The following is a 115,343-nucleotide window of genomic DNA, read 5'->3' as shown; positions in this document are numbered from 1 at the left end:
ACGGACGGGTGCAGAGATCGGAAGTGATGCCAATGTCTACGACCTATACCAAAGCTTCCTGAGTCCCTTTCAAAAACATTAATCAATTAATAAATCATAGAGTCGGTTGTTTTCGGTAAAAAATCTGAATGCAGCAATATTGAAATACAAATGGCCAGCCGTTGGCCGGGAATGTAAAAGGATCAGGTAATAAATTTACTCAACGCTACTACTTTTTATGAAAATCCACTACTTCGGGCTTTTGCCCAATGCGCTTCGCTGGATAGATGTAGCCATACTCAATGTTTCCTTCCTCGTAGCCTATTTCTTTCGTTTCGATGAATTAGATACATTCTCGGAAAAAGATTATATCAACCTGATGCTGGTTACCAACCTCGTCTGGATCTTCACGACCTACGTTTTTAAAACATATTCCGTTCCACGTTCTGTTTATCATTTTTCAGAACATATGGTGGGGCTTTTGAAAGCAACGTTATTGCAGGGAGCGGGGATCATGGCATTTTTATACCTGGCTAAACTGGGCGAGGAGTATTCGCGCTATCAGTTTCTGATGACTTACGGGCTGTTTATCTTCCTTGCTACGGCTAGCCGTTACGCAGCTGCCTCTCTGATGAAGCTTTACCAGGAAACAGGCCATCATTGCAGACGCTATGCCATCGTCGGGAAAGGCGATCTGGCTTCTCTGATCAACAAGTTTTACGATGACCGCAAGGAGCTTGGTTACAAATTTTACGGCACACTAGAACTGAACGAAGAGAGTAAAATTGACAAACTGGAATCGATTGTCCGTGAAAATCATCTTGATTATATCTACTGCTGCCTGTCGGAAATGAATGACGAACAGGTTCGCGACATCATCCGGATGGGCGAACGTCAGCGGACGCAGATCAGGCTTATACCCGACTTCCGCGGCTTTATGACCAACATGGCCATTATCGAATACCATGATATGTACCCGGTTATTCAGGTGAATACCAAGCCATTTTCAAGTGTCAAGGAACAACGAATCAAGCGCATATTTGACCTGGCTTTCTCCGCCGTAGTGATAACAGTGGGCGCGCCGGTTTACATTCTGATCGCAATTGCCGTGAAAGTTACGTCCAAAGGGCCTATTTTCTACAAACAAAAGCGGTCGGGGCAATGGGGAGAAATTTTTGAAATATACAAGTTCAGAAGCATGTACATGGATTCTGACAAATTGGGCATGCAACATTCACAGGGCGACAAAGACGCCCGGATCACGCCCGCCGGACGTATTTTGCGGAAAACACGACTGGATGAAATACCACAATTTTTCAATGTGCTCAAAGGCGAAATGTCTGTGGTAGGCCCAAGACCCCTCTTTAAATATGATGTGGACATGCTTATGCAGGCTGAACCACATGACTTCCAACGATTGCTGACTGTCAAGCCAGGGATCACTTCAATAGGCCAGGTTACCGTAGGCTATGCGGATAACGTTGCCAAAAATCTCGAAAGATTAAAGCATGACCTCGAATATCTCCAGTCATACAGTGTTTTTGATGATGTTCATTTGATATTCAGAACAGTACAGGTTATGTTTTCCGGTAAAGGAATTTAATTCCTGCCCGGCCCCCCTATAATCAAATCACCTTTTTACTTATAATTTTTAATCTATTGTTTCACTCAAAAATTTTTACTCACAAACCGTAAAAACGATTATTAACCACTTAAAATAAAACACATGAGAAAACGTTCGATTACACTTCTGACATACGGGCTTGCCCTGATGTTCCTGATGTACAACTGTAAGAAGAAGGACACTGATCCTCTTAAACCAGATGAAGGTCTTGTTGACGAAATCAATAAGATCGAAGTTGAGACAGTGACCCTGACGCCGCCTGCACCTGTTGTGGCAACAGAAGGTAAATTTGAAGCTTCTGCCGAAGCTGCCGCAGTTAGCAACGCCCTGGAAGAACTGAGCACGTCAGGTGTCGTACCTGAAAGTCTGAAAGCGGCCGGTGCCGGTGTTTCAGCCTCATTAACTCCGGAGGAAATTGCCACCATGTCTACCATCACTCCTGACGTACTCGCAGTTGTTGAAGGCGGAGGAGCGCTTCCTGCTAACCTGAAAGCTGTTCTTGACAAAGTCGCTGCTGATCCGTCGCTGTCTGTGTATCTCCCTAAAGTTACCTATCCGACAGTTGCGGGTGTGGAGATAAAGGCTCAACGTACTGCCGGTGTTGAAGCTGTTGAAGGAGTTGAAGGTGTTCTTGTAAATGATGCTTGTCTTGCCGAAGCTGAGGCTGCGTTCCAGGTAGTTAAAACGAAACTGGATGCTTCGCGTGACACACAGCTTGCAGCTGTGGCTACTCAATATGCTGCTGACATAGCCTTACTGGCTCCTGCGGAGGCAGCTTGTAACACGACTGCTACAACCAATGCCACTGCTCTGCGTACAGCAGCGAAAGCTGTCCATACAGAGGCAAGCGCTTCACTTGAAGCTGGTAAGGCGGTTCTGGGTGATCAGTTGTATACTTTGCTGAAAGCACTGACGGATATTAGCTATGTAGGATATCTGAGCTCTGTTAACACTCTGGAAGCTTCTGAAAAGCTGGCTTGTACTGCCAAAACAACAGCTGGAACTACGAACGCACAGGCTGCGCGTGATGCTAATACCACTGCGGTCCAAGCTGCTTATTCGGCTGCTCTTGCCGAAGCTACCGTTAAAAAAGGTGAACTGGCTGAAAGTTGCCATAATCAAGGTGGTGGACAATAATAGTTTCGTGACGTGTAATTTTATTAGGGGTGGTATTATATCATCCCTAATATTTCTTTGTATGCTGCCCGGCCTGGCCCAGACCAACATTTCCGGGAAAGCAGGGCTTATTTATACACCCGCAGCCCGTTATACAGAGGACGGCAATGTGGAAATAGGCGGACATTTTTTCCCCCGCGACTATGGTTTTGGTACGGACAACAGAAATCCGGGCCGCGTCATTTATATGAACCTTACCGTGCTGCCGCGTTTTGACATTAACATCAATATGCTGCAGCTGTTCAGTACCGATGAGAAGCCGGTGAAACAGGGCCTTGGCGACAGGCAACTTGATTTCAGGTATCTTATTTTGAAGGAAAAGGCGAAACAGCCTTCGCTGGCGGTGATCATGTCTACGCCTACCAGTATCAGCCCCACACTTCTTACACACGCACTTGTAGCAACCAAGAACGTGAAGATCACCGAAATTATCAATGCGGAGATCAGCGCGGGATATGGAAGTCCTTACCATATTTACAGGAAAGGAAGCACACTGGAAAATTACGGCCTGTTTGCCAATATGGTATTTGAGAAAAAAAACAAATACCGTCGTCACAAACACTATCTGGAAGGCCCCTTCGGCGGGGTGTCTCTTCAGTTTCGCAAAAAGTACGGACTGATGCTCGAATACGATTCCAAAAACATCAATGCGGGGGTATATGCTACCGTCCTGAAAAACTGGATCGTTCAGGCCGCTGTTTTAAACGCCGAGCAGATTACCTTTGGAACTTCCTACAATTTCTCTCTTTTGAAACTCCCTAAACGAATAATGAAGCTGCATGAAAAGCAAAATTAGTTTACTTTTTTGTCTGCTTCTTCTCAGTACATCGTACCTGGCTGCACAGAACGCCGAAAGTGACTCAAAACGGAAAAAGCTCAGAAAGAATTTTGAGAATGTGCAGATCGATACAAGTGCTGCCTTGGTTTCGTATGAACAGCGATTGTACCGCAATCCCTTCATCGGTTTATATGAAATGAAAAAAGCGCTGTCCGACTCACTCATCCATACTTATGTTCCCCTGTTTCAGGGTATTCCGATCGGGAAGTATACGTTGGGGGACGGGCTTGGTTACAGCGCTGTCTCGAACGCCGAACGCAAGCGCATCATCCGGGGCGACCGGTTTCCGCTTCAGTTTAACAAGTATAAATTCGACTTCTGGATACAGCCGTATTTTGCTGCTATCTTCGGGAACTTCGATAAGCCAGTTCAGAGCAATACCAGCGTGGCTTTGCAAAGCCAGTTTCATATCCTGCCTGGCATGTTGTTTCATTTTGGGGTTCTTTTCCCGATTGTGAACGATCTGGACAACCGGCCCAAGATCATCCGCCCTGCTCCGCTTTTCCTGAACCAGTTTTACGCATCAGGACATCATTTTTTCAGCGCGTCGGCTGGTTTTTTTCAGAACGACCAGTATGGTGTAAATTTGCAGTACCGGTATGCAGACCTCAAAAGCCCCTGGTCTTTCGGCCTGGAAGCTGGTCTCACAGGAGATTACTATTATCCGAGGGGAGGCATTTACTACGAAAATATGGACAAGCTCCTGCTCATAGCAGATGTGGCCTACAGGTTGGCTAATCCGGATATCACGTTTAAAGTTTCGGGTGGCCATTATCTTGCCGGGGATGTTGGCGCGCGGGTAGAAATGCTGAGACAGTTCAGCAGCATCGAGATCGGCTTTTATGCGATGACGACCACCAACGGCTCGACTATCGGCTTCAATTTTGCGATCCCAATTCCTCCCGGAAAGCTTATCCAGGGAGAACATGCGCGATTGCGGACAACTGATGAATTCAGATGGGAATACACCTATACGCGCGGCTATAAGATCGGGGAGCGTTACAGGCTGGGCTATCAGCTAGATCAGAAACTTCGGCAGTACCACAGAAATTATCTCAACAGGCAGTACAAACTGCTTCAATAGTCCGTTTTTTTTGCCGTATCAGAAAGGATGCGGTCGATCATCCCGTTGTATTCGTCCGGAGAAGAGGGTTTGAGCATGACCGATGCAGCACCGAGTTTCATACACTCGTCAATCAGCTTCTGCCCGATGTACGTGGAATAAATGAGGACGGGGATTTCATTGTAGCGGTTCCGGGAGCGCAGAAGAGCAAGCGTTTCTTTTCCATTGAGTCCGGGCATATTGTGATCCAGAATAATAATATCCGGAAGGTCATTTGCCGATGTGAGATTGTCCAGATACTGTATCACCTCAATCCCGCTGGTCGCTGCTGGAAGCAGTATGATATCTTCCCTGCCTTTCAGGAAATCCTCAAAAAACCATCTGTCGTCCAAGTCGTCGTCTGCCAGTAGTATTTTCGTTAGCGTAGCAGGCATGAATGGTCGATTAGCTTTTGTTTTGGTGCAAAGGTAAACGAATTATAAAACAAGAACCTTCTCCTTCTCTACTAATGGCGGAAATAGTTCCGTTATGTTTTCCGATAATTTTTTTACTGATCGCCAGGCCGATCCCGGATCCTTCGTACTGGTCTTTGGTATTCAGCCGTTCGAACAATGAGAAAATTTTATCTTGGTACAATTCATTAAAGCCAATACCATTGTCTGAAAATTGTATGGAAATTGCTTCCTGCGAATTCCCGTTCTTTGATACATGATCAGTTACCGAAGCATCCTGGCTCGTGACATGAATAACGGGAGGCACATCAACTTTACTGAATTTGATGGAATTGCTGATCAGGTTCTGGAAAACCTGTCTCATTTGCCCGCGGTTAACCTCGGCAGCCGGAAGGTCACCTATAATGACGGTGGCGTTTTTTTCCTGGATCATTATCTCGCAATCATCCACGACATCCTTAACGATCTCTGTCAGGTCTGTCAGGGCAAAATGGTCCGTGTGCGTCGACAGCTTTGAATAACTCAGAATGTCAATGATCATGGTCTTCATCCTGTTGGACGACGCGATTATCTTGTTCAGATACATTGCACTGTCCGCAGGAAGCTCATCACCGTGCCGGCTTCTGAGCATTGTTGAGAATATGGAAATCTTTCGGAGCGGTTCCTGCAGGTCGTGTGAAGCAACAGAAGCAAACTGCTGAAGATCGTGATTGCTTTTTTCAAGTTCTGCGTTGGCTTGTTCCAACCTCTGGTTATTGAGTTTCAGCAAAGTCTGGGTTTCCTTCTGAAAAGTGAGGTCTGTGATGATCACGCTCAGCGAGACACCTTCATCCAGGTCCAGGGTCGTGACAGAAAGCTGGCAGGGTACCAGCCGGTCCCCGCTTTTGATGCTGATCTCCGTTTTATTGTCCTCCAGCCAGCCACTTGAGAAAAGGTCATTGTAAATTTCCCTGAAACCGTCGGGGATAAAGCTGGCGAACGGCAGGCCTATCACTTTTGAAAGCGGAACGCCGGCGATAGACGCAAACATGGAATTGCAGTAGAGTATGATCCCTTCTTCATTAAGCGTTACAGCACCCTCGTTCATTTTTTCAATAAAAACACGATAGGTCTGATCGGCGGTTTTAAGAGTGTACAATTGATGTCGTCCGTCCTGATCGTTGACTACGAGCGCGTCCACCTGTCCGGTTCGGATAGCATGTATAGTTTCAGTGGCCTCCTCCAGTTGCAAGCGGAGACGTTCGTTTTCCGCCAACAGTTCCTTATAGGTCTTTTGCGTGCTCATGACCTGTCAAATTGAAATCCCAAGTCCTTTAAGGACTTTTTCGGTGTCCGACATGTCGCCGATCATCCTTTTTTCAGGAAGTGGATGGCTTTTGATCAACAGGGGGAGGGCCAGGAGCTGTTCCCGTTCTGCAATGTGCTTTTGCTGGTAAACATCTATTATTTCCAATGAATAATCGTCTTTAATATATTTTTCACAGATATCCTTGAGATTCACCACCGCCCGCCGAGAATTTAAAGATGCTCCCGTAACAAACAGGCGCAAAACGTATTGCCTTTTTTCATTGTCCAAATTCCAGTCGTCCTCACTAATTTTTTTCTGACTCATTCCATTTTTGTTGCAGGGCGTATATTCAAACCTACCAAAACTTTTTCTTCATTGGAGAGGTCGCCAATGATCTTACGGATGGGTTCCGGCACCTTTTTTACCAAAGTAGGAATAGCAAAGATCTGATCGCCTTCGGCCAGCTGCGGCTGCACGAGTAGGTCGATCACCTCGATGATGTATTTATCCTTAAGGTGGGTTTCGCAGTACTTTTTAAGGTTTGCCAGGGCTGCCACTGACTTTGCCGTCTTTCCAGCAACGTAGAGCCTCAGTTCCCAGATTTCTTCTAATTGTTCCATTTCGTTTTCGCCGGCCTGTGCCGTTTACCTAGTTATCGCCGCCCCGGTTTTTCTCGATCTCCCGTCGGCTTTTTTCCATCACTTCCTGCTTAAGCTGATCTTCAATATATGTTTTGTTCAGTTCCTCCTGTATTGACTCGAACTCTTCTTTGAGACTGGCAATTTTGGATTCCAGGACAACCCGCTTCCGCTCTATCTCCCGGTCTTTGCGGCTCAAGGCATGGCCACGAATCGCCTCGCCGGTTTCTTCAAGCAGTTGCTGCGCCTTGCGTGCCGATCCGGTAAGTACACCTTCAGGTCCCAAAAATACGTCTACCATATTAAGCCCTTCGTCCGAAATTACGAACTCCCTTACCTGATTGGAGTGCTTCATGCCACGTGATTTCATGACATAAAAGCCCCGGTTTCGCTCACCGTTGAACTCAATATCACGCACCAGCATCCAGGCATCCACGAGCGAAGAAATGCTCTCGTCTGTCTGCTCATTGACGGTGTCGTTCAGCGAAAGAGCTGTGAACATGACTGTGACCTGACGGGACTGAAGGAAGTCTATCAGGCGGATCAGGACACTTTTGACCTCGCTTGGTGTACCGACTGTGATCAGATTGGTGATCGGATCGAGCACAATCACGCTTGGGTTGAACTCGATTACCATTTTGTTGATCGCCAGCAGGTGCATCTCCAGGCCATTCAGCGTAGGCCGAGATGCGAAGAACCGGAGCAAACCGCTTTCCACATGTTGCTGTAAGTCAATATTGATCGACTGCATGTTGCGGATGATCTGTCTGGAGGATTCTTCGAAAGCAAAATAAATGCATCGCTCTCCATTCATACAGGTCTCGTTGGCGAAACATCCCGCAATGCTCGTCTTACCTGTCCCGGCGGTACCTGAAACGAGTATGCTGCTACCTCTGAAAAAACCTTCGCCGCCGAGCATTTTATTAAGTGCCGGAATACCGGAAGAAATTTTTTCCGTGGAAACATCATGTGACAAGGTAAGAGAAGTAACAGGGAGCACCCATATCCCGTCATTGTCGATCAGGAAAGGATATTCATTAGTACCATGCTCGGATCCTCTGTATTTAACGATCCTCAGAAGACGGGTAGATATTTTATTGGATACCCGGTGATCCAGCAGGATAACACAGTCGGAAACATATTCTTCAAGGCCGTGGCGCGTCAGCGTCCCTTCGCCTTTTTCACCGGTGATAATGGTAGTGACCTCTTTCTCTTTAAGCCAACCGAAAAGTCTCCTCAGTTCCGCCCGTATAATTGCCTGGTTGTTCAATCCGGAAAAAAGACTTTCTATCGTATCGAGCACCACACGTTTCGCACCTATACTGTCAATAGCATAACCGAGTCTGATAAAAAGGCCGTCGAGGTCGTATTCGCCTGTTTCTTCAATTTCACCTCTCTCGATGTGAACATGGTCAAGGCGGATCATTTTGTCCTGCTGCAATTGTTTGAGGTCGAAGCCCAGTGACGAAACATTCACCGCAAGTTCCTCGGCTTTTTCTTCAAAAGCGATGAAGACGCCCGGTTCGTTGTATTCGAGCGCTCCATGTACAAGAAATTCAATTGAAAAGAGTGTTTTGCCGCATCCGGCGGCGCCGCAGATGAGCGTGGGCCTCCCTTTTGGAAGTCCTCCATCGGTAATCTCATCGAGTCCGACGATTCCGGTTTTAGATTTAGGAAGTGACGGCAAATGTGCTCTGAAATTCGAGGGTTTAATGTTCATCTGGATATGCAGTTGTCAAAAAAAGCAAAATCTATCGGTTTAATGTGAGAATGTGGGACAAAAACTATACCAAAAGTTGCAGTGGTGCATAGCGCACGTGTTTCCCTTCACTGTTTTGGAGGGATTAACGCCTTTTTTAATGATTTTTTGTGAGGATTTGTCCGGCAGCACCATTTGCCGGTAAGCGGTCATTTCCCAGGGCGGGGGGTGTTATTGGCCGAAATTCCACAGTCTGAATGATGTTGGGGAGTATATACGACGGCAGGTTACCATTTTCAGGCAGGTCTGTACAAATAAAAAAGCGGTGTAGAAAACACCGCCTTATGATTGTCTGGCTGTATTAATCAAGATTTCAGTTTTCAGGACTGGCTTCCACTGTATAGTTGAACCTTGTTGAACATTTCGATCAGATTGGAAACTTCGAGCTTTTCGAAGATCCGGGTCTTGTAAGTGCTGACCGAACTGATCGTGATCTTCAGTTCCCCCGCAATTTCCTTCGTCCATTTGCCTTTCAGTAGCAAGTCCATTACTTCCATTTCGCGGGGAGAGAGGTACTGAAGAGGAGAGTCGTGGTTCAGCCCTGTTGTAGAAGTGTTATGTCCGAGCTGCTGCCTCACGGTAGTGCTGACATACCTTTCATCATTCAGGACGGCCAAAATCGCCTTTTTGATTTCCGCGTCAGGCGCCAGTTTGGTGAGGTAACCGTTGGCACCAGCCTTCAGGTAGTGCGGCGCGTAAAGGCTTTCATCTTTGGCAGAGAAAATAAGGATCCTGACACCAGGCTGTATCGCCCGGAGCTTCTGGATCATATGGTAGCTTTCCCCTTCCGGAATGGTCAGATCCAGCATTACGAGGTCAAACTGATCCGAAGCCAACTGATCCAGGCTGGCCCCAAATGACTGGGATTCATGTATATTAACAGGGCCCAGAATTTCATTGAGGATAAGTTTTGTGGCTATCCTTACAATCGCATGCGCTTCAACGAGAAGTATTTTAGTCATTGTGGAGATTTGGGAGTGAGAAAACCATCCAACAAATGTAGACATAATACTACACAATGTTGCTACTTATCGGCTAAAATATTTTAAAATTTTTTGATATAATTTTTGAATTACTTCTAAAAATGTCGTCGGAAGGCAGACCGGTTGCACGGTATTCGTTTGATTCATTCTTAAAAGTAGCCCTGCTTTTTACCCGATGTTTGAATTATACAAGAATGTGTTTGGAACTGGCAAGTGTACGGTCGGGTAGTCTGCATACTTTTGACTTAATAAATTCAAACAAAAAGCAATCATTTAAAACAAAGTCAATGGATAAGCAAGTATGGTTTGTGACGGGAGCTTCCAAGGGGTTGGGCCTGTCGCTGGTGAAGAAATTGCTGGCCGGAGGTTACCGGGTAGCAGCCACTTCACGTAATGTGGATGAACTGCAAAATGCGGTAGGAGTGAGGACGGAAAGGTTTCTTCCGTTGGCTGTGAAACTCACTGAAGAAGAAAGTGTTGCAGCTGCAATAACAAAAACAATAGCCCATTTTGGCTCCCTGGATGTGGTTGTCAACAATGCGGGATATGGTCTTCTTGGCGCTCTGGAAGAGTTGAGCGATGCGGATGCCAGGCAGAACTTCGATGTAAATGTGTTTGGCTCCATCAATGTGATCCGCAAAGCGCTGCCGCAGATGCGGGAGCAGCGGTCGGGGCATATCTTAAATATCGCGTCGATCGGGGGCTTTACCGGGGCCTTTCCGGGATTTGGCATCTACTGCGCTACCAAGTTTGCCGTACACGGATTTTCAGAATCTCTTGCCGAAGAGGTACGGCCATTTGGTATCCACGTTACGGTCGTGTCACCGGGTTATTTCAGGACAAACTTTTTGGAAGATTCGTCTCTCAATGTCCCTGTGAATGCAATTGACGCATATCAAAATGTGAGGGAGTCACAGAAAATACACCAGGAGAGCTACAACGGAAATCAACCGGGCGACCCGGACAAAGCTGCGGCGCTGATGATCGAGGTGGCCGGTATGCCCGAGCCTCCGGTCCACCTTTTCCTGGGACAGGATGCTTACGAATTGGCGGAAGCAAAGATCAGGGCTGTTCAGAAAGATATGGCCAGCATGCAAGTGTCCGCTACATCAACCGGTTTCAGCGAAACATTATTTTCCTGATCCCCAAAGTTTCCTGTGTGGATCAATTGTTTTAATTTTACAATATGACAAAGACAGAAACACTGGAAGATTTTTACCGGCAAAAATTCAACTGGATGCCGGAAAACATCAAAAAAGATATCGGTCATTTCAACGTGTTCAGGCTGGAAGACTGCATGGGTCCGGGTAAACCGCCCGTGCAGTACAGCCGGAGGGACTTTTATAAAATTGTCCTTATGCGTGGGCGGCATATTTATCATTATGCAGACAAAAGCCTTGAAGTGTTCGGAACAACCCTGTTGTTCTTTAATCCGGACGTGCCGTATACCTTCGAGCCATTGTCCGATGATTCGTCCGGATATTTCTGCATTTTCAAAGAGGCGTTTTTTAGTGAGCATCTGAAGAGAAGTGTCCGGGAACTGCCCATGTTTGCACTCGGAGGTAAGCCTGTATATGTGCTCAACACAGCCCAGGATAGTTATGTAGCCGGGGTTTTTGAGAAAATGGAAGAGGAAATCAAATCGGATTACATGTATAAATATGATCTGATCCGAAACTACATCACAGAGATCATTCACTATGCGCTGAAAATGCAGCCTACCGAAAATCTGTACCAGCATGTGGATGCGAATGCGAGGATTACGGCCGTTTTTACCGAGCTTCTCGAACGCCAGTTCCCGATCGAGTCTCCTACGCAACGCTTTTCGCTTCGTTCAGCACGGGATTTTGCCGACCACCTGACCGTACATGTGAACCATCTCAACCGGGCGATCCGCTCCACCACGGGTAAGACCACTACGGAGCACATTTTTGAAAGGTTAGCGGGAGAGGCCAGAGCCTTGTTAAAACATACGGACTGGAATATTTCGGAGATCAGCTATTGTCTGGGTTTTGAGGAACCCGCGCATTTTAATCATTTTTTTAAAAAACAAACCAATTCTACACCTTCCGCATTCCGGGGATGATACATACGGGCGTCGGCAAGCCTGGTAAGTATTACTCCTGATTTGTACTAGTCACAAAAACATTCGCAAACTTTCTTACGAGGACCCGGTTTCAGGCGGAACTTTTGAATACTGAGCGTATCCAGGGCGTATGCTATTGTGAGCACAGAATCTGCCTCGGACATGTGGCCGGTTACTCTTAATGTGGTGTCAGCAAAGCCCGCGCCGGTAAAACTGCTGTAAACAGCGTCGGTGATGAAGATGCCTTTTTTATTCACGTTCAGCTGTGGCAAAGTAAGGTGTGAACAACACATGCCGCTCAACCTGTAACCGTTCTCATACGGTGCAAGCTCGACGCAATCCTGCGACCAAACGTCCAGGGGAAGTACTTTATCTTTTACGCGACAACCTGCCAGCATTAGTCCCAAAATAAAAAACGCATGTACTTTCTTCATAAATGGTGGTGCGGAATTTGTTTTAAAAATTGTTAAAAGATCCGGTATGAAATTCCAAAACGCAAATAACGCGAATAAATTTCCCGGTCTGCTCCGATTAAATCTCTCTGGTAGTTGATCAATCCATGAAAATAACCGGCGCTCAAAGCAACTTTTTTATATCCGACCGAGACTCCTGCCACCGGGCCCAAATCGAATTTGGTGTTGATCCTGTGATTGGGTCCTTTCTGGTCGATCGTATTGTGTTGTTCTTCTACGATCGCGTGGTATTGGCTGCTTAGAATATAACCTCCGTTTAAGCCCGCGGTTAAATCAATGTGTATGTTTCCAGTATGGAGGCGATATCCTAAATATGGATTGAGCTGCACTACGCTATTACTGGCGACAACTTTTCCGTGAGCTGGTCTGTTACCGACGATACTTGCGGTGCTTGTGACGTCTGCTTTGGAAGAAAGCCTGTCGAAGCCCAGTCGTACGCCCATGATAAAACTGTTTTTTGTGATGGTCTGCATCTGCGTATGCAGCCCGTAAGATAACCCGCTTTGCTTTCCGAAAACATCCTGGACATAATGCGGCTCGGATAGTACGTCGCTTACAGATACGCCCGTGGCAGAAGCCGCAGACTTGCCGCCGTAGGAAAACAGTCCGGAGCTAAGCTGAACGAGATACTCAGTGGTTTGTGCAAAAGTGCGACCTGCTGATGTGCAGATAAAGAGTATGAGTAAGACTTTCTTCATGGCTAGATAAGGGGTTGGTGGATTTGCCGTAGCTTGTTTGTACACCGTTGGAGACATAACTAAGGGGCTGATCGTTGCATTGCCGGGACGAAGTTTTCATTTATTTACTGAAACGTCTCTGATAGGGCCTCAGCTATATGTTCAGCGATTGTCGCAATCAGCCCCCTAATTTGCCGCATTCATACAACATCATGTTTTCATGACGGTTGTAAGTTTGCAAAGTCAACTTAAACCTTAAAAACATGGCGACTAAAATCTTTGTTAACCTGCCCGTTAAAGACCTTAACCAGACGGTAGAATTTTTTACTAAGCTGGGATTCACATTCAATGCCCAGTTTACGGATGAAAACGCTACGAGTATGATTATCAGTGATGATATATATGTAATGCTGCTGGTGGAGAAATACTTTCAGACTTTTACCAAAAAGGAGATTGTCGACACATCAAAAGCAGCGGAGGCCATCATTTGTCTGTCAGCGGACAGTCGGGAAGAGGTGGATGCACTGGTAGATAAGGCATTTGCAGCTGGTGCAAAATCATCAAGTGAAACGCAGGAATACGGCTACATGTACGGACGCGGTTTCGAGGATATCAACGGGCATTTGTGGGAAGTTATGTGGATGGACCCGGGTGCTGTGGAGCCTCAGGCCTAAAAATATATGAAGCCCGTGAGCGATGAATCTGCTCACGGGCTTTTTTGTTAATCTGTTTAAGGCTCTTGAACGCGTTGATCATAGCAGCTGTCATCGCATGGCCTGCGCGCTTCCCTTTCAGCATTTTAAAGTCAGCATTTCCGGCGCGCCGGGTTCCATATAGTTTAAGTTCCTGTCGCCACTGGCCAGGCTATTGCTCGACGTACAGATCGACACCACGATGTGCCTGAAGTCACTTCCGTAATTCTTCTGTAACTCATCACCCATCGCAAAAGGAAGAGCATCCTGCCTACCCGCTGACCGTTGTAGGTTTGGTTTTGCAGCAGCTGCGCGATCCGGTTATCATGTTCATGCTGTTTGTTAAAGGAAATTTCATCATATACCCGAAGGCCTCGAAAAAAAATATTTCATCTTGTAATGTTTTCACGGTCCGGTCGTCTTGTCACTGAAATGGAACTTAAAGCCTTTAACCAACGCATACTTCCCGTACAAGGCCGGCTTTTCCGGTTGGCCCAGCTATTCCTGCGCAGCCGGGAGGAAGCAGAGGATGCCATACAGGATGTGCTATTGCGGCTGTGGACGAACCGGCAACAGTTGGAATCTTACAATAGCATTGAGGCGCTTGCGGTGCAGATGACCAAGAATATCTGTCTTGATAGGCTGAAATCGCATCACCATAAAAAAATGACAAAAGATGCGGATTTGGTGAGCATGGAGGCTGATGACGTTTCTCCTTATCAGCAGGCGGAACTGTCGGACAGCAATCAGCTTATGCTCCGGCTGATCGGAGCACTTCCCGAGCAGCAGAAGCTGATCCTTCACTTGCGGGACGTGGAGGAATATTCATTTGAGGAACTTGAACAGGTTACCGGGTTGAGCATCAATAATATCCGGGTGATCCTGTCGCGGGCCAGGCAGAAGTTGAGGGAGAATTATTTAAAAGTAAACGACTATGGATCAGGATATTGAAAAGTTGCTGGACAGATATTATGAGGGAGAGACAACATTGGAAGAAGAAAGACAGCTCAGGCAGTTTTTTCAGGGGAACGACGTCCCTGCGCATTTACAGAGCCATACCGCACAGTTTTCCTATTTTGCCGAAGCCCGGGATCAGCATCCTTCCCTGGCTTTTGCAAACGAGCTGGCCGCCCGGCTTGACCCTCCGAAAAAAGGCCGCGTACGCAGGCTTACCAGCTGGATCGCGAGAATAGCGGCAGGGCTGGTACTGCTGATCGTAGGGTTTGCGGGCGGAATGCTATACTACGGATTCCAGGCCTCGGGAAACGGTGGGAACATTGCCTTGTCCGGGCGTGACCGGGAATCGGTTGCGGAAATGAAAAAAATGCTTGATTTTGAGCAGAGGGCAGTCACCTCGGCGAGCGAACGTATCCATGCAGTGAACCAGAGTTATGAGCTGTCAGATGTGGACCGAAATATCACGCAGCTGCTCATCAACACCCTCAACTTCGATCCGAATATCAACGTCCGCCTCGCGGCTGGTCAGGCTTTGCTTCGCTTTGTCAATGAGCCCGATGTAACCGAGGCGCTTATCCAGTCACTGGAAATCCAGTCGGAGCCTAACGTGCAGATTATGCTGATAGAAGCGCTGACAGGCATTCGGGAGCAACGTGCGGCAGGCCAGTTCCGGCGGATGGTAAAGAATCGGGAGGTACTTGATGTTGTACGCCTGAAAGCAGAGGAGGGGCTGGACCGCCTCGCCCGCCAGGAAAACCCTTCTTCGTAAACACAATTTTTACACTTTTTTATTTTAAACAAAATCCATGAAAAAGTACTTAATGCTCAGTCTGAGCCTGTTTTCAGGTATCATGGTTGCCCATGCCCAGGAATTCAAAACCAAGCTAGCGAATACCAAAGACCGCAAAGTTGTCATTGAGATGTCGGGGAGTGACATCAAAGTCGAAGGCCATAACAGCGACGAAGTAGTGATCACAGCGTCTTCGGGTTTTGAAGCACCTCCCGAAAGGGCAAGAGGTCTTAAACCGCTTTATTACAGCGCAGTGGACAACTCCGGTGTGGGTCTGTCGGTTACGACGGAAAACGGTGTGCTGAAAATCGAGAAGGCTTCACGCAAACAGGTGAAATATACTGTGAAGCTGCCCAGCAAAGTATCGGTACTGTATCAGGAAACCAACTGGCAGGGCGGGTCGGGGATTTCGATAAAAGACATGGATGGCGACCTGGAAATACGCACCAACACCGCTTCTATCAACCTGGTCAACGTCACTGGTCCGGTTGTAGCCAATAGCACCAGCGGCGAGGTCAAAGTGGTTTATTCAAACCTGAATCAGGAAAAACCTACGGCCATATCCACCGTGAGCGGGGCAATCGACGTTTCGCTGCCAGCTTCTGCAAAATCCAGCCTAAAGCTCAGATCGATCAATGGAGAGATGTACACAGATTTTGACCTGGGAACAAAAAGTGCGAAAGACGGGCTGTCGAAAGTAGGAGGTGGAAGGAACATCGAAGGTACTACAAACGGGGGAGGGGTTGAGATCCAGCTTAATACCATCAGCAGTGACATATTCATCCGCAAGCAAAAGTAGTTGTTCCTAAACGTTTCAGATACGATGAAAAACATAACGATATTCCTTTTTATAGCTTTGCTGGCTAGCCCTGTCTTTGCGCAAAAGATCATAGAGAAAAAGCTTACCTATTCGTCCGGGCAGCTGGTTAACCTGGACCTGAAGTTCGCTGACAGCATCCGTGTGAGGTATTGGGACAAAGCCGATGTTTCGGTCCGGATTAAGGTAGAAATAAATGGAGGGAAACTGAATGACGCGCTGCTGGTCACCAGCAATACTACTGGTGAAGAGGTGATGCTCAAAACCGATTTTGACCAGGAGATGATGAAAAACGGGAAAAAAGAAGATTGTCCGAAAGAAAGCAGCACATGGGGCAGCGACAACAATGGACAGAAGTATTACGTATGCAGTGAAATTAATTATGAAGTGTGGCTGCCACGTCAGGCACGGCTGAAACTCGAGACCATCAATGGTAACATCGAGATTGAAGGGGCATCTGCGGAAGTGTTTGCGAAAACGATCAGCGGGCACGTGGACATGAGCTGGCCCAAAAGCAAAGGCGCCAATGTCGCTATGAAGACGATCACGGGCGAAGTTTATTCCGATCTTAAAATCGATTTCAAAAACAAGAAGCAGAAAGACCCCATCGTAGGGTACCTTTTGGAAGGTACGTTTAATGGGGGAGGACCGGCTCTGAAGCTGGAATCTATCAGCAATAACGTGTATTTACGGACAGCCAACTGAATAAAAAGTCGTCCCGGAATGTGGTGAAAAAGGAGCTCCTAATCGGGGCTTTTTTTGTTTTCCGTCAGAAGAATTCTTGGGAAAATACATTTTGTAGCGTTCTGAAACAGTGGATATTAAATTCCGGTTACAAAAAAAATGAAATTCTTGGTTGCTGTTTCGTAGCTGGTGTTTTTTGACGCAGTGGCGGGGATTTGACACGGTTTTATAGAAGAAATTTAGGCTTTTGTGCAAAGTGTGAAATTTGCCAAAAGTTGCCCCCAGTTACGGATAGTTATACCCTAAAATAAGCCAGGATCACCACAAAAATGATAGTCTGTTAAAAACGAACTATTATACTTGCATTCAGTAAAGCGAACAATTTTTTGATTTACGATTAGAATTATCCTATTTGTGTAATTGCCAAAAACCTTCCGATGAAAACACAAGCCAATGTGGTAGAAGAAATTAACAGACTGCTTGCTGACTATCTTCGCGAGATCGAAAATTCAGATCTTAAGCCTTTGTCCGCGCAAGTCTATCAGGTACAATCCAAGAACTTTGTAAGGTGGATTAAGGATGAATTCACTCCGGGAGAAGTCAAAAAATCAAAAAGAATGCTGCAAGAAAAATCCGACTCCGACAGGGCCTGACGAAAGCTCTCCCCAGCGCTTCGTTTTACACGAAAGTTTACGTGCGGTTTTTTCGAGAAAAACTGGCGTAAATCCCTCCTCTCTCTCTCTCCTTCCCAAAACATTAAAACCTTCCTCAGGTTAAAAGTCCATCTCCCAATTGTGTTGCACATCCAGGCCGATTGTACCCGGCATTGGATGTGTTTTTTTATGTGTAAGAATTACTACTACACGGCTATCGTATACACATCAAAGTAACCGGTATGCGAGCTAATTTTTTTTATACTGAAATTGAAAAACCGGAGAATCGTGATGGCGGTAATTACTTCATTTAGCCACATTTGCATCTTTATTTCCTAAAAAATAAAGGAAAAACCACATGTCATAATTTTTCTACGCTATTTTTTCTTGATAAAGAACTAATTTTGAAACGTTTTCAAACTGTTTTGATGGATCGACAATTTAGTTTAACGCTTTTATTGATAGACAATACAAGTAGTTCTAATTTGTTGGAAAACAAAAAGTTGATAAACACTCCTGCCCAAATCATGCGTTTTAAAGTATTATCAACATTTGTTTTCCGGGAAAATGGAAAAGACAATTACTTATCGGACAGAATGCGCGAATCTGCCGTTTCTTAGCGCCTTGCTCTTCACCGTCGTTGCAGGTTCTTTGACGTGGGTTATGATCTTTTACAGCTGTTATTTGCTGTTCAAAGCTTGGTAGTCCCGTGAAGAAGTCTCTCATTCGGTCTGCAGAGACTTGACAGGATTCATGAGAGCCGCCTTGATGCTCTGGAAACTAACCGTGAACAAGGCAATAAACAGTGCCGCAGAGCCCGCGAGAACGAAAATGCCCCAGGTAAGATCAATGTGGTAGGCAAAGCCGTTCAGCCATTTGTTCATAATGTACCAGGAAACGGGACATGCCACTGCAAAAGCGGCCAGGACGAGTTTTATAAAATCTTTTGAAAGCAGTGCAATGACGCTGGCCACATTGGCACCCAGAACTTTTCTGATACCAATCTCTTTAGTGCGCTGCTCTGCTGTAAATGCAGCAAGGCCTAGCAGTCCGAGACAGGAAATGAGAATAGCCAGGAACCCGAAGTACCGGATGAGCGTGTTCACGATCATTTCCGAACGGTACATCCGTTCATAATCTTCATCCAGGAAATGGTAGGAGAACGGATAGGCGGGATTGAATTTCCGGGTTGTTTTTTCCAGATGTGCAATCGCGTCTGTGGTTCTTCCGGACTTGGCTCTGACCATTATAAACTCGGTATTCAGGCCTTTGTAGCTTACAAGTATCAATGGTTTGATCGCTGAATGAAAGGAGTTGAGATGAAAATCCTGCATCAGTCCGACAATTGTTCCGTTGCCCATCCAGAATTTTACCTGTTTTCCGACAGGATCCTTCATTTTCATCAGTTTTGCGGCAGCCTCATTGATGATGTAATTCGCCGTATCCGCCGCAAAATCCTTCGAAAAGTCACGGCCGTCCACCATTTTGATGTTCATGGTTTTGGCAAAATCATAACCGACGAAAGTGGCATGTACGGTATTGTCGATATCCTTATCGCGGCCTGGCCAGTCCAGGTCACCGGAATTACCAACGATGTTGGTCGGGATTGAACCGGTAGTAGTGGCGGCCAGCACAGACGGAGAATTGATGACTTCCTGCCTGAATGCTTCAAGTTTGTTGTACAAGTCGCCTTCGATCGGGATGTAAAGTACATTCGATTTATCCAGTCCCAGGCGTTTTGTCTGGATGTAGTTCATTTGTCTGCCGATGACAATCATACCGACAATCAGGAAAACCGATAATCCAAACTGGAATATTACGAGGCCTTTTCTCAAAAAAGCGCTGCTGTCGCCGATGCCAAGCTTACCTTTTAAAATGCGTACTGGCTGCAGCGCGGAGAGATACAATGCCGGGTAACTTCCTGCAACGAAGCCAGTAATGATAATCAGCCCGACTACGGAAAACCACAAAAAAGGATCGGATGCGGTAAGGTCGATCTTTTTCTGGACCACATCATTGAATACGGGCATCAGACTGTAAACAAAAATGAGCGACAGCATGGCAGCCAGTCCGCTCACGATCAGCGATTCCCCTATGAACTGCATGACAAGGTATTTCTTTTCTGCGCCAACAACTTTCCGCACACCAACTTCCTTGGCCCTGTTCACAGACCTCGCGGTAGCAAGATTCATAAAGTTGACACAGGCAATGAGCAGCATAAATATGGCCACGATCGAAAACACCCGTACATATTCGATCCTGCCGCCAGTTGCTTTCAGACCTTCATATTCGGAATATAGGTATGCATCCTTCATAGGCTGAAGTACCGGGAAACTGGTGAGCTGCGGCGGGCAGTTCTTTTTGATCACTTTCTGCATTATTTTTTCAGCGAGAACGGGATCGGCTTTCGGGTTGAGCAGCACATAGGTTTTGAAACTATAGTTTCCCCACCATTTCATCCAGTCCTGCTCATGCACTTTAAAATTGGCAACCCATTCGAATTGCTCAGAAGAATTCGACGGAACATCCTCAAAAACAGCACTGACCATGAATTCCTTCGCATTGTCCAGTTTCAGCGTCCGGCCGATGGCGTTGGCCGTGCCGTAGAATTTTTCAGCCATCTTACGTGATATGGCAATAGATGTCGGCTGTTCAATTGCTTTTCCGGGATTGCCCGCCACAAATGGCAACCCGAATACTTTAAAAAAATCCTTCGTTGCATATATCCCGTTTTCCCTGGTTGTTTTTTCGCCTACTTTCACCAAAAGTTCCTTGTCCCACGTGATTTTGGTTACTGCTTCTATTTCGGGTACTTCTTTCTCGAAGGATTCGGACCAGGGACCCGATGTCACCATTCCTACGGAATATGTTCCCTTCCATTCCGAGCCCGCACGTACCAGGTACATATTTTCAAGCTTTGGGTAGAAGTGGTTGAACGACAGCTCATCTTTGACCCAAAGCCAGATCAGGAGGCTGCACGACATGCCCAGGGCCAGTCCGAATACGTTGATAAAGGAAAACAGCTTGTTTTTTAACAAACTCCTGACAGCGATCTTGAAGTAGTTCTGTAACATGGTGTTGGGTGTTGGATAAGGCCGTAGTGGCTGAAAATGCCTTTTTTTTATTTCTGGTAAATATGCGTACCAGAAACCAAACTTAATCCTAATGTATTGGATAGTAGTTAATTATATACTTTTCGTTGATTGTAATTGTTCGTTTTTGAACAATCAACCCGCGTTAGCGGACGATCGCCCTGATCTTCGGGTAATGTGGCGCGGCAGTGATGTTAAAGAAAGTTAAGAAGGCGGTTTTACCGCGTTTAGTTAACGTTTTTTATGATTTTCCGCTCCAGCTGATTGATGCTGTTTGGATAGTTTTGGGGCATACCAAACTCATCCGATATGATGCATTTTAAACGATGGAACAACATCGCCGGCTGGTCGATGTTTGCAATAGCATTCATTACTTACGCACTTACGATGGAGCGCACGGCCAGCTTCTGGGATTGCGGTGAATTCATTGCGTGCGCTTTCAAACTTCAGGTGCCGCATCCGCCGGGCTCCCCTTTATTTCTGCTCATAGGGCGTATTTTCTCACTTCTCGCTTTTGGTAACCTTACGAAAGTAGCATACTGGGTTAATATGGTTTCCGTGCTGAGCAGCGCATTCACGATCCTTTTTTTGTACTGGACAATTACATTGCTGGCACGCAAACTGATCGGAAAAGCTGAGCTTGATTGGAACAAAACGGACGGTATGCTGGTCATCGCCTGCGGCGTCATTGGTGCGCTGGCTTACACCTGGTCGGATTCTTTCTGGTTTTCGGCCGTAGAGGCGGAGGTTTACGCACTGTCTTCATTTTTTACGGCTATTGTGATCTGGGCTGTTTTTAAATGGGAAAGTATTTCTGATCCTGCGACAGAAAACCGGTGGCTGATCTTTACGGCTTATCTGGTCGGGATTTCCATCGGTGTGCACTTGCTGAACCTGGTGGCGATACCGGCGCTAGCACTGGTGTATTATTTCAAAAAATATCCGAAACCGACTGTTTTTGGCGGTACTGTGGCATTTCTTTCGGGGCTTATTATCCTGGGTATCATCAATTCGGGCATTATACCGGGCCTGCCCGAGATTGCCGGGAAATTTGAGATATTCTTTGTGAACACACTTGGATTTCCCTACACCTGGGGCATCGTGTTTTTTATCGTTCTGTTTCTGGGCACGCTGGTCTGGGGCATCCGGTATTCGCAGCGGGCCGAGAAAGTGTTACTCAATACTGCATTGCTCAGTTTTGCATTTGTGCTGGTGGGGTATTCCTCTTATATCATGGTGCTTGTGAGGTCGGAATACAATCCTCCGATCAACGAGAATGACCCCAGCAATGTCCTGCGTTTCGTTTCTTACCTCAAAAGAGAGCAATATGAGAACCGGCCGCTTTTGTATGGGCCAACCTTTATCTCAAACCCGATCAGCCAGAAAAGGGGCGCGCCGATTTACCGCAAGCAGGATGGGAAGTACGTAATTACCGATTACAGGCCCGAATATGAATATGAGCCGACAGCCCACATGCTCTTGCCGAGGATGTACAGCTCCCAGCCCGGCCACCCGGAACTCTACCGGCAAATGACCGGACTGGCAGAAGGGCAGAAACCGGGCATGAAGCATAACCTTTCTTTTATGTTCTCCCACCAGATCGGGCACATGTACTGGCGTTATTTTCTCTGGAATTTTGTAGGCCGGGAAAGCGACAGGGAAGGGGCCGGAACTTTGCTTCCCTGGCAGCTGGCTGGATCTTTTCCATCTTCTGTTACCCAAAACCGCGGACACAACAATTTTTACATGTTGCCTTTTCTGCTTGGGCTCGCGGGCATTGTTGGTATGTACAGCAGGAGAAAAAAGGACCTTGTGGTTACCGGATTATTGTTCATCCTGACAGGCGTAGCACTCGTTATTTACCTGAATTCACCCCCTTCCGAACCACGGGAAAGAGACTACATCTACGTGGGGTCCTATTATATTTTCTGTATGTGGATAGGCTTCGGCGTGCTGACTATTGCAGGCGGTTTGCGAAAAATAATAAAGACGGAAAATATGCAGGTAGCCTTTGCAACCACGCTGAGCCTCTGCGTTCCTGTTATGATGGTGGCCAAAGGCTGGGATAACCAAGATCGCAGCAACCGTTACCATTCTGTGGATTTTGCCCGAAATATTCTGAGTGGTTGCGCGCCCAATGCGATTTTGTTCACTGGTGGCGATAACGATACTTTTCCGCTCTGGTATGTGCAGGAAGTGGAAGGTTTCAGAAAAGATGTGCGCGTCTGTGTTCAGACGTTTTTAGGGACAGACTGGTATATCCGCCAGCTGAAACGTAAAATAAACGATTCCGATGCGCTGCCGTTTTCGCTGGATACCGATGCCTATGCGAGCGGTAAGAATGAATTTGTTCCGTTCTACGAAATTCCCTCGGTCAAAAACGGCATTAATCTCAAAGAATACCTGGAACTGATCAGGCAGGAAAATAAAGCCATACAGGTACCGCTGACGAGCGGGGATATGACGGCTATTTTGCCATCACCAATTTTGTTCCTTCCTGTTGATTCGGCTCGGGTTAAAAAATCTAACATTGTTAAAAATGATCTTTTACCCTATCTGGGCGACTCTATGAGCTGGAATATCGGGGAAAAGAATCTGTACAAAGGCGACCTGGTGATGCTGGATATCATCGCGAGCAATGACTGGAAAAGACCCATTTATTTCTCTTCTACGATGGGTACCTCGCACAACCTGGGGTTGCAGGAATATCTGCAGCTGGAAGGATATGTGTACCGCCTGCTTCCGGTGCGGGTGGAGGGTGCCGCCGACGGATATGTGAATACGGATGTGATGTATGATAACATGATGAACAAAATGTCGTGGCGGGAAATGAACAATCCGAAAACGTATTATGACGACACTTATCTGGGTGCGCCCGTAGCCAGTGCGCGAATCGCATTTCTCAGGCTTGCAGGGCAGCTTATTGCCGAAAAGCGGCTGAATGAAGCTCGGAATGTGGTGAACCGCGCGATGACTGTAATGCCGGACGATACCATTCCTTTCGACCAGTTTTCGGCGGGATTTGTCGGGATGCTGTTCGATGTTGGGGAAGACAAAAAAGCGCTGGATTCGGCAAAAACAATGGCAATCCGAGCAGATGAAAACCTGACCTGGGCCAAAGAAAATGGGGTAAAAGGGAGGGATGTAAATGTAGACCTCTATATTCTTCAGACCATTGCCAGGGAATGCCGCAACGCGAAACAGGTAGATGCGGCAGACAGGTATGACTCTATCTTTGAAAAACATCTGGTGGCGTTCAATATGAACAGCCGGGAAAACTGAGCATCGGGAGATCTTAAAATGCAATTGTCATGGAATCAGCACGTTCCATGGCAATTGCATTTCGTGTCTTTGCACTAAAAAATATTATCTCCGCTCCCGCAAATTTCCGGTGCCGACCACGTGTCCGAACCGAAAACTAAACTTTCGGAATATGTTTGAAATATTGTTTTTCCAGTTATTTTTATGGTATATATTGGTGTAATTTGAATTGTGTCGCCTGAACATTTTACCGCGTAAACTCACGTTCCTTTACATGAATAAATTTCTGCATCCAGCCATCACTTCATCTCTTCGAACACATTCGCCAGGGCCAGAAAACATGGATCGCAATCCTGTTTCTTTTGGCTTTTCCGTAAGCATTGATCCCAAGTTATTATTGTTTTCATTGTCGTCCCGACTTTACCAGCCCTGCGTCGGCAGAGGTAAGCGCCTGCCGGGCCAGGTTAACATTTAGTTTTTATCTAACAACACGTACAGACGAAGTCAGCGACGGACATTCTATCTTAACAGAACATGATTTGTTTGGTTTTTTAAGTCGGAAAAAAATCGAGGACGCAATTACCTTTCACAAATCATAAATTCACAGGTTATGGAAACCTCAGACGTTACCCCGATAGAAAATGGCGAGACTTTGACATACTTCGAAAACAGGGCTCAGAAATTGTTTGAATCCTGCCGCGCGGTAGACACCACCACCATTCAGCATGTCAGAAAATACCACCCCGACCCGGCGAAGCTGGCGGAGCTCAACAAGCCTGTTACACATTTTGAGATAGGGGATGCCCGGCTGGTAGTTGCGCGGGAGCACGGTTTTGAAAGCTGGGAAGTGTTTTGCAGTCATGTGCAGGCTCTTTCAGAAGACAATTCCGTTGTTAAGCAGTTCGAGCGCGCAGCAGATGCAATTGTATCAGGGGACATAGATACGCTCGCGACATTGCTCAGCAAAAATCCAGCTTTGACAAAAATTCGCTCCGACCGTATGCATAAGGCTACGCTGCTACATTACATAGCCGCGAACGGTGTCGAGAATTTCCGGCAGCATTCTCCGGGAAATGCCGTCGATATCTGCAAAATGCTTCTGAAAGCAGGAGCAGAGGTGGATGCTTTGGCGGAGGTATACAACGGGAACCATGGTTCCACACTGGATTTGCTTGTTTCAAGCGTTCATCCTGCCAAAGCAGGCGTGCAGGCGGCTCTTGTTGAAGTGCTTCTGGACTTTGGAGCGTCGGTCGATGGTGTCTGGCACGACGGCTCTCCGTTGATCACCGCCCTCGCTTTTCACTATGCGGATGCGGCCGAAACCCTCGCCCGACGGGGCGCAGCGGTAGATAACATTGTCGTGGCAGCAGGGCTCGGAAGAGATGACCTCGTGGAAAGTTTTCTGGAACCCGACGGCAGCCTTAAACGTGGCGTCCCTTTGCTCAATGTTCCCTGGATACCTGTAAATACACCCGCAGAGAATCTCAAGCTGGCTTTGGTCTGGGCGGCGATGCATAACCGTAACCATATTGTGGAGTTGCTGCTCTCAAAAGGGGTAGACCCGGCTTCATCTGATAAGAGGGGATGGACTGCACTGCATTGGGCAGCTTTCAATGGCTATGCAGATACCGTTCAATTGCTGATCGATGGGAAAGCTCCGCTCGAGGCGCACAATGAATACGGAGGCACGGTGCTGGATCAGGCTGTATGGGTAACTTCCCATGGCGAACTTGATGAGGCGCATCTGGATGTGATTCAGCTGCTGGTGAACTGCGGGGCAAAAATTCATGGCTGGTGGCTGCTCAACAGTTTACATCCTCCGCTCGACGACCGGGTGATACAGATACTGGAAGCAGGTAAAAAATAATTTTATAAACAATCCGGAAATTCGGGTGACCAACATATATTTCAGGCGTATTACATTAAGTATTCGAAAATCTATGCAAAAAATCATACTGACTGTCTTTGGATTGCTTCTGTGTGCCAATGTGCTTTCACAGCCACTCGCCAAACATGATTTGCAAAGCAACAGGCTTGCCAATGTCTGGGACGAAGCTATTCCGCTGGGTAATGCTACAGTCGGTGCGCTGATCTGGCAAAATAGCGAAAAGCTGCGTTTCTCTCTGGACAGGGCAGATATCTGGGATATGCGTCCGATGGCCGGCCTCCACCGGAAAGAGTTTAGTTATCAATGGGTGCAGGGCCAGGTCGCGAAAAAGGATTACAAACCTGTTCAGCAATTTTTTGATGCTCCTTATGATAGGGAACCTGCACCTTCCAAAATTCCGGCTGGTGCATTGGAGTTTGCGATCAATGATGCGGCGAAAGTAAAATCCGTCAACCTGTCCGTTTCAAAGGCCTTATGTGAAGTGGAATGGGAAAGCGGCATGAAGCTGAAAACTTTCGTCCATGCTATCGAGCCGGTTGGCTGGTTCCGTTTTGAAAACTTAAAAGCCGGGTTGATGCCTGACCTTGTTGCGCCAAAGTACCAGGGCAAAATTGAAGAAGGAGGGGCGGTCAACTCGCTGGTGGGAGACGACTTGGCCAGGCTGGGCTATAAGCAGGGTTCTGTGACGAAACAAAAGAACAGGATTGTTTATGAGCAGGAAGGATGGGGAGGTTTTAAATATCAGATCACGGTTCAATGGAGTGATGTTAAAAACGGCGTGATGGAAGGTGTATGGAGTATTTCTTCCCAATATCCGGACCAAAAAGTAAGTCCGTCTTCTTCTGCCGTTACTGAGCGTGCATTGTTGCGCGGCTATACAAAAGATTACGCGAGCCATAGTGTCTGGTGGAATAAATTCTGGGCGCAGTCGTCACTGAGCGTACCGGATACAACGCTCGAAAAACAATGGTATCTTGAACAATACAAATTCGGATCGGCCGCCAGGAGAGGGGCGCCGCCTATTTCGTTACAGGCAGTCTGGACGGCGGACAATGGCCGCATCCCGCCGTGGAAAGGAGATTTTCACCACGATCTGAATACCCAGCTGAGTTACTGGCCAAGTTACAGCGGAAACCATCTGGAAGAAGGGCTGGGCTATTTCGACCATCTGGATGCCAATCTTGAAAATTATAAACGTTATACCAAATTATACTTCGGGACTGATGGGCTGGCGGTTCCGGGGGTGACAACATTGGACGGTACTGAAATGGGAGGCTGGATACAATATTCGCTTTCTCCAACGGTATCTTCGTGGCTGGCGCATCACTATTATCTGCAGTGGAGATATAGTATGGACCGTGATTTTTTAAAAAACCGTGCTTATCCGTGGTTCAGGGAGGTATGTACGTTTCTTGAAAATATTACCGTACCGGATAGCAGTGGGCTGAGAAAGTTACCGATCAGTTCCAGCCCCGAAATCAATGATAACAAGCTATCTGCATGGTTTCCAGAAAACACCAACTATGATCTCTCGCTGATGAAGTTTGCATTCAGCGGAGCCAAAGAACTGGCCGTGGAACTGGGGCTGACGAAAGACGCGGATCACTGGCAGGAGGTACTTTCCGAATTCGGAGATTATGCGGTTACGGAAAATAAAGAACTGATGTTTGCCGCTTCCCTGCCGTATAACGAGTCGCACCGGCATTTTTCCCATATGATGGCGATCCATCCTTTGAGCCTTATCAAATGGGAGGATGGAGCAGATGCACAATCGATCATCAAAAACTCGATTGAGAGACTTGAAAAGATCGGGCCGGATTATTGGTGTGGTTATTCCTATTCCTGGCTGGCCAACATGAAAGCCCGGGCAAAAGATGGGGAGGGCGCCGCCAAAAACTTATCGATTTTTGCTAAGGCGTTTTGTTTGCCAAACAGTTTTCATGTCAATGGCGATCAGACAAAATCGGGTCTTTCCAAATTTACCTACCGTCCGTTCACGCTCGAGGGAAATTTTGCGTTTGCTGCCGGATTACAGGAAATGCTCCTGCAGAGTTACGCGGGTTTTATCGAGATCATGCCGGCCGTTCCTGCCGACTGGAAAGAGGTTTCATTTAACAAACTGCGCGCGGAAGGGGCGTTTCTGGTCAGTGCAAAGAAAGTGAACGGCGTTATTTCAGAGGTAAAGATCGTAGCGGAGAAGGGTGGAGTTACAAGGTTGAAGCAGCCTTTTCAGAAATGGAAAATACAGTCAGCTTCCGGAGTTACAGCTGAAACACCCGATGAAGAATTTATCGAACTTAAATGTAAACCCGGAGGCACCATAATTTTGCAGCGCACACATTAGGAAAAATTTAGTTAAATGCTGAATTTTGGTTTTTTGAATACTATCACTTATACACATGCTTATACCACGGTTTCATCAGATCCGGTCGGTATCCTTATCGTTATTGCTTGCGCACGGGATATCAGGCCACGCCCAAAACACCCTGGAGTTCGTTCAGGACGGTACCTACAAGAGTCGTCAGGCACCGGTGCCCAAGGGGCCCACTTCCATCCCGCAGACATTGGATTTTTTTCTCAACCAAAATGGCGGAGCCGACATGAAAGCTGCATTTTCCGAGCCGCAATCCAGGCTTTCGGTTACGTTTAGCTTTGACGATCAATCCTATATCACTGTTCCCCAGCATGTTACTGGAATGACATTTGGGGCAACCTCCGGTGCCAGTACCAGCCAAGTAAAAGGTGTGGAAATTGTCAATACCAATTATCATTTCAAAGATTCCGGCGGAACTGTGTTCACCGCCCATCCCGAAGGTCCGGCCGGCAATGGATTCGATCCCGCAGTCAATGCTGGGCTGCAGATATTTTTATCTGCAAAGCCTTTGATGAATGCCCAGGCGCCCAAAACGGATACAAGCCGGTATTACTATGGCAAGCTGAGGATGCAGTTCAGCCGACCTGTGGACAATCCTGTCATTTCGCTGGCGGGATTAGGCGCTACCACTAATTTTTCCCAAAAACACCTAGGTTTTGCCACAGAGCTGGAATTGATAACACCCTCCGTATCTCTGCTCAAACTGTCGGGCAATGAAGAGATGGTGCTTGACGAGACAAAAACCAAAATCCTGCATTCAAAAAGCAGGATCGGGGGTGCTTGCGGTGGTGGCGCCGGATGCGGAAGTATATTGGTAGACGGTACGAAAATTACAAACCTCGTTTTTGCCGTATACCTGCGTACCGATGACGGGCCGGGAACCTGGGGAACAGAAAAGGTGACCAATTCAGGCGATACCTGGCACATTTCCGTTTCCATGGCAGAGCAGTAGTTTAAAGGTCAAAGTCTGCCCATACGAGATGATGGTCTGAGGCTTCCTCGGAAGTTTTGGTAACCGTGTCAAAAGGCTCCCAAGTCCTGGGATGATAAGAACCCCGCCGCTCAATACCCGTGTCCCGGAGCTTGTCACGCAATGCGGGCGACATGATCAGGTAATCGATTTTGTTGCCCGCAAGACCCGTCTGGAAAGTGCCGGGGCGATCGGTGGGGTAGTTGGGGTGCGAGATTACGTCAACGAATCCATCCGAAAACAGGGATTGCAGCGGCCTGCTGGCTGGGGTATCGTTCATGTCGCCGCCGATCAGAACGAAGTCTGTTCTTCTCAGTCCCTCTTTTGCGATTTTATTTACCTGCTCCGCCTGTTGCTGCCTGCGGTCCTGCGAATCCTGGTCGTTTCCGTTTCTTTTGGATTTGAGGTGATTGGGCATAACAACGAGCCGTTTGTCACCTGGAAGAATAATATCGAATTCAGGGCAGTCGCGGGAAAAAATTTTGTTCCCGGCGTCATCCGCGTCATCTACATGGCTTCTGATTTCAACGATCGGGAATTTGCTGAAAATTCCCAGGTCAATACCCCGTTCATCATTTCCGTCAATCACCATCACGTGCGGATATGCTGCATCAAACTCCGTTTTAAGCACCTGGTCGTTGAACCGGTTCAAAGTAGGGCGGTTTTCTACTTCCACGGCAATGAGAATATCCGGGCTCACTTCGCTGATGACCCGCCCGGAATTGTACGTAGCCTTCCAGCTCACATCTTCACGCCTTAATTCAAACCAGCCGACCCAGTCGCCACGTCCGTTTGCGACAACCTGCACGGGTGCATTCTGAGGTTTGCGGAAGAGCTTGCCACGTATTTTCTGCAATTGCACCAATGCATTTTTGGGTGCATTCAGAAGATGCCATTTGTATTTTTCACTTAGTGCCGCGAGCGTAGCCTTGTCTGCGTCGGAATAAACATCTTTGGAAACAATGGCGTTTGCGGTTGCATGGTCTTCAATAGCCTGCCGGCCGTTCGCGTCATCATCCTGGTTCATCGCGACCGGTCGCGTGAAAAGGTTTTCGAGATTAAATGTAGCGATCCTTATCATGGAGTTTGTTGTTTGAAATAGTGTAACTGTTTTATAATCAGCTAAAATTAAAAACAACTTCCCTGGGAAGAACTACCGTTAGATTAAATTTGTGTTACGTTAAATTGAAGAAAGGAGTCGATTATTTTGTTTGATATCCCTGTCAGTTATCGACTCAATTGGTTAAAAATTTGATCGCGACGAGGCCAATGAGCGTGAGCGTTTTCCTGGATTGCGCTATATTCTCCGATCGTATATCCATACCTGCCGGAGAATAATTGACTGCCTTTTGAGTAATTGTCGGTAAGTAATAATCAATAGGTTTACAAGAGTTACACATACTGACTGTAAGCCTTTGACAATGACACACCGCTATTTTTCATGGAGTTATGCCTCCATGTTACTCCTTTCTTTCTGCATTTCTTTTGTAGCCGATGCGCAGCTTGCCGACTACTCGGCCATTTACACAAATGCGAATTTTAGCAAAACGATCGACCTGGCCAGGCCGGTGGGTAGTATTCCCGCATCTGCCAATGTAATCTTGGGCGCTGCAACCTATTCTATTCCCATAAATGTTCCGCCTGGTACCAATGGAATTGCTCCGTCGATTTCCCTCGAATACAATTCGATGGGCGGAGGTGGCCTGATTGGAATGGGCTGGGGGATTTCCGGACTTTCGGTGATCAGCAGAATTCCATTGACGGTGTATCACGACGGAGCGGCTGGCGCAGTCGAGCTGAACACCAATATGCGTTTTGCACTGGATGGTAACCGGATGATGTTGGCTTCGGGCAACAACGGTGGTAACGGAGCTACTTATCAGACTGAAAATGAAACGTTTGCTTCCATTACTTCTTATAGCGGTGGTCTTCCCAGTGTCCCGGGCTGGTTTAAGGTTGTATCTAAAGATGGTGTCGTGATGGAATATGGTAACACTGCCGATTCCAAGCTAAGAGGTAATAATTTTTCAGATGGGAATATATTTCTGGCCGATTATGCACTTTTCTGGAGGCTCAATAAAATACAGTATCCGGATGGTAATTACATTGAATTTAAGTACGACAATACACTCGGAGAATGCCTGGTTACCGAAATCGACTATACCGGAAATGCAGCAGCCAATCTTGTTCCCTACAATAAAATCAAGTTTGAATATAAAAAACGGATAGACAGCAACGTCCAGCTGGAAGCCGGCTCTTCTATCGGGGGAGATCATTTGCTGGATAAGATTACTATCACAACTGAATCACTGGCTCAAACCTGTGGTACCTATCAGTTTAAATACGCATCGGATGATATCAATTCATTTTTAAAAGAAATCATACAGTCCGGAAGCGATGGTTCGGTGCTTAATTCGACGATTTTTAAGTACGGCGAGTTGCCTCTGCCATTTTCGCCAAGTCAGTCTGATGTGGTTCAGGGCGAGGAGTCAGACCGCTTTATCGGGGATTTCAATGGAGACGGGCATGCGGATTTTCTTTCTGTGGCCAGGAAAGTTCAGGGTCAGCATGTCTATCATACCAAGTTCTCTATTTATACCAAAGAACTGACTTTCCTTGGGTCACCGGACAATTACTACTTAGGCGGGCTAAAGAATCTTCCTCTAAATAATAGTTTTGTAAAGCCCTTTTACATTCCTCAGGCCACAAAATGGGTCGCCAGCGATTTTACCGGAGACGGCGCCGATGATATTCTGGCCTACAACGCCCCGGTCGCAGGGGCTAACCGGGTACTCAACAAAGTTGTCATTTATAAAAGTGTCCAGAATCCCGACTGGCAAACGGACGGAACCGGTTTTCCGATTCTCCTGGATTCCGTTTTTATCAACCCTCCGGCTAATTATAACAAATTACATCCCAGCGACAGGTCGATATTTGCTGCCGACCTCAATGGCGACGGGGTGCAGGATATCCTGACCATGCTGGGCAACAATGCCAATGCTTTTGCCGCGCACCTATACTACGGCAATGTCTCAGCCGCGCTGGAAACAGTGAGCATCAATGGCGTTTCATTCTTTAATATCAACAGCTGGCCCGCCGCCGACCAGATCCAGTTTCTCGACTTCAACGGGGACGGTAAAGGCGATCTGATGGTGATCAAGGACAACAATTGCGAGATTTTTACTTTCGAAGGCCTCACGGCGCGGAGGATCTACTTTTCCACTTTCCCTACCAAAAACCATTTGATCTATCCGGGTGATTTTAATGGCGACGGGAAAACAGACCTGCTTGTCAGAAACTCAGTTGGAGGGCTTTGGGCCAAAGCATTATCATCGGGCAAAAGTTTCTGGCAATCGGGCTTCACCTTTCAGCACACGCCCAATCCGGATCTCTTTACTGGCGATCAACTTGCGGTTGCAGATTTTAATGGGGATGGCAGATCGGATATTTACCATGGCTGGCAACAGTCGGCTGCATTGGCTAACATCGATATGTATTACAGCCCAGGATCGGGTTACAAGCATATCCAAAGCCAGTTTGCCGGTTCGCTGGGAGCGCCTCCGCCAGCCATGGGCGACATGAATGGCGACGGGCGTATGGATATTGTGAATACCACCAGTTACCTCGACGAGCTTGATTTCTTCTATTTCAAAAAGGAAGGCAAAGAATTACTACTAGAAAAAGTGGCAATCGGTACGGGCCATGTCACAGAATGGAATTATAAAAAACTGACTGACGCAGGCGACTTTTACAAACAGGGCGGGCTGACCTCTTACCCTGTCAATAATATTCAGAAGCCCATTTACGCGGTCGCAGATTTCAAGTTACAAAATGGCATTGGTGGCTATTCTCAATCGCAGTACCGTTATGAAGAAGCGAAGCTGCACCGGGCGGGAAAAGGCTTCATGGGTTTCAAAAAAATTACCTTAGCTGACCTTGCCAGCGGAATGACCACAGTTTCTGAAAATGAGTTCAGCGGAACATTTTATGTGGCTGCGCCCAAAAAGACCAGTAACTATCTCACGGCAGGCAACATGCTGCTTTCGGAAATCACCAATACCAATGAATTCATTAGCTTAGGGGGCAAACGTTTTTTATACAGGCTGAAAAGCACCTCTGAAAACAATGTATTCGAAGGAAGGACGGCCACGCTGGTCAATGATACGTTTGACAATTTCGGCAATGTTACCAAAAGCAAAGCCAACAACAACAACATTGAAACCACGGTTACGAGCACCGTTTTCGGCGCATTTCCTGCAGGAGTGCCCAACAAACCGACTTCTGTCACTGTAACCACAACCCGCACCGGACAGCCCGCTTTTTCTACTGTCACCAGTTATGGTTACAATCCGCTCGGCCAGCTGACATCCAAAACTGATTTTTCGGGTCAGCCCAAAAGTGTTACCACGGGATATGAATATTTCCCGCTCGGGAATCTTAAAAAAACAACGGTTACCCCCTCTGGTATGGCGGCCAGGAGCACATCGGCCATCTATGACCCAAAAGGCAGGCTGCCGGTATCGACCACCAATGAACTTGGTCAGACCGCTTCCGTGACATACGATTATAAATGGGGAAAACCGCTGACCGTCACCGGAATCGACGCATTGACAACGACTTACGAATACGATGCATTTGGCAGGACAAAAAAGACCATTCTGCCACAAGGCTATAATTTTACGGAAGCATACGGCTGGGACCTAGCCAACGGAGCAGTTTGGTACAAACTGCTTACGCACCCTGGCAAACCGGACGTGAAAACCTGGTATGACCTGCTGGACCGGGAAATCAAGACGCAAACGGAGGCTTTTCCGTCAGGATGGATCACGCAAAGCCGGACTTACGATGCCAGGGGCAATGCTGCTACTGCCACGCAGCCGTATAAAACGGGAGAAGCCGTGCTCACCACCACAACCCAATATGACAACTACAACCGTCCGTCCGTCATCAGTAACAGCGGACCTTTCGGTACAACGACCATCGGATATGCCTACTCCGGCGGCAAACTGACCACTACAACATCCACACCTGCAGGAAATTCTTCCAAAACAACCGACGCTACCGGGCAGGTCACCAGTGCTTCGGACGACGGCGGAACGCTGACGTACACTTATTATAGCCACGGCGGCCTGAAAGAAGTGAAGGACGATCAGAAAACCATTACAAGCAGCGAGTACGATGTGTATGGAAGGCAGACAAAGCTTATCGACCAGAATGCAGGCGCGACCACTTATGATTATGATGCATTGGGCCAGCTGGTGAGCCAGACCAACGCCAACAATAAGACGCACACCTTGACCTATGATCTGCTTGGACGGAACACCGGCAGAAGCGGCCCCGAAGGCAATACAGTGTATGAATATTATCCTGCGGGCAGTGGCGCAGCTGTCAATCAGCTGAAGAAAGTCACCGGTTTCGCGGGAAATCTCGAAGAATACACCTACGACAATTTCGGCCGTTTGAAAACCACAAAAGAAACCGTCGATGCGGTTGCCTATACCACCACTTACGGATACGATAACTACAACAATGTCACCTCGGTGCTGTATCCTTCCGGTTTTGGCACCAACCATGCTTTTGATGCCAACGGTTACCCGGTCACCATCAAAAACGCCAACAATTCGGTCACCCTGTACACCAACACGGGTATGAACGGGCTCGGGCTGAACACGGCTTACACTTTAGGAAATGGTAAAACTTCCACGATCAATTACAATTACGGCACGCCCACACAGTATACTACCGCCGGTGTGCAAAACCTTGAACTGATCTGGGATTATCCAAAAGGGAACCTTACCAAAAGAAAGGATGGGATCAAAAACAAGGAAGAAAGCTTTGCTTATGACAATCTGAACCGACTGCTGTCTGCCACGGTAACCGGCAAGGCACCGTTCACAGTTACCTATACGCCGTCGGGCAACATCAGTTCCAAGAGCGATGCAGGTCAGACTTTTACATATCATCCGACCAAATCCAATGCCCTGACCGGGATTGTTTCCCCCACCACGGCGATACCGATACTGACGCAGGACATTACCTACACAGCATTTAACCAGCCCGAAAAAATAACAGAAAATGGCTCCGGACAACCATACGAACTCACTTACACTTACGGGGCGGACTATCAGCGGCTGAAAGGTGTCATGAAAAAGAACGGCGCGCTGATCAACACCCACTATTATCTGAGCGGCAGCTATGAAAAAGACGTTACGCCTGGCCTTGCCGACAAGCACATTCATTACATAGGTTCTCCTGCCGGCCTCACCGCCATGGTGATCCGCGAAAACAACGTCGACCAGTTCTATTACACCTATACAGACCATCTTGGGTCATTGCTGACCCTCACCGCAGCGAACGGAACCGTGCTGCTCGACCAGAACTTCGACGCCTGGGGCAGGCTCCGCAACCCCGCCGACTGGACATTTGTAAACGTTCCGGCGCCAACAAGCTATCTCTACCGCGGCTTCACCGGCCACGAGCACCTCACGAACTTCAACCTCATCAACATGAACGGCCGCATGTATGACCCCGTAGTGGGGAGGGTTTTGAGTGTAGATAATTATGTGCAGGATCCTTATTCAACACAATCGTACAATCGTTATAGTTACGTGATGAATAATCCGTTGAAGTATACGGATCCGAGTGGGGCGACTTGGAAGAGTAAGTTTGAGAATTGGATTAGTGAGCAAAATCCGCTCTTGCGCTCTACAGTTTTTCTGCCAACGCTGATAATGCTTAACCCAGCTGTTGGCGTGATTGACGCGACCACTTTAGGAGGATTTTCGACAGGTTTTGCGCAAAGAGGGTTTGAAGGGGGTACCAATAAGGTGAAAAATTTCCTTCAAATTCTTGGCGGGCAATTCGCGGGGGATGGAGGTCAGATCGCTAGTCGACATTTGTCCGAGCCACTACAGAATTCATTTGGCTTAGGCTTTGGGATTTTTTATAACAACATCGATCCGGATTTGGATGTTGATTACTTTGAAGGGGCAACGGTGGTGCGTGGCTCCACAATATTTGACCGAGATGCTGTTACTATAGGATCTCACATTTTTGGGAATCGAAATGACATCACTAAGCCTTTTTTAGGCAACAATCTACTTTTGCATGAATATGGACACTATTTGCAAAGCAAAGAGAATGGGCCTATCTGGATCAATAAATATGGGCTTCCAAGCCTTATATCAGCAGCCGGTTCAGGTGATCATGATGATTTGTGGGTAGAGCAAGATGCCAATAGACGGAGCTTTGAACATTTCGGTACAAGGACTAGAATTTCAGCAGGATGGGATTTTATTAATTTTCCACTCGGGAATATTAAAGCAAAAAAATGGACTGATCTATTCCGATTTATTTTTGACCCGCTCGCCATAAGTAGATATTACAAATAAATAAAGGTATGAAAAAGACCATAATTATATCAGTATTGCTGCTATTCTCATGTGATCCACCGGGAGATTCTAGATTAATGTTTGAGAACAATTCGTCTCACCCGATAATTTTTACCAAAGGACCATATAATGGATCAATCAACGATCCGTACACTTTTTACGACTGCAGTCCAAGCAAATTTGCCCATACCTATGTCGAGCCTAAAGAAAAGGATGGATATGCAACAAGTCCAGGGGGGAATTGGGAGACCCTCCTACCAAAATATCCAAATGGTACTTTGATTTTCATTGTCTACCACGCTGACTCAGCCATTAAATATATCAACGATTACGGTTGTGATAGCTTGGGAAAGAGAAAAGATTTGGTTTTAAAACGGTTTGATGTTACCGTAGATTATTTAGATAAAAATAATTGGACGCTTACCTATCCTTAGAAATATATTTGACTATGTACTGAGTTACGTATGATGAAGACAATAACATTTTGTATAGTCTTATTAAACGAAGATGGTACTACAATTACAGTCTTTTATAAATTTTGCCTTGAATTAATAAAAACGGAGTTTTTGAAATTGGACTTACAAAGGATCGTATAATTGATCACAGATTTTTCAGGCCTAATTAATAGTAATATGAAATACTTAGCAATAGACGCTTCACTTGGTGGAACTGGAATCCGCGATATGTATTCCGGGGGTTATATAGATCCAAAGGATCTTCTTTTAAGCCCAGTTATATCAAATTATATTCAGGATTGGCTGCACAGGTATAACGAGGCCCATTATGATGGTTTTAGTGATCAACAGATAGTGCAAGAGTTGGATCTGGAGGGTAGAGAAATAGCCTACGCAGTTAAAGCAGAATTGGTAGATGTAAAGATGGAATACTTCTCAGACGCAAAGATGGAAAAGGAAAATATAGACTAATAATGAAGAAGATGGATTGGTCTAACAAATTTCAAATTAAAAAAAATTCATGCACAAATTGAATCATGGGATTTGCAAAAAGAAGAATATGCGGAATTTGGTTTAGATCTATCAACTGGAAGGACGTTTCGATAATTGCGACAAATATGTGTTAATATTTGCGCATCAGATTATAAAAGCGCTGTGAAAATTTTTCGGCAAACCTGTCAAAAAAACTCGCGATGCGCCTGCAAGTAAGTTGACCAAAACGTCGTTAAATGTTCAATCTCAAAAATTAGAAATGATTAATACCGACAAGTTTATGCAATGCCATCCAGGCTCCGTGCGACATTTTGGCGGAGCCCCGTATTGGAAAGTATCTTCGGGTCTTGGTATATTCGGAATCCCAGCCAAATAATATTTTATGAATACGGATTATCAATATAAAAGAGCGACTGAGACCTTCAAATTACTAGCCGCTTCCTATGACGAGCAAAAAACAGCTCTTCCTGATTTTGCGGACAGCGCAACTGACATTGTAACATCGTTTGAGGATATTTTTTTACTCCTACCGCAACTTGTCGAAATGGGCTTTTTCTCATTAAAGGCAATTGCATCTATTTTGAGGGCCTATAATAAAATGCAATGGTGCCTAGAGAATCTGGATATCGACGATTTTTCAAATCAAGAGTGGAACAAATTGAGAGATCTAGCGAAGGATATACTATTTCAAATAGGGGAAACAGATGGGGATATCGATTTAAGATATGTTTGAGAGAATTAGCTTAAATCAAATCGATGGTACCCTAGTGTCATATGTTAGAGCAAGCAATAAAGCGCTCGACAGGTATCGGTGATCGACAAGGGGCAAGAGCCTACTTCATATTGTTGGAATAATGAGAAACGAAAAACCTATTAACTGAATGGCCTTTATCAAAAAACGAATTCCATTGGCATTTTCACAATAAAATCTATGTACACAACTATCAAACAAGTATTCTACGCATTGGTACTAACAGCCACGCTGTCATTTAATCTATCAGCCCAGACGTATGCCGATTCGGCTTTCGTATTAAAAGGGGATCCCTTATACAAAAGTGAACCAGAGGATCTGGCGATTAGGGCGCAGATCGACGCATCGAAATATTACAGACGATACAATGCAGCCACGGTCGGGACGCTGGTCGTCAGTTTGGTTTCTCCGCTGCTCGGATTAATTCCGGCAATTGCCTGCTCCACCACAACACCGAAATTCGAAAACCTTGGCTATCCCGACGAGAAGCTATTTAAAAAACGGGAATACCATTACGCCTACCGAAAGAAAGCCCGGAAAATAAAAGCTGGTAGGGTCTGGACTTATTGGGGATTCGGTTTGGGCGTCAATTTAGCGATAGTAATAGCGGCAGCAATCCGATGAAAATCCGCCCCTGTATTTCCAAAATGCTCACCATTTAAATCAAAACCAATCAAACCATGCACACATTCAAAATCACTTTTACCCTCTTTTTTTCACTCCTATTATTACAAAGCTGCCTCGCTCAGACTAGCCCGGAAGTACCGGTGGCGGAAGAGTACAAATCCTGCTGCGGAACGGAGCCTGTGGAGTTTGCTTTCAGAAATGAAAAGGTTTATGTACCGAATGTTTTTACCCCAAACGGCGATGGTATCAATGATTATTTTATGCCTTATGTGAACAAGGAAGTAGGTGGCGTGTGGGGATTTACAGTTTATAGCGCAAGAGGGGACACCATTCTTTTTCAAAGGGAATATTTTAATTACGAAAGGGAAATTGAAAATTATGCCTGGAACGGCCTCCGGAAAGATGGATCCAAATACAAAGGATTGTTCAAATACAAAATGCGTGTAGACGATAAAGCTGCCATCAAGCAGATCGTGGGAGGGGCAGCCTGCGCAATTGTTTGTGATCCGGATGCGAAAATATTCCGGAACAAAGAGGGATGCTTTTATCCGGTCCAGGCCGGGAAGGAGGGAGATTTGGATAAAAGCATTCCTGACGGAGAAAAGAGCTGTTTTTGAAAGTTGTCTTCTGTTACGGCAACCGAAACGCCATTACAAACCCCGAGGGATTCTCTGTAGTCCCGCCAACAGACAGCGCTACGTATTGTTTTCCTTTGGTCATGTAGGTACAGGCTGTGGCGTTGGCGACGCCGGGCAGGAGGGTGGACCATAGTAATTTACCGGTCTTTTTGTCAAAGGCACGGAGCTTTTTGTCATTCGTGCCGCTGATGAATACAAGCCCGCCCGCAGTTACGATGGGCCCCGCCGAACCTTCCTGACCGGTTTCGGGAGCTCCTTTTTCCTGCAATTTCTCATTGTTCCCAAGTGGTATCTGCCATTCGTATTCGCCGGTTGTGAGGTTTATGGCGTTCAGCGTTCCCCACGGTGGCTTGATCGCCGGGTTTCCATTCGGATCGCGAAAATGACCGTAGGCAGTCAGGTTCAGGTATTTGTCGGCGCCGGCTTTGGTCTGGCCGGTTTCCTGCTTGGTTACTTTGCTGGAATTTTGTTCTCTTTCGTACAAAAAGGCAATGATCCCTTTTTCCTGTCCTTTCACCACACTCGCAAAAGCAGGCATTTTTCCGCCGCCTTTTTTGATCTTGTCCAGCGCAGCTTCGCGGGTCATGCGGTTCCTGAGGCCGATCAGTGACGGATAATTGGGTTCGTCACCATTTTTGTCCTTTCCATGGCAGCTTACACAATAGGTATTGTATATTGTCCGTCCCTGGTCGAAAACCGTCTGGTTTTTCGCTTCCGCCTCCACATCCACCTTTTTCATAGATTCGATTTCCGGCGAGTCATTGGATTTTACAAATAAAACACTGCTGGAAGGATCGTATGCGGCCCCGCCCCATTCTGCGCCTCCCCGGGTACCGGGAAGCATCAGCGTGCCTTTCAGATCCGGCGGGGTAAAAAGTCCTTCATAACGCATGGAGCGGAATTTTTTCAGGATAGAATCGTGGCCTGCCGCAGAATAATGGGTAAGGTCTTCCTCCTTCATGATCTGTCTCGCAAATGGTTTTGGTTTCAACGGAAAAGGCTGGGTCGGCCAGGATTCTTCGCCGGGCAGATTCGAAACGGGTACCTTGCGTTCTTCAATCGGAAAGAGCGGCTCACCCGTTTCGCGGTTGAAAACGAATACAAATCCGTGCTTGGTAACCTGGGCCACGGCGTCGATATCTTTTCCGTCTCTTTTTACGGTTACAAGATTGGGCGGGGCAGGAAGGTCGTAGTCCCACAAATCGTGATGCACAGTTTGAAAATGCCAGATGTACTTTCCGTTTGAAGCATTCAGTGCCACAACACTGTTCCCATACAAATTCTGACCTTTCCGGTCCGCGCCGTAAAAATCGTAGGAAGGCGAACCCAGCGCCAGAAAAACGATCCCACGCTTGATATCAAGGCTCATTCCTGCCCAGTCGTTCACGCCGCCGGCATATTTATAGGCATCTTTGGGCCAGGTTTCGTAGCCGGGTTCTCCGGGTAAAGGAATGGTGTGGAAAGTCCATTCCAGCTTGCCTGTTTTGCAATGATAAGCCCGGATATACCCCGGCTGGGCACCATATAATTCTGATACTTCTGCGCCCATGATGAGCAGGTCTTTGTACACAATACCCGGCGAGGTAGGAATCACCGAAATGGTTGCAGGGTCGTCACGAAGACCCACATTCATACTTACTTTTCCGTTGTCGCCAAAGGTGGGGATCGGTTTTCCGGTAGCAGCATCCAGCCCGAAGAGCTGATCGCCGCCTGTTACCAATATCCTTTTGTCATTACCGTCCTCATAATAAGTGACACCCCGGCTCACACCGCCTCCTTCTGCTCCGTCAAAAGGATCGAAAGACCAGATCTGTTTTCCGGTTTCCGCATCCACGGCATATACCCAGTGCTTAGCGGAAGTCGTATACATGACCCCGTCCACGATGATGGGATTGGATTCGCTGCTGCCTCCACGGGATCCGGCTTTCATATCATTGATCGCGAAAGTCCAGGCAGGCTGCAGCTGGGCAACATTGGAGGTATTGATCTGATCCAGCTTTGAATAGCTGGTACTTTCTGCATCGGCTTTATAAATGCTCCACGACCGGTCTTCTTTGTCGCGGGTTTGATAGGCGACCAGGCCAATAAACGCAAAAACAAGCAGGATAACAGCGATGCTCTTGTTCCGGTCGCTAAATCGTTTGTTTTGAATCATAAGGGTTTTCAAATGAGCGGCTGAGTATGGGAATCGTGGTTATAAGTATGTTAATGGCTTATTTTACTATTTTTTGCACGTACCCGGCCAATGCTCCATCGCCGGTTTCTTCCCTGATTCCGGCAGGCAGTTTCCTGAGATACCAAACCGTTTCCCAGGTCAGGGATGCGCCTGGCTGGATTTCTTCATAAGGGCCCTGATGTTCGATTTCTACGTAACCAGGATTAGAGTCAGTCACTTCGCTGGCAAAAAGCTCGATTTCGCCTTCCTTAGGCGCAATTTTGTCGAGCGGTATATCCGGAAATTTCTTGATCAGAATGACGCCCTCGTTTACTTGTGCGAGCCAGCCTTTCGACCCGTCCGCGTAGATCTGCCGGTCGCCTTTCAGCGGTAATTTGTTTGTTTGGTAGGTATACCAGAAAATTCCGTTTTGTACCGTAGCGGAGCTTAGCAATCCGCCCGTTGCCTGGTCATTACCGGTCGGGAAAAAGGCAATACCGCCCGGTTTTACCCGCGTCACTTCCCACGGTGCTGCTTTTTGGGAATGATCGGATCGATTGGTAATGGTGTATTTAAATAAAAAAGAAGCCGTCTTTGCATCCCCGGAAATTTCTTTGGTAACGGTCAGGCCCGTTCCGGGATCTTTGGCACTGGTCATGCTGATCGTTTTTTCCGCAACTTTCACGGTATAAGGTTTATTGTCAATCTCGGCGGACGGTGGCCAGTTCCAGTCGCTTTGCGGGCTTAGCCAGAAAGTAGACCCCCAGTTGAAATTGTTAACGGTACTGTCGGTTAAAAAATCCCTGCCGTGCAGCAGCAGGGATGTAACCCGGCCACCGGTGGCAGGATCTATTTCCAGCCGCTGATCTCCGAGGGATATGCTGTATTTTCCGCCCTTTTCAACCGGAAACGCATCCTGGGCAGTTGCCGCCAATGTCGCCCCTGTAACCATTAGCACAAAATGAATGGCCCTTAAACCTGAATAATTCAAGCTTTTCATATTAATTCCAGTCGTTGGCAACGTCTGCGGCCAGTGCAGCATTGGAGTTCCGCTCAGCGATGGGTATCGGGAAAAGCACATGTTTGTCGAGGAAAGGATATTGTCCGGGACCTTCGGGATGCTCGGCATTCAATGTCTCTTTCGCTATTCCCCAGCGTATCAGGTCAAACCAGCGAGACTGTTCGCCTGCCAGCTCAATGCGTCTTTCACGGCGCAGGGCGATCCTTGCCTCCGTCTGGGTAAGTGAAGTCAGATAATTTTTAGCCATCACACTCGGGCGGTTCCTCACCTGGTTGATATAGCCGATACCGGTGGCTATCGCAGGATTGGCTTTTTCGATATTGGCCTCGGCCAGCATCAGCAGTACATCGGCGTAGCGCATTACGTGGGTATTGATACCGCTCATCGGCGCGGACGTATACTTCTGGAATTCGTAAGGTTCGTATTTCCGGTACCTGTTGCTGTAAAAGTCAAACGGGTATTTGATAGGGCCTTCGGCGCAGTGATCACAGTATTGGGTATCACCGCCGTTGGCTGCGCTGCCGTAGAAAGTAAAACCTGCCCTTGGATCAATGTAACCCGCCGTTCCTGTTACCGGGTCGTTATATTTATGAGAGGCCACGAGTGCATTTGAGATCGTCACATTTTCCCAGTCGTTGAAACCATATTCCTGTGCACGGCCGGTGTGGAAGGTCTTGCCGTCTTCGCCTTCCTGCCCGCCAAACATGTAGTACTGGGTATTGGAAGTTGTGTAAACGTGGTTTACCGCAAAAATTACTTCCGGAGTATTGATATTGTCCTCGCCGAACAAATGATCATAGCTGGCATCCAGTGAATATTTATAGGGGGCGGCTGTAAGCTTGGTAAGTTGCGTGATCGCCTGGTCGTATTTTTTCTGGAACAAATACGTTTTTCCCAAAAATCCGATCGCTGCGCCTTTCGTTGCACGCCCCTTTTGATCCTGGCTGTATTCGACAGGCAGATCGGGAATAGCCAGTGTAAATTCGTTTTCAACTACCTTCCAGAGTTCTTCCACCGATACCCGTGGAGACGAGTTCGTTTTGGAATCCTCGTAGGTGAGTTTCAAAGGAACGCGGCCCCAGTTGGTAACGAGGTTAAAATAGGCGAAACCACGCAGCCAGTGCGCCTCGGCAATGTATTGTGCTTTCAGGGTCGTTTCGGAAGCGTCCGCCGGTTCCCATGTTTCCATTACTTTCAGTGCCAGATTAGCCCGGAAGATCATGCGGTAAAGTGATGACCAGAGACCAACGATGTCTTCATTGTTGTTGGTAAAACTGTAATCTGTCAATTGCAGCTCCGTGCCCACCAGTGCGCTGGACCGTTCCGCTTCATTGGCGAGCAGGTCAAAAATAAAATACCACTCCCTGGACATCATTCCCATGTGGCTGAAAACCGTATAGGTCGCTATTACAGCCTCGTTGAACTGGGTTTTGGTTTTAAAATACGTTTCATCCGTATAGGTATTTTCATTTTTCACGTCAAGCAGGCTGTCACTGCACCCCGACAATAAAACCATTGTGAACAGAAATATCTTTATCCTTTTCATTGTTGCTCCTGTTTTGTAAAAGCTTTAAGTTTTATTTAAAATCCCGCCTGTATACCGAACATGATCGTGCGCGGCTGCGGCACCTGGCCTGTATCGATACCCCTTCCGAAAATGAAGTTCCCGCTTCCCGTAACCTCCGGGTCATAGCCCGAATAATTCGTGAATGTGAACAGGTTCTGAGCTGTAACATAGAGCCTTACGCTTGACACAATATTGGCTGTCGCAGGTTTCAGTTTGGCCCCGGGAAATGTATAGCCAAGGGTCACATTGCGGATACGCGCGTATGCACCGTTTTCAACGAACCATGAGGAGTTGCGGAGGTTGGCTGCGGTTCCGTAGTTCTGTCCGGCGCGCGCGATGTCGGTGATGTCTCCTGGTTGCTGCCAGCGGTCCAGTACTGTTGTTTTGGTGTTAAACGGCAGTGCAACCCCTTCCAGATAATACTTCGTTCCATTGATAATATCCACGCCCGCCAGCCCCTGCAGGGTAGCCATGAAATCAAAGTTTTTGTAATTCAGGTTAACATCCAGACCATATGTCAGCTTCGGGATCGGGCTGCCGAGGAACGTCTGGTCTGTGAGCGTAACTTTTCCGTCACCGTCCAAATCCTTGAATATCCTGTCGCCGGGAAGCAGTCCGTCCTGGTATACCGCGCCGGGATCGCCCGTTACCTGGCGAGCTATGGCGTTGTATTTCTCAACATCCGCATTGTCAATCGCAACGTGGTCATATTCATATCCGTAGAAGGAACCTATCGGATGTCCGACCTCCGTCCGCGACATGGCGGGTACTGAATAAAACGCACCGTCGATGATCGGGACAGCTCCCTGGGTTCCCAGAGAAGTTACCTGGTTTTTGTTGTATGCCCCGTTCACATTGATGCTGTACGTGAGGTCTTTGGCTTTGCCATTGTAGCCAAGTGTCAGTTCAAAACCTTTGTTGAAAGCCGAGGCCGCATTGATGAGCTGACTGCTTTCCGCTCCGGCCACACCTCCGAAACCTGTTGACAACGCTACCGGTACATTTACCAGGAGGTCCTTGTTCTTCCGGTTGTAATAGCCTGCGCTGAGGTTGAATTGGTTATTAAAAAACGTGGCGTCCAGTCCGACGTCCAATGTCGAAGTTTCTTCCCATTTCAAATTGGGGGTGGACGGAATGGCTATGGTAGCACCGTTTACGAGTGTTTCGTTCGGTCCGAGCGGATAGGTTACACTGTTACCGGAGCCCGTCCACACGGTCGACTGATAGGAGAAACCTGCAATGTTCGAGTTTCCTGTTTTGCCCCAGCTGGTGCGCAATTTCAGATCGGAGATAAAAGGGATATTCTTCATGAACTTTTCCTGTGATAACCGCCATCCCAAACCTGCGGAGGGGAAATAACCTACCCGGTTGTCTTTGCTGAAAATTGAGGTTGCATCTCGGCGGCCGGTCAGGGTCAGGATGTATTTGTCTTTGTAACTATAATTGACACGCGCGAAGTAGGATATAAACCTCGAATTGGAATTAGCTGCACCAGAGCTGAAATTGACGGTCTTGGCAACGCCGATCTGGTGGATTTCTTCATTGGCAAAGTTGCTGCCCACGAGGTTAACCGATCTCGATAAATAACCGTCACGATAAGAATTGCCCGCAGTGAGGCCGAAGCTATGGTCTTTCAGCTGTTTGTTGTAAGTAAAATAGTTTTCAAGAATGTAACTCAGGCTGAACCCATAACCTTCTGAGATCTGGCTTTGGGTGATGAGCTGATTGCCTGCGTAGGTTGGGTTGTAGGAATAGTTCTGATTGAAATTGTAAGTGCCCCCGAACTGTGAACGGAATTTCAAACCGTCCAGAATGTCTATTTCGCCGAAAAGCTGCAGATAGTTATTCAGATTACGGTTTTTGGTATCGTACAAATTAGGCACGATCAGCGGGTTCTGTGAATCGTTGCCGTCCTGGGCGCTGGTCGCGATACCATATCCGCCAAGCAAATTGCCCGGGTCGAGCACGGAAATATAGGGTGGCATACGCAGACCGTTCAGAATGTTGGCGGTCTGTCCGTCTGTTACCTGGTACCTGATGTTCAGCTGCTGGCCGAGCCTGATCCTTTTGCCAATGTATTCTTCAATATTGAAACGGAAGTTGGCGCGGGTGAAATTCATGTCCACCACCTGGCTTTCCTGTTTGGTATAACCGGTTGAAAAACTGTAATTGACGTGCTCCGTCCCGCCGCCGATATTGATATGGTGTTCGGTGATTTTTGCGGTTCTGAACATCTCTTTCTGCCAGTCCGTTTTGGTAATATTTGCTTCGGGAGTTGCCAGGCGGGGCGGCAGGGGCTGACCGTAATTGGTATACCATTCTTTGACGAGGTCGGTATATTGCTGCGCATTGAGCATATCAAACTGTTTCCAGGGTTTTGAAAATCCCACATATCCGTTGTAGGTAACCCTGGGTTTGCCGGATTTGGGAAGTCTTGTAGTCACGACAACCACGCCGTTGGCACCCTGCGCGCCGTAAATCGCTACGGATGATGCATCTTTCAATACACTGATGTATTCGATATCATACGGGCTGAGGGAATTGAACATGGTAGCATCGCTTTGTATTCCGTCGATCACATAAAGCGGAGAAGCGCTTGTGAATGAACCTGTTCCGCGTACAACAATCTGAGCGCCGGCACCTGGGACACCGCTGTTGTTGACAACTTGCACGCCGGCGATTTTTCCCTGCAGCAATTGTGAAGTATTGCTGACACCCACATCACCGAAACTTTTGCGGCCCACCACACCCACCGAGCCGACAAGGTCTTTTCTGGATTGTTCACCATATCCGATCACAACCAGTTCTTCCAGAGCGTTCACGTTTTCGAGCAGTACTACATCAATGGTCGAGCGGTTTCCGACGGCTATTTCCTGGCTTTTAAATCCTACAAAACTGAATATCAGAACGGCGGACTCATCGTCGAGGTTAACCTGGTAATTTCCTGAAACGTCCGAGGTAACCCCTTTCGCGGTACCTTTCACAACAATACTGACACCCGGTAAACCATCACCTTTCGAATCCAGCACGCGGCCTTTGACAGGAATCGCAATGATCTGTCTTGCTGCCATAGGTTTTTCTTCGGCAGGCGCGGGGGGTGTCATGAGCGGTGCTTCTTCGCGGATGCTGCTGCTTGCGCGGCTCTCCTCGGCTGTAGCTTTTCCATGGTGCTTTCTGATGATCAGGTAAGTACCATGTCCGGATCTTTTAAACTCAAGGTTATTGGGCGTGAGCAATGTTTCCAGCCTTTTTTCAAGTTTTCCGTTTGTTTTTTCGGGTACCGGTACAATGGAAATACCCTGTACCGTGGATTCTTCAAATACGATATTGACCTGATATTTTCTCCCCAGTTCAATAAGTACATCTTTCAGTTTCTGGGTTTCCGGATAAGCATGCCGGGCCGGCTGCTGGGGGACAGGCTGGTGCACAAAAGCAACATGCTGCGCTGTGCCCGCCTGGCTGAGCAAGGCCATCATAAGCATCAACCCTGTTTTCTTTAGTAATTGGTCTGACATATTAGGGAAGTTTTGGGGTAGACAGTTCGATATAGTCCTCTTTCTGTGTGATCTCTATTTGCATTAACTCCGACAGGATCTGCAATAAATCGTCGGCCTGATGTGCTTTGTAAATGCCCGCAATGCGCCGGCTGGCCAGTAACGTATCGGGTATACGTATTTCGACGTCAAACTGCTCACGGATCTGTACTGCCACGTCCGACAGTAAGGTATTGTCAAAGTAAAAAGTCTGCTCTTTCCAGGCTACGTAGGGGCGGGAGTCTTTGGGTTCGCTGACCTTGAATGTTCCGTTGCGGTCGGAGACAAACAGGTTTCCCGGCTTCATGTACAATTGTTTGCCTTCGGGGAGTTTGAGTTTGACTTTGCCCTGCTTCAGGAAAACACGTTTTCCGCGTTCCCTCGAAAATGCCACAAATTCAGTTCCCAGCACTTCAATTTCGTAGCCATCATCCATTTTAACAACAAACCGGTCATTGTGGTCAGTATGCGTCACTTTGAATTCAGCTTCACCATCCAGAAAGACTTCCCGGGTACTGTTTCCAAAGCCAAACCTGGGTACCAGCAAGGTGGAATTGGAATTCAGCACGACCCGCGTCCCCTCCGAAAGCTGGTAGGAAACTGTTTTTCCCATTACCGACTGCAGGGATTTGTACATGATCTGCTTTCTGAAAAGCAGGAAACTGACCAGCACGACACTTGCAGCGGCAGCAAGCCTGAGCCAGGTATTGATCCCGAAATAGCCGGCAGATGTATTTCCGCCTGAGACAGACAATTTATCCGGATTTTGTCCGGTCACAATGGTCTGGAAATTCCGCATGGCTTTGTCCTGGTCCGGTGAGAACTGCGGATGCGCGCTTTCCCATTCGTCGAGATAGCGATAGTATGTTTCCTGATTACTCGGGTCAGAAAGCCATTCTTCAATCAGTTTGCGCTGAATAGACGTGGTTTTGCCGTCGAAAAAGTCAAACAAAAGTGTTTTAACGAGTGATTCCTTCATGATTTGGATATAGCGGAAGTAAAAAAGGAATTGCGGTTCCGGGGCGACTAGTTGAAGAGCAAACAAATAAAGAGGACCCAATGCGTGGCCAGCTCTTTGCGAAGGCGTGTGAGTGCCCTGCTGACCAGGGCTTCTACGGCTTTGGCGCTGATCTTCAGTTCCTGCGCTATTTCGTCGTATTTCTTCCCTTCAACCCGTTTCAGCAGGTAAGCACGGCGGCACTGGGGCGGCAGGTGACCGATGATGTTCTCTATCTTCTGGTGTAATTCGGTGTACTGAAGGGCTTCGTCGGGGGTTGAGGCTATCGGATGGCTGCACGCTGTCCTCGGCGGAATACGTGTATTTCATCTGCCGTTTCAGGTAATTGTAAGCCCGGTGACGGACCGACTTGTAGAGGTAAGCCCTGAAAGATGTATTGACCTGCAGGTAGGTCTCATTTTGCCAGAAAACCGTGAATATTTCTGAAACGATATCTTCCGCCACTTCCCGGGAGTGCACAAACCGGATCGCGTGGTTACAGAGGTTGACATAATACCTCCTGAAAAGCAGCTCGAAACCTTTTTCCGGATTGAGGTCAAACTGGCTTCTCAGAAGGCGTTCGTCGTCTGTAACTATGGTTTCCACCGGGAGATCCGCATCGGTTTCAGCCAGAGGCCCAGGCAAATTTTCATTGAAGTCATTCAGCGGAAAAGCAGTCATTTGGGTGGTTTTCAAAAGTGCTTGTTTACAATACACCACCCAGACAATCATGTACTATTTTTCCCTATGTCGCAAATAATAAAAAAGCAAAATTCTTTTAAACAAAATATTAGAACACAGAATAAGGATATCTGCCAAATTTTTTCTCAATTCATTGCTAGTGGCAGCAGGATGGATTGTTCTGGGCATTGTCATACTTGTCGTGGTGACGCAGCCAGTCCATGCCTTCACTTTCGTTCCGTCCCTTGGGCGTAAGATCCAGATAGTTGTTAGCACCCAGCAGGATATCGCCGCCCCGCGCATAGGTGGAATAGGTATGAAAAATAGTGCCCTGCCCGTCTTGGTAAAAAACACTGGTACCGGGGGATTCCTGTCCAGAATCTTGCATTTCATAGTTATAATAAACCTCTTTGTTTGCTACCTGCTCGTCGGTGAACGATACATGGTAATCGTAATTGAAATCGCTGCCGAATGAGGAAACCCATCTGAACTTCCATTCCATACGCTTTTTAAAAGGCAGTATTTCAGGAAGCGGTGCCCTGGAAACTACGACTACGGATACATCATGTGGTGCAAGGTGCAGATTGGCCCCGTCGATGTGATCGGCCAGGAACGAGCAGCCCGGGCAGCCCTCTTCCCAGCCGGGAGCAAACATAAAATGATAGATGATCAGCTGGCTGCGCCCGTCGAAAAGGTCAGAAAGCGACAATTCGCCTTCTGTTCCTGCGAATTTGTAGTCCTTTTCCACTTTGACCCAGGGAAGTGCACGTCGCTGCCGGCTGAGCTCGTCGTGGAGACGGGTCATTTCTTTTTCTTTTTTGAGGAGTTTTTTGCGTTCGGCTATCCATTCCTCCCGCGACACTACCGTGTGATTTGCCTGATCCATGGTTTTCAAGGTTTGGTTTATACAAATCTCCATCATTGGTGGTAAAAAAGACGTGTGTATAAATGCCTTTTAGAGGGGGGATTCGGGACATTTGGGTAAATAAATAATCAAAGTCAGGTCAAAATCCATACAACATTACCCAATAAATCTGTGTTTTTGGGCGGTTCACGGGGGAATTGCGTCGTTGGTATGATTATTTAAAACTCTTGTCATGATTATGTTATAAATAATTTAGAAATAATTAAAAAAAATAGATTGATTATGAAAACCTTAAAATTAAGTTTGATCGCATTAGGATTGATGGCATCGTCCGTAGCATTCAGTCAGGTAACCACACCGTCTTCGAAGCCGACGATACCGCCGGGAACAGTTACGGAGCCAAGTAGTGTGCCGGCAACCACACAGCCCGATACATCTGCGCAGCCAGGTACCACTACGCCTTCGGTTACCCCGACACAACCGTCTTCGACACTCCCTAATTCCACCACGCAACCGGCAACGGTGCCAGGCAACACGGTACCAAGTACTACCCAGCCGTCCACATTACCCGGAAATACGCAACCATCGTCAACTCCGGGAAGTACCACGCAGCCGTCAACAACTCCGGGAGGCACTTCGACGCCATCCACTAACCCTGGTGCGTCACCAGCAGTGCCACCGAGAAAATAACGGAAGCGATAAGTTAAATCGGAATATCACGCTATGCAAAATGCCTGTCCCATACCGGACAGGCATTTTTGTTTACCGGCAGCACATTCCCGCCAGCCGCTCGCACATTCCGTTGGTGATCCTGTTTTTGGTTGCATAGCTTGTCCGCTAAAAACACGCCACTATGAGATCACTTTTGCTATCCCTGCTTATTATTATTGCCAGCGCAGTTCGGGCGCAACACCTTATGCCGGACGTTTTACAGATTTCATCCGCCGAACAAAAACGGCATGAGCAGCGCTTTGACCCCAATCGTATTGCATCAGCCACCAGCGCCTCAGAGAATTTCGATATAGGTTATTACCGGGCGGAATGGGAGGTTAATCCGGCTTCCAAGTACATCAAAGGCAAAGTGACCGCACATTTCAAGATGACGGAGGCGGGCAACAGCATTGCACTGGATCTGGCGAGTAACCTTTCGGTAGCAAAAGTGGAACAGGCTGGCAGCGCGCTTACTTTTTTACATGCAAACCATACATTGCAGATCAATTTTCCCTCAGCCAAACCAGCGGGTTTGGTGGACTCTGTGAGCATATTTTATGAGGGTGTACCTGCGTCGACTGCCCTGCAAATTTCCGCTCATGGGGATATTTTGCCGCTTTCTCCGGTGATGTGGACATTAAGCGAGCCTTATGGAAGCAAAGACTGGTGGCCCTGCAAGAATGGCCTCGATGACAAAGCGGACTCGATTGATATTTACATCAATACCCTTTCCATCTACAAGGCAGCCGCTAACGGGATTTTGCAAAGTGAAATCCCGGTTGCCGGCGGAAGAACGGTCACGCATTGGAAGCACAGATATCCCATCGCGAGCTATCTCGTTAGTTTTGCGGTGACTAACTATGTTGTGTTCAATGATAATGTTACAATAGGGGCGACCAGCGTACCGATGCAAACCTACTGTTATCCTGAAAGTGCGCCCGCATTTCAGGCGGGTGCACACACGGCCATGAATGCTATGAAGCTGTTCAGTGGCCTTTTCGGAGATTATCCTTTCAAAAGTGAAAAGTACGGTCACGTACAAGTCGGCTGGGGTGGCGGAATGGAACATCAGACCTGCTCTTTCATGTATAACATGGGAGAAAACTTGATCGCGCACGAACTGGCACATCAGTGGTTCGGCGACAAGGTTACCTGCGGAACCTGGCAGGACATCTGGCTGAATGAAGGTTTTGCTACGTATCTGGTGAGTCTGCATGCCGACAGCAAATATCCGCAGATGATCTTGTCCAACCGGGCGGCAGCCATTGATGTGGTGACCTCTGAACCCGGCGGCTCGGTCTGGGTGGATGATATCAATAACGTAAACCGGATTTTTGACCATCGCCTCAGTTATGTAAAAGGTTCTTCTCTATTGCACATGTTGCGCTGGATTTTGGGAGATGCAGTGTTTTTTACAGCTTTAAAAAATTACCTTGATGATCCTCTGTTGTCCTACGGCTTTGCTACAACAGGTGATCTGAAAAGTCACCTGGAAACTGTGAGCGGAAAAAATCTGGGTTATTTTTTCGATCAATGGTTTACGGGGCAGGGGTACCCGTCTTATCAGCTGGAATGGTATCAGGAAGGAAATGCCGTCGAATTCAGATTAAATCAGACGACGAGTCATCCTTCAGTGGGTTTCTTCAGATTGCCGGTGCCGGTACTTTTCAGAAATACCCAAACGGGCCAGGGAAAACTGGTGGTGGCTGACCACATTTCCAGCGGGCAGATATTTACCGACAATATCCGATTCACCGCAGACACTGTCATTCTTGATCCCGAAAAATGGCTGATTTCTAAAAACAATTCCATATCAAAGGCGGAGACTTCGCTACCTGTTAAATTCGTCTCCTTTAAGCTAGGTTGTGAAGGGAATTTTACGAGACTATCCTGGGAAACGTCCGAAGAGGTAAACGCCCGCCATTTTGAAATCCAGAAAAGTGATGATGCAGCTACATGGAAAATGCTGGCTTCTATAGATGCGGCCGGAGAAAGTACAGTCATAAACAAATATGGATATGTAGACACCTCCTACGAAACCGGTTCTTTTTTCAGGATTGTAGAAGTTGATACCGACGGAAAAAAACAGTACTCCAAGATCGGGCACAAGGTTTGCGGTGTTTTTGAAGAAAATGAAGCCGTGATCTCGCCTAACCCTGTCGGCGAGGAGCTGACTTTTGAAATATCCAATGCTTTTTCCGGAAAAGGACAGGTCCTTTTGTATAATGTTAAAGGCAATCTGACACAGGTCAACGCCGTCCATTTCCGAAGTGACAAGCGGAAGTATGCGCTCGATGTCTCCTTATTGCAGTCCGGATTTTACGTGCTCACATTAAAAAATTCAGCCGGGAGATTTTCGAAACCGGCGAGGTTTTTTAAAAAATAGAATCTATTGATACACCGCGATCATCTCTGTCATTTCAATTTTTTCTGCATCACAGGTTGAGCAGGTGTAGTCATCGGGCAATTCGCTGAAAGGTGTTCCTGCCAGAATGTTATGAAGCAAATCCCCGAATTGCGGATCGTAAACCGTAAAACAATGCGGGCACTGATGTACAGCGGGTAAATCGTGAACCTCGGATTTAAGTTCTTCGGGATCAGGCTTGTGCATTTCTTCATTTTCCCAGATGCGGCGGTTGTTAAATCTCCTGCACAGGCGTTCCAGCTGCACGGGCAGGTGAATTTTAAACAGGCCTTTTTCAAAAAGTATCTGCGTGCGGCTGTTAGGGTTGAAGTTTTCAGTAAAATACAGATCGTAAAGGCTGAACAATGCGAGCTGGCCGATGCGTATCAATGGGCGCTTTTTTATGAGAATGGATCCGAATACCTCGGATTTTTCCCGGGTCTGGATGCCGAAACAAAGCCCGAATGTACGCGTATCGTGTTTTTCAATATACCGGATCAGATCCTTTTTGAGGATCGTGCCGTCGTCGGTGTGATCCTCAGTCTGCCAGGCCAGTTCATTGGCGGCATGCCGGACATTGATGTTGTGTTTCCCCAGGATGTTACTCCATTCGGTTCTGTAATTGTCTTCAATTCCCTTGATGATCAGCGATTTCCAGGGTGTAATGCATATTTCGCCTATGCGGCTTTTCATGCAAAGGTTACAAATATCCAGCAGCAGTTCGATCGGGAACTGTTCGTCTCGGCGGTAAAGACCAAGCCAGGTTCTGGACTCGTACCGGTTAAATCCTTCATAGTAGGGCAGGGAAAACGACGGCAGGTCCAGGTCCGAAGCGGCAGGCTCGGAAATGTAGCTGATCTTTTCCCGCACCATCTGGTACAAGGCTTCTTCTCCGATACCGTCTTCCGACAGCATGCATGCTTCTATCACCTTTGCCAGCCGCCCGGTTTCGTGCGAATAAATCAGGTCTCTCCATTTAAAGACCGAATTACTCTGCTTCTGCCGGACATATAAGTACCAGAAATGCGGTTCCGGGGAGCTGATAAAATTAAGGTTCCCGGTGAAAAAAGGGGTGAAGCTCTGATTCGAATCCGAAATATTGACTTTCAGAAGCGGTTTGTAATCGAAGCTGTCGAGTACGGTATGGTACTCGTTGGCCACCAGCCACTGCCCCGTCCTGAAAACGTCCTCTCCGCAATAAGAGCTGATAATGTTGGGAAAACGTGCCGTATTGATCTCATAGTCAATGTTTGCGTCTTTAAGATCTTTCTCAAGAAAACGCATCATCTCATAATGAACCGTAAAAAGCAGCTGCTGCCGGGAACCGAAACGCGCCTGCCGCACATTCGCATTCCAGGCCCGCGTCAGCACATCCCGTAAATATCCCGGGGAGGCAATCCCGCCCGGAAGGTTGATTTTGATGTTATAATAGTCTCTCATGGGAGTGAGATTTTGTTACACTGGTTAAGAGTAGTCGTTTTAGTCAGGTATTGTCATTTTTAGTCACTGATTGTCAAGAGTGGTCATGTATTGTCATTTTTAGTCATTGATTGTCAAGAGTGGTCATGTATTGTCATTTTTAGTCATTGATTGTCAAGGGTGGTCATGTGTTGTCATTTTTAGTCATTTGTAGTCATTTATTGTCCCGACCACACATGACCACACATGACCATACATGACCACACATAACAAATCCTGACTACACCTGACATTCCGACCATTAAGGCGCCACTTCTGTCCGCGTCACATTCGCCTTTTCCAAAATGGATCTTACTTCGGGGCGGCAGGAGCCGCAGCCGGTTCCGGCGCCTGTTTTCTGGCAGAGCAGCTGAAAATCGTCGCATCCTTCCCGGATCGCACGTTCCAGATTTCCCTGGCCCACGTTGTTACAGGAACAAACCAGTTTCCCTTCCAGTGGTTCGGCTTTCTGGCTGGCGCGAAGCAATTGCAGCCTTTTTTCTGAAAGCTCAATGCCGTTTGCAATCAGGTCCCTGAATTCCAGAAATTCATTTTTATCCCCGATCAAAATAGCCCCGATCAGCTTGTCGCGGTGCACGATGCATTTTTTGTAATATTTTTTAGATTTATCGATAAAAATGATCTGCTCGAAAGACGGGTCGTTTGCCGGAACGTCGGTGATACCGATGCTGCAAAGGTGTAAGCCTTCCATTTTCAGGATGTTCATCGATGTGCTGCCCTTATACGGCTGGGAAATATCGCCTGAAATGTACCTGGCTATAACTTCCGCCTGCGCCTCAGCCGCCAGGGTGATACCCCACATTTGTCCATTCCACTCGGCTATTTCGCCTGCTGAAAAAATGTCCCGATCGGATGTCTGCATGTAATCGTTCACCACCACGCCGCGCTTGCAGTCCAGCCCGGCCTCCCGAGCCAGTTCGATGACAGGCACCGTTCCAATGGCCATCACTACTACCTGGCAACTGATCTTTCTGCCCGATTTAAGTTTTATCCCCTCCACCTTGTCAGATCCTGAGAAAGTAGCGACTTCATCGTTGAAATAGATTTCGATACCTCTTTCCAGCAATTCCTGATACAGCAGTTCGCTGGCCAGAGGATCCAGCTGGCGTTCCATGAAACGTCCGCTTCGCTGGATCACGGACACCTTTATGTTCATCTCCCTGAAAGACGCGGCTAATTCCAGCCCAAGAATTCCGCCCCCGACGATCACCGCATGCGGATCGGGCTGTTTTAGGAAAGGCAATAATGAATCTGCATCCAGCCGCGACCGCATATTGAAAATTCCGGGGAGGTTAGGCACGCCTTTAGGCATAAATGCTTTGCTGCCCATACCCAGGATGAGTTTGTCATAGGAATGCTCGCCGCCATTGCTGTCGACCACCGTTTTATTTTTTCTGTCAATGTGAACAATGCCTATGCCTTTGTGAACGATGATCTTATGATCGTCAAACTGGTCTTCGCGCAGTTTTACCAGCTGTTCCCAGTTCTGGGAGCCGCTGATATAATCCGGGAGCATAACCCGGTTGTAGAATGGGTAAATTTCTTTGGAAAAAACATGGATCTCGTCCCGTTCGTTGAGGGGACGATAAGCATTGATAAAACCCAGCCCCGCCGAGCCGGCCCCGATGATGATGATTTTTTCAAAAGGTTTGGTGTATAGTGTAACCTGAACGGCAGAAAACTTGAAGTCAGGCTCCTTGGATCGGGGATCCACCAGCGAATTGGTGAGATTATTGGCCCTGCCAAGGTTGCTGCCAAGGATTTTGCCCCAATGCATCGGTAAAAAACATAAACCCGGACGTACGTCTGTGGTGATCTGTGCCTTTACCCGCACTTCCCCGCGGCGACCGGTGACTTCTACCAGCTGGCCGTCTTTGATGTTCCTGATTTTAGCATCTTCTGGATGGATCTGTAAAAAAGGCTGGGGGATATGCTTGTTCAGCTTGGCTACCCTCCCGGTTTTGGTCATGGTATGCCACTGGTCGCGGATACGGCCGGTTGTAAGTACGAGCGGAAAATCCTCGTCGACTGGCTCGGATGCATTTTCATCCGCCACCGGAAATATCTGTGCCCTTTTGTTAGGGGTATAAAACTGATGATCTGTAAAAAGTCTTTTGGTGCCTGCGAAATTGGGCACTGCATTTTCAGGCATTGAAGGAAGTGGCCATTGTATGCTCCTTTCCTGTTTTAACAACGCATAGTTCACCCCCGAAACATCAATGCTGGTGCCCTTTGTGATTTGTGTGTATTCGTCGTAAACCTCTGATGATGACGTGTAGTTGAACGAGTCGCCGAAGCCCATTTTTTCTGCAAAACGCCAGATGATTTCAGCGTCCGGCAAGGCTTCACCTGGTGCTTCCAGTGCTTTGGGTAAATGCGTAATCCGTCGTTCCGCATTGGTCATGGTACCTTCTTTTTCCAGCCAGGCAGCCGCGGGTAGGATCACATCTGCATAACTGACGGTGTCCGCACGATTGGAAATATCCTGCACAACCACAAAACGGGCATTTTTTAAAGCATTTTCTGCCACATTGATATCCGGCATGCTCACAAGCGGATTGGTATTAATGATCCAGATCGCTTTCAGGCGACCGTCGGCCAGTGCCTCAAACATTTCCGTGGCGGTATAACCGGGCTTGTTCGCGATCTTGACAGGGCTTCCCCAGAAATTCTCCATTTCTTCCCGGTGTATGGCATTGGTGACGTCCCGGTGTGCCGGAAGAATGTTTGCGAGCCCGCCGGTTTCACGCCCGCCCATTGCATTGGGTTGGCCGGTAAGAGAAAAAGGCCCGTTACCCGGAGTTCCGATCTTGCCGGTGATCAGGTGCAGGTTGATCAACGAGAGGTTTTTGTTCACCCCGATTACGGACTGGTTGAGGCCCATCGTCCAGAGCGACAAAAAACCTTTCGATTTGCCGATCCACTCAGCAGCCAGATAAATAGAAGGAACTTCAATGCCGCATATCTCCGCAGATTCTGCAATCGTACGCTCCATCACTTTGGCACGAAAGGCTTCGAAACCATCGGTATGGGCATTAATGAATTCAGGGTCTACATGGTTATTCTCGATCAAAACCCGTCCTATGGCATTGTTAAGGACAATATCCGTTCCCGGACTGATCTGCAAATGGAGGTCTGACGAGCGGGAAGTATCCGTTTTGCGGGGATCTACGCAGATGATCTTCACATTCGGATTGGCAGCCTTGTGGGCTTCTACACGTCGCCAGATGATAGGGTGGCACCAGGCGGGATTTGCGCCGGTCACATAGAAAACATCGGCCGCCTCGATGTCGTCGTAGCAAACCGGCACGCTATCTTCGCCCAGTGACAATTTGTAGCCGACCACGGCGGAGCTCATGCACAGCCGCGAATTGGTATCGATATTATTGGAACCAATAAATCCTTTGATCAGCTTGTTGACCAGGTAATACTCTTCCGTCAGGCACTGCCCGGAAACATAAAACGCTACCGAATCAGGTCCGAATTTTTTGATGAATGTCTTAAAAACAGCTGCTGTCCTTTCCAGAGCTTCGTCCCAGCTTACCCGCTGCACGGGCATGGCGCGGTTGAGCCGCATTTGCGGATAGAGCAGCCTGTCGGACTGGTCCATCACGGTGTATTGCAGGTTCATACCCTTCGAACACAGCATGCCGCGGTTGGATGGATGCTGCTTGTCACCTTCCAGGGAAAGCTGGCCGCTGGCATCTTTATGCACCACCACGCCACACCCTACCCCGCAGTAGCAGCATGTGGACTTGTAAGAACTGGTTGCGTTTGTCATACAAAGGGGTAGCCCCTCCGGGGCATTGCGTTTGGCTGTATTGTAGCTGTTTGTAATGGGTAGCCCCACTGGGGCATTGCGTTTTGTTTCTTGGTGCATTTTGCCCAGGAGGCCGGCCCCGGCGGGACCGCCTGTTTGTTATCGCGCGATATTCTGCTTAAGATGCCTTGGCGGTTTCGAAGGTCTTGGCTTCCGTTATTATGTTTTTTGTTTTTTCGAAATTGATCAGGGCAACAACTGCCGCAATGCACGCGATGGCTACACCGATATACATAAAGGCCTGCGAATAGCTGATGGAGCTTGATTTGAACAGAAAACCCGCGAGCACAGCTCCGACATTTCCACCTGCGCCAACAATTCCGCTTACCGATCCGATGGCTTTCTGGTTGATGAAAGGAACGATGGCATATGTAACGCCATTAGCCATTTTAAGGAACATCGCAAAACCCAGCATGGTAACAACCGCGATTGCGATGCTACCGCTCTGTGCGAACAATGCGATCCCGATTCCTTCCAATGCAAGCAGCAAAGCCAGTAAACGGCCTTTTCCAAGCATTCCGTATTTCTTGCCCACTTTATCCGCCAGTATCCCGCCCATAGCTCTTGCGAAGATGTTCATAAAGCCAAAAGTTCCTGCCAGGATTCCGGCAGTAGCCAGGCTGGTATCGAAATTTTCAAAAAAGTAGAGGGCTGCTACGTTATCAAAGGTGATTTCTATACCAAAACAGGCCCCGTAGGCCAGGAAAAGTGCCCAGGTGCGCGGATCCTTCATTGCGACGGCCAGTGAGCCTTTTGTTTTTGCAGCCTTTGGATTCGTTATCGCAAGTTCCTCGAAATTACCAGCCGGGGTGTCTTTTGTGAAACGATAATAGATGAAGGAAAACACGAGTAGCAGCACACCTGGAATCACCATCGCAATTCTCCACGCCGATTCCGGCAGGTAACCCAGACCGATGAAACCTGAGAAGATCAATGGCATGACCATGTTTGTAATCCCGCCGCCGAGATTGCCCCAGCCGCCTGCCACTGCATTGGCCGTACCAACTATTTTCTTGTCGAACATCACCGAAGTATGGTATTGTGTGATCACAAATGATGCACCTATTACACCGATTGCCAGCCTGAATAGCAGAAATCCTTCATAAGAATGCACCAGGCCGACAGTCATAACAGGAATGGAACACAATCCAAGCAATGCGGAGTATGTTTTGCGGGGCCCCCAGGAGTCGCATAACTTCCCGATCAGAATACGGGCTACTACCGTGGCAGCCACAGAGGCAATGATGATATTGCCGATTTGTTCTTTGCTAAGCCCAAGGTCCGTCTTGATCACCGTCATGAGTGGCGCCAGTCCGAACCATCCGAAAAAGCATAGGAAAAATGCCATCCAGGTCAGGTGAAAAGTGCGCATCTGGACGCCCTTAAAACTGAAAATATTTAGCTTTTCGAGCGGCTTGTTGGTCGTTTCCATAGTGACAAAAAGTTATAAGAGTGATGGAAAATGAAAGTTTATTTTAGAAAATCAGGTTTGATGCTGATCATGAGATAGGCCCAGTTGGCCATTTTCTGCGGATCTTTTACGGCCTTTACCCGAGCCAGGCTGCTGGTGGTAAGGAATGTACAGTAGCCACCCTGGATGCTGATCGTTTTGGTCAGATTGTAGGTTGCAATGATGTCCAGCTCATTTCCGAGATCATTTGATAGTTTTTTGTCCTGCGTATCACGGATATCGGTGGCGCTGGAAAAATGATGCACGTCCGCCTGGATCGACATCTTTTCGGTAGCTTTGATCAAGCTGCTGACATAGAAATCGGCAAGCCCGCCTTTGCCGAAACCGTTAGCAGCGTAGAAGTAGTCCATTTGTCCCCAAAACTTATGCGGCGTTCCATACAATGGATCAAAACTCCTGTTTTTCAGCGCTCCGGCGGTTGTTCCCGAAGTATAGTCCATACCCGGACCAATGCTCAGATGACGGTTCATGGCGTACATTCCTTTTGCAGAATACATATAAGAACTAATGCTGAGGCCGTCTTTGTCTTTGCCGGTCTGGTAGTATGCGCTGGCCGCAAGGTTCCATCGCTTACCGAGATTTGTCTGGAGATACGGCCCGAGGGTTATCCTTTTCCAGGTTCCTTTTTCCATCGTTTTTGTCCCGGTTTCCGAAAGTGAATATTTCTGAAAATCATCATTCAGCGCCAGAAACGAGACCGTTCCCTGTTTTAGTTTTTTGCCGACATACAGGAAGACCATCGATTTGTACATAGTTCCAATTCCATTTGTTCCAGCCGGATATCCGTTGGGTACCCCATCATATAAGGTGCCTGTTTTGAGCTCACGATTCTGGTTATACGCAAAGCTTGCATGAGCCGTAAATCCTTTGTTACTGTATTTGACCAGCGCCGCATCATGCCTGCGGGCCTGTTGCAGCCAATCGAGGTTTCCCAGCAGGCGGCTGTCATCATAAAGCAGTTCCTGACGGCCGATCTTGAGCGAAAGTTCTTTTCCCGTTTTGGTTTGGCCCGTATCCAGCAGGCTGATTTCCCCCCAGGCTTCATGTAACATCAATCCGTTTAGTGCTGAATTTGAAATCCGGTTGTTGGTGGATGCGTCCTGCCCCCAGACCCTTACATCTTGGGCGGAAACGAAAAACTGGGTCCTGTAACCCTTGTAACCCACATTGAGCCTGGTCCGTTGAGAAGTGAAAAACGCTGGTTTTTCACTCCTGGACAATGGAGATCCCTGCCCGTGCAAAAGCTCGGTACGTGTGCGCAGCTGTCCGGTGATGCTGAGTTGGGCAAAAGTATCACAAGGCAAAAAGACGGCACACCCGATGAAGCCTATCCAGAAAAAGTAGAGATGTTTCTTCATTTTTATACTGTTTAGAATGATGGAAACGAATTTGAGGTCATAATGCTTCCTGCATACTTTGCAGGTATTCCAATGCATAGTGCGGGTGAAGGGCCACCACTTCTCCGATAATAATGATAGCCGGAGTGGCCAGGTTGTTTTCTTTTGCCAGCCTTGGTATTTCCCATACCTGACCCATCACACGCTTTTCGTCGGGCCGGGTTCCATTCTGTATCACGGCCATAGGAAGATGCCCGCGGCCGAAATATTTGTAAAGTCTGCAGATTTCGTCCAGCTTGCTCATGCCCATTAATACGATGACGGTTGCCTTCGACTGGACCGCCAGCTGCATATCTTCTGATAGTTCTCCATTCTGTGTTGTGCCGGTGATCACCCAGAAGCTTTCACTGACCCCGCGGCGCGTTACCGGTATTTCCATGGCAGCAGGTACAGAGATGCAACTGGAAACGCCGGGAATTACCGAGCAGGTAACCCCGTGCTCTCTGGCATATTCCATCTCTTCATGCCCTCTTCCGAATACAAACGGATCCCCGCCTTTCAGCCTGACCACATGTCCGCGCTTCCGTGCCAGGCGAACGATCAGGCCGTTGATTTCCTGCTGTGAAAATGACGGGTTGCCTGCTTTTTTGCCTACATACATTTTAAGTGCCTGTTCGGGAGCAAAGTCCAGAAACTCCGCATTTGCCAGCTCGTCATATAAAACGACATCGGCATTTTGGAGTGCTTTCATTCCTTTAAGCGTGATCAGTTCGCCGTCCCCTGGGCCAGCTCCTACGAGTGTAAGTTTCGCTTCCATCTTTAAATAGATCTTTAATAGATATTGGAAAAATTCTATACATAGTAAAATGTAACTATATTGAATTATTGGTTCAAAATTAGGGTCAATATTTTATAAAACAAGCTATTTGCCAATAATTATGTTTAAAAAGTATCTTTATTGCGAATATAAAATTAGGAAATTGGAAAAACGCGATTTAATTTTGGTTTGTAAAAATTGAATGAAAAGGCCTTTATAATAAGAATAATACAATAAAATAATATTGTTTTCACAATTTAATAGTTAATAATAACTATGGATACTATTTTAAACACACATATTGTTGTCGTTGGCAATGGTATGGTAGGCTACAAATTCTGTGAAAAGTTGTTGGCTAAAAGAAAAAGTGAAGGTGAATTTGTCATCACGGTTTTCGGTGAAGAGCCGCGATCTGCTTATGACAGAGTTCATTTGAGCGAGTATTTTGCCGGAAAGTCGGCGGATGATCTGTCCCTGGCACCGTTGGAATGGTATGCGGAAAATGGAATCAGGCTATTTCTTTCCGACCCTGTTGTTGATATCGACAGGGACGAAAAACTGGTAAGATCTCACCATGGACATGTAGTTCATTATGACTATCTGGTGCTGGCAACCGGTTCCGGAGCGTTTGTTCCGTCGGTACCTGGTGTTGAAAAGGACGGGGTGTTCGTGTACAGGACTATCGAAGATCTGGAACTGATCTTGTCTTATGCGCGCAAAGCAAAAAGGGGAGCGGTTCTTGGAGGCGGGCTTCTGGGCCTGGAAGCGGCCAAGGCACTGCTGGATCTTGGGCTGGAAGAGGCACATGTAGTGGAATTTGCACCGAGACTGATGCCAAGGCAGATTGATGAACCGGGGTCCCGTATGCTGCAAAGCCAGCTCGAAGCGCTGGGCCTTAAAATACATCTTTCCAAAAGCACTCAGGAAATAATAGGGGAAGACTGTATCAAGGGTTTGCAGTTTGCTGACAATACATTTCTGGATGTAGACATGCTGGTGATCTCTGCGGGGATCAGGCCCCGCGATGAACTGGCAAAAATCGCTGGTCTGGAAACACATCCGCGTGGAGGTATTGTGGTAGATAATCAACTGAGGACTTCCGACCCGTCGATTTTTGCGATCGGTGAATGTGCGCTGGCGCATCATATGATATATGGGCTGATCGCTCCCGGATATGAAATGGCCGATGTGGTGGTGACTATGCTTACGGGCGGAGAAAAAGAATTTCATCCGTTCGACATGTCTACGAAATTAAAGCTGATCGGAACGGATGTAGCGAGTTTTGGGGATGCTTTTATTGAGGAACCTGCTTGTAAAACGATCAGATATGAGAACAAAGCCAAGGGAGTCTACAAGCGGATCAATGTTTCGCCGGATGGGAAAACGCTGTTGGGTGGTATACTGGTGGGGGATGCAGATCAGTACAATATGCTGCTGCAAACGTGCAAGAGCAAAACTATCCTGCCTCCTGATTCCGAAGATCTGATATTAGGGTCAAGGGGTGGAGAGGATTCCGGCGCAGGTGTAATGAGTTTTCCCGATGACGCGCTGATCTGTTCTTGCGAGGCCGTGACGAAAGGAATGATCTGTCATGAGGTAAGTGACAAAGGGTGCCATACGATGGATGCCGTAAAAAAATCCTGCAAAGCGGGTAGCGGATGTGGGGGCTGTGTACCGATGGTAAAGGATATTATTGCGGGTGTCATGAAGCAAAATGGTGTTTATGTCCGGAACGTGGTTTGTGAGCATTTTGACCATTCACGCCAGGAACTGCTTGATCTTGTTAAAATGAATGGTCTAAAAACGTACGGTTCCGTACTAGATCATTTTGGGAAGGGCGATGGCTGTGAAGTTTGCAAGCCGTTGGTAGCATCTGTTCTGGCCAGTCTCTGGAATGAGAATATTCTCGCCAAAGACCGCGCAACGATCCAGGATTCGAATGACCGCTACCTCGCGAATATCCAGAAAGGCGGTACCTACTCTGTAGTGCCAAGAATCCCGGGAGGAGAAATAACGCCCGAAAAACTGATTGTAATTGGTCAGGTGGCGCAGAAATACGGACTATACACCAAAATTACAGGCGGACAACGGATCGATATGTTCGGAGCGCATCTCAACGATCTGCCCCAGATTTGGGAAGAACTGATCCATGCGGGCTTTGAAAGCGGTCATGCCTACGGGAAATCGCTGCGGACCGTGAAAAGCTGTGTGGGTTCTACCTGGTGCAGGTTCGGGGTGCAGGATTCTGTAACCTTTGCGATTGAGGTGGAGGACCGGTACAAGGGGCTGCGCTCACCGCATAAGCTGAAATCTGCGGTTTCAGGCTGTGTGCGTGAATGTGCCGAAGCACAAAGTAAGGATTTCGGGATCATCGCTACGGAAAAGGGATGGAATTTATATGTGTGCGGGAATGGAGGTTCCAAACCCCAGCATGCCCAATTGCTCGCTACGGATGTCGATAAAGAGACCTGCATCAGGCTGATCGACAGGTTTTTAATGTTCTATATCAGAACGGCTGATCCCCTGACCCGGACAGCAACCTGGCTTAATAAGATGGAAGGTGGCATGTCGTATCTGAAAGCGGTGGTGGTAGATGATGTGCTGGGGATTGCAGAAGAGCTGGAAAGGGATATCCAGGACCTGATCGACGTGTATCAGTGTGAGTGGAAGGAAGTGGTGGAGAGCCCTGAGCTGAGAAAACGCTTCTCGCACTTTGTAAATGTTCCTATGAAAGACCCTTCGGTAGCCTTTGAGACCATGCGTGATCAGAAGAGGGTGAAGGAGTGGGCGTGATTGAATGAATGAATGATTGAATGATTGAATGATTGAATGATTGAATGATTGAATGAGCCGCCGTGGAACGGGGAATGAGTCGCCGTGCAACGGGGAATGACAGAATGATTGAATGACTAACGATTGAATGAGTGAAAATAATAGAGCGTAGCGAATTTCAAGAAGGGCCTGAAAGGCTCCCATATCTCAACCGTCGGCAGAGCCGTCGAATCTCACCCGTCGGCAGAGCCGGCGGCTTAACCCCATAACAATGGAACCAACAACCAACCAAAAAGACAGAATAACCTGGCACATGGCTTGCCATGTAGACGATATCCCGACAGATGGCGGCGGATGCGCGCTGATCGAGGGTAAGCAGATCGCAATATTCAACTTCGCCCGCAGAGGTGAGTGGTATGCAACGGACAATCAATGCCCGCACCGGCAGCAGATGGCGGTGTCGCGCGGTATGATCGGCAGTCAGGATGGAGAGGCAAAAGTGGCCTGCCCGTTTCACAAAAAAACATTTTCACTGCAAAGCGGGCAGTGTTTAAACGATGATGCATATAAAATCAATACCTTTCCGGTCATGGTAAAAGAGAATATGGTTTACATCGGATTATGACTGAATGGAAAGACTTGACAAACGTGTAGCAGCCAGCCTGACCCGGTTTTATGTGGTGGCACTGTGTGTGGTTGCATTGCTGACGGTCAGCGGACTGTTTTTGATCCGGAGGACAATCAGCAGCCTTAATCACGACGGACGGATTGTGAACGTGGCTGGCAGGCAGCGTATGTTGAGTCAGCGGCTGACAAAGCTCGCGATACTTAAGATTGAAGGGATTAGCCATCGGGACGATGCTGATTTCGGCTCATTACTGGAAACCTGGAAAATAAGTCATGAACAGCTGGCGGGTAAACGGCTGCCTATTGAGAAGGGAATTGTAACCTGGAAGAGTCAGGTGCTGGATGAGATGTTCACGGACTTAGAACCGGTTTTTAAAGAGATTTATACCAATTTGCTGGCCATAAGCGATGCGGACATTTCATTGCCCGAAAAAAGGAAGGCACTTTCATTGATCCTGAAAAATGAGCCTTTGTTCCTCTCGAAAATGAACGCTATTGTTTTTCAGTTTGACAGGGAAAATTTTCAAAGGCTGGAAAACCTTGAAAGAATTGAATGGATCCTGGATATCATGACGATCCTGGTGCTTCTGGCAGAAGGTTTACTGATTTTCAGGCCGGTGGTAAATACGACCAGAAGGGTAGTAGCGATGCTGACCGAGTCGGAAACTGCTTTACAGGCCACGAACCAGAAACTGAAAGATTCCAACATAAGGCTACAGGAAACCCAGGATGAACTGCTGCGGGTGGAAGAGGAGAAATACGAGTTGCAGCTCGCTGAGGACCGGGTCCGGGCGGGCGCGTTAATCGAAGGCCAGGAGGAAGAAAGAAAGCGTTTTGCATTGGAACTGCATGATGGTATCGGGCAAATGCTGACCGGTTTGAAGCTGCATGCCGAAAGTCTGAAAGAGGTTCAGTTTCTCGATGAGAAACACCGGAAAAGGTTTGATCAGCTGGTGGCGCTCATTCAGGACACGATACAGACGACGAGGCAGGTATCCTTCAATCTCATGCCATCGGTTCTGAGCGATTTCGGATTGAGTGCGGCACTCCGGCTGCTTTGTGAGCAGACAGCGTACTCTTCGGGAATAAAAGTTGTATTTGAAGGCGATGGTAACCGGCGGATCAGTATGAGCGGGCCTATGGAAACCGGATTGTACCGCATTGCGCAGGAAGCGCTGAACAATGCCGTAAAACATGCAAATGCAGATAAGATCAAGATTAAATTGGAACAAAATAAGAATCACATTACTTTGGAAATCGAAGATGATGGAAAAGGTTTTTTAATTCGTAATTTGAAATCAGAAGACGGCGCTTTTTTAACCCGGAACGGTATGGAGAATATCCGTACAAGGACGCAGCTGCTGAATGGTGAAATGGAGATTGTTTCACAAGTTGACAGTGGTACTAGGCTCGTCGTTAAAGTTGATTTGTAAAGTATACAAGGTTCCGCAGTTTAATCCTGAGCAATGCCCATACGTATTTTAGTAGTTGATGACCATTCGGTGGTAAGGCAGGGAATTATTACTTTGCTGGAAGATGAGGAGGATATTTTCATTGCCGGAGAAGCCTCAGACGGGGATGAAGTACTGCAAAAAGTAGAGGAAGTCAATCCCGACGTAGTGCTCCTGGATCTGACCATGCCACGGATGTCGGGCCTGGATGCTATGAAAGAACTTATTCCGGTTCATCCTGACGTTCGTATTCTTGTATTCAGCATGCACAACAACCCCGACTACATTATATCAGCCTTGCAAAATGGTGCCGCCGGGTACTTACAAAAAGACACGAGCCGGGATGAAATATTGCGGGCGGTAAGGAGTGTGGTTAAAGGTGAATTGTACTTCCCGCCCGATGCTTCATCGGTCATTATCCGTAATCTGATGAAACAACTGGCTCGTCTGCCGGAGACCATGCCGAAAAATCAGGAAACGCAGGAAAAATCGATTTGGAATATCATTACGGCACGTGAACAGCAGATCCTGAAATGCCTGACCGAAGGCATGAGCAGCAAGGATATCGCCGAGCGTTTTGACATCAGCTCCAACACCGTCGCCAACCAGCGCGCCAGCATTATGCGTAAAGCCAACGTGAAAAACACCGCAGAACTCATTAGTCTTGCCCTCAAAGTAAATCCCTGATAGCGTTTTCATGGCTTGATTTTTATGCAGAAGAGAAAACCTTCCTCTCTTTGAAACATGAAAATTGGGAATTTAAATGAAAGGGTTATGAAAAATGCAATATGGAAGGTGGTTTTGCTGGGTTTTATTCTTCATAATATTTCATACAGTCAGCAGGTAAAAACCAAAAGTGAAGGTGCTACCGGGCAACTGTCGGGTCAGAAAAAAATCGTTTTTATCGCGGGCCCCGATAGCCATGGAAAAGGGGAACATGAGCACAACGGAGGGAGCTCGATGTTGGCAAAAATGCTGAATGAAAATCTGCCGGGCTCTCATTCCATAGTGGTCCATAGCGGCTGGCCAAAAGACACTAGTGTCCTGCAAGGTGCTGATGCCGTTGTTATTTACGCTGACGGCGGCGGCGATCATATCGTGATCCCGCATTTGTACGAACTCAGCAGGCTGGTTAAGAAAGGAGCCGGAGTTGCATTTCTGCATTTTGCCGTTGAAGTCCCCGTGGGTGAAGTGAGCAAGTATTTTTTGCACTGGGTCGGGGGCTATTTCGAGATCAACTGGTCCGTCAACCCGCTTTGGCAAGCCAACTTCAAACAGCTTCCTGATCATCCCATAGCCCGGGGAGTGAAACCGTTCACCATCAAAGACGAATGGTACTATCATCTCCGGTTTTCAGAACATTCGGAAAATATCACTCCGATCCTCACTGCCCTGCCCCCGGCAGAAACTCTGAACAGGCCCGATGGTACACATTCCAATAATGAGGCGGTAAGAAAGGCCGTTCTTGAAAATAAAGAACCGCAGACCCTAGCCTGGGCATATACCCGACGAGATGGCGGGAGAGGTTTCGGCTTCACCGGAGGCCATATTCATAACAACTGGAAAAACGATGATTTCAGGAAACTGGTATTGAATGCAGTTGCCTGGATCGCCAGAATAGAAGTCCCTGAAAACGGGGTACCTTCGGCAACTCCGACACAAGCTGAACTTGACAGCCTGACCAAGCAGGTCAATTAATTTACCAACTTGACAACTTGACAAATAAAAATTAACTTTGGTGAAAAGACATCAAAGCATATGAGAACCATGACCGTGGGAGAATTCAAATCCCGTTTTTCCGAAGTACTGAAGGACGTTGAGAAAGGTGAGCGGATCGGTATAACCTTTGGCAGAAAAAAAGATGTCAAGGCGATGCTTGTGCCTGCGGAAGAGACAAAAAAGGAGCCGAGGAAGCTGGGAATATTGGAGGGAAGAGGGACGGTAGTATTCAGAAAAGACTTTAAAATGACAGATGAAGAATTGATAAAACTATGAAATATTTATTGGACACACACGCTATAATCTGGGCTCTGACCGAGCCACAGAAACTCTCCCACACAGCGCAAGAGCTACTGGCAGATCCTTATCAGGACATAGTAGTCAGTGCGGTCAGTTTTTGGGAAATAGCTTTGAAATTTTCCCTCGGAAAACTTGATCTGGCAGGCTATATGCCGGAAGAATTTGTCAGCGCTAGTACAGCCACCGGATTTTTTTTCCTGGATTTGTCAGCGGAGTTCAGTAGTTCCTATCACCAGCTCGCTGCCTCCCACCACAAGGACCCTTTCGACCGGATGCTGATCTGGCAAGCCATTACTTACAAGTACACGCTCATCAGCGATGACGAGCATGTGAAAAAATATCAGTCCGAAGGATTGAAGGTGATCTGGTAGCACATGCGTATAGATCAAATAGTTATCCTTCGGACCCTCAGTATTTTAGCGACATGTCGGCGTTTCGGAATCATATGTCGTTGTAATTATTTTAAATTCAATTGCCAGGAAATACCAAATGAGTCTGTGAGCCAGGCAAATTTCGAGCTGAAACCATAGTTGTTCAACGGCATCAGTATAGTACCATGAGCTGTGAGCTCTGAGAAAAGCGAATTGATTTCTTCTTCTGTCTCGCAGTCTACAAATAGCGACATGGACGGATTGAATGTGAAATCCTGTGGAAAGTTGCTGTCTATCGCCATAAAATGCTGCCCGCCAAGAGAAAAGGTTGCGTGCTGCACGGTGCCCTCAACACCCATTTCGTCGGAAGAATAATACCTTATATCAATAATTTCGGAGTTTTTAAAGAGCGAAACGTAGAAGTTGATGGCTTCTTCTGCCTGACCGTCAAACAGGAAGAAAGTTTTGATTTTATTAATCATAATCTTAAAGGGTATATAGGTTAATATATTGTAATAAAAGGAATTTTCAGCATTATTTTTCAATTGCTTTTTTGTAATCCTTTTAAAAAATTCTCCGGTTGGAGAAAACCAGAGAATATAGCCTCCCTGCCCCGGCAGAGGCTCTTTTAGTATCATCCGCCGGGCTTGAAATACTATCTTTTTCTTCAATCGGCTCCATCGCGCCAGTGGGGTATTTGGTTGTAGGATGCCCGATTCTTTCAAAGAATTAAAGCCAATCATTTGGAGTTCTCGGATTATAAAATAATCTTTGTCTATCGAATTAGTAGATTTATAAAGAACGAAGGGAGAGATTAGGCTCTGTGATCTTCTGGCAACCTGTAACATGGCAAGGTGCCCCGGCCTAATTCTAATGATAAATCTTGTTAAATTTTAATCAGTGAAGTTAAAAATGAAATTGAAAACCGCAGGCCTGGGAATGCTTTTGTTGACCGGCCTTACCACCTTGTTGAACGTCCACGCGCAAACTAACGCAATCAAAAATGGGATATGGCGTGGCGTATTTACCGCCGGGGATATTGAAGTACCTTTTAATTTTGAGGTCAGGGGTGGCGAAAGCGAATCGCCGGTTTTTACCGCTCTTAACGGCGACCGAAGAGATGATTTCAATGTCCGGCGTATTTCTAAGGACTCCATACAGGTAAACCTGAATACATTTGAAACTGCATGGTTTGGTAAAATTCATGCTGATGGTACAATTACCGGTGTTCAGAAAAGTCTGGTCACGGGCACCAAAGGCAGGGTTTTTCCTTTTTCCGCCGTGCCAGGGAAAGCATACCGTTTTACAGAGCCTGGAAAGGAGCTCTCACCCAAAGCGGACCTGTCGGGAAAGTGGCTGATCAAAATCGTGGGCGCGGATAAGGCAGAGGCCGACCGGGTTGCAGTTTTTGAGCAAAAAGGCAACAAAATCAACGGGATTATTCTTTCGGTTACCGGTGATAGCCGTGAGCTGGAAGGAAATGTCCAGGGCGATGAGTTTTTTCTTTCCGGATTCACGGGTTCGAGTCCTGCTTTTGTAAGGGGCAAAATCAATGGGGATCAATCCATCGCCGGTTCAATTGGAGCAAATGCTGCACCGATCCGGTTTGAAGGGACCAAAAACGATAAAGCCGCACTTCCCGACGCATACGCTCTTACTTTTCTAAAACCCGGTTACGATAAGTTTGACTTTACATTTCCTGACATAAATGGAAAGCAGGTTTCGCTGAGCGACGACAAGTATAAGGGCAAGGTCGTCATCATTGAGATCATGGGAACCTGGTGCCCCAATTGTATCGATCAGATAACTTTTCTGGCCCCATGGTTCAAGGAAAATAAAAGCAAAGGTGTGGAGGCGATCGGGCTCGCGTTTGAAGCAAAAGACGACCTGGCATTTGCAAAAAGCACTTTGACCAAGCTGAAAAACCGCTACGATATACAGTATGACTTGCTGTTTGCGGGAAAAGTAGGAGGGGACGCCATCGCAGAGAAGCTTCCTGCCATCGATAAATTCCTGGCGTATCCGACAACGATTATTGTAGGCCGTGATGGCAAAGTCAAAGAAATCCACACTGGTTTTTCCGGAAAAGGTACGGGTGCGTTTTATGACGAATATGTAAAGAAATGGAATGAAGATCTGGCAAAATTAATCGCTGAGCCGCTGCCATAAGAGGGCGGAATGCAGCAATCAACAACACTAACACTTTTGAATATGGAGATTTATTGTGATAACGCAGCAACAACAGCAATTGACCCGGAAGTAGCACAGGCTATGCTGCCTTTTTTGACAACCCATTATGGCAACCCTTCTTCAGGTCACCAGGCAGGAAGAAAAGTGAAACTGGCGATCGATCAGGCGCGGGCTACCGTTGCCGGCATCATAGGCGCTTCGCCGGATGAGATCTTTTTTACGTCGGGAGCTACGGAAGCCAATAACCTGGCATTGTCGGGAACGATCATGACTTATGAAATCAGCCACGTTATCACCAGTAAAATTGAACATAAAGCTGTTTTGCAGACTTTGGCCAAGCATGAAAAAGAGGGTGATATCGAGATCAGTTTTGTGAAACTGGACGAGCGGGGGAACATCGATCTGTATCATCTGGAAAACCTTCTGCGGGCCAATCCGCGCACTTTGATCAGCCTGATGCATGGCAACAATGAGATCGGTAATATCACTGATATTCATGCGATCAGCAAGCTTTCTCAACGTTATGATGCCATTTTTCATACAGATACGACGCAGACGATCGGCAAGCTGCGTTTTGATTTGAAGGAAATGAACATCGATTTTCTGGTTGGCTCGGCACATAAGTTTCATGGTCCGAAAGGTGTTGGTTTTATTTACATTAATAAAAACCAGCGTATTAAAGCACAAATACTGGGCGGAGGGCAGGAGAGAGGGCAGAGAGGCGGGACTGAAAATGTGATCGGGATTGCCGGTCTGGCGAAAGCATTGGAAATCGCCAACAGGGACCTGGCAGCAAATCACAACAAAATCTCAAAACTGAAACAGTATTTTATTTCAAAAGTGAGCATCGCGGGTATTCCTGACATTTGTTACAACGGTGAGAGCAAGTCCGTGGAAAACAGCATTGCCGGCATTCTGAATGTTTCTTTTCCCTGCTTATCTCAGGGGAGCATTGTGAAAAAGCTGGATCAGCAGGGGATATTCGTGTCGGGCGGCAGTGCGTGTTCAAACCTCACAACCGCCGGTTCTCACGTACTTAACGCGATCCCCTGCGAGAAGGACAAAGAGAACGTCCGGTTCTCTTTCAGCAAATTCAACACTTTTGAAGAAGTAGACCACATGATCCGCTCGATATCGCGTATTTATCACGCTGAGCCAAGTGCGCTATTGCATGCGGCAGCCAGTAAATGAATATTAATTAGCCATTTAAATGAATTAAAAAATGAGTAAAACTTTTTTGCTTAGGATTATTTACCGCAATGGTACAAGCTTGCACAACATTACCTCGGCAGTGGAATCGGTAAAAGGAGTGCGCATACAGCGTTTGAATTTCATTCATAAAGGGAAGGATTTTGTCGGGACCATCGCCGTGGAGGCAGCAAATCTGATCGATTTTGACCGGGTGGTCACGCTCGTCAGGCTGGACAAGAGTATCTCTAAAGTAGAAGGTTTTTCGGAAGGGACGTTCTGTTATGGGTAAAATACCCTCCCGAAAACTGGTATCAGCAGGCCTGTGAAACGGGCCTGGACACCTTGCGGTACTTGTGCAGATTGATCAGTAAAACACTTCCTAAAATAACAATCAATCCAATAATCTGGATTTGGGAAATGGATTCTTTCGCAAAGAATATTCCCAATAACACCGCCACCACAGGATTCACATAAGCATAAGTACTTACTTTCGTTGCAGGCTGTACTTTCAGGAGCCATACATAGGCACTGAACCCAATGATAGAACCAAAGATTACCAGATAGCCGGTCGCAAGCCAGGTATTCATAGGTACTGCCTGAAAATCGATATTTTGCAATTCTCCTGAAATCAACGCACCCGGAATAAATGCGATACCTGCTGCCAGCATCTGCCAGGTTGAGTTGACGGTGGCCGAGCTGCTGCCCGTTTTGTATTTGGAGTATAAAGAACCCCCTGACCAGGCAATTGAGCCAAGGATGACAAGCAGCATCGCAAACAGGTCACGTGAACTGTTCAGCGACGAAAATGAATTCATAATCCGCTCGCTAAAAAGCAATACTACACCGGCAAAACCGATTATTAACCCTGCAATAGTGGATTTATTGCTGAAATTTTCCTGCCATTTTGATTTGTCAAGCGCCACAAACCAAAGGGGCGAAGACGATAGCATGATGGCTACCATGGCACTCGGCAAAAACTGTTCGACCCAGATCACCACGCCGTTTCCTATGAAGAGCAAAAGCAGCCCGGTAACAACAGCCGGTTTCATATTTTGCCATGAAAAAAGCTTCTCGCCCTGCAGTACACTCCAAGTCATCATTAACAGGCCGGCGGCGATAAACCGGATTGCACCCAGCGTAAACGGCGGCAGGCCGGCCAGTGCCCGTTGGATAAAGAAGTAGGTTGAGCCCCAAACAATATAAACAGTGGCAAAAGCCAGTACGACCATGGCGGTCGATGGAGTTTTACTTTGTGTCTGCATGGCCGTTATTTTTCTGGTATTACTAGTTGTTGTTCTTCTTTCACCGTTTCCAATACAATAGTAGTGCGGGTAGAAAGTATATTGGGGATATGACTGAACGTATTGCGCATCAGGTTCATAAGAGACGAAGAGTCGGCAGTGCGGACCTTGACCAGATAACAATCGTCTCCGGCAATGTGGTGCACTTCCTGCACTTCCGGGATTTTGGCAAGTTCCTTTGCTGTATTGTTGCTGCCCATTCCCTCCGATGACTTCATGAAAATAAATGCCAGTAGCTTTTGCTGCACCGCCGCAGGGCTAATCCGTGCTGTATACTGAAGGATTACCTCTTTTTGTTCGAGTTTTTTTACGCGCTCCAACACAGCCGACGGGGCCATTTCCAGTTCCCGGGCAAGATCGGCATTGGTCATTCGCGCATTTTGCTGCATAAACCTGAGTATGCTGAGATCTATTTTGTCGAGTGTAATGTCATTTCCGCTTATCATTCTGTGAAATTAACATAATTCAGAATTATATTCAAAAGTATGTCTTATTTTTTGCACATAATTCTAAACTGAGACAAAAGATTCTTAAAATGATCATAATAATTGCCGTTTGTCTTTCAGATTGTGCAGATTGTAGTCTATTTACAGTCAGGTTGGGTGTCGGGGCAGTACATGGCCGGCAAATCTGAGTTCATTTTAAATAATAGACGAGTTATGGGGAAAGACATCATTTGGACTGTCGCGCTGTTATTTTGCAGTCATATTAATGTAGCGCAAATTGATAAAAATGCTACACGTGAGACTAAGGCATTGTATAAGAACCTGACCACCATTGCGAAAGATCACATTTTATTCGGTCACCAGCATGCGACAGAGTACGGGCACGGCTGGACGGCCGACGCCGACAGGTCGGATGTAAAATCGGTAACCGGCTCTCATCCCGCGGTGATCGGTGTCGATTTTAGCGGGTTTTCGGGCGTGCCTGCGGATGAGGTTGCGAAAACGGCAGGCTCCCTGAAAAAGAATGTCGAGGATACTTATAACCGCGGAGGCATTACCACGGTGGCCTGGCATTTTCCAAATCCTGCCTCAGGCGGCGGTTTTTACTGGAAAGATTCCGTTTCGGTGGCCGCCATGGCACTGATTAAACCGGGCGGCTCGCATCATGAAAAATACAAAGAGATACTAAAAACAATTGCTGACTTCGCTAATTCCGCGAAGGGGAAAGACGGAGCAGCGGTTCCGATGATCTTCCGGCCTTACCACGAGTTCGATGGCGACTGGTTCTGGTGGGGGAAGGGTCATACTTCTAAGGAAGATTTCATTGCAGTGTGGCGGTTTACAGTTTCATATTTGAGGGACGATCTGAATGTTCACAACTTCATTTATGCTTTTTCGCCCGATAACAAGTTTACTTCTGAAGCCGATTTCCTGGAAAGATATCCCGGCGACGAATGGGTGGATATGGTGGGTATGGATAATTACGGAGACTTTGGGCGGGATGGAAAATACAATCTGGAAGCGGGGCTTGGCAAGCTTAAAATTGTTTCCGATTATGCTAAAAAAGCCAATAAACTCGCAGCATTTACCGAAACGGGACTTGAGACAGTCCCTAATCCCGATTGGTGGACGGAGATACTTTTGAAAACTTTAAAAGCAGAAAAAATGAACCTGGCCTATGTGCTTGTTTGGCGAAATGACACTAAAAGCCCCACCCATTTTTACGCTCCTTTTCCCGGCCAGGTGAGCGCACCGGATTTTGTAAAGTTTTACAATGACCCGTACACTTTTTTTGAGAGTGATTTAAAGGATATCTATAAGTAAATTTTCTTCAGACATATCGTTTAGACTGCCGGATTTTACCGCAGGGTAATTCACAACCGCCTGGGGCTAACCCGTGGGCCTTCTGATGGCTTGTATTTTCTATTTTTATTTGTCCCGCTGGTCCCATCGATGATCGGGACGGGTACTTCCGGATTTTACAACCATTAAAATTTATCCCATGTCTTTTACTGACCAAAATACTTTGGCAGAGGTAGCTGCGCAGCAATTGTCTGATGCACCAATCATCGCACCTCAATTTGAATCAGTCTCTCCTCGCTGGTTGTGCCATTTGCTGGAATGGGTGCCTGTTAAATCCGGTTATTTTCGCGCACGAAAAGTCCGGGAAGGACGCGCTATTAGCTTCCCAGCGCATCAGCAGGAATGGCGGGAAATGCCAAACGCGTTTGTACGCTATGAAGAGAATCCGAGAATTTATAACCTCAGGGCTGTTTGTACTGTATTGGATGTGCATACTGCGGAAGCTGACCTATACGGCATACCGCATGAAATGTATGACGAGCATCTTCATCTTGTTACCGAAACCATCAAAGAGCGGCAGGAGAGCGAGCTGATCAATAATCGTGAATTTGGTTTAGTGCATAATGTAGCAACCCAGCAACGCATGTCTACCCGAACAGGGCCACCGACACCTGATGACCTGGATGGGCTGTTGGCGAAAGTATGGAACGAGCCTTCGTTTTTTCTGTTGCATCCGGCTGCCATAGCAGCCTTTGGTCGTGAATGTACGAACAAAGGGATAGTGCCTTCTTCAATTTCGCTTTTTGGGTCTCAGTTTCTGACCTGGCGCGGGGTTCCTTTGATTCCTTCCGACAAAATGCCGGTCGATGACGAAAAAACGAAGATTTTACTATTAAAAATCGGGCGGAAGCGGCAGGGCGTGGTAGGTCTGCATCAGCTGGGCTTGCAGGATGAAATATCCCCCGGATTATCTGCCAGATTTGTGGGAATGAGCGAAGAAGCTATCGCTTCATACCTGGTAACCTTTCATTTTTCTCTCGCCATTTTGGTGGACAATGCTGCCGCTATGCTCGAAAACGTGGAGCTGGGGCACTACTACGGGTTCGAAAGCCGGCCAAAAGATACTTGACATTCAAATTCTGAGAACCCTTTTCCTATGTACTGACGTCCGTTCTAGAATTCCAGTTTTTAACGAAGTAATCATAATAGGTATCTAAAATGATCGGATTGTGTTGAAAAGAATTTTGGTGACCCGTGTTGTAATTGTATATCTGCTTGTAGTCGGTCTGCTCCTTTACCTGAAAAATTCAGGTATGGACTATTTCGCTACGTTGGATCCTGGCCGGCCAAAAATCGAAACGGGGTATGGATTTATAAACAAGAATGGATTCAATATGAGGTTCAGTGTCATCATTGAGTCGTTTGGCGATCATCATTTTTCAGAATACGGAGTAGTGTATGTAATATCTGATGAGTCTGGTGATCTCACTCCAACTATTGACAACAATAAGTTTGTGTTTAGGTCTAAACCCAGGCTGGGTAAAATTTCAGATGAGCGCGACAAGCAAACATTGATTATTCAGCCCAAAATGCACGTTTATTACAGGGCGTATATATTACTTGACAACGGTCAGGCTGTATATGGCGAGGTCAGGTATTTACTCAGCTGATCTTACTCGTCGGCTACAATGATCAGTCCCGCGCCGGTCAGGCCTTCTTTCTGAGCGGCATTGAGCTCTTTATCGGTAACAAGATATTTTATCATCGACAGGTCACCAAACTTGAAGTAGCTGTCTTTCCCGATTTTTGACGAGTCGCATAGCAGAAATACTTCACCTGCATTTCTGGCGAAAGCAGATGTAATCGCCGATTCATTTTCCGTGTGCGCCGTGAGCCCGTTTTCTGCTGAAATGCCATCTACTCCAACAAAGGCCTTGTGTGCATGGTAGCTGTCAATATGTTGTACAGCTTTTGCGCCGTGTATCGCTTTTCGGTGTTTGTCCAGCTCGCCACCTATCAGGTTGATCTGGATCGCAGGAACGTCAATCAGCTCAGCGAGTATTGGCAGAGAATTGGTTATCACCCGTATGTTATTTTTTGTTTTCAAGTATGTGCACATTTTGAAAACAGTGCTCCCGCAATCCATAAAAATAATGTCACCGTCGTGAACATGCTCAGCTGCGCACTTTCCTATTTGTTCTTTTTTTACCTCATTCGCCCCGATTTTTTCTATAAAACCCGTTAAAATCGGATTTTCAATTTTCATCGCGCCACCGTGGGTCCTGAGCAGTAATCCTTCTCCTGCAATGTCATGCAGGTCTCTCCTGATCGTAGCCGGAGATATCGCCAGTTTTTCGGAAAGTTCGATTACCGACAGGCTTCCAGCCTGATGAAGCGCATTGAGGATTTTCTTTCTTCGGTCTGGAAAGCTCATTTTGACTTTTTTGTCAAAAATAACCAAAAGCAATCAAAAATAATCGCAGGCTCATTTACTCCCGATCGCTCAACAGAACGCCCTCCTGGTGAAGAGGGATTGATATGTAAAAGCATGTTCCGCTTTCTTCCGTACTTTCAAACCAGAGTTCACCGTTTTGGGCATGTATGAATTCCTGGCAGAGAAGAAGCCCGAGGCCGACACCTTTTTCATTTTTAGTGCCAAAAGTCGACTGGACATTCAATGAAAAAATAGCTTCCTGTTTGTCTGCAGGGATACCTATCCCATTATCTTGGATGCTGATGATACAGTTGTTGTCCTTGGTCTCCGAACGGACGGCTATGGTTCCGCCTTCTGAAGTAAACTTAATAGCATTACCCACCAAATTGCGAACAATCAGCTGCATCATTTCACGGTCCGCAAAAATGGTGATTGTTGGATCCAGAAGATATTCCAGCTTGATTCCTTTTCTGCTGGCAATACCTTTCTCGAAATTCAGGGTAGTTGCGAAAAGGTCATTCAGGTCCAAAGGTTCTTTGTGCGCCGAAACTCCCTGCAACTGGGTTTTGGACCAATCAAGTAATTTCGACAACATCACCAATGTTTGTTTCGTGGAGTTCAGCAATTCCTTTTCTATAGCCAGTTTTTGTTCCGCTGGAAGGTCATATTCACTTAGTAATTCAAGAAAATTCTGAATGCTGGCCAGCGGTGACCTGAGGTCGTGGGCGACAATGGACATCAACTTGTTCTTCTCATCATTCAGCTTTTTCAGCTCATCATTCTGGCTTGTGATGAGCTGGTTTTTTCTCACAATGGCTTTGTTTTTTTCAGCGGCTGAGTTTTTTTCCTGTTCATAGCTTCTACGGATATAATCGGTGCAAAAATATGCAAGCAGCGCCACCACCACGTAAGCAGATGTGATATCCACAAACTGGCTTTCCCTGTTCATATAAGTAAACGGTACTGTCTCGGGAAAGAAGAATTCGACAGCATGTACAGCCAGCACCACGCATATATTAACAGGGATCCAGAATTTGTACTGCTCTGCCGGGCTGATTGCAATGCTAAGCAACAGAAAAAGCAGAAAGAACTGGCTGGTAGGCCCGCTGATTCCCGAGTTGAGAAAAAAATTGACTATAAACAGCGTAGTGCCTACAAAATTGGTTATCAGGATGCTTTCAGCAACTTTGTACCTGAACCTCGACGCATAATAAAGACCTGCACAAATAACAAGGACAACAAAACTTGAGAGCGCGATCGAAGGAAGACCAACCAGATAATTGAAAGGTATATTGTAACAAAGGGCGAAAATGGATATCACACACACCGAGTGAAATATCCTTGCATTGAGGGGAAATTGTGATGGCCGACCCGATAATTTAACCCAAAACTTATAAAACTCTGCCGTAGAAGGTAACATCTCTTTTGTATGCCGCAATATAAATGTAGAGATTTTAATATTATTTACTAGAATAAATATTACATAAGTACGTATTTGTTTTTGAAATTTAAAATTTACTGCCCTAAATTCTCATTTTTAGCATTAATGAAGCAGATATTCTATCAAATTGAGAAAATCGAATTGCGGAACTGGTTACACATTTCCTGAAAAAATTCGGGGCAGCTGAATTGGAATGTATGCAAACCGGAACAGCTCTGACGGGAATCAGCTTTTTTTTACAACCTTCTTACTTGAAACGAAATCCTGCATAAAATCCCTAGCTTCCTTCCCCAGCAATTCCTTTAAGTGCTTGTTCCCCAATTCATCATAATACCAAAGCCAGATCATTTCTTCTGAAATAATAGTGAAATTGAGTTTTTTCATGGTCCATATTTTAAGATGATTTTCAAATTTATGGATTATATCCATCAAAATGGACATAATCCATAAATAAAATACCACTCAATATGGAGGACGTCTTACTGAATAAACTGAAAGGTATCTTGCAACGAAATGTCTTCGTGAGAAGAGTCGTAAACACATTCACCGTTTTTGACCACCAGTAATTGAGGCGACTGATGCTCGACTTTGAAACTGTCCGCGATAACACGGGATTCCTTTCTATTGCTGATTACGTCTACAATGTAAATAGGCACTGAAATATTCGGCACCGCACTTACTTCCGATTTGAGCTGCCGGTAGGCCATCAGGCTGGTCATACACCGCGGGCTATGTTTATAAATGATGGAATAATCTGTCGAATCATAAATTCCTTGTACTTCCTCTTCACTTGTTACTGTAATCCAGTTCATAATTTTCATTAAATGTGTTCATCGATAATTCTATACAGTCATTTATATAACAGAATATGGTCGCAATTTCATTCCATTAACGTTGATCGGATTATAAATCTGAGCCACGAACTCGGGACGTATTCCGCATTCGGGGCCGTGCGAACCTAGTTTTTCTTCTCAACTGGCACAATGATGAAATTGAGCAGTTCAGCGTGCCGGATCACCGATATGTTGACAACGGATAGTACCGATTTTTGAGTCAGTTCCTTAAATAGCTCGTTTGAATTGCCAACAGCTTTGTTGTTGAAAGAGATGATAATGTCGCCTTCCAATAACTGAGAGCGGGAAGCTGGCGAGTCCGGTTCGATTCGGGTGATGAAAATCCCGTTGCGGTTTGGTAACTTGTAATACTGGCGTATTTTTTCATTGACAGGTACATCCTGCAACTGAAGACCGAGATAGGCCTTGAAGACTTTCCCGTCCTGAATGATCTGCCGTGCAATTTCTTTGGCGGTATTAATGTCAACTGAAAAACTTAGCCCCTGCGCCCCCTGAATCACAGCAGTATTAACGCCGATGACTTCCCCGTCCATATTGATCATGGGCCCTCCAGAATTTCCTGGATTCAGGGCGGCATCCGACTGTATGACGTTGTCGACCATTCTTCCGGATTGTGTTTGCAAAGTCCTCCCAAGCGCACTTACAACGCCGGTAGTGACCGTATGCTGATATCCGTAAGGGTTGCCGATCGCAATGACGAACTGCCCGATCTGCAACTGGCTTGTATCGCCGAGTTTGGCTACCGAGTAACCTTCCGCATATATTTTAAGGATTGCCAGATCCGTGTCAGGATCCTTGCCGATAAGAGTCGCTTCAATTTCATTTTCATTCAAAAGGCTGACCATGATTTTTTCCGCCCCTTCTACAACGTGGCTGTTAGTAAATGCCAGCCCGTCGGACGAGAATATGAAGCCGGATCCTGAGCCGGCGGGACGCAATTTCCCGTTTTGTGTTTTGTATATATCGATTTTGACGACGGCGTTTTTTGTTTTTTCCACGGCGTCGATAATCATTGTTGAAAAGGCATCCATAGCAACAAATTTTGTTTGTAACATAGGTATCAAAAACACGTCCAGAATCTCGCGAATGTCAAATTGACGGTTACAGGGCTTGTTAGCAAGTCAAAAAGACAGAACATTGAACGGTAAGCTATGAACGTCACTAAATTCCGATCACAATTATTGCCGGAAGGATCTATCGCTTACCTTTGTGGCATGTCCAAAATGATACCGGAAAATCTGCTTGAAATTATGGTTCACAATGCCCTGGAAGTTCAGAACGACCTGGGTAAGGATCATGAACCTGTTGTTAAACTGCATTCAAAGTATGGAAAAGCCATTTGGTTGTTGTCCGAGCTGGACACTGCAAACAACATTGCTTTTGGTCTTTGTGATCTGGGCCAGGGTAAACCGGAGCTTAGCTACGTGTCTATCAGCGACTTGGAAAGTATCAGGCATGCGCGGCTGAAAGTGCCAATGGTAGAAACAGATTCCGGCTTTGAGGGCAAGTATCCAATGAGCGTGTATTTCGAGGCCGCAAAGCAAAACAAGCGCATTACCGAAGACGATGCCTTACTTCGGGCTGCGGAAAAGATCATCAGGGACAGAGCTGCGTTTAATTGATTTTTTCCTCCTTTCATTCTTTCTTGTCCTAGTTCAATGTTTTGGGCTTTCGGTCCATGGTATCTTTGTATCAACAAAAACAAAAAGAACTAAACTTTTAATGATCATGGAAAATACAATCAACGGCATACATCACATCACTGCCATAGCAAGCGACGCCAAAAGAAACTACGATTTCTATACCCGCGTATTGGGTTTGAGAATGGTGAAAAAAACGGTCAATTTTGATGATCCAAACACCTATCATTTTTATTACGGAGATAAAGAAGGTACACCGGGAACAATCCTTACATTCTTTCCATGGGGTGATCAGATTCCAGCCGGGAGAAGGGGAACAAGGCAGGTTACCGAAATTGGCTACTCCGTTCCCGAGGGAAGTCTGGATTTCTGGTTGAAGAGGCTGGAAGCAAATAAAGTAACTTATAATAAGGTTTCGGAAAAGTTTGGGGAGCAATACCTTACCTTTCTTGACCCTGACGGCCTGAAATTTGAATTGACAGTCCCTAAAATTGCTGATCACCGGACACCCTGGGAAACAAGCGAAGTAACCGCCGAAAATGCGACCCGTGGTTTTCACAACATCACGATTACCAGCAATAAAATTGAAGAAACAGCGAAAATCCTCACCGATATTTTTGGTTATCGTTTGCTGGAAGAACATGTAAACAGATTTCGGTTTGTGACTGATGCAGTTGAAAACGCAGCCATCGTCGATCTTGTAGAGGCGCCTGGCGAAAGAGCGGGGCATGTAGCTGGGGGTTCTGTTCACCATGTCGCTTTCAGGGTAGCAAATGACGATATCCTGATGGAATTCCGTAAAAAAGTACTCGATGCAGGACATCAGATCACGGATAAAATCGACAGGAATTATTTCTATTCCCTTTATTTCCGGGAGCCAGGTGGAGTTTTGTTTGAAATTGCAAGCGATAATCCTGGTTTTGCAACGGATGAAACGGTTGAACAATTGGGATCCGGATTACAGCTTCCAGCGCAATATGAGCCGCGTCGGGCACAGATAGTGAAAGTGTTGCCCAGCTTGGTTTAAAAGTAGGCGTGTATCGGTACTTTAAATTTCAAAACAATGTATCTGCATAATAAACAAATAGTTACGGCCGGAACTCCGGCCGTACAAGCCACCAGGGCCGTCGTCTTGTTGCATGGGCGTGGCGGCTCCGCCGAAGATATTATTTCCCTGAAACGTCATCTGGATCTGGAAGGGGCGACCATATATGCTCCTCAGGCGACCAATAACAGCTGGTATCCTTATAGTTTTCTGGCACCAGTGGAACAAAATCAGCCTGCTCTGGACTCAGCTTTGCAGCTTATCGGTGAACTTGTTACGGATATCGTGGCGACCGGGATTGCTCCCGAGAACATCTATTTCGCAGGGTTTTCGCAAGGGGCATGTCTGACGCTGGAATATACGGCTCGAAATGCGCAACGTTACGGAGGTATCATCGCATTCACGGGCGGCTTGATAGGTCAGTCGCTGGATACTGAGCAATACCACGGAGATTTTGGCCAGACACCGGTTTTTATTTCAACTGGTGATCCCGATCCGCATGTTCCGGTAAGCAGGGTCAAAGAGAGCATTGCAGTACTGGAACGTATGAACGCTTTTGTGACTTACGCGATTTACCCGGGTCGTCAGCATACAATTTCGGCAGAAGAAATCCGGTTGGTCAACGAAAAAATTTTAGGTAATAAAATTGAAAAAGATCATGAGCAATAGCATTTTGCATAAAGCTTCATCGCGTTTTTACGCGGATCACGGCTGGCTCAAAAGCGCGCAGACATTCAGTTTTCATGGAAATTACGATCCGGAAAGGCTGCAGTTTGGTGCACTGCGCGTTTTGAATGATGATACCGTGAATGGTGGAAAGGGTTTCGGAAGGCATCCGCACGATAATATGGAGATTATTTCTATTCCTCTTGAAGGTGTACTCGAACACCAGGACAGCATGGGAAATACTGCCGTGATTAGCCCGGGCGAAATCCAGGCGATGAGTGCCGGGACAGGTATCTACCATACCGAATATAACAAGGACGAGGACCAGCCAGTCACTTTCCTGCAAATATGGCTGTATCCTGATGCGCTGAATGTGGAACCTCGCTACGACCAGCTGGATTACAGCAAAGGTGACAGACAAAACAAATTATTACAGATACTGTCGCCCCATCGGGATGACGAAGGAGTATGGATCAATCAGAAAGCCTGGTTCCATATGGGTGATCTGGAAAGTGGTTTCGGAATCGATTATAGACTGAAGAACGAGGCGAACGGTGTGTACGTTTTTGTCATCAGCGGGGAGGTGATAGTTAATACTCAGCCTTTGGATACCAGAGATGGTTATGGGGTTTGGGATGTTCCTTTGGTAGCGATCAAAGCTGTAACCGACGCCAGTGTGCTGGTGATGGAAGTACCTATGAAATGGTAAGTGTACAAGCATTGTAAATTTGGGTAAAATGGAGAAAAAACAAATTCTGGTCCTGGCCGATCATCCCGAAATACTGGAAACGATCATCCGCCTTATCAACAAAAATGAAGATTGGTTTGGGGTAGGAGCAAATTCTTATGAAGAAGCAGTTATAGCCTTTCAGGGAAACGAATTTGATTTGGTACTTTTGGGGGTGGGTATGGACGATGAGATTGAACGCCGCATACTTGAAATTTGTAAAGCCGCTGATCCGGGAATTGTCTGCGTAAGGCATTATGGTGGTGGCAGCGGGCTGCTTTATTCCGAAATCCGGCACGCATTGGGGGAAAACTGAAATAATTTTGGCTGATATGTTTGAAAAAATCAATGAATATGCACTCAGATGCATGCCTTTTACTCCGCAGGATCTGGAAAAATTTGATTCATTGCTGCAAAAAAAAACATATCCCAAAAAGAGCTTTTTGCTTCAGGAGGGCGAGGTATGCCAGTTTGAAGCCTACATTCTCAAAGGCTGCATCCGCTCCTATCATATCGATCACTCCGGGGCAGAAGTAACGCTGCAGTTTGCAATAGAAGACTGGTGGGTAAGTGATATTACGAGCTTCCACAGCCAGAAGCCCAGTGTCATGTACATTGAGACCCTTGAAGATTGTGAACTATTGATCCTCACGCCGGAAACGAAGGAAAAGCTGCTTGCAGCCGTTCCGGGTTTTGAGCGGATGTTTCGCCTGATGGTACAAAGAAATCTCGCTCAGTTACAGGAGAGGCTTTTTCGAACGATTTCCACAACTGCCGTCGAAAAGTACCTCGATTTCCTTAACCGTTACCCTGCTATTCCACAACGTGTTGCACAGCACTACATAGCCTCGTACCTTGGGTTTTCTCCCGAATTTTTAAGTAAAGTCAGGAAAAAGCTGAGCGCCGACAAGTAAAGATTCCGCCTGAATCTCCATTTTCGGTCTATACGGTGAAAAAAGCTCCCCAGGTAATCTTCAAAAACCTTCATTTCCGGTCGTGGAATAATATTTTTCATTTTTGACGCATTACCAAACAAATCAAAGTCATGGCTAATAACTCAGAAGCTATTGAAGTACTGAATGACCTGATACTTATTAATAATGACCGGGTCGCAGGATATGAAAAGGCATATGAAGAAACCACTGACAGCGACATCAGGGCGTTGTTTAACAATCTGGCGAACCACAGCAGGCAACACGTTTCAGAGTTGAATGCGGAGGTAAATAAATTGGGCGGTGAACCTGCAAGCGGCACAATGCTCAGCGGCAAACTTTACAGAGTTTGGATGGATGTGCGAGCTGCATTTAGTAAAGATGACAGAAAAACAACATTGGAAAGTTCAGAATTCGGCGAAGACGCTGCACAAAAAGCATATGAATCAGCGCTTAAATCTGAGGATTTGACGCCGGGACTGCGCGAGTTGATCCTAAAACAAAAAGCTGCTTTGCGGGCCGGGCACGATACTGTCAAAAGGCTTCGTGATGCTCAAAGTGTATTGCATTAACATTTCATCGACAGACAAGTGCGGGGAGCGGTTTAGGCCGCTCCTTTTTTTGTCCGTTTTAAAACATCTGTGGAAATCGGAAGTGGCATAATTTTAATCATTGGCTACTTTATAATTCCTGAAACTTATCCCGCACAAACATGAAAAATACAACAACAAAGGTTGATGAGGGTTCCCATTTTAAAGTTGCGGAAGGCGTGTGGGGTTTGAGGGACATTTTCGTTAATGTCTATATGATCGAAAATCCGTCGGATAATTCCTGGGTACTTGTTGATGCAGGCCTTAAAACTGCCTACCCAAAGATCAAACGTATGGCTGTCAGTTTATTTGGCGAAAACGCGCGGCCGTCGGCTATCATTATCACACACGGACATTTTGACCATGTAGGCTCTTTAAAGAAGCTGTCCGAAGAATGGGACGTACCTGTCTACGCACACTATCTTGAAATTCCCTATCTGACAGGGAAATCTGCGTATCCACCGCCGGATTCCAGCGTAGGAGGTGGGCTGGTCTCTTATTTGGCGGACCTTTATCCGAGCAGCGCGCTAAATCTTGGAAGCAGGGTTCGTGTTTTCCCCGATATCATGCCCACAATCCCGGTTTTATCTGACTGGAAATATATTCACACGCCGGGCCACTCACCGGGACATATTAGTTTGTGGCGGGAAAAGGACAAGGTGCTGATCGCCGGGGACGCGTTCGCTACTACCAGGCAGGAATCTGTTTTCTCTGTTATTTTTCAGCGTAAGGTTCTGTCAGGGCCACCCAAATATTTCACTTGCAACTGGCTTCAGGCCGAAGATTCTGTAAGCAAACTTGCGGCCCTGCTTCCGAACGTCGTCGCGGCTGGTCACGGCAGACCGATGGCCGGGATAGAAATGCAGCAGGAACTGATCGAACTGGCTTACTATTTTCCTGAAAAGGCAGTGCCCGAGGTCGGCCGTTACACCATGACTCCCGCAATTACTGATGGAACTGGTGTGGTATCAATACCGCCGGAGCATTCAAACCCATATCAGGTTTTTTTAACCATAAGCACAGTTACAGCTCTCGCGGCATTGGGTTGGGCGTTGCTGTCAAGACAAAAGATGCAGAAAAGCATCCAATAGAATGTTCACCTACTAACATGCATCACATCATTTAGGAATCAAATGCCTTATGATGTGATGTTTGATTTATAGTAAACCAGCTTTTCAGCCTTTGTAAGTTGTAATGATTATCTCTGAATCAGCAAGAGCCAGAATGGAGTGTTTATGTTTTGCATGAAAGGTCATCATCTGGCCCGGCGTGGTGTAAAAAGTGCGGCCTTCGGTTTCCACTTTCAATTCCCCTGAAATCACTTGAAAAGTCAGGCACTCGTCTATCGCGTGGTCATTTACAACCGCGCCTGATTTCAGCACTGCTACTACAATGGTAATTTTATCCGATTTGAAAACGGTAATTGCATTGCGGTCGTTTTTCACCCATGATTTTTCCGATTTTAATTGTTCCAGATAACTTGGGATATCTGTAAAAACATAGGGCGCATCCAATATTCTTTCTCCGTCCGGGCGGTTTCCTGTAGAGTGGTTCGATTTGATTTCCATAGAGATAAGATGTTTTAGATGGCAGTTCGTGGTATCTCGGAATTTACGAAAAATCTGTACCAAAAGAAATCATCAGTCTGCGCTTACCTGACCTCCATTTCGCCAATCCTACTCACGTTAACAATCTGATGTTTGCGGATTGCTACAACCGAGAGATTGTATTTCCCATTCTGGAGCTTATGTTTAAAAATAGTGTGCGCAAATCCTTCTTTTATCGGCCTTTTAAAACTGGTGTAGAATTGCTTTATCGAATTTTTATAATTTTTATCAACAACAAAAAGATACTTGGGTAGGCCATGGGCTCGATCAACGGCAACGATATAAAGCGCATCGTAGCCCGGAGAGTAACCGATGCCGAAACTGTTGTTTTTCAAAACAATTTTATGTCGGTCTTCGTTCCGTTGCACAGCTACGCGCCGTTTTACCGATCTCCAGTTTATACCATTCAACAATATTTCCAGGCTGCTTTTTTGCCGTAAGAAATGATTTGCTGGCTGGAAAGTAAATAGAGATTTTGGAGATATGTTTTTAAAAATCAATGGATTGTAGATTGTATTGCTCCATGAAGAATTGATTTGGTCTGAGGTAATTACTTGTTGGTAATGCGTTATCTTACCATAGTAAACGTAGTAGGTGCCAACGCAAAAAATGAATGACAGCATGGGGATCAAAATACAAACAGGCTTTCTTATTCCAGGTATTGACAAATATTCGTCAAAGAACACAATGGCAAGCAGGGGGAAATAAGCTGCGTAAATTTTGTAGCGATCCATCCGGTAGCCTAAAAAATCGGAATTGTCGCCACGAGTAAAAATTATTAAGAATCCGGTAAACAGAAGCATCGTAATTCCGGCACCGCACAGCCACTGCAGGGTCGTAATTTCCGACGATTTTCCTGCAATCACCTTTATGACCATAATCGGCAACGGGAGTAAGAACAGGGCCCCCAAGACAATACTGGGGGTTATGTTATCCAGTATATTGACATCTGCAATTAGCCCGGCGAAAGACAACAATAGAGAGAACTTATTGCATACATCGCTGGTCATGTGCTGAGTGATTGACCCGGAATGAACCTTCAAGGTAAATAAATGGGCGACAGCTATGAGTGTCACAATGAGTCCGGGCAAAAGGATTTTTTTCAGTGAATTGGTTTGAACGGCTGCTATAAGAAGCCAGAGCACTATGGAGCAAAAACCGTTTGCACTGGTAAACATTGAGAAAATAGCCATTGAACCGCTCAGATAAAGATTTTTTCGATTTAATGCTAGGTGAAAGCTCAGGAGAGAGAGAAAAATAACAGGTGCATGTTGTAATGCGCACGTGGCCCAGGAAATGGAATCCTCATAATGCTGCACCTGGAAAAGCAGGCAAATGCTACTGAAAAAGACAAGAAGTGACATTTTCTTTGCCGCATGGTATTGATAAAATATGAGTGCAGTACCAATCAGTGTCAGATCGCCCAGGACGATCAGCCAATCAATGTTTATTTCACCTGTCACAAGATACATCAGGATGATCAACAGTCTGGCAAACAACACTCTATGATCGAAATTCTGTTTAAATAGCAGTACGAATCTTTCCTCTGCGCTATTTGACTTTGAGAAGTTTTCAGCAAACAAAAGGATATTTTCGAAGTCGTCGTAAAAAGGGAAATTATATGAGAACGTAAAGACTGCGTAGAAAAAAATGCTTATTGTAAGGAAAATAAGTAACCAGATAAGTGTAGAGATGAGATTTGAATTATTGCCTAAATACAGTTTAATGTTGTGTGCGGATTGCCGAAATTGTGTTAACAGCATGATTTTGAATTAGAAGTAAGCAACTATACTTAGTGATTATGTGTATTTTTCTTGCTCCATTTTTCTACCAGCCCGTTCACAGTCCGTAACCAAAATCTCTTTCCATGGACGTTCCAGTGGCCGTCTCCCTTGTGAAACCAGGAGGGGTTTGGTTTGATGGACTGTATTACCGACAACGTTGGGGCTTGCAAATTCGGGTGGCTCTCTATTGCCGGAATCTGACCGTTGTAATTGGCTAAGGAGGGCGCACAAATGGTTGTCTTATTGGGAATGAGGCAAAAGTAAACCTCGTTGAACCCCATTTTCAGATAATGCTCACGAATGCTGTTCATGTTCGTTACTACTGAGTCGATGTCTGTGGGCGTCAGACTATAGAAAGCTGACAAGGGGCTCTGTGGGTCTGCTTCGATTTGATAGAAAAGAAATTGCTCATCTTTTGAAATGATTGCTCCCGGATGAGTACGATGAAACCAGGATAGCATTATCTGGGATTTCAGTTCCTTTAAAATTAAAATTGGATCGAAATTAAATAGCATAAACTCCAGACGCTGATTGATCTGCTCTCCAAACTTTTCAAAAATATGAGCGCCGCTGTGCGGAGGGTGGGGGGGCCGGTTATCGGGTTTCTTCGCGACGCTGAAACCCCTGTCGATGTACAATGCTTTAAAATCTTTCTTAAGTCTTTCCTGAATGGTTCTTTCTATTATTTCTATGACGAGAATAGAATTTTTCGTTGGGTCTAATGTGACGCTCTCCTGGTTCACCCCAAGCCAGATGTGGTAATTTTTATCGCCTGCGTAAAAGCTGGTGTCCATAGGGGTAAAACTATCCCCGATGGTATAGAGATCTACATTTTTAAATCTGGTTTGGGGTTTATCGGAAGGTGAAAGTTCGGAATTAATGTTAAAATCAACTTCCTTGAAGTCTTTCAGGCAAGATGTGTTGTACAGGTCGCCGTAGCGATATTGATCCGGGATAATACCTGCTGAGTAGATACGTCTTTGGATATTTTTGGACACGCCGACGGTCAGGATCATAGCGGAGGTTGCCAGGACGACATATCGAAGTAGCAGCGGCCAAACTCTTCCCATATATCAGAACTGGAAATAGATGAATTGGTTGGTCGTGAAGACCCCGAACAGATAGCACAGGAAAGAAAATGCAAACGCTGAAATCCAGAATCTGCGTTTCGGAGGCACATAATCTGGGAAATAATAATCTTTACACATCAGTAAAAAAATCAGAACCAGACAAAAAATCAGCTCTGCGTTGTTAATTGCTAGTGCCGGAGCTGAATAATCGGCGAGAGTCAATATTTTACCGATGATTACAAAAGCGTCCGAGATATTGACAGCCCGGAAAAAGATCCATGCAAATGCCACCAGCACGAATGTCCAGCCAATGTTTAGAATTTTGATGATTCCTTTTTCTGCCTGCGGATTCGGGCGGGATTTGAAGACCTGAGCGAGTATTAGATAAACACCATGAATTCCGCCCCAGATAACAAATTTCCAGTCGGCACCATGCCACAAGCCACTTAAAAGGAATACAACCATCAGATTGAAATAAACTCTGATTTTACTTTTTCGGTTACCACCCAGTGGTATATATACGTAATCGCGGAACCAGGTCGAAAGCGATATGTGCCACCGCTTCCAGAATTCAGAAACCGAGGCGGAAAAATATGGCGATTCAAAATTGGTCATGAGCTTGAATCCCATGGCCCTGGCGGTCCCGAGGGCGATATCCGAATATCCTGAAAAATCACAATAGATCTGAAAGCAATAAAAAAATACGGCTATCAAAAGCGTGGAGCCGTTTTGATCGGCAACGGCACCAAATGCGTCGTCGGTGACCAGGGCGAGACGATCAGCGATGACCACCTTTTTGAACATGCCCCAAATGATCATCCACAAACCCGCTTTCAGATTTTCCGGACAGTATTCCATGTTTTTGTGAAATTGCCAGATCACATTCTGGGGCCTCTCGATCGGGCCGGCCACCAGTTGTGGGTAAAAGAGCACGTACAAGGCATATATCCCGAAATGCCGCTCCGCTCTTTGATTCCCCCTATACACCTCAATGGTATAGCTCATGGATTGAAACGTATGAAATGAAAGCCCGATCGGCAGGGCGATCATGGGAAAATATTCTTTCAGGGCGGGGATACGGTGGTTTGTACCAGCTACGCCAAGCAAAGCGGAAATATTGGCGTTTATAAAATCGAAGTATTTAAAAAAAGCGAGAAAACTGATATTTACAACCAGGCTGATGATGAGGAGATATCTGCGCTTGCGCCCCACTGCCTTTTCTATCCATAGTCCCGCGAAATAATCGGTAAGAATAATGACGGAAAGAATCAGCAGATATACGGGAATAAATGAAGCATAGAAATAAGCACTTGAAACTAGTAGAAGGATCCAGCGGAATTTTGTTTGGATACTGTAATATAGCGTTGTAACAAGTGTGAAGAAAACAAGAAAATGCAGCGAGTTGAAAAGCATGTTACTCCTCGGTAGCTCAGATGAAACAAGAGGTTAAGAGAAGTGGAGAACGAGAGTTTCTGATTACGGTATTCATTTTGGAAAAGTGTGTGTATAGTGTTAAAGTTGTAGTGTGTGTATGATTGGTTACCGCCACAGTTGCCCGTTTGAGTGATACAAACAAACACTACAGCTTCATTCTTACCAAAATCGTTTAATAATCGGCAGGGCTGAATTAGCAGACGGTAAATTTTCGATCTGAGCGACTCATTTTCGGTAGCTCACGTATTCATTTTTGAAGGAGCCGTCATCAAACAGATCTATGATCGCATAGCCTGCCCGGGTCTCCTGGGTTTTGCCAAACCAGTAATTTCCGCAAACGGCCCCGTTGCAGCAATAGCTCACGCCGTTATATTCGACACGATCGAGCAGGTGGGTGTGGCCACTGATTGAGAGCCGTACATTTTTATGCCTTGTAAACAGCTTTACCAGTTTTGCCGCGTCGGTGTGCATCCAGCTGCCTGGAACATGCCATTCATTGTCTTTCAGTGTATCGCCATCGAGGAAAACGCACGCTGCAAGGATTGGTATATGCGATACAATCATAACCGGAGTATCCGGATCGACATTCCGGAGGTCGTTTTCCAGCCAGTGGAATTGTTTGTCATCAAGGCGGGCATAGTACCTGAAGCCGTCTTCCTGGGGATGGATGCTGTCAAGGAATATGAAATGCCAGCCGTTTTTGTCAAAGCTATAATAACGCTCCGGCAGTTTGAATTCGTCCATGGCCCACTTTTTCCCGTCACCAAACAAAGCATTGTGTTCTTTATTTGCCCATATATCGTGGTTACCGATGCATGAGAAGAGCGGGAGAGAGTTTTCGTTTCGTAAGACCTCGTGAAACAAATTCCACTCTCTGCTTGCCTTGTGTTTGCTGATCCCGCCTGCACCCATCACAGAGTCTCCGCCATTGAAGATAACGTCCGGCCTGATATCCAGGTCCTGAATATGGTGAAGGCATTTTTCCATCCCTTTCGCCGCCCATAGATGCGGCTGCACATGGATGTCGGTTACATGAGCAATACGCAGCACCCGCGACGGTTTCTCTGGGCTGGCCGCGTTTGTCAAGTTCGGCAGTGAAAGCCCTGCAGCGAGCAATCCTATATTTTTTAACAAATTCCTTCTCAGCATACCTCTGCACTTTATGGGACAAATTTGAACATTCGGCATGTTTTCCATGTATCCAAATCATGAAATTACTGTTACCAAATACATGCGCTTTTAAAACAATAATGCCAAAATGGTCCGTATGGGGCGGATTATGTTATTGTTAAGACGGGGTTTGTTATCTTTCCAAGCAATACTTTTGTAATCTCAACGCGTGGAAAAATGTATATGATCGATAAAAGACGCTATGTTCTGACGGTTTGCTTCTTACTGCTCGTTTCAGGCAAATGTGTTTATGCTCAGCCCGCCTCTTACATTCTGATTGCCCACCGCGGCGGTGTGGTGGACAGTTCTTACACTGAAAACGGAATTCCAGCCCTGAAAAAAGCATTGGAAGAAGGGTACAAGATGATTGAAATCGACATGCGTGTAACCCGTGACGGTGTGCTTATTGCAAATCATGATGCTGATTTTAAAAGATTTTATGGGTTTGATAAAAAGGTAGTCGATGCGGATTGGAAGGAGATCAAAAACCTGAAAAGCAGCCTGGACGGAAATTCCCCCCAGAAACTGGAAGATATCCTCATTTTTTGCAGGAAAAATCAGCTCGGTGTGATGCTGGATAATAAGATCCGAGGGCTCGATACGGTATTGTTTAACCGTTTGCTGAAAATGCTGGATGAAAACAAGCTACGCCGTTCTGCCCTGACGATAGGAACCGACGAGTCTACGGAGTTTTTTACAGGAAAGCTGAGGCTTAGCTGTTCCCGGAAACAGCTGGAAGAGAATATGCGGAAACCCGGTTTTAAGCCGGATCATTATTTTCTGTTTGAAAGGCCCGCCAATCTGAGCAGCGAAGATGTGGCCTGGGCGAAAGAACATGGCTTCATGACGGTTGCGGCAATTAACAAATTCCATTACCGGAAATCGACCGATTTTATGGCAGATGCGAAAAGGGATTGCGACAGGATGAAGGAAATTGGCGTCAATAATTTTCAGATCGATTCGGAATTTCAAGTCTTCCTGAAATAGTCTAGTTTCCAAGTGGTTAGATACCAAAATCATGGTATCTTTATAAGAACCTTTTTTAAAGATTAAAACATTAGTAAAAAATCTTATAAATCGGTTAGGGGTTCTTCGAAGTTGATTGACTATACATATATCCCGAAATTGCAGAATCAGAAATGGGTAAGTTTTTAACCGACGAGCAACTGGTTATTCGGCTTCACGAAAGCAATAAGCAAGCTTTTGAGGAGATATATGATCGTTATTGGTACAAGCTGTTTTGTATTTGCTATCACCAGCTCGGCTCAAAAGAAGAGTCGGAAGAGCTTGTTCATGACATATTTGAGAGTCTTTGGTACAAACGTAACGAAACAGCAATCAGAAATCTGAGCACCTATCTTGTGATTTCTATCAAATACCGGATCGCCAATTTTATCAAATCACAGATCACCTGGCGCAAATACCGGGAGTACATGATCCTGAATAAAATACATGAAACTTACTCTACGGAGGAAATTGTGCGGTTTTCGGACCTGTCAAAGGCGGTGGATGAAGTGATGAGCCGACTTCCGGAAAAAACGAGCCGGGTTTTTCAGCTGAGCCGCTTCGAAAATCAGTCTGTAAAAGACATAGCCGAAGAACTGCATATTTCTGAAAAGGCGGTGGAGTACCACATTACAAAATCATTGAAAGCGCTTAAAGAAGGGCTCTGGATGTACCAGTCGAACAACTGAAAGCCGATAAAAACAGCTCTTATGAGTCAGATAAATTACGACACGCTAATTGAAAAGTATATTGACGGTGCGGCAACACCAGAAGAAGAAGTGTTGGTTGAAAGATTTCTGGAAGAAAATCCGGTGAACGAATCGGAAATCCTTTTACCTGAAAAAAACGAAATCGGCAGGCGCATCAAGAAAAAGCTTTTGAAGAACACTACAAGAAAACCTGCGAGGTCAATTTATCTTTGGGCTGCCGCGATTGCCGCCTCTTTGCTGGTTTTCGTCGGAGCAAGCTGGTTTTTTGGCACGGGTTACACAAATTATGAATCGGTTATCACTTCGATGCTTGGGGCTAAGGAATATGATTTTGAAGTAAAGAATACTTCGGCCAAGCCGAAGAGCCTGATGCTGGAAGACGGTAGCGAGGTTGTCCTGCAGCCTGGCAGCACAATCAGTTACCCCGATCACCTCGGCGACAAGCAGCGGCTTGTCTATTTACATGGAGAGGCGTTTTTTAAAGTGAAAAGAAATCCGGCTAGACCGTTTATCGTATCTACTGAGAATCTTGCAACCCAGGTTTTAGGTACAAGTTTTAATGTGAAGTCTTATGATAGTTCGGGCTCTGTGGAAGTGAGGGTAATGAGCGGGAGAGTCTCCGTTTACGAGATCCTGAAAGATAATAAGGAGACAAAACGCAATGGCGTGATCCTTACACCCAATCAGAAAATTGTTTTTGATAAAAAATCAAGGAAAATGGAGCTGGGCATTGTTAAAAATCCCGCTGTTGTGAAGCCGGTCGCTTCTCGGCAGAAATTTGAGTTCTCCGAGACGCCGGTCGCCGACGCCTTTGCCATACTCGAAACTACCTATGGAATTGATATTATAGTGGAAGACGATGTTTTCAGGAACTGCCTTTTTACCGGCGACCTGAATGATCTGACGATGTTTTCTCAGCTCGACCTTATTTGCAAGGCTGTGAATGCAGACTATGAAAGCCGCGGAACTTCGCTTTTTATACGCGGAGAAGGATGCCTGGAATAATTAAATGAATACGTATACAAAAACCTTTGATATTATGCATAAAAAAATACCCTTACAAAGGGTTGTTTACAACGTCATGAGCACTACGGCTAAACAACTTTTCCTTTCCCTGATCTGCTGTGGCATTTCATTTGCCCACGGCGTTTATAGCCAGGAGTTACTTAATAAAGAGATTTCTCTGAAACTCGAATCCATCGAGATCAAACAGGTGCTCCGCCAGATTGAAAAGCAGGCTGATGTCAAATTTGTATACAGTACGAGCAGCATTAAGGGGAAAAGTACGGTTGGGATGAAACAACTTCAGGGGCCGCTCAATAAGGTTCTGGATCAGCTGCTGACACCTTTGGACGTTTCCTATGAAGTTGTGGGCAACAGCCGTATCCTTTTGCGAAAAAAGAGCGGATCTCAATCGGCAGCTTTCCCGGTACAAAGCCTGGCATCCCAGAGAGAAGCCGACCGCAAAGTCACTGGGACGGTCTTGGATGATAAAGGTATTGGCTTACCGGGGGTGAATGTCCTGGTCGTGGGTAGTCAGCAGGGAACTTCCACGGATCAGGATGGTCGGTTCACACTAAATGTGCCTGATGGTGATGTGGTCTTGCGGTTTTCCTTCATCGGTTTTGTAAGCCAGGATGCAACTGTGGGGAACCGTTCGGAGCTGACAGTCAATCTGGTGCAGGATGTCAATGCACTCAGGGAGGTGGTCGTGGTGGGTTATGGAACCCAGGAAAAAAAGGATGTTACCGGCGCGGTTTCTTCCGTAAAAGGAGTTGATTTTGAAAATCTTCCTTCCGGCGGGGCGCAGCAGGCTTTGCAGGGAAGAGCAGCCGGTGTGAACATTATCCGTAATGGCGGTGCGCCAGGCGATGCCGGTACGATCCAGATACGCGGCTTCGGGACAGTCAACAATTCTGATCCGCTTGTGGTGATCGACGGGGTGCCGTCGGGTTCCATGAATGATGTTAACCCCAACGACATTGAATCAATAGAAATATTGAAGGATGCTTCTGCGTCAGCGATTTATGGTACGCGTGCTGCCAACGGCGTAATTATCGTGACGACCAAAAGAGGCTCATTCGATAACCCTATCAGGCTTACGGTGAATGGTTATGTGGGTGTGACCAACCGGATCAAGATCATGGATATGCTGGATGCCAATTCACTTGCTTCCCTGAAACGTGAGGCTTACGAAAATGACGGTTTGCCGATTCCACCAATTTGGCAGGATCCGCAATATCAGACCCAGAGAACAAACTGGCAGGATGAGCTGCTTCAGCGTGGTGTGACGCAAAACTATGATGCGGCCATTCGCGGCGGAGGGAAATATTCCTCATTTTCGATCTCCGGCGGTTATTATAATGAAAAAGGTATTATTGGTAAATCCTTTTACAAAAGGTACACTTTCCGGGTCAATTCGGATCATAAGATAGGGTCCAGGCTTAAAATCGGACAGAACCTTCAGTTTACCAATACCCACAACACCGCGCCAAATACTACATCTTCCCAAACGGGTCTGCTATGGAGTGCAATCCGTTTTCATCCCGGACTACCGGTCAGGAACGCAGACGGGTCATATAGCAGCACCAAAGGAATTGGTGCATTTGGCGACATCAATAACCCGATTTTTACAGTTGATACCCAGGATCAGAACAGTATCCGGAACCGTTTTCTGGGAAGCCTGACCGGCGAATTTGAAATTATAAAAGATCTTAAATTGAGGGCCAACCTCGCTACCGATGCCACATTTTCGGAAAACAGCAGTTTTGACATCAAGATTACAGACCAGTTTCGTTCCAATTCCTACAACGAGCTCAACCTTACCCATGGAAAGTACTGGTCGTTTCTGCAGGAATATTTTCTTTCCTATGACAAGCAGTTTGGTGCGCATAAGCTGAACCTTGTGGGCGGATTTACTTCCCAGACATTCAACAGTATTTCAGCCAAACAGCGCGGTCGGGATTTCCCGAGTGAGGATCCGTCGCTGCGTTATCTCCAGTATGCCGGAACGATCGTTTCCGTAGCGGGTGAAAATGGCAACCGCAGCTACGATGCGCTGGCGTCCTGGTTTGGCCGGGCCAATTATTCATTGCTCGACCGGTACCTGGTTACTGCTACTTTCCGTTCCGACGGTTCATCCAAATTTGCACCGGGAAACCGCTGGGGTTATTTTCCTGCTTTTTCACTGGGCTGGAGAATTTCAGAAGAGGATTTCTTCAAAAGTGCACTGCCTGTATTCAGCAATTTCAAGCTGACCGGAGGATGGGGGCAACTGGGTAACCAAAACGTAAACTCTCTGCAATATCTGGCACTCATCAATTCTTCATACAGATATGCACTGGGAGCTGGCGGAACACAAAACAATATTTCCGGCGCGGCGCAGAGCCGTCTGGCCAACACGCAAATCGGCTGGGAAACTGCCGAAATGAGCAATTTTGGTCTGGAAGCCGGTTTGTGGAAGAACAGTCTGTACCTCTCGCTGAACTATTTTATAAAAGATACCAAAAAGATGCTTCTTGCGCCTCCATCCGTGGGAACGATCGGTACTGCTACCATACCTGACCAGAATATCGGACAGCTGCGGAATAAAGGATTGGAAGTGGAAGCTTCCTACCGGAACTCGGTTGGAGAAGTTACTTTCAATGTGAGCGGGAACGCTACATTTATCCAAAACAAAATCACGAAACTGGCAACGCCGGGCGGTTTTCTTGCCTCGCAGCTGTATGGCCGTGGCCAGCAGGAAATTGTGCGGACTTATGAAGGGCAGCCGTACGGAACATTCTACGGGTATAAAGCGAATGGCATTTACCAGACACAGGGTGAAATTGATTCCAATCCTAATATTACCAATGACGCCCGCAAAACTGACGGACAGATCAAGCCGGGCGACGTTCGGTTCCTGGACCTGAATAATGATGGCATTGTTAACGATCTCGACAGAACGATCATCGGAAGTCCTCAGCCAAAGATCAACTATGGTCTGAATGCAGGCGTTAATTACAAGGGCTTTGATTTCACTGTGTTTTTTGTGGGTGTAGGCGGCAACAAGATTTTCAACGCCGACCGTATGCAGGGGCTTGATGCAAGCTATTCTTTCAACTTGTACGCAGAGGAAAAAGAGCGCTGGCATGACCCCGGGACGAGCAATACAGTACCACGTGTAAGTATCGATAACCCTAACCGTAACTTCCGTCCTTCCGACCTGTTCCTTGAAAAAGGCGATTTTCTCCGTCTGAAAAATTTTACACTGGGTTATTCCGTTCCCAAGTCGGTGATCGAGAAAGTGAAGCTGTCCAATGCCAGATTTTACATCACAGGCCAAAATGTTTTCACGTTTACCAAATATTCAGGCCTGAACCCGGAATTGGGATATGTGGAAAAACAGCTTAACGTTGACTACGCACAATACCCGCTGGCACGTACCTGGACGATCGGGGCCACTTTATCATTCTAAACTTAGCGTTCAGATTTACATTGAAATAACTGATATGAAAAAAATATATATTCTGGCCGGATGGATCTTCCTAGCAACTATTACAGGTTGTAACGACGATTTACTTGACAGTACGCCTTACGGGCAGGTTACTTCCCAGCAGTACTGGCGCAATGGAGATGACGTGGTTGCGGCTACGAACGCAATTTATGCTCCGTTGCTGAATGAAGATGGTTTTGCGCATACCGAATACACTTTCGATAACGCCTCTGACGATATGAACAGGGCAGGGGACCACTCGGATGAAACTGCCCTTGAAATGTTCACTTTCGACGCATCCAACTCGCATATACTTGCGACCTGGTCGACCAAGTACGAGGTGATTTCCCGCGCAAATGCGGTGCTGATCAACGCTCCTAAGGTTGATATGGATGAAACACTGCGCAACCGCAGCATGGGTGAAGCTTATTTTCTGCGCGGATTTATTTACTGGCGGCTTTCGCTGATCTATGGCGAGGTTCCCATCCTGACAGAGGAAGATGCTTTGGGTCAGAATTATAACAAACCCAAGGCGACGCTCGCAGAGGTACGGGCGCAGGCAGAGTCCGATTTCCTGAAAGCTGCCAGCTTACTGCCGGTAAGCTATGACGCCTCGGAGTCGGGCCGTGCGACACAGGGTGCTGCGAACGGTTTTCTTGCCAAATTATATGTGTACCAGGAAAACTGGCCGAAAGCCATTGAAGCAAGTGCAAAGGTGATCGGAAATGCGGCTTATAAGCTGGCTGACCGTTACGATGAAAACTTTGCGCTGGTGACTGAGAACAACCCGGAAATCCTGTTTTCCCTTCAATATGAAACGGGCTGGACAACAGACAATTCGCCAACATTTTACCATACTCCCCAGGCGTTTGGCGGGTGGGGTTTCCATGAGCCGATCGAAGACCTTGTAAAGGAGTTTGAAAAAGGTGACCCGCGCAGATCATATTCTATTTATAGTCCGGGAGATACTGTGACACGCGGATCTTTGGGGAATACCATTTTCAAAGCTGATATGACTCGTGTAACGGGTTACGCCTTCAAAAAATACACAGACTTTACAGATGCAGGTGACATGAGCCAGAGCCTGAACGCACCGTTTTTACGTTCCTCAGATGTATATCTGCTGGCGGCGGAAGCCAAGATCCGGTCAGGACAAAGCGGGGATACTGAGCTCAATGCAGTGCGTAGGCGGGCAGGTCTGCCTGCAAAAACCGCGGCTAAAATGGCGGATATTATGCATGAACGCCGTGTAGAACTTGCAGGTGAAAACGAACGCCACCAGGATCTGATGCGCTGGGACAAAGCCGGCCTGATTGATATTGCCGCACATTACAGAATCGCAAGAGGGCCATATAAACCCGCCCGTAATTTTGTAAAACCCAAACATTACTATTACCCGCTTCCTCAGCGCGAAGTGGATTTAAGCAACGGTGTTTTGAAACAGAATTCCAATTATTAACCTTTACTAATGGTGACTGTACATCCCGTGCCGGAATGATTCCGGTGCGGGAAATGTGCTGAAAAAGCCGGACTAAAACACTATACAATTGAAAAGAATCATCCCGATACTGCTCCTGATCATTGGTTTGTGCCGTTGCAATATCCCTGTTTACATGCAGGAAAAAGAACTGGAAGGTGTATGGAGGACGGATTCGATCAATAATTTTGTAAATGGGTTCAGTTTTACAAACAATACCTTTGACGAACATTGGTCCACATTTGAATACGGTGCTGGTGGAATTCTCACGGAGAGAAAAAGGGAAAAGCATAAAACGTACCATTACAAGCTTCCTTCCCGCGATTCACTGGTTTATGCGGATTCAACAGGGCATCAGCTGAGCGGTTTTCAAATCCTGAAATTGACCGATAGCCAACTGATACTGAAAAAAGCACAAAAACCTTATCTCCCCGGAAAAAACCAGGAGTTGTTTGAAGTTCGTTTTTTTACCAAAATCCCATCCGGCGCCAAGTGATCTTTTTCTTGTCCTATATACGAAAGCTGATCCCGTTTTTTACCCTTCTCCTCGTTCTGACGGGCTGCCGGAAGGAAAGTAAAGAGACACTATTTGAACTGCTGCCCGGTGATAAAACGGGCGTCCGTTTTGCAAACCAGCTGAAAGAGGACGACAACCTCAACATTCTTACCTACGAATATTTTTACAACGGAGGCGGCGTTGGCGCAGGTGATATCAACAATGATGGCCTGACGGATCTTTTCTTCGGCGGTAACATGACAGACAGCCGGCTTTATCTCAACAAAACAAAAAAAGGGGGACAGATTGAGTTTGACGATATTACCGGAGCGTCGGGTATAAAAATACCGGGCGGCTGGGCGAGGGGTATTGCTATGGTGGATATCAACGGCGATGGTTTTCAGGATATATATGTTTGCCGGGCAGGCCCTGCGCAGGCCGGACCATTGCCTAATCTGCTGTTTATCAATCAAAAGGACAATACATTTAAAGAGGCAGCGAAGGTGTACGGGCTGGACTACAACGGCAGCACTACCCAGGCAGCTTTCTTTGATTACGACCGCGACGGTGATCTGGACGTGTACCTCGTGACCAACGTCATGAACATGAAAGGACCGAACAATATCCGCAAAAGGCAAAACGACGGCACTTCCCCGAATACAGATAGGTTGCTGAGAAACAATGGTGACGGTACTTTTTCTGACGTATCCAAAGATGCGGGCATTCTGGAAGAAGGGTACGGGCTTGGTATTTCGGTTTTGGATGTCAATAGTGACGGCTGGCAGGATATCTACATTTCCAATGATTATGTCTCCAACGATCTGCTGTATATCAATCAGAAGGACGGGACATTCCGAAACTCGATTGCCGGTTATTTCCGTCACCAGAGTTATTCGGCCATGGGCAATGATGCGTCGGATATCGACAACGACGGCCTGGTGGATTTTATAACCCTGGACATGCTGCCGGAAGGAAACGAGCGGAGCAAAAATATGTTCGGCCTGATGAATTACGACCGGCATTTATCGGAACTGAAAATGGGGTATGAGCCGCAGTTTATGCGTAATACCCTCCAACATAACAACGGAAACCGGCCGGGGAGTAATGAACCGTTTTTTAGCGAGATAGGCCGGTACTCGGGTGTGCATGCCACCGATTGGAGCTGGAGTGCACTATTTGCGGATTACAATAACGACGGTTTCCGCGACCTGATGATCACGAACGGCTACCCGAAAGACATCACTAACCGCGATTTTGTGATTTACCGCATGGCCGAACATGAGCAACAAATGCGTTCCGGCAATGGTCATAACAGGCGCTTGACAGAAGCTTTAAAGCAGGTTGAAGGCGCGCACGTGCCCAATTATTTATATGATAATAACCACGATCTTACCTTCACAGACAGGTCTGCCGAGTGGGGCTTTGACATTCCATCCTTTTCCAACGGAGCTGCATATGCCGATCTGGACAATGACGGCGATCTGGACCTGGTCATGAACAACATAGATCAGGAAGCATTTATTTATCAGAACCACTCGGAACGGTTGCCGGATCATCATTTTTTGAATGTAAGGTTGAAAGGAACGAAGGAAAATCCCTACGGCTTTGGGGCTAAAATCACTGTTTATGCCAACAATAAACTGCAGTTTACAGAGCATTCGCCTTACCGGGGATACCAATCAACGGTATCCAATACGCTTCATTTCGGCCTTGGCAAGTCTGCGTTGGTTGATTCGGTCCGGGTTGTGTGGCCTGACGGGAAAACGCAGCTGTTGAAAAAAGTTAAAGCCGGTCAGTTGCTGGAACCTGATTACAAGGCGGCTGTCAGCCAGACGGAAAATACTGCCCTGCCAGCCTCGGGAATATTTTCTGAAATCTCGGCAAACGGTATCGATTATCAGCATAAAGACGACTTGTACATTGATTTCAAAATCCAGCCGCTGCTGCCGCACTTACTTTCGCAAAACGGCCCGGGTATGGCGGTCGGCGATGTGAACGGCGATGGGCTGGACGATTTTTATGTCGGCGGTGCGTTCAATCAATCGGGTAGTTTTTTTATCCAAAACAAACAGGAGAAATTCCTCCGGAAACCATTGACGACGCTGCAGAAATACGAGGAAGATATGGGCTTGCTGCTTTTTGACGCAGATGGAGACGGCGATCTGGATCTGTATGTGGTAAGCGGCAGCAATGAGTTTGAGCCGGGGTCAAAATATTATCAGGACAGGCTTTACAAGAATAACGGAAACGGGGATTTTGTTTTGGATGTCAATGCGTTACCTGCACTTTCGGGTAGTGGGTCTACGGTTAATGCTGCTGATTTTGATCAGGACGGCGACCTGGATTTGTTTGTTGGCGGCAGACTTTCGCCCGGGCAATATCCTTCGGCGGGCGAAAGCTATCTTTTGCGCAATGACAAAGGAAAGTTTACCGATGTCACCGACACAGTCTGCCCCGAAATTAGAAATGCCGGCATGGTAACCGCAGCAGTCTGGACAGATTTTGACCAGGACGGCAGGACAGACCTGATCATTGTGGGAGAATGGATGCCCATTTCTTTTTATAAAAATACGGGTGGAAAGCTGATAAATGTTTCAGAATCAACAGGATTGTTAAATACGCATGGCTGGTGGAATAGCATCGCTGCGGGAGATTTTGACGAAGACGGTGACATGGATTATGTAATCGGAAATGTCGGCCTCAATACAGAGGGACATCCTTCAAAGGAACAACCGCTTACGCTTCTGGCAAAAGATTTTGATAAAAGCGGCACGATGGATCCGGTTTTGTGCAGGTATGTTGGCGAGGACTTGTATCCCGTGCACCCTCGTGACGAAATGACCAGCCAGATGAACTTCCTGAAAAAGCGGTTTATCTATTATGCTGATTATTCCAAAGCAAAGATCAGCGACGTTTTCTCCCAGGAAGAGTTGAAGGATGCTAAAAAAATGATCTGCGAAGTAATGCAGTCGGTTTACCTTGAAAACAACGGAAAAGGAAAGTTTACAATAAAATTGTTGCCGTCTGCCGCTCAGCTTGGTTCCGTTTACGGACTTTGCGCCGGAGATTACGATGGCGACGGTCACCTGGATATATTGCTCAGCGGCAATACCTACGCCAGCGAATCCATCAGCGGGCGACTGGATGCTTTTAACGGGCTAATGCTCAAAGGAAATGGAAAGGGTTCATTTTCAGCACTTTCGCCAAAAGAGAGTGGTTTTTTGGTGGAAGGTGATGGGAAAAGCCTTTCGCAATTGTTCTTAGGAAACAATAGCCGCCTGGTCCTCGCTGCCCAGAACAATGCTGCGTTGAAAACATTCAAGCTCCCGGGAGCAGAATCCGTTATGGTTATCAACCCCGGTGCGCAGGATGCATTGCTGGAAGCCACCTACACATCCGGGAAGAAAATAACAATGGAGTTTCAATTCGGTTCAGGTTATTTGTCCCAGTCGTCCAGAAAAGTAACAGTACCATCCAAAGGCCTGAAAACCATTACTATCACCGACTTTCAGGGAAAAAGAAGAGTGAAGTAGGAATGGAAGTCATTTGTGGTCATTTGTAGTCACTGGGTCATTTGTAGTCATTGGGTCATTTATTGTTAATAAGTCATTGGGTCATTTATTGTCGCGAGGTTGCTATTGAGACAATACATGACTATAAATGACTATAAATGACAACAAATGACCAAAAATGACATTCACTCATTCACTCATTCACTCACTCACTCATTCCCCGTTCCACGGCGGCTCATTCCCTCGTTCACTCATTCACTCATTCACTCATTCACTCATTCAATCATTCAATCACTCCCCGTTCCACGGCGGCTCATTCAAAATCAACCCTACTCCCAAACAAACGTCCCTACTGCACCACGTTTTAAAGTGGCAGAAGCCACATCTTTTCCGTCCTGAAAAGTAAATGTCTTTGTCGCGTCGGAATCGTTTAAAACGATCAGCACTTTTTTGCCGTCAGGCGTTTTGAAAGCCACATTGGGGAGGTCAGGCGCCTCATTGGAAGCAATCCGTACGGATCCCGGGCGGACAAATTTAGATGCATGCGCCACTACATAGTAAGCAGGGTTCCGCCTCACATTATCCTTGTCGATCGTCACGCCGCCCAGGCACCTGTCACAGCCGCCGCGATCCGTGTATGGCTTGTTTTCAGGATTGTTTGAAAGGTTCCATTCCAGCACGGTACGGCTCCAGTTGCGGGTTGAACCAATCGTAAGTTTTTTGATATGATCAGGGAAATCTTCGAGGAAATTTCCCGGTGCGCCCATCCATTGCTCCGTAAAATACAGATTTTTGTCCGGGTGCGCATTGTGTACTTCTGAAAGCGCCTCAATTTGCCCGCCGTACAAGTGAAACGCCGAACCGTCGATATACTTTTTTGCCTCAGGGTCATTCAGAATAGATATCGGATACTCCGGTTTGTCGGCATTGTGGTCATAGATAATGATCTTTGTATCGATATTTGCGGCCTTAAATGCGGGGCCAAGATTGTTTTTTACAAATGTCGCCTGGTCTTTGGCAAGCATCAGTAAGCTTGGATTGTTGCCTGGATGAAGCGGTTCGTTCTGCACCGTGATCGCGTCGATCCTGATACCTTCCTTTTTCATATCCTGCACATACCGGACAAAATACTTGGCATAGGCATCATAAAACTCAGGTTTCAGACTTCCGCCACGCGTATCATTATTATCCTTCATCCAGACCGGGGGCGACCAGGGCGACCCCAGGATTTTGATGTCCGGATTAATGGCAAGGATTTCTTTCAAAATAGGAATAACGTCTTTTTTGTCCGGCCCGAGATCAAACTTTTCCATATTAAGGTCTTTCTGCCCCTGCGGCAGGTCATTGTAGGAAAAGATCGTTTCGTTGAGGTCGGAGGCCCCGATACTCACCCGCATGTAGCTGATCCCAATGTTGTTGCCGTCAAGCGAGAAGAGCTCCTTTAATAATGCGGCACGGCTTGCGGCGCTCATTTTGACCAGGTGTGACGCGCTGCCGCCCGTGAGGGTAAATCCGAAGCCGTCGATGGTCTGGTGGGTTTCCTGGTCGTTGATCACAATGTCCGCTTTTGCACCGGTGTTGTCGGCGAAAGCAGGTTGTGTTTTCTGTTCCTCAAAAAGTGCCGACTTATCCGAATTGGTAAGCCAGAAAGAAACGGACCTTCCGGACTGAACCTGGGAGTTACCATTGTTGCAGGAGAGCAGGCAGGTTAGCATAAAAACGCCGGCTAGTTTGCAGATTGTAGTCATCATGTGAGATTGTTTGATGGTGTGGCAGGAAATTAGGGTAAGCTATGCAAATAGTGACAAACTTCTAAAAATATGTAATATTGCAATTTCAAAGTTAAGTCAGCTGGTGCCATGTCTGCTAATCGGGCACTACTACATTACTACAGCAATCTCTCGAAAAAGCTTGGCAAATTGCATTTGATGCTTGATAACACTACTTCATCCCAATACCTGACCTACAACAAACGCTTAAAATGAAAAGTGTAATTTTCGGACTTTTTCTGATTCTCGTGTTTACCTCCGTCCGTGGGCAGAATACAATCGGACTGCCGGAGGTGGTCAATTATACCAAGAAGAATTACAAAGCCGGGACACAGAACTGGGCAATTCGTCAGGACAGGAATGGCATAATGTATTTTGCCAATAATGAGGGCCTGCTCACATTCGATGGAATACATTGGAAAATCTACCCGTTGCCCAACAAGACCAAAGTTCGCTCGCTGGAAATCGGGATCGACAATAGGATCTATATCGGTGGGGAGAATGAATTTGGTTATTTTTCACCTGATCAAAATGGCATTCTCACATTTGTGTCCCTGAAAAAGCTGCTTCAGAAAAAGGACCTTGGTTTTTCCGATATCTGGAATATTTCCTCGCAAAACGGATCCGTTTTCTTCCGGGCCAGTAACAAGATCTTCCTGTATGAAGACAGCACTATGACGGTTTTTAATCCCGCCTCCCACTGGCGGTTCATGGGGAAAACCAGTCAGGCTCTGGTAGCACAGGATGCAGAGAATGGCCTGCTCAGGTATGCAAACGGCCGCTGGGAAAAGTATATGGGGCCGGGCGAGCTGCCGGGAGAATATTTGTCTACCGCTATCATTCCGCTCGGAAAGGACAGCTCGGTGCTGGTGACGATGGAAAACGGCCTTTTTATCCTGACCGAAGACCGGGCGGTAAGGATGAAATCACCCTTTGTGGACAAGATCAGCGATGAAAGGATATATAACGCGACCAGGGTCAACAAGGACCTCATTGCTCTTTCCACGACACTCGGTGGCTGCTATATCGTTACCAACAAGGGTGAACTTGTACACCGTTTTTCCACCGCCGACGGCATTCAGAATAACAATATCCTGAGCGTTTTCAGCGACAAGGACCAGAATGTATGGCTTGGGCTTGATAACGGAATTGATTTCATAGCCTACAACAATGCGATCAAAAACATACTGCCCTCAGAGGACGGTTCCGGATATGCTTCCATCATTTATCAGAACCAATTGTTTATCGGAACATCCAATGGCTTGTTTTCCGTCCCGACCGGTAAATTTTCGGATCTGAGTTTTGCAAAGGAAACCTTCTCATTTGTAGAGAATTCGAGAGGGCAGGTATGGGGGCTCGCCGAAATCAACGGTCACCTGCTCATGGCGCATCATGAGGGGATTTTCGAAATCGTGAATAATGTCGCCAGGCCTATTGCGATGCGGAACGGCTTCTGGGGTTTCCTGCCTTTGTCGGGTATATATCCGGTTTCCAGGGTCGCGGTCGGTAATTATAACGGGATCAATTTTCTGGAATACGACGGACAGGAATTTCATACCGCTGGCTCTGTTCCCGGGTTTGACGTAGCTTCAAGGTTTTTATGCTCGGACATCCAGGATGAAAACGTGATCTGGACTTCACATCCTTACCGAGGTGTTTTCAGAATAACATTTCAGGGAAATGGCGGCTCTACTTCCCGGCAGTACAGCGTAAGGGAAGGGTTACCTTTGTCCCTCAATAACAACTATGTTTTCAGGATAAAAAATAAAATCCTGGTCTCTACTGAAAAGGGCATTTACCAATATAATCCCGCGAAAGACAATTTTGAAGCCTCGGCATTTTATAACAGCATTTTTAAAAGGCCGGGCATTCTGTACCTGAAAGAAGACAAGGAAGGGAATGTGTGGTTTGTGAGGGATAAGCAGCTCGGGGTGGTGGATATGTCAGGCGGAAAATCGAGGATTATTTACTTGCCTGAAATGAGTCACAAAATGGTTTCCGGTTTTGAATACATTCATGCGGTGGATGAAAACAATATTCTGGTAGGCGGGGAAAAAGGTTTTTATCATATCAATTACAAAAATTACAAACAAAATAAAAACAGCATCGGCGTCCAGATCAGGACGGTAAGGACAATGGGCACCGTCGACAGTTTGCTCTTTGGAGGATATTTCGGAGAGGTTAATGAGGTGAAAAAACAGCCGGACTCGCAGATACTTCACATTGCCAATCGTTTGAATTCCATCGGCTTCGAATTTTCTTCTACGCTTTTCAGCCAGCAATCGAGTATTGAGTATGCTTATCTTCTGGAAGGACTGGATCAAAGCTGGTCTGCTTGGTCAGACAAGAGCAGCAAGGAATACACCAACCTGCCTCCCGGGCATTACACTTTTCAGGTAAAAGCGCGGAATAACTTTGGAAGTGAGTCCACTGTGTCGGACTATTCGTTTGTGATCCTGCCGCCCTGGTACCAGACTTTCTGGGCATATATAGGTTATGCGCTGATAATCGTTGCGCTCACTTACCTTTTTTACAAATGGCAGGAAAAAAGGTTCGTCAGGCAGCAGCAGAAGTATCAGGAAGAACAGAAAAGGCTTCAATACCTTCACCAGCTGGAACTGGAAAAGAATGAAAAGGAGATCATCAAGCTCAAAAATGAAAAGTTGGAAGCTGAGATCCTGCATAAAAACACGGATCTCGCTACTTCGGCAATGCACCTGGTTCAAAAAGCCGAGCTGTTGTCCAAACTGAAATCGGATCTTGTCAAAATCACTAAAACGGCCGACAATGAAAAGACCAGTGAAGACCTTAAAAAGATGATCAAAGTGGTAGGAGATGAGAATAAGGTCGATAAGGACTGGGGACAGTTCTCAAAGCATTTCGACAATGTGCACAGCAACTTCCTGATAGCCTTAAAAGAAAAATACCCGAACCTTACATCCAATGAACTGAAAATAAGCGCCTATCTGCGGATGAATTTGTCGAGCAAGGAAATAGCGCAGCTCATGAATATTTCCCTGAGAGGAGTGGAGGTAAGCCGGTACAGGCTCAGAAAGAAACTGCAGTTGCCCTCCGAAGTAAACATGTTCAATTATTTTCTTGGATTTCATGTAGATGAGGCTCAGCACGGGCCATCCCCGTCATCCGAGCCCGGGGCACCCCAGCCCAGGTCATCTGAGCTCCGGTCACCCTAGCCCCGGTCACCCCAGCCCAGGTCACCCGAGCCCAGGTCACCCCAGCCCAGGTCACCCTAGCCCAGGTCATCCGAACCCGGGGCATCCCAGCCCCGGTCACCCCAGCCCAGGGCACCCCAGCCCAGGGCTTAAGCCCTGGGTTCGGGGTGCGTGGATCCCGGGGTACGGATATCGGAGGTTACCTACCGGGTACCGCCCCATTCTTTGCTTTGCTCGATCTTTGTGTTTTCCATTTCCAGCAGCGGAATAGGTAGGATCTCGTGTTTGCCGGCAACGAAGCCTTTGGATTTCAATGCCGTAGGCGCGTCTCCCCAACGGACAAGGTCCATCCACCGGTGGCCTTCGCCTACCAGTTCCAGCCGTCTTTCTTTTTTGATGTTCTCTAAGGTAGCTGCCACAGGTTTGAGGCCGACGCGGGCACGTACCGCACCGATCAGCGCTGCTGCGCGGGTCAGGTCGCCATTTCCGCGCACGAGTGCTTCGGCTTCCAGCAGGTATGTATCAGCCAGTCGCGTGTCGTACATATTCTGCGGAAAATTCAGCTCCGGCGTTCCCGCTCCCGTCCAGCGATTGGAAACTCTTCCTGCAAATTTTTCAAGAAAGTAACCCGTGTTCATGTATCCTTTTTCATACGAAACAAGGCCTGCTTTTTCAAGGCTGTCCAGGTTGGCCACAGTTGCTTTGTTGCGCGGATCAAAGTGAATTGCGCTGAAAAGCTCCGGTGTAATTGGTAAAAAGCTCCATCCCGAAACATAGTCCGGCGCGGTATCCGACTTGCGCGTATAGCCTCTCGGGCCAGTAATGATGTTCATGATGTTACCTTCCGTACAGGAGACGCAGTCCCACGTTCCGGCGGAAGTATTGGTATACGAAATCTCAAAAATAGATTCACTGTTGAACTTATTGTCTGATTTCCAGAGATCCCCGAAATTGGGAAGCAGCTTGTAGCCATACGTGTTTGCGCCACCCGGGGTACCGTTTACCAGGGCAAGTTCCTGTGCAGCCGGGGCAAACTTTTCCTGATACAAATAAACCTTTCCAAGGATCGCATGCGCTGCGCCCTGGCTCGCTCTCCCGGCCTCCGTCGCAACATTGATGCTGGCCGGAAGGTCTGGAATAGCCTCGGACAAGTCCTTTTCAATCTGCCCATAAACCTCCTGCGGAGTAGCCTGTAGCACATCGTACATATCGCTGGTCGACACTGGTGTCGTGAACAAGGGAATATTTTTGAACAACCGTACCAGTTCAAAGTAGAAATAGGCTCTCAAAAACTTGGCTTCCGCGGTATATCTTTTCTTGACATTCTCGTCCATCGGGACATCAGGCAGTTTTTGCAGAATTGAATTTGCACGAAAAACCCCTGAAAATCCTTTCCGCCAGAGTTCACCCTGCGGTCCTGTGGTAGGATTTAAGGTGTAATTAGAGATTACCTGGAAATCCATGATGTCGCTGGGGCCGCCGCCTCCGGCATAATGATCGTCGGAAGCTGCGTTTAGTGTGGCAATGGTGGTTACGAATCCCGATCCCTGCCAGCCGACTACATCGTAGGCTGCCACTACTCCGTTGAATGCTTCTTCCTGGTTCCGGTAATAGTTCGATTCCAGGTCCAGTCCCTTAGGTTTTACATCCAGAAAGCTGTCAGAGCATGACATCAGTTGTAAGCCTGCAGTCAGCGTCAGTGCCGTGAAGTATTTGCTATATTTTCTTTTCATTTTTCTGATTATTCAATGTTAAAAACCGATGTTCAAGCCAATCATGTAAGATCTTGCCTGCGGGTAAATCCCTTTGTCGATACTCAGGACACTTCCGCCGATTTCAGGATCGTACCCCGAATATTTGGTCAGTGTGAACAAATTCTGGCTCATGACGTAAATACGCGCTTTTTTCATCGCTATTTTGCTGATCAGCGCGGCAGGTAGTGAGTAGCCCAGCTGCAAGGTTTTCATCCTGAAGAAATCGCCTTTTTCCAGATAGAATGTAGAAGGGTTCTGGAAATTCTTGTTCGGGTCACCATTCACGATGCGCGGGTAATCGGTAGACGTCCCCGGTCCCGTCCAGCGGCCGAGTGCATCGCTCTGCCAGTTAGCATTGGCGATGTCCAGCCTGCGAAGTCCCTGGAAGATCTGGTTGCCTGCAACGCCCTGGCCAAATACTACAAGGTCAAATCCTTTGTACGCAGCATTGATCGTCAAGCCGTAAGACCATTTCGGAGTCGGGTTGCCGATAAAAGTACGATCGTCTTCGGTAATGGTACCGTTTCCGTCCAGGTCTTCCCAGCGGAAGTCGCCCGGTTTTGCATTCGGCTGGATTCTGGTTCCGCTGCTGCTCACGTGTGCGTCCACTTCTTCCTGAGACTGAAAGATCCCCGACTGTTTATACCCATAAAACGAGCCGATCGCATAGCCGACCTGTGTTCTGGTGATCGGTGGGGCGCCCTGAAAACTGGCACCTCCCGACAGATATTCCACACCGTTTCCTAGGTTGGTTACTTTGTTTTCAATGTAAGAAACGTTACCACTTACCGAAAAATCAACTCCGCCGAGGCGCTTTTGATAACCGAGTTCCAGTTCAATTCCCGTGTTTTCCATGTCGGCAATGTTGGCGGCAGGATTGGAGATCGCACCTACGTAACCAGGTATCCTTGGATTTTGCAGGATATCTTTCGTCGCTTTTTTAAACCATTCAAACGTAATATTGACATTCTGGAAAACCGTTGCGTCCAGACCGATATTCGTCTGGCTCGTTTGTTCCCATTTCAGGTCGGGGTTGGCCGGGGCATTGGGGCTGTATCCGATCAGATAGCTGCCTGAGTTCCCGATTGTATAATTTCTGCCGCTTCCGATCGTCGACAAGTAAGCAAAATCGCCGATACCATCGTTACCCACAACCCCGTAACCACCACGTAGCTTTAAGAAGTTAACCGCATTGGTGGAAGGGAAAAAGTTCTCTTTAGAAAGTACCCATCCCAGCGAGAATGAAGGGAAAATACCATATTTGTGGTTGGCCCCGAAACGTGACGATCCATCTCTTCTCACCAAAGCCTGAACCAGGTATTTTTCATTGTAATCATAGTTGATACGCGCAAAAAGAGAACTTACCGTATGATTGGCGCCTTCTGAACCGTCCGAGTTCCGCTGATCAGCCGGTACCTTGAAATTCAGCGAGGCGTCGTCGAAGTTGGTCGCAGGCACGTTGAAGAAGGTTACGCTGGTCATGCGGGTGTTGTTATCCAGGTAAGCCCCCTGTCCCAGCAGCACGTTTACGTTATGCAAACCAAAGCCGCGGGTATAGGAAACGGTATTTTCAAGGTTGTAATCCAGCCTGCGGTTGTTGGTCCTGTTGAAGTTCGTTTGTGAAGTAACAGATGCTGCGTTCAGCCAGGAGATCGGAGAGAAGCTCTCTGCTCCCCAGAACGCCAGCTTGGTTCCAAGGGTCGATTTCAGTAACAGTCCCTTGATCGGCTCCGCCTGAAGATAAGCGTTGCCTACAATGTTGTCGCTCCACCCGTAATTTCCCAAACGCGTTTGTATATACGCAAGCGGGTTGCTCATTTCCTGTCCCACTGCTCCCGATATTCCGTAAGGATTTCCGTTAGTGTCGCGCTGGATACCTTTGTTGGTGTAAGGCGCGGCAGCCGCAACCGCCGGATCGGTGATCACTGCAGGCGTGATGGGGTCAAGGTTGATGGCAGAACTCAACGGTCCGCCGAATTCACTATTGGTATTGCCCAGTCCGATGGATTTGTCATGCGCGTAACCGAGGTTTTGTCCAAAGGTCAGCCATTTCGAAATTTTATGTTCGGAGTTCAGCCTGATATTGGTCCGTTTGTATTGTGAAATAGATGTAGCCACAATACCTTCCTGGTCCAGGTGGCCGAAAGACAGGTAAAACGTTGAACGTTCATTGCCGCCGCTTACGCTCAGTTCGTGGTTCTGGCGTTTAGCGCTGTTGTTGAAAATAAGGGACTGCCAATCTGTGCCTCTCCCCAGCGAAGCCGGATTGGTATACACCGGCTGACCGCCAGCAGCGACCGAGGCTTCGTTGCGGATCGTTGCATATTGGGTCGCATCGAGTAAGTCAAGCTTTTTTGCCGGCTGTGAAGTACCGAAAAAACCATTGTAATTCACCCTGATCCCTCCTGCTTTTCCTTTTTTTGTTGTTACCAAAATAACACCTGCCGCAGCCCTGGCGCCATAAATCGCCTGAGAGGCAGCGTCTTTCAACACTTCAATGGACTCGATATCCGACTGGTTGAGGTAACCTATTCCGCCGTTGTCGACGACCACGCCGTCCACCACCCAAAGCGGGTTATTATTGTTCAGGGTAGTGACGCCGCGCACGCGTACCGTTGCCGCGGAGCCGGGCTGGCCTGAGTTTGATGCAATGGTCAATCCCGATGTCCTTCCCTGCAATGCTTCTTCCAGACGGTTGATGGGCATCGTTTCCAGATCGGACGCCTTTACACTTGATATGGCACCGGTTACCACACTTTTCTTTTGCACCCCGTAACCTACGATCACCACTTCCGTGAGGTTGTCGGCAGATTCCACCATTTCAAAATTGATCACGGCTTCATTGCCGACCGAGATTTTCTGGGTGATCATCCCGATAAAACTCGCAACAAGTACCGCGCCGGGCTGGGCGTTTATCGAATAATTCCCTGCGGCGTCGGTGCTTGTGGCGTAGGTAGTCCCTTCTACTACTACAGTTGCCCCGACCAGTGCTTCGCCGCCAGGTTTCACAGAGACCTTGCCCCTGATCTGGCTCTGCGCGATGGCGGTTCCCATAATGCCATAGAGCATTAACATACTACATAATAGTACAATTTTCATTTTCATGTTAATTAGGTTTGTTAGCAGAATTTGGCAATGGCTTTTGCACTATATTTTGTTGAAATAATAATACAATCACCTTGCTGGCAAAGGTAGCAGGGGCATGGGGAAACCTTTCATAATGTGATACTACATTACTACCTCATATTGCTCAATTGAAAGAAAATCTTGGAAAAATCGCCCCTACATTACTACTACATTTGAGAAAACATTAGCTGTTTTTTAACGTTAATATGCCATATCTTGATATTTGCCCGGCAAGTCGCCACGCAACAACATCGTGATTCCGGGCTGCCGCAGAGTTCCCCTATACATCGGTTTCAATGGCTGAAATCGCCTTTTCAAGATCAATACCTTTACCCAGCACCGGCTTGAAAAGGTCGC

General features: G+C 46.9%; 94 protein-coding genes and 1 riboswitch (2 of these 95 running past the window's edge). Of the genes, 53 read left to right on the top strand and 41 right to left on the bottom strand.

The features are described from left to right. The 5 genes from FBF61_RS06950 to FBF61_RS35020 form a co-directional block, all read left to right on the top strand. On the top strand, positions 1–62 hold the final stretch of the coding sequence (locus FBF61_RS06950; RefSeq protein ID WP_138476479.1) for a WcaI family glycosyltransferase. Its footprint begins 1,267 nt before the window's first position; only the last 62 of its 1,329 coding nucleotides appear in the window; the start codon falls outside the window, past its left edge; the stop codon is at positions 60–62. A gap of 155 nt (positions 63–217) precedes the next feature. After that, positions 218–1,582 carry a sugar transferase gene (locus FBF61_RS06945; protein WP_138476478.1) on the top strand — a complete coding sequence of 455 codons (1,365 nt, stop codon included), beginning with the start codon at positions 218–220 and terminating at the stop codon, positions 1,580–1,582. A gap of 123 nt (positions 1,583–1,705) precedes the next feature. Beyond that, on the top strand, positions 1,706–2,740 hold the full coding sequence (locus FBF61_RS06940) for a hypothetical protein (RefSeq protein WP_138476477.1): 1,035 nt from the start codon (positions 1,706–1,708) through the stop codon (positions 2,738–2,740). Between the two features lie 61 nt (positions 2,741–2,801). Continuing rightward, a complete protein-coding gene (locus tag FBF61_RS35025; protein ID WP_229214944.1) occupies positions 2,802–3,575 on the top strand; it encodes a YjbH domain-containing protein in 774 nt (257 codons plus the stop codon). Further along, entirely contained in the window at positions 3,559–4,701 is a 1,143-nt protein-coding gene (locus FBF61_RS35020; RefSeq protein WP_229214943.1) for a YjbH domain-containing protein, read from the top strand. The genes FBF61_RS35025 and FBF61_RS35020 overlap by 17 nt, the downstream gene beginning before the upstream one ends. Here FBF61_RS35020 and FBF61_RS06930 read toward each other — a convergent pair. The 6 genes from FBF61_RS06930 to FBF61_RS06905 form a co-directional block, all read right to left on the bottom strand. Then, complete coding sequence (locus FBF61_RS06930) at positions 4,695–5,114, bottom strand: response regulator (RefSeq protein ID WP_138476476.1); 420 nt, start codon at positions 5,112–5,114, stop codon at positions 4,695–4,697. The genes FBF61_RS35020 and FBF61_RS06930 overlap by 7 nt on opposite strands. A gap of 10 nt (positions 5,115–5,124) precedes the next feature. Continuing rightward, positions 5,125–6,417: a sensor histidine kinase gene (locus FBF61_RS06925; RefSeq protein ID WP_138476475.1), complete on the bottom strand. Its 1,293-nt coding sequence runs from the start codon at positions 6,415–6,417 to the stop codon at positions 5,125–5,127. A 6-nt stretch (positions 6,418–6,423) separates the two neighbouring features. Next, the gene (locus tag FBF61_RS06920; protein ID WP_138476474.1) at positions 6,424–6,744 is read right to left on the bottom strand and encodes a circadian clock KaiB family protein; all 321 of its coding nucleotides are present in this window, start codon (positions 6,742–6,744) and stop codon (positions 6,424–6,426) included. Beyond that, on the bottom strand, positions 6,741–7,040 hold the full coding sequence (locus FBF61_RS06915) for a circadian clock KaiB family protein (RefSeq protein ID WP_138476473.1): 300 nt from the start codon (positions 7,038–7,040) through the stop codon (positions 6,741–6,743). The genes FBF61_RS06920 and FBF61_RS06915 overlap by 4 nt, the downstream gene beginning before the upstream one ends. A gap of 28 nt (positions 7,041–7,068) precedes the next feature. Next, positions 7,069–8,778 carry a circadian clock protein KaiC gene (gene kaiC, locus FBF61_RS06910; RefSeq protein ID WP_138476472.1) on the bottom strand — a complete coding sequence of 570 codons (1,710 nt, stop codon included), beginning with the start codon at positions 8,776–8,778 and terminating at the stop codon, positions 7,069–7,071. Between the two features lie 359 nt (positions 8,779–9,137). Then, positions 9,138–9,779, bottom strand: coding sequence for a response regulator (locus FBF61_RS06905; protein ID WP_138476471.1), 642 nt, complete (start codon positions 9,777–9,779; stop codon positions 9,138–9,140). A gap of 308 nt (positions 9,780–10,087) precedes the next feature. Between FBF61_RS06905 and FBF61_RS06900 the strand changes: the two genes are divergently transcribed. Then, entirely contained in the window at positions 10,088–10,942 is an 855-nt protein-coding gene (locus FBF61_RS06900; RefSeq protein WP_138476470.1) for an oxidoreductase, read from the top strand. Positions 10,943–10,986: 44 nt separating this feature from the next. Then, positions 10,987–11,886 carry a helix-turn-helix domain-containing protein gene (locus tag FBF61_RS06895; protein WP_138476469.1) on the top strand — a complete coding sequence of 300 codons (900 nt, stop codon included), beginning with the start codon at positions 10,987–10,989 and terminating at the stop codon, positions 11,884–11,886. 47 nt (positions 11,887–11,933) lie between these two features. Here the strand turns inward: FBF61_RS06895 and FBF61_RS06890 are convergent, their stop codons facing one another. Both FBF61_RS06890 and FBF61_RS06885 read right to left on the bottom strand, forming a co-directional pair. After that, on the bottom strand, positions 11,934–12,320 hold the full coding sequence (locus FBF61_RS06890) for a hypothetical protein (RefSeq protein ID WP_138476468.1): 387 nt from the start codon (positions 12,318–12,320) through the stop codon (positions 11,934–11,936). Between the two features lie 32 nt (positions 12,321–12,352). After that, the gene (locus FBF61_RS06885) at positions 12,353–13,057 is read right to left on the bottom strand and encodes an outer membrane beta-barrel protein (protein WP_138476467.1); all 705 of its coding nucleotides are present in this window, start codon (positions 13,055–13,057) and stop codon (positions 12,353–12,355) included. A 242-nt stretch (positions 13,058–13,299) separates the two neighbouring features. On the opposite strand from FBF61_RS06885, the gene FBF61_RS06880 reads away from it, so the two are divergent. From FBF61_RS06880 to FBF61_RS06855, 6 genes are all read left to right on the top strand, one after another. After that, on the top strand, positions 13,300–13,710 hold the full coding sequence (locus FBF61_RS06880) for a VOC family protein (RefSeq protein WP_138476466.1): 411 nt from the start codon (positions 13,300–13,302) through the stop codon (positions 13,708–13,710). A 417-nt stretch (positions 13,711–14,127) separates the two neighbouring features. Then, a complete protein-coding gene (locus FBF61_RS06875; protein ID WP_229214942.1) occupies positions 14,128–14,679 on the top strand; it encodes a GFO_1088 family ECF-type sigma factor in 552 nt (183 codons plus the stop codon). Then, positions 14,663–15,454: a HEAT repeat domain-containing protein gene (locus FBF61_RS06870; RefSeq protein WP_138476465.1), complete on the top strand. Its 792-nt coding sequence runs from the start codon at positions 14,663–14,665 to the stop codon at positions 15,452–15,454. The genes FBF61_RS06875 and FBF61_RS06870 overlap by 17 nt, the downstream gene beginning before the upstream one ends. Positions 15,455–15,491: 37 nt before the next feature. Further along, the gene (locus FBF61_RS06865; protein WP_138476464.1) at positions 15,492–16,274 is read left to right on the top strand and encodes a DUF4097 family beta strand repeat-containing protein; all 783 of its coding nucleotides are present in this window, start codon (positions 15,492–15,494) and stop codon (positions 16,272–16,274) included. A gap of 24 nt (positions 16,275–16,298) precedes the next feature. Continuing rightward, positions 16,299–16,997: a DUF4097 family beta strand repeat-containing protein gene (locus FBF61_RS06860; RefSeq protein ID WP_138476463.1), complete on the top strand. Its 699-nt coding sequence runs from the start codon at positions 16,299–16,301 to the stop codon at positions 16,995–16,997. A 416-nt stretch (positions 16,998–17,413) separates the two neighbouring features. Then, on the top strand, positions 17,414–17,629 hold the full coding sequence (locus FBF61_RS06855; protein ID WP_138476462.1) for a hypothetical protein: 216 nt from the start codon (positions 17,414–17,416) through the stop codon (positions 17,627–17,629). A gap of 722 nt (positions 17,630–18,351) precedes the next feature. On the opposite strand, the gene FBF61_RS06850 is transcribed toward FBF61_RS06855, so the two are convergent. After that, positions 18,352–20,703: an ABC transporter permease gene (locus FBF61_RS06850; RefSeq protein ID WP_138476461.1), complete on the bottom strand. Its 2,352-nt coding sequence runs from the start codon at positions 20,701–20,703 to the stop codon at positions 18,352–18,354. 327 nt (positions 20,704–21,030) lie between these two features. On the opposite strand from FBF61_RS06850, the gene FBF61_RS06845 reads away from it, so the two are divergent. The 4 genes from FBF61_RS06845 (at position 21,031) to FBF61_RS06830 (ending at position 29,196) form a co-directional block, all read left to right on the top strand. After that, positions 21,031–24,003, top strand: coding sequence for a glycosyltransferase family 117 protein (locus tag FBF61_RS06845; RefSeq protein ID WP_138476460.1), 2,973 nt, complete (start codon positions 21,031–21,033; stop codon positions 24,001–24,003). Between the two features lie 589 nt (positions 24,004–24,592). Next, the gene (locus FBF61_RS06840) at positions 24,593–25,849 is read left to right on the top strand and encodes an ankyrin repeat domain-containing protein (protein WP_138476459.1); all 1,257 of its coding nucleotides are present in this window, start codon (positions 24,593–24,595) and stop codon (positions 25,847–25,849) included. Positions 25,850–25,922: 73 nt separating this feature from the next. After that, on the top strand, positions 25,923–28,214 hold the full coding sequence (locus FBF61_RS06835; RefSeq protein ID WP_138476458.1) for a glycosyl hydrolase family 95 catalytic domain-containing protein: 2,292 nt from the start codon (positions 25,923–25,925) through the stop codon (positions 28,212–28,214). Between the two features lie 55 nt (positions 28,215–28,269). After that, positions 28,270–29,196: a hypothetical protein gene (locus tag FBF61_RS06830; RefSeq protein WP_138476457.1), complete on the top strand. Its 927-nt coding sequence runs from the start codon at positions 28,270–28,272 to the stop codon at positions 29,194–29,196. A 1-nt stretch (position 29,197) separates the two neighbouring features. Here the strand turns inward: FBF61_RS06830 and FBF61_RS06825 are convergent, their stop codons facing one another. After that, a complete protein-coding gene (locus FBF61_RS06825) occupies positions 29,198–30,295 on the bottom strand; it encodes an endonuclease/exonuclease/phosphatase family protein (RefSeq protein WP_138476456.1) in 1,098 nt (365 codons plus the stop codon). A 340-nt stretch (positions 30,296–30,635) separates the two neighbouring features. Here FBF61_RS06825 and FBF61_RS06820 point away from each other — a divergent pair, with 340 nt between their 5' ends. The 6 genes from FBF61_RS06820 (at position 30,636) to FBF61_RS06795 (ending at position 39,547) form a co-directional block, all read left to right on the top strand. Further along, a complete protein-coding gene (locus tag FBF61_RS06820) occupies positions 30,636–36,605 on the top strand; it encodes an FG-GAP-like repeat-containing protein (RefSeq protein WP_229214941.1) in 5,970 nt (1,989 codons plus the stop codon). A gap of 8 nt (positions 36,606–36,613) precedes the next feature. Further along, a complete protein-coding gene (locus FBF61_RS06815) occupies positions 36,614–37,039 on the top strand; it encodes a hypothetical protein (RefSeq protein WP_138476455.1) in 426 nt (141 codons plus the stop codon). 198 nt (positions 37,040–37,237) lie between these two features. Beyond that, complete coding sequence (locus FBF61_RS06810; RefSeq protein ID WP_138476454.1) at positions 37,238–37,531, top strand: hypothetical protein; 294 nt, start codon at positions 37,238–37,240, stop codon at positions 37,529–37,531. Between the two features lie 403 nt (positions 37,532–37,934). Next, a complete protein-coding gene (locus FBF61_RS06805; RefSeq protein WP_138476453.1) occupies positions 37,935–38,285 on the top strand; it encodes a hypothetical protein in 351 nt (116 codons plus the stop codon). A gap of 198 nt (positions 38,286–38,483) precedes the next feature. Further along, entirely contained in the window at positions 38,484–38,927 is a 444-nt protein-coding gene (locus FBF61_RS06800; protein ID WP_138476452.1) for a hypothetical protein, read from the top strand. 56 nt (positions 38,928–38,983) lie between these two features. Continuing rightward, positions 38,984–39,547, top strand: a complete 564-nt coding sequence (locus FBF61_RS06795; RefSeq protein ID WP_138476451.1) for a T9SS type B sorting domain-containing protein — start codon at positions 38,984–38,986, stop codon at positions 39,545–39,547. Positions 39,548–39,560: 13 nt separating this feature from the next. Here the strand turns inward: FBF61_RS06795 and FBF61_RS06790 are convergent, their stop codons facing one another. The 9 genes from FBF61_RS06790 to FBF61_RS06755 form a co-directional block, all read right to left on the bottom strand. Continuing rightward, positions 39,561–41,723 (bottom strand): outer membrane protein assembly factor BamB family protein, encoded by a 2,163-nt coding sequence (locus FBF61_RS06790; protein WP_138476450.1) that lies wholly within the window; start codon positions 41,721–41,723, stop codon positions 39,561–39,563. A gap of 58 nt (positions 41,724–41,781) precedes the next feature. Further along, positions 41,782–42,723 carry a DUF4380 domain-containing protein gene (locus FBF61_RS06785; RefSeq protein ID WP_166444443.1) on the bottom strand — a complete coding sequence of 314 codons (942 nt, stop codon included), beginning with the start codon at positions 42,721–42,723 and terminating at the stop codon, positions 41,782–41,784. 1 nt (position 42,724) lies between these two features. Continuing rightward, a complete protein-coding gene (locus FBF61_RS06780; protein ID WP_138476448.1) occupies positions 42,725–44,290 on the bottom strand; it encodes a RagB/SusD family nutrient uptake outer membrane protein in 1,566 nt (521 codons plus the stop codon). 35 nt (positions 44,291–44,325) lie between these two features. Next, positions 44,326–47,826, bottom strand: coding sequence for a SusC/RagA family TonB-linked outer membrane protein (locus FBF61_RS06775; protein WP_138476447.1), 3,501 nt, complete (start codon positions 47,824–47,826; stop codon positions 44,326–44,328). A 1-nt stretch (position 47,827) separates the two neighbouring features. Further along, positions 47,828–48,823, bottom strand: a complete 996-nt coding sequence (locus FBF61_RS06770) for a FecR family protein (protein ID WP_138476446.1) — start codon at positions 48,821–48,823, stop codon at positions 47,828–47,830. 47 nt (positions 48,824–48,870) lie between these two features. Then, positions 48,871–49,068, bottom strand: a complete 198-nt coding sequence (locus FBF61_RS35015; RefSeq protein WP_229214990.1) for a sigma factor-like helix-turn-helix DNA-binding protein — start codon at positions 49,066–49,068, stop codon at positions 48,871–48,873. Beyond that, on the bottom strand, positions 49,013–49,537 hold the full coding sequence (locus FBF61_RS06765; protein ID WP_229214940.1) for a sigma factor: 525 nt from the start codon (positions 49,535–49,537) through the stop codon (positions 49,013–49,015). Before FBF61_RS06765 ends, FBF61_RS35015 begins: the two co-directional genes overlap by 56 nt. 142 nt (positions 49,538–49,679) lie before the next feature. Beyond that, the gene (locus FBF61_RS06760) at positions 49,680–50,408 is read right to left on the bottom strand and encodes a DUF899 domain-containing protein (protein WP_138476445.1); all 729 of its coding nucleotides are present in this window, start codon (positions 50,406–50,408) and stop codon (positions 49,680–49,682) included. A 323-nt stretch (positions 50,409–50,731) separates the two neighbouring features. Further along, positions 50,732–51,037 (bottom strand): hypothetical protein, encoded by a 306-nt coding sequence (locus tag FBF61_RS06755; RefSeq protein ID WP_138476444.1) that lies wholly within the window; start codon positions 51,035–51,037, stop codon positions 50,732–50,734. A gap of 203 nt (positions 51,038–51,240) precedes the next feature. Between FBF61_RS06755 and FBF61_RS06750 the strand changes: the two genes are divergently transcribed. Then, the gene (locus tag FBF61_RS06750) at positions 51,241–53,484 is read left to right on the top strand and encodes a M1 family aminopeptidase (protein WP_138476443.1); all 2,244 of its coding nucleotides are present in this window, start codon (positions 51,241–51,243) and stop codon (positions 53,482–53,484) included. Between the two features lie 3 nt (positions 53,485–53,487). Here FBF61_RS06750 and FBF61_RS06745 read toward each other — a convergent pair whose 3' ends face one another. The 5 genes from FBF61_RS06745 to cobA all read right to left on the bottom strand — a co-directional run bounded on the left by FBF61_RS06745 (position 53,488) and on the right by cobA (position 62,426). Next, the gene (locus FBF61_RS06745) at positions 53,488–54,942 is read right to left on the bottom strand and encodes a rubredoxin (protein WP_138476442.1); all 1,455 of its coding nucleotides are present in this window, start codon (positions 54,940–54,942) and stop codon (positions 53,488–53,490) included. 280 nt (positions 54,943–55,222) lie between these two features. Then, positions 55,223–58,762: a nitrate reductase gene (locus tag FBF61_RS06740; RefSeq protein ID WP_138477074.1), complete on the bottom strand. Its 3,540-nt coding sequence runs from the start codon at positions 58,760–58,762 to the stop codon at positions 55,223–55,225. 157 nt (positions 58,763–58,919) lie between these two features. Further along, positions 58,920–60,233 (bottom strand): NarK family nitrate/nitrite MFS transporter, encoded by a 1,314-nt coding sequence (locus FBF61_RS06735; protein WP_138476441.1) that lies wholly within the window; start codon positions 60,231–60,233, stop codon positions 58,920–58,922. Positions 60,234–60,271: 38 nt separating this feature from the next. Then, the gene (locus FBF61_RS06730; protein WP_138476440.1) at positions 60,272–61,630 is read right to left on the bottom strand and encodes an alginate export family protein; all 1,359 of its coding nucleotides are present in this window, start codon (positions 61,628–61,630) and stop codon (positions 60,272–60,274) included. Positions 61,631–61,667: 37 nt separating this feature from the next. Further along, positions 61,668–62,426 (bottom strand): uroporphyrinogen-III C-methyltransferase, encoded by a 759-nt coding sequence (cobA, locus tag FBF61_RS06725; protein WP_138476439.1) that lies wholly within the window; start codon positions 62,424–62,426, stop codon positions 61,668–61,670. A gap of 276 nt (positions 62,427–62,702) precedes the next feature. Here cobA and nirB point away from each other — a divergent pair, with 276 nt between their 5' ends. The 7 genes from nirB to FBF61_RS06690 all read left to right on the top strand — a co-directional run bounded on the left by nirB (position 62,703) and on the right by FBF61_RS06690 (position 69,666). Beyond that, positions 62,703–65,219: a nitrite reductase large subunit NirB gene (gene nirB / locus FBF61_RS06720; protein WP_138476438.1), complete on the top strand. Its 2,517-nt coding sequence runs from the start codon at positions 62,703–62,705 to the stop codon at positions 65,217–65,219. 250 nt (positions 65,220–65,469) lie between these two features. Continuing rightward, entirely contained in the window at positions 65,470–65,823 is a 354-nt protein-coding gene (gene nirD, locus FBF61_RS06715) for a nitrite reductase small subunit NirD (protein WP_138476437.1), read from the top strand. A gap of 4 nt (positions 65,824–65,827) precedes the next feature. Further along, positions 65,828–67,258 (top strand): ATP-binding protein, encoded by a 1,431-nt coding sequence (locus tag FBF61_RS06710; protein WP_138476436.1) that lies wholly within the window; start codon positions 65,828–65,830, stop codon positions 67,256–67,258. Positions 67,259–67,291: 33 nt separating this feature from the next. Next, a complete protein-coding gene (locus FBF61_RS06705; protein WP_138476435.1) occupies positions 67,292–67,963 on the top strand; it encodes a response regulator transcription factor in 672 nt (223 codons plus the stop codon). An 87-nt stretch (positions 67,964–68,050) separates the two neighbouring features. After that, a complete protein-coding gene (locus tag FBF61_RS06700; RefSeq protein WP_138476434.1) occupies positions 68,051–68,974 on the top strand; it encodes a ThuA domain-containing protein in 924 nt (307 codons plus the stop codon). A gap of 60 nt (positions 68,975–69,034) precedes the next feature. Next, on the top strand, positions 69,035–69,271 hold the full coding sequence (locus FBF61_RS06695; protein ID WP_166444442.1) for a type II toxin-antitoxin system Phd/YefM family antitoxin: 237 nt from the start codon (positions 69,035–69,037) through the stop codon (positions 69,269–69,271). Further along, positions 69,268–69,666 carry a type II toxin-antitoxin system VapC family toxin gene (locus FBF61_RS06690; RefSeq protein WP_138476433.1) on the top strand — a complete coding sequence of 133 codons (399 nt, stop codon included), beginning with the start codon at positions 69,268–69,270 and terminating at the stop codon, positions 69,664–69,666. Before FBF61_RS06695 ends, FBF61_RS06690 begins: the two co-directional genes overlap by 4 nt. Before the next feature lie 86 nt (positions 69,667–69,752). On the opposite strand, the gene FBF61_RS06685 is transcribed toward FBF61_RS06690, so the two are convergent. Then, on the bottom strand, positions 69,753–70,148 hold the full coding sequence (locus tag FBF61_RS06685) for a VOC family protein (RefSeq protein ID WP_138476432.1): 396 nt from the start codon (positions 70,146–70,148) through the stop codon (positions 69,753–69,755). 307 nt (positions 70,149–70,455) lie between these two features. After that, a riboswitch (SAM riboswitch) is annotated at positions 70,456–70,549 on the top strand. A gap of 29 nt (positions 70,550–70,578) precedes the next feature. Here FBF61_RS06685 and FBF61_RS06680 point away from each other — a divergent pair. The 3 genes from FBF61_RS06680 to FBF61_RS06670 are packed head-to-tail and all read left to right on the top strand — an operon-like array spanning position 70,579 to position 73,336. Further along, on the top strand, positions 70,579–71,835 hold the full coding sequence (locus FBF61_RS06680; RefSeq protein ID WP_138476431.1) for a peroxiredoxin family protein: 1,257 nt from the start codon (positions 70,579–70,581) through the stop codon (positions 71,833–71,835). A gap of 42 nt (positions 71,836–71,877) precedes the next feature. Then, entirely contained in the window at positions 71,878–73,047 is a 1,170-nt protein-coding gene (locus FBF61_RS06675) for a cysteine desulfurase family protein (RefSeq protein ID WP_138476430.1), read from the top strand. 31 nt (positions 73,048–73,078) lie between these two features. Beyond that, positions 73,079–73,336, top strand: a complete 258-nt coding sequence (locus tag FBF61_RS06670; protein WP_138476429.1) for a hypothetical protein — start codon at positions 73,079–73,081, stop codon at positions 73,334–73,336. A 22-nt stretch (positions 73,337–73,358) separates the two neighbouring features. Here FBF61_RS06670 and FBF61_RS06665 read toward each other — a convergent pair whose 3' ends face one another. Together FBF61_RS06665 and FBF61_RS06660 are read right to left on the bottom strand one after the other, a co-directional pair. Continuing rightward, complete coding sequence (locus tag FBF61_RS06665; protein WP_138476428.1) at positions 73,359–74,309, bottom strand: EamA family transporter; 951 nt, start codon at positions 74,307–74,309, stop codon at positions 73,359–73,361. A gap of 5 nt (positions 74,310–74,314) precedes the next feature. Continuing rightward, entirely contained in the window at positions 74,315–74,794 is a 480-nt protein-coding gene (locus tag FBF61_RS06660) for an Lrp/AsnC family transcriptional regulator (protein WP_138476427.1), read from the bottom strand. A 213-nt stretch (positions 74,795–75,007) separates the two neighbouring features. On the opposite strand from FBF61_RS06660, the gene FBF61_RS06655 reads away from it, so the two are divergent. The 3 genes from FBF61_RS06655 to FBF61_RS06645 all read left to right on the top strand — a co-directional run bounded on the left by FBF61_RS06655 (position 75,008) and on the right by FBF61_RS06645 (position 77,766). Beyond that, a complete protein-coding gene (locus tag FBF61_RS06655) occupies positions 75,008–76,117 on the top strand; it encodes a glycoside hydrolase family 26 protein (protein ID WP_138476426.1) in 1,110 nt (369 codons plus the stop codon). Between the two features lie 178 nt (positions 76,118–76,295). Beyond that, positions 76,296–77,225 carry a family 2A encapsulin nanocompartment shell protein gene (locus tag FBF61_RS06650; protein ID WP_138476425.1) on the top strand — a complete coding sequence of 310 codons (930 nt, stop codon included), beginning with the start codon at positions 76,296–76,298 and terminating at the stop codon, positions 77,223–77,225. 100 nt (positions 77,226–77,325) lie between these two features. Beyond that, on the top strand, positions 77,326–77,766 hold the full coding sequence (locus tag FBF61_RS06645; RefSeq protein WP_138476424.1) for a hypothetical protein: 441 nt from the start codon (positions 77,326–77,328) through the stop codon (positions 77,764–77,766). A gap of 2 nt (positions 77,767–77,768) precedes the next feature. Here the strand turns inward: FBF61_RS06645 and FBF61_RS06640 are convergent, their stop codons facing one another. The 5 genes from FBF61_RS06640 to FBF61_RS06625 all read right to left on the bottom strand — a co-directional run bounded on the left by FBF61_RS06640 (position 77,769) and on the right by FBF61_RS06625 (position 81,856). Further along, positions 77,769–78,530 (bottom strand): DeoR/GlpR family DNA-binding transcription regulator, encoded by a 762-nt coding sequence (locus tag FBF61_RS06640; RefSeq protein WP_138476423.1) that lies wholly within the window; start codon positions 78,528–78,530, stop codon positions 77,769–77,771. 55 nt (positions 78,531–78,585) lie between these two features. After that, positions 78,586–79,851 carry a sensor histidine kinase gene (locus FBF61_RS06635; protein WP_229214939.1) on the bottom strand — a complete coding sequence of 422 codons (1,266 nt, stop codon included), beginning with the start codon at positions 79,849–79,851 and terminating at the stop codon, positions 78,586–78,588. Positions 79,852–80,196: 345 nt separating this feature from the next. Further along, positions 80,197–80,355: a hypothetical protein gene (locus FBF61_RS34505; RefSeq protein WP_166444441.1), complete on the bottom strand. Its 159-nt coding sequence runs from the start codon at positions 80,353–80,355 to the stop codon at positions 80,197–80,199. 95 nt (positions 80,356–80,450) lie between these two features. After that, entirely contained in the window at positions 80,451–80,783 is a 333-nt protein-coding gene (gene ytxJ, locus FBF61_RS06630; RefSeq protein WP_138476421.1) for a bacillithiol system redox-active protein YtxJ, read from the bottom strand. A gap of 146 nt (positions 80,784–80,929) precedes the next feature. After that, complete coding sequence (locus tag FBF61_RS06625) at positions 80,930–81,856, bottom strand: S1C family serine protease (protein ID WP_166444440.1); 927 nt, start codon at positions 81,854–81,856, stop codon at positions 80,930–80,932. A gap of 120 nt (positions 81,857–81,976) precedes the next feature. On the opposite strand from FBF61_RS06625, the gene FBF61_RS06620 reads away from it, so the two are divergent. From FBF61_RS06620 to FBF61_RS06585, 8 genes are all read left to right on the top strand, one after another. Further along, positions 81,977–82,447, top strand: coding sequence for a DUF2958 domain-containing protein (locus FBF61_RS06620; protein WP_229214938.1), 471 nt, complete (start codon positions 81,977–81,979; stop codon positions 82,445–82,447). Positions 82,448–82,553: 106 nt separating this feature from the next. Then, positions 82,554–83,492: a ring-cleaving dioxygenase gene (locus FBF61_RS06615; RefSeq protein ID WP_138476419.1), complete on the top strand. Its 939-nt coding sequence runs from the start codon at positions 82,554–82,556 to the stop codon at positions 83,490–83,492. 36 nt (positions 83,493–83,528) lie between these two features. Further along, positions 83,529–84,179 (top strand): alpha/beta hydrolase, encoded by a 651-nt coding sequence (locus FBF61_RS06610; protein ID WP_138476418.1) that lies wholly within the window; start codon positions 83,529–83,531, stop codon positions 84,177–84,179. Then, on the top strand, positions 84,169–84,885 hold the full coding sequence (locus FBF61_RS06605) for a pirin family protein (RefSeq protein ID WP_138476417.1): 717 nt from the start codon (positions 84,169–84,171) through the stop codon (positions 84,883–84,885). Before FBF61_RS06610 ends, FBF61_RS06605 begins: the two co-directional genes overlap by 11 nt. Before the next feature lie 28 nt (positions 84,886–84,913). Beyond that, complete coding sequence (locus FBF61_RS06600) at positions 84,914–85,219, top strand: response regulator (RefSeq protein WP_138476416.1); 306 nt, start codon at positions 84,914–84,916, stop codon at positions 85,217–85,219. Between the two features lie 16 nt (positions 85,220–85,235). After that, positions 85,236–85,817: a Crp/Fnr family transcriptional regulator gene (locus tag FBF61_RS06595; RefSeq protein ID WP_138476415.1), complete on the top strand. Its 582-nt coding sequence runs from the start codon at positions 85,236–85,238 to the stop codon at positions 85,815–85,817. 131 nt (positions 85,818–85,948) lie between these two features. After that, positions 85,949–86,407: a PA2169 family four-helix-bundle protein gene (locus FBF61_RS06590; protein WP_138476414.1), complete on the top strand. Its 459-nt coding sequence runs from the start codon at positions 85,949–85,951 to the stop codon at positions 86,405–86,407. Between the two features lie 140 nt (positions 86,408–86,547). Continuing rightward, on the top strand, positions 86,548–87,516 hold the full coding sequence (locus tag FBF61_RS06585) for an MBL fold metallo-hydrolase (protein WP_138476413.1): 969 nt from the start codon (positions 86,548–86,550) through the stop codon (positions 87,514–87,516). An 84-nt stretch (positions 87,517–87,600) separates the two neighbouring features. Here the strand turns inward: FBF61_RS06585 and FBF61_RS06580 are convergent, their stop codons facing one another. The 5 genes from FBF61_RS06580 to FBF61_RS06560 form a co-directional block, all read right to left on the bottom strand. Beyond that, the gene (locus FBF61_RS06580; protein ID WP_138476412.1) at positions 87,601–87,993 is read right to left on the bottom strand and encodes a cupin domain-containing protein; all 393 of its coding nucleotides are present in this window, start codon (positions 87,991–87,993) and stop codon (positions 87,601–87,603) included. An 83-nt stretch (positions 87,994–88,076) separates the two neighbouring features. Beyond that, a complete protein-coding gene (locus FBF61_RS06575; protein ID WP_138476411.1) occupies positions 88,077–89,615 on the bottom strand; it encodes a hypothetical protein in 1,539 nt (512 codons plus the stop codon). 209 nt (positions 89,616–89,824) lie between these two features. Next, positions 89,825–90,886: a hypothetical protein gene (locus FBF61_RS06570; protein ID WP_138476410.1), complete on the bottom strand. Its 1,062-nt coding sequence runs from the start codon at positions 90,884–90,886 to the stop codon at positions 89,825–89,827. Positions 90,887–90,889: 3 nt separating this feature from the next. After that, positions 90,890–92,299, bottom strand: a complete 1,410-nt coding sequence (locus FBF61_RS06565) for an MBOAT family O-acyltransferase (protein WP_138476409.1) — start codon at positions 92,297–92,299, stop codon at positions 90,890–90,892. A 246-nt stretch (positions 92,300–92,545) separates the two neighbouring features. Beyond that, a complete protein-coding gene (locus tag FBF61_RS06560; RefSeq protein WP_138476408.1) occupies positions 92,546–93,469 on the bottom strand; it encodes a metallophosphoesterase family protein in 924 nt (307 codons plus the stop codon). Between the two features lie 204 nt (positions 93,470–93,673). Here FBF61_RS06560 and FBF61_RS06555 point away from each other — a divergent pair, with 204 nt between their 5' ends. The 7 genes from FBF61_RS06555 (at position 93,674) to FBF61_RS06525 (ending at position 105,185) form a co-directional block, all read left to right on the top strand. Continuing rightward, on the top strand, positions 93,674–94,477 hold the full coding sequence (locus tag FBF61_RS06555; RefSeq protein WP_166444439.1) for a glycerophosphodiester phosphodiesterase: 804 nt from the start codon (positions 93,674–93,676) through the stop codon (positions 94,475–94,477). 152 nt (positions 94,478–94,629) lie between these two features. Further along, entirely contained in the window at positions 94,630–95,184 is a 555-nt protein-coding gene (locus FBF61_RS06550) for an RNA polymerase sigma factor (RefSeq protein WP_138476406.1), read from the top strand. Between the two features lie 21 nt (positions 95,185–95,205). Further along, positions 95,206–96,210, top strand: a complete 1,005-nt coding sequence (locus tag FBF61_RS06545; RefSeq protein WP_138476405.1) for a FecR family protein — start codon at positions 95,206–95,208, stop codon at positions 96,208–96,210. A gap of 34 nt (positions 96,211–96,244) precedes the next feature. Continuing rightward, a complete protein-coding gene (locus tag FBF61_RS06540; protein ID WP_138476404.1) occupies positions 96,245–99,661 on the top strand; it encodes a TonB-dependent receptor in 3,417 nt (1,138 codons plus the stop codon). A 34-nt stretch (positions 99,662–99,695) separates the two neighbouring features. Beyond that, positions 99,696–101,138 carry a RagB/SusD family nutrient uptake outer membrane protein gene (locus tag FBF61_RS06535; protein WP_138476403.1) on the top strand — a complete coding sequence of 481 codons (1,443 nt, stop codon included), beginning with the start codon at positions 99,696–99,698 and terminating at the stop codon, positions 101,136–101,138. Between the two features lie 88 nt (positions 101,139–101,226). After that, positions 101,227–101,652 carry a hypothetical protein gene (locus tag FBF61_RS06530; protein ID WP_138476402.1) on the top strand — a complete coding sequence of 142 codons (426 nt, stop codon included), beginning with the start codon at positions 101,227–101,229 and terminating at the stop codon, positions 101,650–101,652. 8 nt (positions 101,653–101,660) lie between these two features. Next, the gene (locus FBF61_RS06525; protein WP_138476401.1) at positions 101,661–105,185 is read left to right on the top strand and encodes a VCBS repeat-containing protein; all 3,525 of its coding nucleotides are present in this window, start codon (positions 101,661–101,663) and stop codon (positions 105,183–105,185) included. Positions 105,186–105,493: 308 nt separating this feature from the next. Here FBF61_RS06525 and FBF61_RS06520 read toward each other — a convergent pair whose 3' ends face one another. Then, entirely contained in the window at positions 105,494–106,915 is a 1,422-nt protein-coding gene (locus FBF61_RS06520) for a glycoside hydrolase family 30 protein (protein WP_374756605.1), read from the bottom strand. A gap of 230 nt (positions 106,916–107,145) precedes the next feature. Here FBF61_RS06520 and FBF61_RS06515 point away from each other — a divergent pair, with 230 nt between their 5' ends. After that, entirely contained in the window at positions 107,146–110,127 is a 2,982-nt protein-coding gene (locus FBF61_RS06515; RefSeq protein WP_138476400.1) for a ligand-binding sensor domain-containing protein, read from the top strand. Between the two features lie 182 nt (positions 110,128–110,309). Here FBF61_RS06515 and FBF61_RS06510 read toward each other — a convergent pair whose 3' ends face one another. From FBF61_RS06510 to ligD, 3 genes are all read right to left on the bottom strand, one after another. After that, the gene (locus FBF61_RS06510) at positions 110,310–111,839 is read right to left on the bottom strand and encodes a RagB/SusD family nutrient uptake outer membrane protein (RefSeq protein ID WP_138476399.1); all 1,530 of its coding nucleotides are present in this window, start codon (positions 111,837–111,839) and stop codon (positions 110,310–110,312) included. 18 nt (positions 111,840–111,857) lie between these two features. Continuing rightward, positions 111,858–114,959 carry a SusC/RagA family TonB-linked outer membrane protein gene (locus tag FBF61_RS06505; RefSeq protein ID WP_229214937.1) on the bottom strand — a complete coding sequence of 1,034 codons (3,102 nt, stop codon included), beginning with the start codon at positions 114,957–114,959 and terminating at the stop codon, positions 111,858–111,860. 307 nt (positions 114,960–115,266) lie between these two features. Then, positions 115,267–115,343: the 3' end of a DNA ligase D gene (gene ligD / locus FBF61_RS06500; RefSeq protein ID WP_138476398.1), read on the bottom strand. 2,626 nt of this gene lie beyond the right edge of the window; the window shows 77 of its 2,703 coding nt (coding positions 2,627–2,703); its start codon lies beyond the right edge, outside the window; its stop codon occupies positions 115,267–115,269.

This window comes from Dyadobacter bucti (assembly GCF_005869225.1).
Lineage (GTDB): Bacteria > Bacteroidota > Bacteroidia > Cytophagales > Spirosomataceae > Dyadobacter > Dyadobacter bucti.
Note: the sequence above shows the minus strand (reverse complement) of the source record. Positions and strands in the feature narration are given on the sequence as shown.

Bases quoted from the DNA above. Each gene is read 5' to 3' on its own strand.
- FBF61_RS06945 (WP_138476478.1), top strand. From the start codon at position 218: ATGAAAATCCACTACTTCGGGCTTTTGCCCAATGCGCTTCGCTGGATA.
- FBF61_RS06940 (WP_138476477.1), top strand. From the start codon at position 1,706: ATGAGAAAACGTTCGATTACACTTCTGACATACGGGCTTGCCCTGATG.
- FBF61_RS35025 (WP_229214944.1), top strand. From the start codon at position 2,802: ATGCTGCCCGGCCTGGCCCAGACCAACATTTCCGGGAAAGCAGGGCTT.
- FBF61_RS35020 (WP_229214943.1), top strand. From the start codon at position 3,559: ATGAAAAGCAAAATTAGTTTACTTTTTTGTCTGCTTCTTCTCAGTACA.
- FBF61_RS06930 (WP_138476476.1), bottom strand. From the start codon at position 5,114: ATGCCTGCTACGCTAACGAAAATACTACTGGCAGACGACGACTTGGAC.
- FBF61_RS06925 (WP_138476475.1), bottom strand. From the start codon at position 6,417: ATGAGCACGCAAAAGACCTATAAGGAACTGTTGGCGGAAAACGAACGT.
- FBF61_RS06920 (WP_138476474.1), bottom strand. From the start codon at position 6,744: ATGAGTCAGAAAAAAATTAGTGAGGACGACTGGAATTTGGACAATGAA.
- FBF61_RS06915 (WP_138476473.1), bottom strand. From the start codon at position 7,040: ATGGAACAATTAGAAGAAATCTGGGAACTGAGGCTCTACGTTGCTGGA.
- kaiC (WP_138476472.1), bottom strand. From the start codon at position 8,778: ATGAACATTAAACCCTCGAATTTCAGAGCACATTTGCCGTCACTTCCT.
- FBF61_RS06905 (WP_138476471.1), bottom strand. From the start codon at position 9,779: ATGACTAAAATACTTCTCGTTGAAGCGCATGCGATTGTAAGGATAGCC.
- FBF61_RS06900 (WP_138476470.1), top strand. From the start codon at position 10,088: ATGGATAAGCAAGTATGGTTTGTGACGGGAGCTTCCAAGGGGTTGGGC.
- FBF61_RS06895 (WP_138476469.1), top strand. From the start codon at position 10,987: ATGACAAAGACAGAAACACTGGAAGATTTTTACCGGCAAAAATTCAAC.
- FBF61_RS06890 (WP_138476468.1), bottom strand. From the start codon at position 12,320: ATGAAGAAAGTACATGCGTTTTTTATTTTGGGACTAATGCTGGCAGGT.
- FBF61_RS06885 (WP_138476467.1), bottom strand. From the start codon at position 13,057: ATGAAGAAAGTCTTACTCATACTCTTTATCTGCACATCAGCAGGTCGC.
- FBF61_RS06880 (WP_138476466.1), top strand. From the start codon at position 13,300: ATGGCGACTAAAATCTTTGTTAACCTGCCCGTTAAAGACCTTAACCAG.
- FBF61_RS06875 (WP_229214942.1), top strand. From the start codon at position 14,128: ATGTTTTCACGGTCCGGTCGTCTTGTCACTGAAATGGAACTTAAAGCC.
- FBF61_RS06870 (WP_138476465.1), top strand. From the start codon at position 14,663: ATGGATCAGGATATTGAAAAGTTGCTGGACAGATATTATGAGGGAGAG.
- FBF61_RS06865 (WP_138476464.1), top strand. From the start codon at position 15,492: ATGAAAAAGTACTTAATGCTCAGTCTGAGCCTGTTTTCAGGTATCATG.
- FBF61_RS06860 (WP_138476463.1), top strand. From the start codon at position 16,299: ATGAAAAACATAACGATATTCCTTTTTATAGCTTTGCTGGCTAGCCCT.
- FBF61_RS06855 (WP_138476462.1), top strand. From the start codon at position 17,414: ATGAAAACACAAGCCAATGTGGTAGAAGAAATTAACAGACTGCTTGCT.
- FBF61_RS06850 (WP_138476461.1), bottom strand. From the start codon at position 20,703: ATGTTACAGAACTACTTCAAGATCGCTGTCAGGAGTTTGTTAAAAAAC.
- FBF61_RS06845 (WP_138476460.1), top strand. From the start codon at position 21,031: ATGATGCATTTTAAACGATGGAACAACATCGCCGGCTGGTCGATGTTT.
- FBF61_RS06840 (WP_138476459.1), top strand. From the start codon at position 24,593: ATGGAAACCTCAGACGTTACCCCGATAGAAAATGGCGAGACTTTGACA.
- FBF61_RS06835 (WP_138476458.1), top strand. From the start codon at position 25,923: ATGCAAAAAATCATACTGACTGTCTTTGGATTGCTTCTGTGTGCCAAT.
- FBF61_RS06830 (WP_138476457.1), top strand. From the start codon at position 28,270: ATGCTTATACCACGGTTTCATCAGATCCGGTCGGTATCCTTATCGTTA.
- FBF61_RS06825 (WP_138476456.1), bottom strand. From the start codon at position 30,295: ATGATAAGGATCGCTACATTTAATCTCGAAAACCTTTTCACGCGACCG.
- FBF61_RS06820 (WP_229214941.1), top strand. From the start codon at position 30,636: ATGACACACCGCTATTTTTCATGGAGTTATGCCTCCATGTTACTCCTT.
- FBF61_RS06815 (WP_138476455.1), top strand. From the start codon at position 36,614: ATGAAAAAGACCATAATTATATCAGTATTGCTGCTATTCTCATGTGAT.
- FBF61_RS06810 (WP_138476454.1), top strand. From the start codon at position 37,238: ATGAAATACTTAGCAATAGACGCTTCACTTGGTGGAACTGGAATCCGC.
- FBF61_RS06805 (WP_138476453.1), top strand. From the start codon at position 37,935: ATGAATACGGATTATCAATATAAAAGAGCGACTGAGACCTTCAAATTA.
- FBF61_RS06800 (WP_138476452.1), top strand. From the start codon at position 38,484: ATGTACACAACTATCAAACAAGTATTCTACGCATTGGTACTAACAGCC.
- FBF61_RS06795 (WP_138476451.1), top strand. From the start codon at position 38,984: ATGCACACATTCAAAATCACTTTTACCCTCTTTTTTTCACTCCTATTA.
- FBF61_RS06790 (WP_138476450.1), bottom strand. From the start codon at position 41,723: ATGATTCAAAACAAACGATTTAGCGACCGGAACAAGAGCATCGCTGTT.
- FBF61_RS06785 (WP_166444443.1), bottom strand. From the start codon at position 42,723: ATGAAAAGCTTGAATTATTCAGGTTTAAGGGCCATTCATTTTGTGCTA.
- FBF61_RS06780 (WP_138476448.1), bottom strand. From the start codon at position 44,290: ATGAAAAGGATAAAGATATTTCTGTTCACAATGGTTTTATTGTCGGGG.
- FBF61_RS06775 (WP_138476447.1), bottom strand. From the start codon at position 47,826: ATGTCAGACCAATTACTAAAGAAAACAGGGTTGATGCTTATGATGGCC.
- FBF61_RS06770 (WP_138476446.1), bottom strand. From the start codon at position 48,823: ATGAAGGAATCACTCGTTAAAACACTTTTGTTTGACTTTTTCGACGGC.
- FBF61_RS06760 (WP_138476445.1), bottom strand. From the start codon at position 50,408: ATGGATCAGGCAAATCACACGGTAGTGTCGCGGGAGGAATGGATAGCC.
- FBF61_RS06750 (WP_138476443.1), top strand. From the start codon at position 51,241: ATGAGATCACTTTTGCTATCCCTGCTTATTATTATTGCCAGCGCAGTT.
- FBF61_RS06745 (WP_138476442.1), bottom strand. From the start codon at position 54,942: ATGAGAGACTATTATAACATCAAAATCAACCTTCCGGGCGGGATTGCC.
- FBF61_RS06740 (WP_138477074.1), bottom strand. From the start codon at position 58,762: ATGACAAACGCAACCAGTTCTTACAAGTCCACATGCTGCTACTGCGGG.
- FBF61_RS06735 (WP_138476441.1), bottom strand. From the start codon at position 60,233: ATGGAAACGACCAACAAGCCGCTCGAAAAGCTAAATATTTTCAGTTTT.
- FBF61_RS06730 (WP_138476440.1), bottom strand. From the start codon at position 61,630: ATGAAGAAACATCTCTACTTTTTCTGGATAGGCTTCATCGGGTGTGCC.
- cobA (WP_138476439.1), bottom strand. From the start codon at position 62,426: ATGGAAGCGAAACTTACACTCGTAGGAGCTGGCCCAGGGGACGGCGAA.
- nirB (WP_138476438.1), top strand. From the start codon at position 62,703: ATGGATACTATTTTAAACACACATATTGTTGTCGTTGGCAATGGTATG.
- nirD (WP_138476437.1), top strand. From the start codon at position 65,470: ATGGAACCAACAACCAACCAAAAAGACAGAATAACCTGGCACATGGCT.
- FBF61_RS06710 (WP_138476436.1), top strand. From the start codon at position 65,828: ATGGAAAGACTTGACAAACGTGTAGCAGCCAGCCTGACCCGGTTTTAT.
- FBF61_RS06705 (WP_138476435.1), top strand. From the start codon at position 67,292: ATGCCCATACGTATTTTAGTAGTTGATGACCATTCGGTGGTAAGGCAG.
- FBF61_RS06700 (WP_138476434.1), top strand. From the start codon at position 68,051: ATGAAAAATGCAATATGGAAGGTGGTTTTGCTGGGTTTTATTCTTCAT.
- FBF61_RS06695 (WP_166444442.1), top strand. From the start codon at position 69,035: ATGAGAACCATGACCGTGGGAGAATTCAAATCCCGTTTTTCCGAAGTA.
- FBF61_RS06690 (WP_138476433.1), top strand. From the start codon at position 69,268: ATGAAATATTTATTGGACACACACGCTATAATCTGGGCTCTGACCGAG.
- FBF61_RS06685 (WP_138476432.1), bottom strand. From the start codon at position 70,148: ATGATTAATAAAATCAAAACTTTCTTCCTGTTTGACGGTCAGGCAGAA.
- FBF61_RS06680 (WP_138476431.1), top strand. From the start codon at position 70,579: ATGAAATTGAAAACCGCAGGCCTGGGAATGCTTTTGTTGACCGGCCTT.
- FBF61_RS06675 (WP_138476430.1), top strand. From the start codon at position 71,878: ATGGAGATTTATTGTGATAACGCAGCAACAACAGCAATTGACCCGGAA.
- FBF61_RS06670 (WP_138476429.1), top strand. From the start codon at position 73,079: ATGAGTAAAACTTTTTTGCTTAGGATTATTTACCGCAATGGTACAAGC.
- FBF61_RS06665 (WP_138476428.1), bottom strand. From the start codon at position 74,309: ATGCAGACACAAAGTAAAACTCCATCGACCGCCATGGTCGTACTGGCT.
- FBF61_RS06660 (WP_138476427.1), bottom strand. From the start codon at position 74,794: ATGATAAGCGGAAATGACATTACACTCGACAAAATAGATCTCAGCATA.
- FBF61_RS06655 (WP_138476426.1), top strand. From the start codon at position 75,008: ATGGGGAAAGACATCATTTGGACTGTCGCGCTGTTATTTTGCAGTCAT.
- FBF61_RS06650 (WP_138476425.1), top strand. From the start codon at position 76,296: ATGTCTTTTACTGACCAAAATACTTTGGCAGAGGTAGCTGCGCAGCAA.
- FBF61_RS06640 (WP_138476423.1), bottom strand. From the start codon at position 78,530: ATGAGCTTTCCAGACCGAAGAAAGAAAATCCTCAATGCGCTTCATCAG.
- FBF61_RS34505 (WP_166444441.1), bottom strand. From the start codon at position 80,355: ATGAAAAAACTCAATTTCACTATTATTTCAGAAGAAATGATCTGGCTT.
- ytxJ (WP_138476421.1), bottom strand. From the start codon at position 80,783: ATGAACTGGATTACAGTAACAAGTGAAGAGGAAGTACAAGGAATTTAT.
- FBF61_RS06625 (WP_166444440.1), bottom strand. From the start codon at position 81,856: ATGGATGCCTTTTCAACAATGATTATCGACGCCGTGGAAAAAACAAAA.
- FBF61_RS06620 (WP_229214938.1), top strand. From the start codon at position 81,977: ATGAACGTCACTAAATTCCGATCACAATTATTGCCGGAAGGATCTATC.
- FBF61_RS06615 (WP_138476419.1), top strand. From the start codon at position 82,554: ATGGAAAATACAATCAACGGCATACATCACATCACTGCCATAGCAAGC.
- FBF61_RS06610 (WP_138476418.1), top strand. From the start codon at position 83,529: ATGTATCTGCATAATAAACAAATAGTTACGGCCGGAACTCCGGCCGTA.
- FBF61_RS06605 (WP_138476417.1), top strand. From the start codon at position 84,169: ATGAGCAATAGCATTTTGCATAAAGCTTCATCGCGTTTTTACGCGGAT.
- FBF61_RS06600 (WP_138476416.1), top strand. From the start codon at position 84,914: ATGGAGAAAAAACAAATTCTGGTCCTGGCCGATCATCCCGAAATACTG.
- FBF61_RS06595 (WP_138476415.1), top strand. From the start codon at position 85,236: ATGTTTGAAAAAATCAATGAATATGCACTCAGATGCATGCCTTTTACT.
- FBF61_RS06590 (WP_138476414.1), top strand. From the start codon at position 85,949: ATGGCTAATAACTCAGAAGCTATTGAAGTACTGAATGACCTGATACTT.
- FBF61_RS06585 (WP_138476413.1), top strand. From the start codon at position 86,548: ATGAAAAATACAACAACAAAGGTTGATGAGGGTTCCCATTTTAAAGTT.
- FBF61_RS06580 (WP_138476412.1), bottom strand. From the start codon at position 87,993: ATGGAAATCAAATCGAACCACTCTACAGGAAACCGCCCGGACGGAGAA.
- FBF61_RS06570 (WP_138476410.1), bottom strand. From the start codon at position 90,886: ATGGGAAGAGTTTGGCCGCTGCTACTTCGATATGTCGTCCTGGCAACC.
- FBF61_RS06565 (WP_138476409.1), bottom strand. From the start codon at position 92,299: ATGCTTTTCAACTCGCTGCATTTTCTTGTTTTCTTCACACTTGTTACA.
- FBF61_RS06560 (WP_138476408.1), bottom strand. From the start codon at position 93,469: ATGCTGAGAAGGAATTTGTTAAAAAATATAGGATTGCTCGCTGCAGGG.
- FBF61_RS06555 (WP_166444439.1), top strand. From the start codon at position 93,674: ATGATCGATAAAAGACGCTATGTTCTGACGGTTTGCTTCTTACTGCTC.
- FBF61_RS06550 (WP_138476406.1), top strand. From the start codon at position 94,630: ATGGGTAAGTTTTTAACCGACGAGCAACTGGTTATTCGGCTTCACGAA.
- FBF61_RS06545 (WP_138476405.1), top strand. From the start codon at position 95,206: ATGAGTCAGATAAATTACGACACGCTAATTGAAAAGTATATTGACGGT.
- FBF61_RS06540 (WP_138476404.1), top strand. From the start codon at position 96,245: ATGCATAAAAAAATACCCTTACAAAGGGTTGTTTACAACGTCATGAGC.
- FBF61_RS06535 (WP_138476403.1), top strand. From the start codon at position 99,696: ATGAAAAAAATATATATTCTGGCCGGATGGATCTTCCTAGCAACTATT.
- FBF61_RS06520 (WP_374756605.1), bottom strand. From the start codon at position 106,915: ATGATGACTACAATCTGCAAACTAGCCGGCGTTTTTATGCTAACCTGC.
- FBF61_RS06515 (WP_138476400.1), top strand. From the start codon at position 107,146: ATGAAAAGTGTAATTTTCGGACTTTTTCTGATTCTCGTGTTTACCTCC.
- FBF61_RS06510 (WP_138476399.1), bottom strand. From the start codon at position 111,839: ATGAAAAGAAAATATAGCAAATACTTCACGGCACTGACGCTGACTGCA.
- FBF61_RS06505 (WP_229214937.1), bottom strand. From the start codon at position 114,959: ATGAAAATTGTACTATTATGTAGTATGTTAATGCTCTATGGCATTATG.